This window comes from Geobacillus proteiniphilus (genome assembly GCF_001908025.1).
Taxonomy (GTDB): domain Bacteria; phylum Bacillota; class Bacilli; order Bacillales; family Anoxybacillaceae; genus Geobacillus; species Geobacillus proteiniphilus.
In genome coordinates this window covers 1-114,791 of record NZ_MQMG01000002.1, presented here as the reverse complement: position 1 = coordinate 114,791, position 114,791 = coordinate 1, and the positions used below count along the sequence as shown (strand labels likewise).

Annotated in this window: 109 protein-coding genes and 3 pseudogenes; 79 read left to right on the top strand and 33 right to left on the bottom strand. The window is 53.0% G+C overall.

Annotated features, from left to right (window positions below; translation table 11 throughout):
• The first annotated feature begins 74 nt into the window (after positions 1 to 74).
• From yycF to rlmH, 8 genes are all read left to right on the top strand, one after another.
• The gene (gene yycF, locus BRO54_RS01665; protein ID WP_011232938.1) at positions 75 to 788 is read left to right on the top strand and encodes a response regulator YycF; all 714 of its coding nucleotides are present in this window, start codon (positions 75 to 77) and stop codon (positions 786 to 788) included.
• 6 nt (positions 789 to 794) lie between these two features.
• Positions 795 to 2,624 (top strand): cell wall metabolism sensor histidine kinase WalK, encoded by a 1,830-nt coding sequence (gene walK / locus BRO54_RS01660; protein ID WP_074042926.1) that lies wholly within the window; start codon positions 795 to 797, stop codon positions 2,622 to 2,624.
• Complete coding sequence (locus BRO54_RS01655) at positions 2,617 to 3,945, top strand: YycH family regulatory protein (RefSeq protein WP_074042925.1); 1,329 nt, start codon at positions 2,617 to 2,619, stop codon at positions 3,943 to 3,945. The genes walK and BRO54_RS01655 overlap by 8 nt, the downstream gene beginning before the upstream one ends.
• Positions 3,932 to 4,714 carry a two-component system regulatory protein YycI gene (locus tag BRO54_RS01650; RefSeq protein WP_074042924.1) on the top strand — a complete coding sequence of 261 codons (783 nt, stop codon included), beginning with the start codon at positions 3,932 to 3,934 and terminating at the stop codon, positions 4,712 to 4,714. The genes BRO54_RS01655 and BRO54_RS01650 overlap by 14 nt, the downstream gene beginning before the upstream one ends.
• Positions 4,715 to 4,720: 6 nt before the next feature.
• Positions 4,721 to 5,515, top strand: a complete 795-nt coding sequence (locus tag BRO54_RS01645; RefSeq protein ID WP_074042923.1) for an MBL fold metallo-hydrolase — start codon at positions 4,721 to 4,723, stop codon at positions 5,513 to 5,515.
• A 101-nt stretch (positions 5,516 to 5,616) separates the two neighbouring features.
• On the top strand, positions 5,617 to 6,834 hold the full coding sequence (locus BRO54_RS01640) for a S1C family serine protease (RefSeq protein WP_074042922.1): 1,218 nt from the start codon (positions 5,617 to 5,619) through the stop codon (positions 6,832 to 6,834).
• A 61-nt stretch (positions 6,835 to 6,895) separates the two neighbouring features.
• Complete coding sequence (locus tag BRO54_RS01635; protein ID WP_079935826.1) at positions 6,896 to 7,048, top strand: CxxH/CxxC protein; 153 nt, start codon at positions 6,896 to 6,898, stop codon at positions 7,046 to 7,048.
• 84 nt (positions 7,049 to 7,132) lie between these two features.
• A complete protein-coding gene (rlmH, locus tag BRO54_RS01630; protein WP_074042920.1) occupies positions 7,133 to 7,612 on the top strand; it encodes a 23S rRNA (pseudouridine(1915)-N(3))-methyltransferase RlmH in 480 nt (159 codons plus the stop codon).
• A 162-nt stretch (positions 7,613 to 7,774) separates the two neighbouring features.
• Here rlmH and BRO54_RS01625 read toward each other — a convergent pair whose 3' ends face one another.
• Positions 7,775 to 9,013, bottom strand: coding sequence for a GGDEF domain-containing protein (locus BRO54_RS01625; RefSeq protein ID WP_074042919.1), 1,239 nt, complete (start codon positions 9,011 to 9,013; stop codon positions 7,775 to 7,777).
• Positions 9,014 to 9,736: 723 nt separating this feature from the next.
• On the opposite strand from BRO54_RS01625, the gene BRO54_RS01620 reads away from it, so the two are divergent.
• Positions 9,737 to 10,891, top strand: a complete 1,155-nt coding sequence (locus BRO54_RS01620; RefSeq protein ID WP_074042918.1) for a glycerate kinase — start codon at positions 9,737 to 9,739, stop codon at positions 10,889 to 10,891.
• Positions 10,892 to 10,983: 92 nt separating this feature from the next.
• Positions 10,984 to 12,456, top strand: a complete 1,473-nt coding sequence (locus BRO54_RS01615; RefSeq protein ID WP_044743002.1) for an alanine/glycine:cation symporter family protein — start codon at positions 10,984 to 10,986, stop codon at positions 12,454 to 12,456.
• A gap of 252 nt (positions 12,457 to 12,708) precedes the next feature.
• On the opposite strand, the gene manA is transcribed toward BRO54_RS01615, so the two are convergent.
• The gene (manA, locus tag BRO54_RS01610) at positions 12,709 to 13,671 is read right to left on the bottom strand and encodes a mannose-6-phosphate isomerase, class I (protein WP_047819169.1); all 963 of its coding nucleotides are present in this window, start codon (positions 13,669 to 13,671) and stop codon (positions 12,709 to 12,711) included.
• A 191-nt stretch (positions 13,672 to 13,862) separates the two neighbouring features.
• Positions 13,863 to 15,389, bottom strand: a complete 1,527-nt coding sequence (locus tag BRO54_RS01605; RefSeq protein ID WP_047819168.1) for an FAD-dependent oxidoreductase — start codon at positions 15,387 to 15,389, stop codon at positions 13,863 to 13,865.
• Between the two features lie 183 nt (positions 15,390 to 15,572).
• On the opposite strand from BRO54_RS01605, the gene BRO54_RS01600 reads away from it, so the two are divergent.
• The gene (locus tag BRO54_RS01600; protein ID WP_044743005.1) at positions 15,573 to 16,952 is read left to right on the top strand and encodes a putative DNA binding domain-containing protein; all 1,380 of its coding nucleotides are present in this window, start codon (positions 15,573 to 15,575) and stop codon (positions 16,950 to 16,952) included.
• 149 nt (positions 16,953 to 17,101) lie between these two features.
• Here BRO54_RS01600 and BRO54_RS01595 read toward each other — a convergent pair.
• Positions 17,102 to 17,641, bottom strand: a pseudogene (locus tag BRO54_RS01595) (amino acid permease); the annotation flags it as partial.
• Positions 17,642 to 18,016: 375 nt separating this feature from the next.
• On the opposite strand from BRO54_RS01595, the gene BRO54_RS01590 reads away from it, so the two are divergent.
• The 5 genes from BRO54_RS01590 (at position 18,017) to qoxD (ending at position 22,799) form a co-directional block, all read left to right on the top strand.
• A complete protein-coding gene (locus BRO54_RS01590; protein WP_044743007.1) occupies positions 18,017 to 18,760 on the top strand; it encodes a TrmH family RNA methyltransferase in 744 nt (247 codons plus the stop codon).
• 250 nt (positions 18,761 to 19,010) lie between these two features.
• Positions 19,011 to 19,916 carry a cytochrome aa3 quinol oxidase subunit II gene (gene qoxA / locus BRO54_RS01585; RefSeq protein ID WP_074042917.1) on the top strand — a complete coding sequence of 302 codons (906 nt, stop codon included), beginning with the start codon at positions 19,011 to 19,013 and terminating at the stop codon, positions 19,914 to 19,916.
• Between the two features lie 17 nt (positions 19,917 to 19,933).
• The gene (gene qoxB / locus BRO54_RS01580) at positions 19,934 to 21,880 is read left to right on the top strand and encodes a cytochrome aa3 quinol oxidase subunit I (RefSeq protein WP_074042916.1); all 1,947 of its coding nucleotides are present in this window, start codon (positions 19,934 to 19,936) and stop codon (positions 21,878 to 21,880) included.
• 3 nt (positions 21,881 to 21,883) lie between these two features.
• A complete protein-coding gene (gene qoxC / locus BRO54_RS01575; protein ID WP_074042915.1) occupies positions 21,884 to 22,498 on the top strand; it encodes a cytochrome aa3 quinol oxidase subunit III in 615 nt (204 codons plus the stop codon).
• 1 nt (position 22,499) lies between these two features.
• Positions 22,500 to 22,799, top strand: a complete 300-nt coding sequence (qoxD, locus tag BRO54_RS01570; RefSeq protein ID WP_074042914.1) for a cytochrome aa3 quinol oxidase subunit IV — start codon at positions 22,500 to 22,502, stop codon at positions 22,797 to 22,799.
• A 251-nt stretch (positions 22,800 to 23,050) separates the two neighbouring features.
• Here qoxD and BRO54_RS01565 read toward each other — a convergent pair whose 3' ends face one another.
• From BRO54_RS01565 to BRO54_RS01555, 3 genes are all read right to left on the bottom strand, one after another.
• The gene (locus tag BRO54_RS01565; protein ID WP_074042913.1) at positions 23,051 to 23,773 is read right to left on the bottom strand and encodes an amino acid ABC transporter ATP-binding protein; all 723 of its coding nucleotides are present in this window, start codon (positions 23,771 to 23,773) and stop codon (positions 23,051 to 23,053) included.
• The gene (locus tag BRO54_RS01560) at positions 23,770 to 24,426 is read right to left on the bottom strand and encodes an amino acid ABC transporter permease (RefSeq protein ID WP_074042912.1); all 657 of its coding nucleotides are present in this window, start codon (positions 24,424 to 24,426) and stop codon (positions 23,770 to 23,772) included. The genes BRO54_RS01565 and BRO54_RS01560 overlap by 4 nt, the downstream gene beginning before the upstream one ends.
• 69 nt (positions 24,427 to 24,495) lie before the next feature.
• Positions 24,496 to 25,311, bottom strand: coding sequence for a basic amino acid ABC transporter substrate-binding protein (locus BRO54_RS01555; RefSeq protein WP_074042911.1), 816 nt, complete (start codon positions 25,309 to 25,311; stop codon positions 24,496 to 24,498).
• Between the two features lie 403 nt (positions 25,312 to 25,714).
• On the opposite strand from BRO54_RS01555, the gene putP reads away from it, so the two are divergent.
• A complete protein-coding gene (gene putP / locus BRO54_RS01550) occupies positions 25,715 to 27,172 on the top strand; it encodes a sodium/proline symporter PutP (RefSeq protein WP_074042910.1) in 1,458 nt (485 codons plus the stop codon).
• A 56-nt stretch (positions 27,173 to 27,228) separates the two neighbouring features.
• Here putP and BRO54_RS01545 read toward each other — a convergent pair whose 3' ends face one another.
• From BRO54_RS01545 to BRO54_RS01515, 7 genes and pseudogenes are all read right to left on the bottom strand, one after another.
• Entirely contained in the window at positions 27,229 to 28,119 is an 891-nt protein-coding gene (locus BRO54_RS01545; RefSeq protein ID WP_074042909.1) for a carbon-nitrogen hydrolase family protein, read from the bottom strand.
• Positions 28,120 to 28,303: 184 nt separating this feature from the next.
• A complete protein-coding gene (pdxK, locus tag BRO54_RS01540) occupies positions 28,304 to 29,119 on the bottom strand; it encodes a pyridoxine/pyridoxal/pyridoxamine kinase (RefSeq protein WP_074042908.1) in 816 nt (271 codons plus the stop codon).
• A 44-nt stretch (positions 29,120 to 29,163) separates the two neighbouring features.
• Positions 29,164 to 29,740 (bottom strand): annotated as a pseudogene (locus BRO54_RS01535) (Uma2 family endonuclease).
• A gap of 107 nt (positions 29,741 to 29,847) precedes the next feature.
• Entirely contained in the window at positions 29,848 to 30,903 is a 1,056-nt protein-coding gene (locus BRO54_RS01530) for an RNA-guided endonuclease TnpB family protein (protein WP_074042907.1), read from the bottom strand.
• Between the two features lie 4 nt (positions 30,904 to 30,907).
• Positions 30,908 to 31,306, bottom strand: a complete 399-nt coding sequence (gene tnpA / locus BRO54_RS01525) for an IS200/IS605 family transposase (RefSeq protein ID WP_074042906.1) — start codon at positions 31,304 to 31,306, stop codon at positions 30,908 to 30,910.
• Between the two features lie 435 nt (positions 31,307 to 31,741).
• Positions 31,742 to 32,875 carry an alanine dehydrogenase gene (gene ald / locus BRO54_RS01520; protein WP_074042905.1) on the bottom strand — a complete coding sequence of 378 codons (1,134 nt, stop codon included), beginning with the start codon at positions 32,873 to 32,875 and terminating at the stop codon, positions 31,742 to 31,744.
• A 118-nt stretch (positions 32,876 to 32,993) separates the two neighbouring features.
• Positions 32,994 to 34,229 carry a PucR family transcriptional regulator gene (locus tag BRO54_RS01515; RefSeq protein WP_074042904.1) on the bottom strand — a complete coding sequence of 412 codons (1,236 nt, stop codon included), beginning with the start codon at positions 34,227 to 34,229 and terminating at the stop codon, positions 32,994 to 32,996.
• Between the two features lie 153 nt (positions 34,230 to 34,382).
• On the opposite strand from BRO54_RS01515, the gene BRO54_RS01510 reads away from it, so the two are divergent.
• The gene (locus tag BRO54_RS01510; protein ID WP_239691170.1) at positions 34,383 to 34,940 is read left to right on the top strand and encodes a PTS sugar transporter subunit IIA; all 558 of its coding nucleotides are present in this window, start codon (positions 34,383 to 34,385) and stop codon (positions 34,938 to 34,940) included.
• Positions 34,941 to 35,126: 186 nt separating this feature from the next.
• Here BRO54_RS01510 and pstA read toward each other — a convergent pair whose 3' ends face one another.
• The 4 genes from pstA to BRO54_RS01490 all read right to left on the bottom strand — a co-directional run bounded on the left by pstA (position 35,127) and on the right by BRO54_RS01490 (position 39,699).
• A complete protein-coding gene (pstA, locus tag BRO54_RS01505) occupies positions 35,127 to 36,023 on the bottom strand; it encodes a phosphate ABC transporter permease PstA (RefSeq protein WP_074042903.1) in 897 nt (298 codons plus the stop codon).
• A complete protein-coding gene (pstC, locus tag BRO54_RS01500; protein ID WP_074042902.1) occupies positions 36,024 to 36,956 on the bottom strand; it encodes a phosphate ABC transporter permease subunit PstC in 933 nt (310 codons plus the stop codon).
• Positions 36,957 to 37,030: 74 nt separating this feature from the next.
• Positions 37,031 to 37,891 carry a phosphate ABC transporter substrate-binding protein gene (locus tag BRO54_RS01495; protein ID WP_074042901.1) on the bottom strand — a complete coding sequence of 287 codons (861 nt, stop codon included), beginning with the start codon at positions 37,889 to 37,891 and terminating at the stop codon, positions 37,031 to 37,033.
• Positions 37,892 to 37,947: 56 nt separating this feature from the next.
• Positions 37,948 to 39,699, bottom strand: coding sequence for a stalk domain-containing protein (locus BRO54_RS01490; protein ID WP_074042900.1), 1,752 nt, complete (start codon positions 39,697 to 39,699; stop codon positions 37,948 to 37,950).
• Between the two features lie 484 nt (positions 39,700 to 40,183).
• Here BRO54_RS01490 and BRO54_RS01485 point away from each other — a divergent pair, with 484 nt between their 5' ends.
• The 6 genes from BRO54_RS01485 (at position 40,184) to BRO54_RS01465 (ending at position 47,699) form a co-directional block, all read left to right on the top strand.
• Positions 40,184 to 41,380 (top strand): MFS transporter, encoded by a 1,197-nt coding sequence (locus BRO54_RS01485; RefSeq protein ID WP_074042899.1) that lies wholly within the window; start codon positions 40,184 to 40,186, stop codon positions 41,378 to 41,380.
• 225 nt (positions 41,381 to 41,605) lie between these two features.
• Complete coding sequence (locus BRO54_RS01480) at positions 41,606 to 42,436, top strand: glycosyltransferase family 2 protein (RefSeq protein WP_074042898.1); 831 nt, start codon at positions 41,606 to 41,608, stop codon at positions 42,434 to 42,436.
• A gap of 287 nt (positions 42,437 to 42,723) precedes the next feature.
• Complete coding sequence (locus tag BRO54_RS01475; protein ID WP_074042897.1) at positions 42,724 to 44,106, top strand: glycine--tRNA ligase; 1,383 nt, start codon at positions 42,724 to 42,726, stop codon at positions 44,104 to 44,106.
• Between the two features lie 515 nt (positions 44,107 to 44,621).
• Positions 44,622 to 44,771 (top strand): hypothetical protein, encoded by a 150-nt coding sequence (locus BRO54_RS19760; RefSeq protein ID WP_161496639.1) that lies wholly within the window; start codon positions 44,622 to 44,624, stop codon positions 44,769 to 44,771.
• A gap of 177 nt (positions 44,772 to 44,948) precedes the next feature.
• Positions 44,949 to 45,584: an FMN-dependent NADH-azoreductase gene (locus tag BRO54_RS01470; protein ID WP_074042896.1), complete on the top strand. Its 636-nt coding sequence runs from the start codon at positions 44,949 to 44,951 to the stop codon at positions 45,582 to 45,584.
• 246 nt (positions 45,585 to 45,830) lie between these two features.
• Complete coding sequence (locus BRO54_RS01465) at positions 45,831 to 47,699, top strand: SpoIIE family protein phosphatase (RefSeq protein ID WP_139268030.1); 1,869 nt, start codon at positions 45,831 to 45,833, stop codon at positions 47,697 to 47,699.
• 49 nt (positions 47,700 to 47,748) lie between these two features.
• Here BRO54_RS01465 and BRO54_RS01460 read toward each other — a convergent pair whose 3' ends face one another.
• Genes BRO54_RS01460 through BRO54_RS01450 form a run of 3 tightly spaced genes read right to left on the bottom strand, consistent with a single transcriptional unit; the run spans position 47,749 to position 49,314 of the window.
• Positions 47,749 to 48,519 (bottom strand): sigma-70 family RNA polymerase sigma factor, encoded by a 771-nt coding sequence (locus BRO54_RS01460; protein WP_074042894.1) that lies wholly within the window; start codon positions 48,517 to 48,519, stop codon positions 47,749 to 47,751.
• A complete protein-coding gene (gene rsbW, locus BRO54_RS01455; protein WP_074042893.1) occupies positions 48,479 to 48,967 on the bottom strand; it encodes an anti-sigma B factor RsbW in 489 nt (162 codons plus the stop codon). The genes BRO54_RS01460 and rsbW overlap by 41 nt, the downstream gene beginning before the upstream one ends.
• Positions 48,964 to 49,314 carry an STAS domain-containing protein gene (locus tag BRO54_RS01450; RefSeq protein WP_074042892.1) on the bottom strand — a complete coding sequence of 117 codons (351 nt, stop codon included), beginning with the start codon at positions 49,312 to 49,314 and terminating at the stop codon, positions 48,964 to 48,966. The genes rsbW and BRO54_RS01450 overlap by 4 nt, the downstream gene beginning before the upstream one ends.
• A gap of 128 nt (positions 49,315 to 49,442) precedes the next feature.
• On the opposite strand from BRO54_RS01450, the gene BRO54_RS01445 reads away from it, so the two are divergent.
• The 3 genes from BRO54_RS01445 (at position 49,443) to BRO54_RS01435 (ending at position 50,999) form a co-directional block, all read left to right on the top strand.
• Positions 49,443 to 49,826 (top strand): YkvA family protein, encoded by a 384-nt coding sequence (locus BRO54_RS01445; RefSeq protein WP_074042891.1) that lies wholly within the window; start codon positions 49,443 to 49,445, stop codon positions 49,824 to 49,826.
• 170 nt (positions 49,827 to 49,996) lie between these two features.
• A complete protein-coding gene (locus BRO54_RS01440; RefSeq protein ID WP_013524842.1) occupies positions 49,997 to 50,686 on the top strand; it encodes a uracil-DNA glycosylase in 690 nt (229 codons plus the stop codon).
• Between the two features lie 13 nt (positions 50,687 to 50,699).
• Complete coding sequence (locus BRO54_RS01435; RefSeq protein WP_025039370.1) at positions 50,700 to 50,999, top strand: YwdI family protein; 300 nt, start codon at positions 50,700 to 50,702, stop codon at positions 50,997 to 50,999.
• Positions 51,000 to 51,064: 65 nt separating this feature from the next.
• Here the strand turns inward: BRO54_RS01435 and BRO54_RS01430 are convergent, their stop codons facing one another.
• From BRO54_RS01430 to BRO54_RS20870, 4 genes and pseudogenes are all read right to left on the bottom strand, one after another.
• Positions 51,065 to 52,999, bottom strand: a complete 1,935-nt coding sequence (locus BRO54_RS01430; protein ID WP_013524840.1) for a beta-glucoside-specific PTS transporter subunit IIABC — start codon at positions 52,997 to 52,999, stop codon at positions 51,065 to 51,067.
• 102 nt (positions 53,000 to 53,101) lie between these two features.
• Positions 53,102 to 54,514: a glycoside hydrolase family 1 protein gene (locus tag BRO54_RS01425; RefSeq protein ID WP_013524839.1), complete on the bottom strand. Its 1,413-nt coding sequence runs from the start codon at positions 54,512 to 54,514 to the stop codon at positions 53,102 to 53,104.
• Positions 54,515 to 54,709: 195 nt separating this feature from the next.
• On the bottom strand, positions 54,710 to 55,540 hold the full coding sequence (licT, locus tag BRO54_RS01420) for a BglG family transcription antiterminator LicT (protein ID WP_013524838.1): 831 nt from the start codon (positions 55,538 to 55,540) through the stop codon (positions 54,710 to 54,712).
• Positions 55,541 to 56,082: 542 nt separating this feature from the next.
• Positions 56,083 to 56,277: pseudogene (locus BRO54_RS20870) on the bottom strand (IS1634 family transposase); the annotation flags it as partial.
• A 245-nt stretch (positions 56,278 to 56,522) separates the two neighbouring features.
• On the opposite strand from BRO54_RS20870, the gene BRO54_RS19955 reads away from it, so the two are divergent.
• Together BRO54_RS19955 and BRO54_RS01410 are read left to right on the top strand one after the other, a co-directional pair.
• Positions 56,523 to 56,660 (top strand): hypothetical protein, encoded by a 138-nt coding sequence (locus BRO54_RS19955; RefSeq protein ID WP_013524837.1) that lies wholly within the window; start codon positions 56,523 to 56,525, stop codon positions 56,658 to 56,660.
• Positions 56,661 to 56,781: 121 nt separating this feature from the next.
• Positions 56,782 to 57,153, top strand: coding sequence for a DUF423 domain-containing protein (locus BRO54_RS01410; RefSeq protein WP_013524836.1), 372 nt, complete (start codon positions 56,782 to 56,784; stop codon positions 57,151 to 57,153).
• 196 nt (positions 57,154 to 57,349) lie between these two features.
• Here the strand turns inward: BRO54_RS01410 and gerQ are convergent, their stop codons facing one another.
• The gene (gene gerQ / locus BRO54_RS01405) at positions 57,350 to 57,913 is read right to left on the bottom strand and encodes a spore coat protein GerQ (RefSeq protein ID WP_074042889.1); all 564 of its coding nucleotides are present in this window, start codon (positions 57,911 to 57,913) and stop codon (positions 57,350 to 57,352) included.
• 23 nt (positions 57,914 to 57,936) lie between these two features.
• Complete coding sequence (locus BRO54_RS01400) at positions 57,937 to 58,380, bottom strand: cell wall hydrolase (protein ID WP_066232264.1); 444 nt, start codon at positions 58,378 to 58,380, stop codon at positions 57,937 to 57,939.
• A gap of 257 nt (positions 58,381 to 58,637) precedes the next feature.
• On the opposite strand from BRO54_RS01400, the gene BRO54_RS01395 reads away from it, so the two are divergent.
• Complete coding sequence (locus BRO54_RS01395) at positions 58,638 to 59,534, top strand: Rpn family recombination-promoting nuclease/putative transposase (protein WP_074042888.1); 897 nt, start codon at positions 58,638 to 58,640, stop codon at positions 59,532 to 59,534.
• Between the two features lie 43 nt (positions 59,535 to 59,577).
• On the opposite strand, the gene hemQ is transcribed toward BRO54_RS01395, so the two are convergent.
• Entirely contained in the window at positions 59,578 to 60,324 is a 747-nt protein-coding gene (gene hemQ, locus BRO54_RS01390; RefSeq protein ID WP_074042887.1) for a hydrogen peroxide-dependent heme synthase, read from the bottom strand.
• A gap of 235 nt (positions 60,325 to 60,559) precedes the next feature.
• Here hemQ and pta point away from each other — a divergent pair, with 235 nt between their 5' ends.
• Positions 60,560 to 61,540, top strand: coding sequence for a phosphate acetyltransferase (gene pta / locus BRO54_RS01385; protein ID WP_074042886.1), 981 nt, complete (start codon positions 60,560 to 60,562; stop codon positions 61,538 to 61,540).
• Between the two features lie 141 nt (positions 61,541 to 61,681).
• Entirely contained in the window at positions 61,682 to 62,539 is an 858-nt protein-coding gene (gene lipL / locus BRO54_RS01380; protein WP_074042885.1) for an octanoyl-[GcvH]:protein N-octanoyltransferase, read from the top strand.
• 164 nt (positions 62,540 to 62,703) lie between these two features.
• Here lipL and BRO54_RS01375 read toward each other — a convergent pair whose 3' ends face one another.
• Positions 62,704 to 63,357 (bottom strand): RsfA family transcriptional regulator, encoded by a 654-nt coding sequence (locus BRO54_RS01375; protein ID WP_014196985.1) that lies wholly within the window; start codon positions 63,355 to 63,357, stop codon positions 62,704 to 62,706.
• A gap of 175 nt (positions 63,358 to 63,532) precedes the next feature.
• On the opposite strand from BRO54_RS01375, the gene BRO54_RS01370 reads away from it, so the two are divergent.
• From BRO54_RS01370 to BRO54_RS01360, 3 genes are all read left to right on the top strand, one after another.
• A complete protein-coding gene (locus BRO54_RS01370; protein WP_011232879.1) occupies positions 63,533 to 63,760 on the top strand; it encodes a YuzB family protein in 228 nt (75 codons plus the stop codon).
• 144 nt (positions 63,761 to 63,904) lie between these two features.
• Positions 63,905 to 65,203, top strand: coding sequence for an HD domain-containing protein (locus BRO54_RS01365; RefSeq protein ID WP_074042884.1), 1,299 nt, complete (start codon positions 63,905 to 63,907; stop codon positions 65,201 to 65,203).
• A 13-nt stretch (positions 65,204 to 65,216) separates the two neighbouring features.
• Positions 65,217 to 65,735, top strand: coding sequence for a YwgA family protein (locus BRO54_RS01360; protein ID WP_074042883.1), 519 nt, complete (start codon positions 65,217 to 65,219; stop codon positions 65,733 to 65,735).
• A gap of 142 nt (positions 65,736 to 65,877) precedes the next feature.
• On the opposite strand, the gene BRO54_RS01355 is transcribed toward BRO54_RS01360, so the two are convergent.
• Complete coding sequence (locus BRO54_RS01355) at positions 65,878 to 66,066, bottom strand: 2-hydroxymuconate tautomerase (protein WP_014196981.1); 189 nt, start codon at positions 66,064 to 66,066, stop codon at positions 65,878 to 65,880.
• 130 nt (positions 66,067 to 66,196) lie between these two features.
• Between BRO54_RS01355 and BRO54_RS01350 the strand changes: the two genes are divergently transcribed.
• Positions 66,197 to 66,865 carry a site-2 protease family protein gene (locus tag BRO54_RS01350; RefSeq protein ID WP_074042882.1) on the top strand — a complete coding sequence of 223 codons (669 nt, stop codon included), beginning with the start codon at positions 66,197 to 66,199 and terminating at the stop codon, positions 66,863 to 66,865.
• Between the two features lie 19 nt (positions 66,866 to 66,884).
• Complete coding sequence (locus BRO54_RS01345) at positions 66,885 to 67,400, top strand: YwhD family protein (RefSeq protein ID WP_013524825.1); 516 nt, start codon at positions 66,885 to 66,887, stop codon at positions 67,398 to 67,400.
• 131 nt (positions 67,401 to 67,531) lie between these two features.
• On the opposite strand, the gene BRO54_RS01340 is transcribed toward BRO54_RS01345, so the two are convergent.
• Positions 67,532 to 69,577, bottom strand: coding sequence for a transglycosylase domain-containing protein (locus BRO54_RS01340; protein WP_074042881.1), 2,046 nt, complete (start codon positions 69,575 to 69,577; stop codon positions 67,532 to 67,534).
• A 255-nt stretch (positions 69,578 to 69,832) separates the two neighbouring features.
• Between BRO54_RS01340 and speE the strand changes: the two genes are divergently transcribed.
• The 5 genes from speE to BRO54_RS01315 all read left to right on the top strand — a co-directional run bounded on the left by speE (position 69,833) and on the right by BRO54_RS01315 (position 74,313).
• The gene (speE, locus tag BRO54_RS01335) at positions 69,833 to 70,660 is read left to right on the top strand and encodes a polyamine aminopropyltransferase (RefSeq protein ID WP_074042880.1); all 828 of its coding nucleotides are present in this window, start codon (positions 69,833 to 69,835) and stop codon (positions 70,658 to 70,660) included.
• 13 nt (positions 70,661 to 70,673) lie between these two features.
• Positions 70,674 to 71,558 carry an agmatinase gene (gene speB / locus BRO54_RS01330; protein ID WP_074042879.1) on the top strand — a complete coding sequence of 295 codons (885 nt, stop codon included), beginning with the start codon at positions 70,674 to 70,676 and terminating at the stop codon, positions 71,556 to 71,558.
• A 404-nt stretch (positions 71,559 to 71,962) separates the two neighbouring features.
• The gene (locus BRO54_RS01325; RefSeq protein WP_074042952.1) at positions 71,963 to 72,394 is read left to right on the top strand and encodes a YwiB family protein; all 432 of its coding nucleotides are present in this window, start codon (positions 71,963 to 71,965) and stop codon (positions 72,392 to 72,394) included.
• Positions 72,395 to 72,397: 3 nt separating this feature from the next.
• Positions 72,398 to 74,071 (top strand): arginine--tRNA ligase, encoded by a 1,674-nt coding sequence (gene argS, locus BRO54_RS01320; protein WP_074042878.1) that lies wholly within the window; start codon positions 72,398 to 72,400, stop codon positions 74,069 to 74,071.
• Between the two features lie 74 nt (positions 74,072 to 74,145).
• Complete coding sequence (locus BRO54_RS01315; protein ID WP_074042877.1) at positions 74,146 to 74,313, top strand: XapX domain-containing protein; 168 nt, start codon at positions 74,146 to 74,148, stop codon at positions 74,311 to 74,313.
• Positions 74,314 to 74,441: 128 nt separating this feature from the next.
• Here the strand turns inward: BRO54_RS01315 and cls are convergent, their stop codons facing one another.
• Entirely contained in the window at positions 74,442 to 75,632 is a 1,191-nt protein-coding gene (gene cls / locus BRO54_RS01310; RefSeq protein WP_074042876.1) for a cardiolipin synthase, read from the bottom strand.
• A 335-nt stretch (positions 75,633 to 75,967) separates the two neighbouring features.
• Here cls and BRO54_RS01305 point away from each other — a divergent pair, with 335 nt between their 5' ends.
• The 9 genes from BRO54_RS01305 to BRO54_RS01255 all read left to right on the top strand — a co-directional run bounded on the left by BRO54_RS01305 (position 75,968) and on the right by BRO54_RS01255 (position 90,016).
• Positions 75,968 to 78,064: a heterodisulfide reductase-related iron-sulfur binding cluster gene (locus tag BRO54_RS01305; RefSeq protein WP_074042875.1), complete on the top strand. Its 2,097-nt coding sequence runs from the start codon at positions 75,968 to 75,970 to the stop codon at positions 78,062 to 78,064.
• A gap of 156 nt (positions 78,065 to 78,220) precedes the next feature.
• Positions 78,221 to 79,399 (top strand): acetyl-CoA C-acetyltransferase, encoded by a 1,179-nt coding sequence (locus BRO54_RS01300; protein ID WP_074042874.1) that lies wholly within the window; start codon positions 78,221 to 78,223, stop codon positions 79,397 to 79,399.
• A gap of 235 nt (positions 79,400 to 79,634) precedes the next feature.
• Positions 79,635 to 80,486 carry a 3-hydroxybutyryl-CoA dehydrogenase gene (locus tag BRO54_RS01290; RefSeq protein WP_074042873.1) on the top strand — a complete coding sequence of 284 codons (852 nt, stop codon included), beginning with the start codon at positions 79,635 to 79,637 and terminating at the stop codon, positions 80,484 to 80,486.
• Positions 80,487 to 80,720: 234 nt separating this feature from the next.
• A complete protein-coding gene (locus tag BRO54_RS01285; protein WP_074042872.1) occupies positions 80,721 to 81,854 on the top strand; it encodes an acyl-CoA dehydrogenase in 1,134 nt (377 codons plus the stop codon).
• A gap of 287 nt (positions 81,855 to 82,141) precedes the next feature.
• Positions 82,142 to 83,284 (top strand): acyl-CoA dehydrogenase, encoded by a 1,143-nt coding sequence (locus BRO54_RS01280; RefSeq protein ID WP_074042951.1) that lies wholly within the window; start codon positions 82,142 to 82,144, stop codon positions 83,282 to 83,284.
• 129 nt (positions 83,285 to 83,413) lie between these two features.
• On the top strand, positions 83,414 to 84,046 hold the full coding sequence (locus tag BRO54_RS01275) for a TetR/AcrR family transcriptional regulator (protein ID WP_013146628.1): 633 nt from the start codon (positions 83,414 to 83,416) through the stop codon (positions 84,044 to 84,046).
• Positions 84,047 to 84,062: 16 nt separating this feature from the next.
• On the top strand, positions 84,063 to 87,323 hold the full coding sequence (gene icmF / locus BRO54_RS01270) for a fused isobutyryl-CoA mutase/GTPase IcmF (RefSeq protein WP_074042871.1): 3,261 nt from the start codon (positions 84,063 to 84,065) through the stop codon (positions 87,321 to 87,323).
• A 382-nt stretch (positions 87,324 to 87,705) separates the two neighbouring features.
• Positions 87,706 to 88,260 carry a DNA-directed RNA polymerase subunit delta gene (gene rpoE, locus BRO54_RS01260; protein ID WP_074042869.1) on the top strand — a complete coding sequence of 185 codons (555 nt, stop codon included), beginning with the start codon at positions 87,706 to 87,708 and terminating at the stop codon, positions 88,258 to 88,260.
• A 160-nt stretch (positions 88,261 to 88,420) separates the two neighbouring features.
• Positions 88,421 to 90,016 carry a CTP synthase gene (locus BRO54_RS01255; RefSeq protein WP_074042868.1) on the top strand — a complete coding sequence of 532 codons (1,596 nt, stop codon included), beginning with the start codon at positions 88,421 to 88,423 and terminating at the stop codon, positions 90,014 to 90,016.
• A gap of 150 nt (positions 90,017 to 90,166) precedes the next feature.
• On the opposite strand, the gene BRO54_RS01250 is transcribed toward BRO54_RS01255, so the two are convergent.
• Positions 90,167 to 90,688 carry a DUF2529 domain-containing protein gene (locus tag BRO54_RS01250; RefSeq protein ID WP_074042867.1) on the bottom strand — a complete coding sequence of 174 codons (522 nt, stop codon included), beginning with the start codon at positions 90,686 to 90,688 and terminating at the stop codon, positions 90,167 to 90,169.
• A gap of 123 nt (positions 90,689 to 90,811) precedes the next feature.
• Here BRO54_RS01250 and BRO54_RS01245 point away from each other — a divergent pair, with 123 nt between their 5' ends.
• The 28 genes from BRO54_RS01245 to atpG all read left to right on the top strand — a co-directional run.
• Positions 90,812 to 91,174 carry a response regulator gene (locus BRO54_RS01245; RefSeq protein ID WP_074042866.1) on the top strand — a complete coding sequence of 121 codons (363 nt, stop codon included), beginning with the start codon at positions 90,812 to 90,814 and terminating at the stop codon, positions 91,172 to 91,174.
• 208 nt (positions 91,175 to 91,382) lie between these two features.
• Entirely contained in the window at positions 91,383 to 92,246 is an 864-nt protein-coding gene (locus tag BRO54_RS01240) for a class II fructose-bisphosphate aldolase (protein WP_074042865.1), read from the top strand.
• 91 nt (positions 92,247 to 92,337) lie between these two features.
• Positions 92,338 to 92,979: a fructose-6-phosphate aldolase gene (fsa, locus tag BRO54_RS01235; RefSeq protein ID WP_011232852.1), complete on the top strand. Its 642-nt coding sequence runs from the start codon at positions 92,338 to 92,340 to the stop codon at positions 92,977 to 92,979.
• 132 nt (positions 92,980 to 93,111) lie between these two features.
• Positions 93,112 to 94,398, top strand: coding sequence for a UDP-N-acetylglucosamine 1-carboxyvinyltransferase (locus BRO54_RS01230; protein WP_074042864.1), 1,287 nt, complete (start codon positions 93,112 to 93,114; stop codon positions 94,396 to 94,398).
• A gap of 34 nt (positions 94,399 to 94,432) precedes the next feature.
• Positions 94,433 to 95,395, top strand: a complete 963-nt coding sequence (glpX, locus tag BRO54_RS01225; RefSeq protein WP_011232850.1) for a class II fructose-bisphosphatase — start codon at positions 94,433 to 94,435, stop codon at positions 95,393 to 95,395.
• 252 nt (positions 95,396 to 95,647) lie between these two features.
• Entirely contained in the window at positions 95,648 to 96,922 is a 1,275-nt protein-coding gene (gene rho, locus BRO54_RS01220; RefSeq protein ID WP_013146620.1) for a transcription termination factor Rho, read from the top strand.
• Positions 96,923 to 97,179: 257 nt separating this feature from the next.
• A complete protein-coding gene (rpmE, locus tag BRO54_RS01215; protein ID WP_074042863.1) occupies positions 97,180 to 97,380 on the top strand; it encodes a 50S ribosomal protein L31 in 201 nt (66 codons plus the stop codon).
• Positions 97,381 to 97,543: 163 nt separating this feature from the next.
• A complete protein-coding gene (locus BRO54_RS01210; protein ID WP_074042862.1) occupies positions 97,544 to 98,167 on the top strand; it encodes a thymidine kinase in 624 nt (207 codons plus the stop codon).
• A 142-nt stretch (positions 98,168 to 98,309) separates the two neighbouring features.
• Entirely contained in the window at positions 98,310 to 98,750 is a 441-nt protein-coding gene (locus tag BRO54_RS01205) for a hypothetical protein (protein WP_074042861.1), read from the top strand.
• 95 nt (positions 98,751 to 98,845) lie between these two features.
• Positions 98,846 to 99,922 carry a peptide chain release factor 1 gene (gene prfA, locus BRO54_RS01200; RefSeq protein WP_011232845.1) on the top strand — a complete coding sequence of 359 codons (1,077 nt, stop codon included), beginning with the start codon at positions 98,846 to 98,848 and terminating at the stop codon, positions 99,920 to 99,922.
• The gene (gene prmC, locus BRO54_RS01195; RefSeq protein WP_074042860.1) at positions 99,912 to 100,793 is read left to right on the top strand and encodes a peptide chain release factor N(5)-glutamine methyltransferase; all 882 of its coding nucleotides are present in this window, start codon (positions 99,912 to 99,914) and stop codon (positions 100,791 to 100,793) included. Before prfA ends, prmC begins: the two co-directional genes overlap by 11 nt.
• A gap of 59 nt (positions 100,794 to 100,852) precedes the next feature.
• Complete coding sequence (spoIIR, locus tag BRO54_RS01190) at positions 100,853 to 101,716, top strand: stage II sporulation protein R (protein ID WP_074042950.1); 864 nt, start codon at positions 100,853 to 100,855, stop codon at positions 101,714 to 101,716.
• A gap of 148 nt (positions 101,717 to 101,864) precedes the next feature.
• The gene (locus BRO54_RS01185; protein WP_074042859.1) at positions 101,865 to 102,914 is read left to right on the top strand and encodes an L-threonylcarbamoyladenylate synthase; all 1,050 of its coding nucleotides are present in this window, start codon (positions 101,865 to 101,867) and stop codon (positions 102,912 to 102,914) included.
• Positions 102,915 to 103,094: 180 nt separating this feature from the next.
• On the top strand, positions 103,095 to 103,646 hold the full coding sequence (locus BRO54_RS01180; RefSeq protein WP_074042858.1) for a manganese efflux pump MntP: 552 nt from the start codon (positions 103,095 to 103,097) through the stop codon (positions 103,644 to 103,646).
• 109 nt (positions 103,647 to 103,755) lie between these two features.
• Entirely contained in the window at positions 103,756 to 104,202 is a 447-nt protein-coding gene (locus tag BRO54_RS01175) for a low molecular weight protein arginine phosphatase (RefSeq protein ID WP_074042857.1), read from the top strand.
• Positions 104,203 to 104,226: 24 nt separating this feature from the next.
• Positions 104,227 to 105,516 (top strand): methyl-accepting chemotaxis protein, encoded by a 1,290-nt coding sequence (locus BRO54_RS01170; protein WP_074042856.1) that lies wholly within the window; start codon positions 104,227 to 104,229, stop codon positions 105,514 to 105,516.
• 97 nt (positions 105,517 to 105,613) lie between these two features.
• Positions 105,614 to 106,060: a ribose 5-phosphate isomerase B gene (gene rpiB / locus BRO54_RS01165; RefSeq protein ID WP_074042855.1), complete on the top strand. Its 447-nt coding sequence runs from the start codon at positions 105,614 to 105,616 to the stop codon at positions 106,058 to 106,060.
• A 472-nt stretch (positions 106,061 to 106,532) separates the two neighbouring features.
• Positions 106,533 to 107,111, top strand: coding sequence for a TIGR01440 family protein (locus BRO54_RS01160; RefSeq protein WP_074042854.1), 579 nt, complete (start codon positions 106,533 to 106,535; stop codon positions 107,109 to 107,111).
• Positions 107,112 to 107,203: 92 nt separating this feature from the next.
• Positions 107,204 to 108,442 (top strand): serine hydroxymethyltransferase, encoded by a 1,239-nt coding sequence (gene glyA, locus BRO54_RS01155; protein ID WP_074042853.1) that lies wholly within the window; start codon positions 107,204 to 107,206, stop codon positions 108,440 to 108,442.
• A gap of 152 nt (positions 108,443 to 108,594) precedes the next feature.
• The gene (gene upp / locus BRO54_RS01150) at positions 108,595 to 109,224 is read left to right on the top strand and encodes a uracil phosphoribosyltransferase (protein ID WP_033017312.1); all 630 of its coding nucleotides are present in this window, start codon (positions 108,595 to 108,597) and stop codon (positions 109,222 to 109,224) included.
• 367 nt (positions 109,225 to 109,591) lie between these two features.
• Complete coding sequence (locus BRO54_RS01145) at positions 109,592 to 109,813, top strand: AtpZ/AtpI family protein (RefSeq protein ID WP_011232833.1); 222 nt, start codon at positions 109,592 to 109,594, stop codon at positions 109,811 to 109,813.
• A 4-nt stretch (positions 109,814 to 109,817) separates the two neighbouring features.
• A complete protein-coding gene (locus BRO54_RS01140) occupies positions 109,818 to 110,198 on the top strand; it encodes an ATP synthase subunit I (protein WP_074042852.1) in 381 nt (126 codons plus the stop codon).
• A gap of 17 nt (positions 110,199 to 110,215) precedes the next feature.
• A complete protein-coding gene (gene atpB / locus BRO54_RS01135) occupies positions 110,216 to 110,929 on the top strand; it encodes a F0F1 ATP synthase subunit A (protein WP_074042851.1) in 714 nt (237 codons plus the stop codon).
• Positions 110,930 to 111,000: 71 nt separating this feature from the next.
• Positions 111,001 to 111,219: a F0F1 ATP synthase subunit C gene (gene atpE / locus BRO54_RS01130; RefSeq protein WP_011232830.1), complete on the top strand. Its 219-nt coding sequence runs from the start codon at positions 111,001 to 111,003 to the stop codon at positions 111,217 to 111,219.
• Between the two features lie 120 nt (positions 111,220 to 111,339).
• A complete protein-coding gene (atpF, locus tag BRO54_RS01125) occupies positions 111,340 to 111,873 on the top strand; it encodes a F0F1 ATP synthase subunit B (RefSeq protein WP_193408800.1) in 534 nt (177 codons plus the stop codon).
• The gene (locus BRO54_RS01120) at positions 111,870 to 112,406 is read left to right on the top strand and encodes a F0F1 ATP synthase subunit delta (RefSeq protein WP_074042849.1); all 537 of its coding nucleotides are present in this window, start codon (positions 111,870 to 111,872) and stop codon (positions 112,404 to 112,406) included. The genes atpF and BRO54_RS01120 overlap by 4 nt, the downstream gene beginning before the upstream one ends.
• Before the next feature lie 24 nt (positions 112,407 to 112,430).
• A complete protein-coding gene (atpA, locus tag BRO54_RS01115; RefSeq protein WP_074042848.1) occupies positions 112,431 to 113,939 on the top strand; it encodes a F0F1 ATP synthase subunit alpha in 1,509 nt (502 codons plus the stop codon).
• 69 nt (positions 113,940 to 114,008) lie between these two features.
• Positions 114,009 to 114,791: ATP synthase F1 subunit gamma (gene atpG / locus BRO54_RS01110; RefSeq protein WP_074042847.1), on the top strand; the 783-nt coding region annotated here is incomplete at its 3' end.

The window sequence follows — 114,791 nt, the reverse complement described above, 5'->3', positions numbered from 1 at the left end:
GGATGATTTCATGTTCATAACATGGTAAATTAGTAATGATAGGATTCCATCGCAAAAGGAAGGATGTGAGCGAGATGGAAAAACGCATTTTAGTCGTTGATGATGAAAAACCGATTGCCGATATTTTGCAATTTAATTTGCAAAAAGAAGGATATGAAGTCATTTGCGCCTACGACGGCGAAGAAGCGCTGCAAAAAGTCGAAGAAACGATGCCGGACTTGATTTTATTGGATATTATGTTGCCGTTAAAAGACGGCATGGAAGTATGCCGCGAAGTGCGGAAAAAGTATGATATGCCGATCATTATGCTGACGGCGAAAGATTCCGAGATTGATAAAGTGCTTGGGTTGGAGCTCGGTGCGGACGATTATGTGACAAAGCCGTTCAGCACGCGCGAGCTGCTGGCGCGGGTGAAGGCAAACTTGCGCCGCCATGCGCAAACGGCCAACCAAGAAGAAGGAGAAAACGAAACAAATGAAATCGTCATTGGCCCGCTCGTCATCCGTCCGGACGCGTATGTCGTGCAAAAGCGGGGGGAAACAATTGAACTGACCCACCGCGAATTTGAACTGCTTCATTACTTGGCGAAGCATATCGGCCAAGTGATGACGCGCGAGCATTTGTTGCAAACCGTCTGGGGCTACGATTACTATGGCGATGTGCGCACCGTGGACGTGACGGTAAGACGTCTGCGTGAAAAAATTGAGGACAACCCTTCCCACCCGAATTGGATCGTCACAAGGCGGGGCGTCGGCTATTACTTGCGCAATCCGGAACAGGAGTCATGAGCCAGCATGAAAAAAGTAGGCCCATTCCGTTCGATTCATTTTAAGTTTGTCATCATTTATGTATTATTGATTCTCGTCGCCATGCAAATCATCGGCGTGTACTTCGTTCGCAAGCTGGAAACGGAGCTTGTGCAGAACTTTAAAAACTCATTAAACGAACGGGTGACCTTGCTCGCCTATAACGTCGAGCAGGCGATGAATCGGGAGCGCGATGAAAAAAGCCCGACATTGGAAGAAGACATCCGTTCGCTTCTTCATGATTTCGTTTCCCAAGACATTTCCGAAGTGCGCGTCATCGATGAGAAAGGGAAAGTGTTGGCAACGTCCAATCCGTATACGCAAAATATCGTCGGGAAGCGGACGACGGAAATTTACGTAAAACGTTCACTTGTTACGGGTGAAATGGTTGACCAGATGCTGCTCGATTCGAAAACAGGCCATCGCATGTACATTTCGTCGACTCCGATTAAAACGAGCGGCGAAATCAAAGGTGTCATTTACGTCATCGCCTCGATGGAAAACGTCTTTTCGCAAATGCGGCAAATCAATATGATTTTGGCGACCGGGACGGGGATCGCTCTCGCCATTACCGCCGTGCTCGGCATTTTTTTGTCGCGCACGATCACCCGGCCGATTTCCGATATGCGCCGGCAAGCGCTGGCGATGACGAGGGGAGATTTCTCCCGCAAGGTGAAAGTGTACGGCTATGATGAAATCGGCCAATTGGCGATGACGTTCAACAATTTGACGAAAAAATTGCAGGAAGCGCAGGCGACGACGGAAGGGGAACGGCGCAAGCTCGAGTCCGTCTTGACGCATATGACCGATGGCGTCATTGCGACCGACCGTCGCGGGCGCGTCATTCTCATTAACGATGCAGCGTTAAACATTTTGAATGTTTCACGTGAAACAGTGCTGTCGAGTTCGATCGTCGACGTGCTTGGCATTGCCGACCAGTATACGTTTGAAACGCTGCTTGAGGAGCGTGATTCGCTCATTTTAGATTTCAGCACGGATGAGGAACTGTATATTTTGCGCGCGTCGTTGTCGGTGATTCAAAAAGAGGGCGGATTTGTCAATGGGTTGATCGTCGTTTTGCACGATATTACCGAACAGGAAAAAATCGACCGCGAGCGGCGGCAGTTTGTCGCCAACGTGTCACATGAATTGCGCACGCCGCTCACCACGATGAAAAGCTACTTAGAAGCGCTCGCTGACGGCGCTTGGCAAGATAAAGACATCGCGCCGAGGTTCATTCAAGTCGTGCAAAATGAAACGGAACGGATGATTCGGCTCGTCAACGACTTGCTCCATCTGTCCAAGCTCGACAGCAAAGACTACAAGCTGAAGAAAACGTGGATCAATTTTTCGGCCTATTTCCATAAAGTCATTGACCGATTTGAGTTGACGAAAAGCGACAACATCCGGTTCGTTCGCAAAATTCCGCGCGAGGCGATTTTTATTGAAGTTGATGAAGATAAAATTACGCAAGTGTTAGATAACATTATTTCGAACGCTTTGAAATACTCTCCGCAAGGCGGGACGATTACGTTTCGCGTCCGCAAACTTGCTGATGAAATTATCGTCAGCGTCAGCGACGAAGGAGTCGGCATTCCGAAAGCCGACTTGGCAAAAATTTTCGAACGGTTTTACCGGGTCGACAAGGCGCGATCGCGCAAATTGGGCGGTACGGGGCTTGGGCTGGCCATTGCCAAAGAAGTCGTCGTTGCCCATGGCGGGACGATTTGGGCAGAAAGCAAGGAGCATAAAGGAACGACGATTTATTTTACGCTGCCGCTAGAACGCGAGCAAAAGGATGACTGGTGCGATGTATGAAACGATCAAAACCATCGTGTTGACGTTGCTTGTGCTCATCAGCATTACCTTAACGTTTGCCTTATGGACATATCATCCGAAATACGACGTGCTGCAAAACGACGAATACATTCAACACGTCTCCGTGAGCAATACGCAAGTGGATACAGCGATGGTCGTGCAGCCAAAGCAGATTCTCATTCATAAAAACGGCGTCCCCTATGCTGTGACGAAAGACGAAGAGAAAAATGAAGTGCTGAAAGAAATGAGAAAATGGACGCTTGACGATTTCGAAGATGTTTCGTCTTCTGTTCCACAAGGGAAGTTTTTATCGTTTTTAAACGGCAAAGAGCGGCTCGAGATCATTTACCCCGATGAGGTGCCGATCGACATATACCGATTGATTTTCACGATCGATGACAGGGGGCTCGACGGATTGGCGTTTGACCGCCTGCTCGTCCCGCTCGGCGGGAAGGACGAGTTCCCCATCTACTTCATCGCGACCGACAAGCACAAAATTTACAAGGCGATTGCCAGCGATGCCTCCTTGTCGGCGATCGGCCGGCTGGCGAAAGAAGCGAGCCATTTTCCGCGTTATTTCGCTTATCCGGTCAGCGAAACGAAGCAGTTGTATTTGCCGGAAAAAGAAGTGGTGCTCAGCAGTCTGCAATATTATACCGACGAGCTGGACGCAGACAAGTTTAAAGAAGCGCTCTTTAGCGATCCAAGCTTTGTCAAAAAAGATTTGATTCCGTTTGGCGAAGAATATACAGACGGTTCGCGGCTGATGGACGTCGATTTTCTTCAACGGATGCTGCTGTATGTGAATCCAGCGGCGCGCGTCTCGAATATGGGACAAACGGAGCAAGAAACCCATATCATCCAAAAAAGCATTGATTTCGTCAATGAGCATGGCGGTTGGACGGATCTGTACCATTTCGCCCGCTGGAGCGAGGAGGATCGAAAAGTCACGTTCCGGCTTGTCGTCAACGGCTATCCAGTCTTTAATGAATACGGCATGTCAGAAATCGTGGAGACGTGGGGAGCGTCCGATTTGATGAAATATCAGCGCCCGCTCTTCCGCCTTGAAATCGCGGATCGCAACCGCACATCAAAAACGCTGCCGTCCGGCCATGAGATCGTCAACTGGTTCGAACAGACGAAAGGCGTTCGCAAATCACTCATCAAAGATATCGCCATCGGCTATGAGCTCATCAAAGATCCGGAGCGGGAAAAAGTCATCCGCCTTGAACCGGCATGGTTCTACTTGTACGGACAAACGTGGAAAAAGGTGAACATGGGCGATGAGGCGGGAGGAGGGGGAACAAATGGACTGGAGTAAAACGAAGACGATTTTTATTATCGTGTTCCTCATCCTCGACTGCTTTTTAGGCTATCAGTTTATGGAAAAACGAAACAGCAGCCAGCTCGATGTCATTTTGGAAACGACGATTGAAGAGCAGCTTGAGGCGAACGGCATTACGTACGTCGAGTTGCCGAAAGAAGTGACGAAAGCGGCGTATGTCAGCGGCAAAAGCCGCTCATTCACCATGGCGGATGTAAAAAAGCTGCCCGGGCAAAAAGTGAAAATCGAAGGAGAAACGAAAGTCAAAGGGACGTTCATTGATCCGGTTGCGCTGCCGATTGACGATCCATACCAGCTGCGTGAGTTTTTGCAGCGCTACATCATCGGTGGTGGGCAATATGCCTTTTGGTCGTTTGATGAAAAACAAGGAATCTTGACCTGCTACCAAGTGTATGACGGCAAGATGATTTACGGCAATGAAAACAGCAAGCTCGTCATCCATGTCAACGGGAGACGGGAAGCGTTGTCGTATGAACAGACGATGCTCAGCGAATTGGAAAAGTACGAGCGGAAGCAAGATATCGTCCCGGCGATTAAAGCCATTGAGACGTTGTACCGAAAAGGGCATTTGCAGCCGGGCGACCGCGTCACGAAAGTGGAGCTTGGCTATTACGGGCTTGTTCAATTTACTGCATCCCAAGTGTTGACTCCAACTTGGCATATCGTTGTCAATCGGAAGGAAGACTATTTCGTCAATGCGTTTGAAGGGCAAGTGATCAATGATCAAGGAAATGTGCTGGAGTGAAAGAACATGACGATGCGATTTAGTGTGCTGGCCAGCGGCAGCACCGGCAACGCCTTTTACATTGAGACAGATCGCCAGCGCCTGCTTGTTGACGCCGGTTTGAGCGGCAAGCAGCTTGAGGAGCTGTTTGTTGAAATCGGCCGCCATCCGAAACAGCTTGATGCGTTGCTTGTCACCCATGAACATAGTGACCATATTAAAGGGCTTGGCGTCCTCGCCCGCAAATACCGGCTGCCGGTGTATGCGAATGAAAAAACGTGGCGGGCGATGGAACAAGCGGTCGGCGACATTCCGGCCGAGCAAAAATTTGTCTTTCCACTCGGCGCGGTAAGGACGTTCGGCGATGTCGACGTCGAATCGTTCGGCGTCTCCCATGACGCCGCCGAGCCGATGTTTTACGTTTTCCACTATGAAGGGAAAAAGCTTGTGTTGCTCACTGATACCGGCTATGTGAGTGAGCGGATGAAAAAGACGATTGAAAATGCGGATGTGTTCGTGTTTGAAAGCAATCACGACGTTGGCATGTTGCGGATGGGGAAGTACCCATGGAACGTCAAGCGCCGCATTTTAAGCGATGTCGGCCATATTTCGAATGAGGAAGCGGGTTTGGCGCTTGCTGACGTGATCGGCGACCGGACAAAGCAAATTTATTTGGCCCATTTGAGCCAAGATAACAATATGAAAGAGCTGGCGCGCATGACCGTGGCGCAAGTGTTGGAACAGAAAGGCTTGACGGTCGGCGCCCGCTTTCATTTGTACGATACCGATCCGCGTCGGGCGACGGCGCTGGCGTATGTATAAAGCCCGTTTTGCCGAAACTGAGGGAAACGCATTTGTTGGATTTTTTCTCCTGTTCATGATTATAATGAGGGATGGAGACGAATGCGGAAAGGATGGTGAGCATGGGATATTACGACGACCATTATGAGCCGTACGAACAAACGAGGAGGAAGCGGCGCAGCGGATCGTTTGTTTCTGCGCTTGTCGGCGCCGTGCTAGGAGGACTGCTCGTCCTCATGTCCATTCCGGCGCTTTCCCGTTGGGATATCCTCCCGTATGATGCTGTGCCGCCGCAAGGCGCAGAGGAAGAGCCGGAGGGAGGAAACGGAGCTCCGCCGATTCGGCAGAACGTTTCCGTTGATGTGACGACGGCGGTGACGAAGGCGATTGACCAAGTGTCGGATGCGGTTGTCGGCGTTGTCAACATTCAAGAAGCCAGCTTCTGGTCGCAAGGAGGCGAGGCTGGCGTCGGATCGGGCGTCATTTACAAGAAAGCGGGAGACCGGGCGTTTATCGTCACGAACCATCATGTTGTTGAAAACGCCAGTCAGCTCGAAGTGAGCCTCAAAGATGGGACGAGAGTGCCGGCAAAGCTGCTTGGCAGCGATGTGCTTATGGATTTAGCTGTCTTGGAAATTGATGCGAAGCATGTGAAAAAAGTCGCCCAGTTCGGCAACTCCGATACGGTGAAGCCAGGCGAGCCGGTCATTGCCATCGGCAACCCGCTCGGCTTGCAGTTTGCCGGCTCGGTGACGCAAGGCATTATTTCCGGAACGAACCGGACGGTCGAAGTCGATTTGGACCAAGACGGCGCTCCAGACTGGAACGCAGAAGTGTTGCAGACAGATGCGGCGATCAATCCGGGCAACAGCGGCGGCGCTCTTGTCAATATCAAAGGGCAAGTCATCGGCATCAACTCGATGAAAATCGCCCAAGAGGCGGTCGAAGGCATCGGGTTCGCTATCCCGATCAACACGGCCATTCCGATCATTTCGGACTTGGAAAAATACGGACAAGTGCGCCGTCCGTATATGGGCGTTGAACTTCGATCGCTAAGCGACATCCCATCGTACCATTTGCAGGCGACGCTCCATTTGCCGCCGAACGTAACGGAAGGAGCGGCGGTCATTCAAGTCGTGCCGATGTCGCCGGCCGCACAGGCGGGCTTAAAGCAGTTTGATGTCATCGTCGCGCTTGACGGTGAAAAAATCCGCAACGTGCTTGATTTGCGCAAGTATTTGTATACGAAAAAATCGATCGGAGACCAGATGGAAGTCACGTTTTATCGTGATGGGAAAAAACGCACGGTCACGATGAAGCTGGCGCGCGAGTCGTATTAAACGAAAACGGACGGAGGGAGCGGAAACGCTCCTTCTTTTTTCCACAAGGAAAGGAGTGAGAATGATGATATTCACATGTGAAGAACATGTCGACATCGCCATTGATCAATATGTAGATGAAACGGAACAGGCGCCGGATCTCCTGCCTGTGGACAACAGCGAAAAACAGTGCCATTTTTGCTCGAAACAAGCTGTATATCTCGTAGGAGGATAACAGTTTTTTCACAACATGTGGATATGTGTTGTGTATATGTGGATAAATTCTGTTGATAAGCTGTTTATAAGGCAGGGGTTGTTTGTGCATATTTCCATTGTCGCTGTGGGTAAATTGAAGGAAAAATATTTAATCGCTGGAATTAATGAATATACAAAGCGTCTGTCCGCGTACGCCAAAATCGACATCATCGAAGTCGCTGATGAAAAAACGCCGGAGCGGGCGAGCGAACTTGAGGAGGAACAAATCAAAGAGCGCGAAGGAGAACGGCTGCTGGCGAAAATTCCGCATGACGCCCACGTCATCGTGCTCGCGATTGAAGGGAAGATGAAATCGTCCGAGCAATTCGCCGCCCGTCTCGATGAGCTCGCCACCTACGGCAAAAGCAAAGTGGTGTTCGTCATCGGCGGCTCGCTCGGCTTAAGCAAACAAGTGATGGCGCGCGCCGACGAGACGTTGTCGTTTTCGAAAATGACGTTTCCACACCAGCTGATGCGCCTCATTTTGCTCGAGCAAATTTACCGCGCATTTCGGATTAACCGCGGCGAACCGTATCATAAATAAAGGTCGATCAACGCCAAATCCGAGAACGCCTTTACCAGCTAGCTTCGGCGTCAACGAATTTCCCGCTGCCTGCTTGCGGTTATGCGATCTCTGTGCCATTGTAGAGGCGGCGCCTTTTCATACGGGCTTGGAATCAACCGGGAGGGAAAAGGGGCCACCTCCTCACGCAACTCCCCCGCATTGGGCTGATACTTTATTTTTGCCGCTTTCTTTCGAACGGAGCAATAAATGGTCGGCATAAATGTACGCTTTTTCAATCGACATCGTTCCTTCTGCTTGACAAAAGTAAAGGCCAAAGGACGACGTATAGGCAATGGGACGTTTCGCCGCCATGTAATCGACCAACACAGTGCTATGGCGCACTGTTTCCCGCATTTGTTCGACAAGCTGGACGCTTTCTTCAAACGTGCGATGGCGCAAAAACATCGTAAATTCTTCGCCGCCGCTGCGGAACAAAAAATCGCCCTCTTTGAGAAACTGTTTCAATGTCGAGGCAAAATGGCGGATCACCTCGTCGCCGACGGCATGGTTGTACGTGTCGTTAATCGCTTTAAAATTGTCGATATCGGCGACGACGACGCCAATCCATTCGCCTGTTCCGTTTAACTTGGTGATCGTTTTGTCCATGTAGGCGCGGTTATGGACGCCGGTCAGAAAGTCGGTGTATGCCATTTTTTCAAACTGATCGCGCTCTAGTTTATGCTGGATGCTTTGCGACTTGGAAAAGAACGAGCGGCTGACGAAGTAATTAAGCAAAAATAAGCTCAAGAGCATATCCCACCGCTGTTCTTGCAAAAAGAGAAATAACAGGCCGTTTGTCAGCGCCGTTTTTCCCATGTCCATCCAGCTTCTCGTCTTAATAAAATCCAGCGCCTCGCGCTGCGTCCGAATGTCGCCGGTCATATAAAAAATGACGATGAGGCAGCAATCAGTCAAAAATGAAACGATGACGACGAGCAGAAACAGAAGCAGCCAAAAGCCGATAAGCGGAACAGACTGAAACAGCGGACCAAGGAGATTGTATAAGGCAAACGCTAGTGAATTGAACATCACAAAAGAGCCGATGTTGTACAATGTGTGCAGCCATTCATCCGGTTCCGCTGTTTTCAAATATTTTTTTGCCATATGTTCAGTCAAGCGAAACAATGTTTCAAAGATAAACAGCCCGAGCGGGCCGGCAAATAAGGCGAACGATAAGCTATAGTTAATGCCGTAATCAACGGGAATATTGTTTTTCGTTTTGTCGATGACGCGCAAGTGTGAATACAAGCTAGAAAACAGCCAATAAAACAGCAAAGCGATGACATAGGTGCGATCGAAGGAAGGCGGTTCTGACACAAAAACAACAACAATGGATGCGGAAAAAACAGTAAAAATGATCGGTCGTGCTCGGAGTAACATCTCGGCTCTCTCTCCTATAAATCTGACCTCTGACAACTTCGGCGTTGGCGAAGTGATGCCAAAAAAGAGGATGGCCACTCCATGCCAGTGGCTTTCAGCAAAAATACGGGTTATAGCAGGCGATGGCGGATGGTGAATTTGGAAACCGCCATTTTTTTATAGAATCAATATGTTCCCAATTGGAACAAACGAACATATGGTTACATCTATTATAGTACTATATACACAATTGTGAAAATAGTGAAAATAGACGAAATGGCGTTGTTTTTCGCCTTTTTTCCACAAAATTTGACACATATTGAGTGAAAGCTGGCTCAAATCGATGCCGATTCTTTAGTGAACAATACAGCTGGATCGCGCTTGTTTCGCTGAATGAAAAGGGAAGCATATAAAGCATGGGTGGTTCTTCCAGTACAGCTAGCGCGATTGCGGCGTTGTCGGCGACGGAAAGGCCGGAAATATCATATCGCCGAATCCGAATACGATTGCGGCGGCCGAGGTGTTTGGCGCTTCTCTTTTCCCGCTCATGACGGCTACGGGCAGCCATGGCTTGCTCGTTGCATAGTATGTTGGCCGACTTGTTTGCGCACAAAGGAAGTAGCGCTTCGGTTGGCGAACAACATTATAGTTGGAGGGTGCTGTCATCGTTTATGCCAAGGCGGCCGTTCCCGATGACTTTTGGTTGCCAGTGTTTGGATGGAGACAAAAGAGGAGGGAAAAAGAATGAAAATTGTCATTGCCCCTGATTCATTTAAAGAAAGCCTTTCTGCGCTCGAAGTCGCCGAGGCGGTCGAGCGCGGGTTCCGCACGGTGTTTCCGGAGGCGGAATACGTTAAGGTGCCGATGGCCGACGGCGGGGAAGGGACGGTGCGGTCGCTCGTTGATGCGACCGGCGGCCGCATCGTCGAAACGGAAGTGACCGGGCCGCTCGGCGAGCCGGTGCGGGCGTTTTTTGGCTTGCTTGGCGATGGGAAGACGGCGGTGATTGAAATGGCCGCCGCCTCGGGATTGCACCTTGTCCCGCGCGACCGGCGCAACCCGTTGGTGACGACGACGCGAGGGACAGGGGAGTTGATCCTTGCAGCGCTGGATGCCGGCGCCACCCACCTCATCATCGGCATCGGCGGCAGCGCGACGAACGACGGTGGGGCCGGCATGGTGCAGGCGCTCGGGGGGCGGCTTTTGGACGAAGACGGCCGCGACATCGGTCCGGGCGGCGGCGCGCTGGCCGATTTGCATGCGATTGACCTTTCCGGTCTCGACCCGCGTCTTGGGGGAGTCCGCATTGACGTGGCGTGCGACGTCGACAACCCGCTCACTGGGCCGAACGGAGCGTCCGCCATTTTCGGTCCGCAAAAGGGAGCGACGCCGGACATGGTCGCGGTCCTCGACCAGAATTTAGCGCATTACGCTGATGTCATCCGCCGCGAGCTCGGTAAACAAGTCGGCGACATTCCCGGCGCTGGCGCGGCCGGCGGTTTGGGGGCAGGGCTGCTCGCGTTTCTCCCGGCCGAGCTGAAGCGCGGCGTGGAGATTGTGATCGAGACGGTTCAGCTCGCGGAGCGCGTCAAAGACGCTGACTTGGTCATCACCGGCGAAGGGCGGATCGATGGACAGACGGTGTTCGGCAAAACGCCGATCGGCGTCGCCAAGACAGCGAAACGGTTCGGCGTCCCGGTCATCGGCATCGCCGGGTCGTTGGGCGACGACAGCGCCGTCGTGTTGGATCATGGCATCGACGCGCTGTTTACGATCGTTCCAGGCGTTGTGTCACTGGAAAAAGCGTTGGAGCAGGCGGAACATTATGTGACACAAACGGCGCGGCATATTGCCTCTGTGTATCGTCTCGGTCAAATGAAAAGGACATCTTCCTCCTAAGCGGGGAAGATTTTTTTACAAGTATAATGACAGAAAAATATAAATATTTTATAATAAAATTTGTATTTATAGAAAAGAAAGGGGATGAATGGATGGAGAAATGGGTGGAGACGGTCAGTAATCTTGTTTGGAGCCCGGCGTTGATCATCCTTTGCATTGTCGTTGGCTTGTTTTTTTCGCTATCAACCCGTTTTTTGCAGCTTCGGCATTTTGCAGAGATGATCAGACAAATGTTCCGCGGCAAAAGTTCAGACGAAGGAATTTCGTCATTCCAGGCGCTTTCATTGGCGCTCTCCGGCCGGGTCGGCACGGGGAACATCGCTGGGGTGGCTACGGCGATCGCCTACGGCGGTCCAGGTGCGGTGTTTTGGATGTGGCTCATTGCCTTCGTCGGAGCCGGTTCGGCGTTCGTTGAAGCGGCGTTGGCTCAGGTGTACAAGACGAAACAAGACGGTCAGTTTCGCGGCGGACCTGCCTATTATATTGAAAAAGGGTTGAAATGGAAATGGTATGCCGTGCTGTTTGCCGTCGTCACGGTACTGGCGACCGGCGTCCTTCTTCCGGGCGTTCAGGCCAACAGTATTGCTGAGGGGATGAAAAATGCCTTTTCTATTCATCCGGCGATAACAGGGATCGGGATTGTCGTTTTGCTAGGTATCATCATTTTAGGCGGTGTAAAGCGCATCGCCCGGGCAGCGGAATTCATCGTGCCGTTTATGGCCATCGGCTATATTTTAATGGCAGTCATTATCGTTGTGGTGAATATTGAGAAACTGCCGGAAGTGCTCGGTCTTATTTTCCGCAGCGCGTTTGGCGCCGATGCTGCGTTCGGCGGCATTTTAGGGGCGGCCATCTCGTGGGGGGTCAAGCGCGGCATTTACTCGAACGAGGCGGGACAAGGGACGGCGCCGCATGCAGCGGCTGCGGCCGAAGTGTCGCACCCAGCGAAGCAAGGCCTCGTTCAGGCGTTTTCGGTTTATATTGACACATGGTTTGTCTGCTCGGCGACGGCCTTTATGATTTTAATGACCGGCATGTACAACGTCACACCGGAAGGAAAAGCGCCGATCGTGCAAACGCTTGGCGATGTCAAGCCTGGGCCGATTTACACGCAAAAGGCGGTGGAAACCGTCTTCCCGGATCTCGGTGCACCGTTTGTCGCAGTTGCATTGTTCTTCTTTGCATTTACAACCATTATGGCCTACTACTATATGGCGGAGACGAACATCGCGTACTTAGGACGGCTGCTGAAATGGAAAAACGTCCGAGCGTTCCAGTTTGCGTTGAAGATCGTCATGCTAGGCGTTGTCTTTTACGGTTCAGTAAAAACGGCTGAACTCGCTTGGATGCTCGGCGACATCGGCGTCGGCAGCATGGCGTGGTTGAACTTGATCGCGATCTTGCTGTTGGCCAAACCGGCGCTCAAGGTGTTAAAAGACTATGAACAGCAGAAAAAAGAAGGGAGAGACCCGGTGTTTGACCCGGCGAAGCTCGGCATTGAAGGGGCCGATTTTTGGGAGTATGACTACAAAGCGCGAGAAACAAAGGCAGCAAGCGGAAAATAAACGAAGAAGGCCTGTTCGCCCATCCGTCTTAGAGGCTGGTGAAAAAAACAGTTATTTCTCCTAATCGACAGTTCTCGAGTGAAGAGAAAGACAGACTTTATGGGGTTTCTCTATTTGAGAAATTCCATTGTTGAGCCATATTTTCTGTTCAATCAACATCTTTCTTGGGCGGGCAATAGAAAAAAGGTGTCCCAAAGGCAAGAGGACACCTTTTTTGTATGTTGCAACCCATTGGTTGAGGCAGTCAGTCGTTTATTTGCCTGCCCGCGGCCATGAGGCGATCGCCTCAAGCATCCCGCGAATCGTGAACTTGCCGAATCGGTGCGGCAAAATAAAGTGGTCGCCTTGGCGGATCGCGTATGTCCGCTCATTATGAACGAGCTCACCCTCGCCTTGGAGGATGCTGACGATGAGAAACGGTTTCGTCTGCTCCCACTCAGCGGCGCCGCGGACATCCCATTTTTGGACGCCGAAATAGTCGCCTTCCACGAAGGTTGTTACTGTCGCGCCAGGAATTTCGGAGACATGGGGGCGGACATCCGTGTCGCGGTGCGGGACGGTCGTGACGTCAATCGCTTTCTCGAGATGAAGCTCGCGCTTCCGCCCTTGGCTGTCGACGCGGTCGTAATCGTAGACGCGGTAGGTCGTATCCGAGCTTTGCTGCGTCTCAAGGACGAGCGTCCCTTCGCAAAGGGCGTGGATGGTGCCGCTCGGGACATAGAAGAAGTCACCGGGGCGGATCGGCACTTTCCGCAGCAAACGATCCCATTCCCCCGCCTCCATCATGGCGCGCAGCTGCTCTTTCGTTTCTGCATGATGGCCGTAAATCAACTGGGCGCCCGGCTTGCAATCGATGATGTACCAGCACTCCGTTTTGCCGAGCTCTCCGCCTTCATGCGTTTTCGCGTATTCATCGTCCGGGTGGACTTGGACTGACAAATCAGCATTGGCGTCTAAAATTTTCGTCAACAGCGGAAAGCGGTCAGATGGAAAATGGCCGAATAAGTCGCGGCGTTCCTCCCATAATTGCCCGAGCGTCATCCCGGCAAACGGTCCGCGGGCGACGACCGTCTGCCCGTGTGGATGGGCGGACACCGCCCAGCATTCCCCTGTTTGCGAAGACGGAATGTCATAGCCGAATCGTTCGGCCAGCTTCGTGCCGCCCCAAATGCGCTCTTGAAAGACAGGGGTGAGAAAAATCGGTTCAAGGTCCATGCCTCATCCCTCCCGAAAACATCATGCGACATGCAGTCCACTCTAATTTTCATCTTATCACGAAATGCGCCATCGGCAAATGAAAACGATAAGAGGGTTGGGAACATATATTCCCAACCCCCGTTGGAACTCAAGGTCGGCATGCCAACCGCGACGATGTTCCTCACGCGTCACCGTCCTGCGTCAGCGCGTCACTTCGCGTCATCAAGTTCAATGCGCGCGAGCGGCCGTGTCGCCGGTCCTTCGATAACATCGCCATCGATCGAGAAGCGCGAGCCATGGCATGGGCAGTCCCATGTCCGGTCGCCGCTGTTCCATTCCAGTTCGCAGCCCATATGGGTGCACGTCGTATCGACGACATGGAGCGTCCCGGACTCGTCCTTATAGGCGCCGGCCCGTTTCCCGTTGACCGAGACGACCGCCCCTTCGCCGCGCGCCAAATCTTGCGGCCGCCGGCCGGCCGGTTCGATTTTCCCGGACAATAAATGTTTGGCGACATCGAGGTTTGTCGCGAAAAACTGTTTAATGCTCGGGTCGGCGTAAAAGCGAGACGGGGAGTACAAGTCGCGGTATCGGTTGTCGCGGCCGAGGATGAGGTCAGATAAAAGCATCCCGGCGACCGTCCCGTTCGTCATCCCCCACTTCCGGTACCCTGTCGCGACATACATGTTTGGCGCCCCTGCCGTCATCGGACCGATGTATGGCACTTTGTCCAGCGTCGTCAAATCTTGGGCCGACCAACGGTAACGGATGTCATTCACCGTAAACAGCTGCGAAGCGAACGAGGACAGCGCCTCGTAATGACGCATCGTCGGCACGCCTTGGCCGGTTTTATGATTTTCGCCGCCGATCAAGATGAGCGTCTCGCCGCCTGCCGCTGCGGAGCGAACCGAGCGCTTCGGTTCGTCGGCACTTAAATACATGCCGCCCGGGTACGGTTCAGCGATCGTCACTCCCAATACGTACGACCGTTCGGCGTACATGCGCGAAAAGTAAAACCCGCCGTCGTAAAACGGAAAGTGGGAACAGACGGCGACATGGTCGCACTCGACCCGTTTTTTGTCGCGTGTTGTGACCGCTAACCGTCTTCCTTGCTCGATGTCCGCCGCCGGCGTGTGCTCGTAAATGGCGCCGCCGGCCTGCGTGATGGCGTCAACGAGCTTGACCAAATATTTGAGCGGGTGGAACTGCGCCTGCCGCTTCATCACGACCGCTGCCGCCACCGGCAGCGGGAGCGGGATTGACTCAACGAAGGCGCCGTCAATGCCGAGCCGTTCATACGCTTCCCACTCTTTCACTAGTTTTTGGAAAGAGGAGGAAGACGTCGTATAAATGTAGGCATCTTGCTCGCAAAAATCGCAGTCGATCTGTTGCTCTTCGATCGTGCGGCGGATAAAATGGAGCGCGTCCATGCAGGCGTCATAATAGAGCCTCGCCTTTTCTGCGCCAAAATGATTGAGAAACTCATCGTAAACGAGATCGTGTTGGGCGGTGATTTTCGCTGTCGTATGGCCGGTCGTGCCGTTAAGGAGCCGATCGGCTTCCAGAAGGGCGACGCGCGCCCCTTGCGTCGCCAGCAAATAAGCGGTTGTAATGCCGGAAATGCCGCCGCCGATGACCGCGACGTCGACGGAAATGTCCGCATCGAGCTTCGGAAACGACCGAAGTGAAACGGAATCACGCCAGTACGGTTCCACGATGGGAGGAAGGGACGACATCACTACACCTCCTTGGCTGTCAATGTTGTCTTCTGTAGTTTTCCTTTTGTCAGGCGAACTATTCCACATATCCACAACGGTTTTCTTTTTTGGCAACCGTCCGCAAGAAGAGTGAAAGATGATACAATAGAAAAAAAGAGGACAAAACTGTTTTGCAAAAATAATGTCAAAGGAAGATCAGGAGTGAATAAATATACAAATTCGTTTCATGAACGCGCCAACGCGATGGCAGACAGCTTAATTTTGGAGCATTACAGCTTGAGCGAGCTCAATTTTGAGACCGTCAGCCATTACCGCGAGCGGTTCGCTCGAGTGAAGCCGGACCATCCGTGGAACGGACTCGAGACAAAAGAATTTTTATACAAAATCGGCGCGTGGGGCAAGCTGCGCGACAGCAGCAAAGAAGGGCTGACGCTCGCGGGATTGTTGATGTTCAGTGAGGAGCGGATCATCACCGAGGTGCTGCCGCAATACTTTTTGGAATATCGAGAGCATGCTGACGGTGAAGCGGCAGGATGGACGAAGCGGTTCACATCGCAAGACGGCACATGGTCGGGCAACATTTACGATTTTTATTTTCGCGTGTTGGCTGAGCTGGAGCGTCACGTTTGGTCGGATGAAGGGCGCGCTCTGCTTGGCGAGGCGCTCGTCAATGCGCTCGTTCATGCCGATTATGGGGAGGAAGGCGGCATCACCGTCGAAAAAGAGGACGGCTCGTTTTGCTTTGCCAACCCGGGACGGTTCCGCATTCCGATTGAAGCGGCAATGGCGGGGCATACGAGCAATTTGCGCAACCCGAATATCTTTAAAATGTTTTTGTTGATCGATGTATGCAAACGCGCGGGATCGGGCCTCAAGCGAATGCACGATATGCAGGGACAGGCGCTTGCTTGCCCGATCGATATCTCGCAGCAAACGAATCCAGACCGTACAATCGTTGTGTTGTGCCCATTGCGATTTCCAGCTGAGACTAGCGAGACAATCGAAACAGAACTGGATGAACGGCTGCAACAGACGGAACTTGAATGGAAGGATTCGGACAACCGACAGGAAACCGAGAGCTTCGTAACTAACGAACTAAGCTTCGTAAATATAGACGCCAACTCCGTTAACAACGAAGAAAACTCCGTAAATATAGCCAAAAACTCCGTAAACAACGGGTCGGACTCCATAAAAAATGAGTCTGACTCCGTAAATAGAACGTCGAACTTTATAAATAAAGAGCTGAGGTTCGTAAATAGCTTGCATAGCTCCGTAAACAACGACACCAGTATGCATGACAGTAACGAAAAAGGGGAAACGATCGACGAACGGCTATGGAAGATGGCAGAATTAGCACGGCGAAAAAAACGGTTGGCTCCAGCGGTCATGGAACAATTGATCGTTCGGTTATGCCGCGAGCGGCCGCTGCGCCTGAAAGAGCTGGCCGAGCTGCTCGAACGGACGCCGGATGGATTGCGCAACAATTATTTAGGAAAGCTGTTGGAGGAAGGGAAAATCCGCTTAAAATACCCGGATCAGCCAAATCATCCGCGCCAAGCCTACATAGCGGTTGATGAATGAAAGGATTGGAGGGGGAAAGCGGGGCCATGATCCAAACGGAAATACACCGATCGAAAGGATGGCGTCTGCGATCGCACATTTCCTGCTTTTTGTTTTATAAAGAGGGTGTCCCGCAAGGATTGGGACACCCTCTCTTTTGATCGGACTTGTCATCCAGCTTGCTTTTCTTCGGCTTGGCCATGCTGGCGACGATGCATTCCTTTGGCGAAGTATACTGCCGTCAAAAGCAGCAGCCAGGCCGGGCCGATGATCAAGGCGATGCGCGTATCCGGGAAATACGCCATTAGGGCGGCAACGCCGATCAAAAAGGCAAGCGACACGTATGAGCTGTACGGATGAAGCGGAAGTTTGAACGTGAGACGTTGTGCTTGTTCCGCGCTCAACTGTTTGCGGAATTTCAGCTGGGACAGCAAAATTACCGCCCACGTCCAAATGGCGCCGAATGTGGCGATGCTTGTCACCCATTGGAACACTTTTTCCGATACGTAGTTCAAATATACGCCGACAAGCATGACAAGCGCAGTGGCGATCAAGGCGGCGCCCGGAATGCCGCGTTTCGTCAGCCGGCCGAATGCGCTCGGCGCTTCTTGCTGTTCAGCAAGGTTAAACAGCATCCGGCTGGTGCTGAAAATGCCGCTGTTGCACGACGACAAGGCGGCGGTCAAGACGACAAAGTTGATGATGACTGCATAGCCGAGCAAAATCGCCGGCCCGGCCATTTCAATCGCGGACGCCGAACCGAGGAATAAGCCGACGCCGATCGCTGCACCGAGCGACATGAGCGAGATGTGCCGTTCTTCCAATCCCCGATGCAATTGCGGCTGTTTTTGCTCCATTGTTTCTCCTCCTTCATCCAATAATAAAGAATATTTTTTGAAAAAGGATTTTTAAAGCGCTTACATCATAATACTAATCGATATAAAACCGGTTTGTAAATGATCAATATTTTCAAATACTATATATAGAATAATATGAATAGTATTTAAAAATATAGGAATTGCCTCGGTATAATGCTATTCTGTACAATGGGAAACGCGAGATACGCAGGCAGAGGGTGATGATGTATGGAAGAACGGGAAGCGAAAGCGTTTCTTGAACAGCTGCAGCACGAAGGACTGCTCACCGAATCGACGCGTCCGGTTTGGGAAATGATTTTGCCGAGGCGGTTGAAGCGGATGTATGAGGTTTTGAACGAGCGCACCCGCTATATTACCGTCTTGATCGAAGCGGTCGATGACCCACACAACCAAGCAGCGGTGCTGCGGACGGCCGAGGCATTTGGCGTTCAAGACGTTCATATTGTGACTGGAAAGGCGCCGTTTTCGCCGAACCGGCTTGTGACGCGCTATGCCGATCAGTGGCTGACGCTCCGCCATAAGCCAGATATCAAAACGGCCATTGCCGACTTGAAACAGCAAGGGTATCAAGTGTATGCAAGCTATCTCGGCGAGGGGACGATTCCGCTTTCCGACATCGATCTGTCCCGACCGACGGCGTTGTTGTTTGGCAACGAGCATAGCGGCGTGTCGGAAGAGGCGCTCCGCTTGGCGGACGGAACGTTTGTCATTCCGATGTACGGCTTTGTGCAAAGCTTTAACATTTCCGTCGCCGCGGCGTTGGCGCTCTATGATGTCACCGAGCGGGCGCGCCGCCAGGCAGGGGAGCGCTACTATTTATCGTCCGGGGAGAAAAAGGTGTTGTATGAACAGTGGATGTGGCAAACGTTAAATCCACGAATCCGCAAACAATTGGAACAACAAGGATATACAATACAAAACAACGGAGGACAGCCGGGCTCCTTTCAATAAGGAATCCGGCTGTTTTTGTTATGGCGTATTTTTCCGCAACTCCCCTTCCTCATCAATATTTCCCTAATCGAGGAAAACAAGTGGCGATTTGTTGAACAATGATTGAACAGTTTGTGACAAATGTTTTGCCGATTTATGAACTTTTTCGCTCGTTCGTTTCAAACATTTTCAATTTTGATATGGTAGAGACAGAAGAAAATGCATGGAAGGCCCCAAAATGGCTGGGGCGGAAGAGGGAGGACCGATAGCGATGAAACGGGCGAGATGGCGCGCGGTGCTGGTTTTGCCGCTTTTGTTTTTGCTTGGGGGCTGCGTGGAGCGCACAGCTGTGCTCAATCCGCAAGGGCCGGTGGCGCGCATGCAGTATGATTTGATCATGTGGTCGGTCGGCTTTATGTTGTTCATTATTGTTGTTGTATTTACGTTATTTGCCGTTTTTCTCATTCGTTATCGCGAGAAGCCGGAAAATGCCGGCTATGAGCCGCCGGATGAGGAAGGGAACACGCTGCTTGAAGTCGTCTGGACGGCCATTCCGATTTTGATCGTCGCTGCGCTCGCTGTTCCGACAGTGAAGGCGACGTTTGCGTTGGAAAAGCCGCCGACCGAGAAAGTTGAACCGATCACGATTCATGTGACGGCGGCGAACTGGAAATGGATTTTCAGCTATCCGGAAGAAAACATTGAAACGGTCAACTACGTCCATATTCCGGCCGGTGTGCCGGTCAAGTTTAAGCTGACTTCGGTCGGACCGATGAACTCGTTTTGGGTGCCGGAATTAGGCGGGCAAAAATATGCGATGGACGGCATGGAGACAGAGCTGATCTTGCAAGCCGACAAGCCCGGTTCCTACATGGGGCGGAGCGCCAACTTTTCCGGGGAAAAGTTCGCCCATATGGAGTTTGAGGTCGTCGCACAAACGGGAGATGACTTCCGAAAATGGGTGAATGAAGTGAAACAAACCGCCCCGAAGCTCGATGAGAAAAAATATACACAAATTTTAAAACCGGGGCTTGTTGGGCGAATGACGTTTTCGAACACCCACTTAGAATGGATTGACCATGCGAAACAAAACAGCCATCATGCAGATGGAAAGCCAATGAAAAACGACGATCAAAGCGATGAAGCGATGACAAACAGTCACCATCATGGGGAGTAGGAAAGGAGGAACGAAGGATGAAGTGGAGCGAGTTTTTTGTCACTGGTGAGCCGCTTATTTATGCGGCCGATGTCGCCATCGTCTTGACGATGGTCGGCATTGTGTTCGTGTTGACATATTTTAAAAAGTGGAAATGGCTGTGGAACGAATGGCTCACGACGGTGGACCATAAAAAAATCGGCGTCATGTACATTATTTGCGCGGTGCTTATGCTGTTCCGCGGCGGCGTCGATGCGCTTTTGATGCGGGCGCAGCTGACCGCGCCGAACATGAAGTTTCTTGACGCGCAACATTACAATGAAATTTTCACGACGCACGGGACGATTATGATTTTGTTTATGGCGATGCCGTTCATCATCGGTTTGATGAACATTGTCGTTCCGCTGCAAATCGGGGCGCGTGACGTCGCTTTTCCATATTTGAATGCGTTAAGCTTTTGGCTCTTTTTCTTCGGCGCGTTGCTGTTTAACATTTCGTTCGTCATCGGCGGATCGCCGGATGCCGGTTGGACGGCGTACTTCCCGCTTGCCAGCAACGAATTCAGCCATGGCGTCGGCAACAATTACTATGCCGTTGCCTTGCAAATTTCCGGGATCGGGACGTTGATGACAGGGATCAACTTCCTTGTCACGATTTTAAAAATGCGCGCGCCGGGCATGACATTGATGCGCATGCCGATGTTTACGTGGACGATTCTCATTACGTGCGTGCTCATTATTTTCGCTTTCCCGGTATTGACGGTCGCGTTGGCGTTAATGACGTTTGACCGGCTGTTTGATACGCAGTTTTTCACGATGGCCAACGGCGGCATGTCGATGTTATGGGCGAACTTGTTCTGGATTTGGGGCCACCCGGAAGTATATATCGTCATTTTGCCGGCATTCGGCATCTTCTCGGAAGTCGTCAGCACGTTTGCCGGGAAGCGTCTGTTCGGTTATAAAGCGATGGTCGGTTCGATCGTCGGCATTGCTTTCCTGAGCTTTATCGTTTGGGTGCACCACTTCTTTACGATGGGTGCCGGCCCGGCAGTGAACTCCGCCTTCTCGATTACGACGATGGCGATCGCCATTCCGACCGGGGTGAAAATTTTCAACTGGCTGTTTACGCTGCGGAAAGGAAAAATTCGCTTTACGACAGCGATGCTTTGGTCGCTGGCGTTCATCCCGAACTTTGTCATCGGCGGCGTGACGGGCGTCATGCTGGCGATGGCGGCGGCCGATTACCAATACCATAACAGCTATTTTCTCATCGCCCACTTCCATTATGTGTTGATTGCCGGTACGGTGTTCGCCTGCTTTGCCGGCTTGCATTACTGGTATCCGAAAATGTTTGGCCATATTTTAAACGAGCGGCTCGGCAAATGGACGTTTTGGCTGTTTATGATCGGCTTTAACATCTGCTTCTTCCCGATGTATTTCCTCGGGCTGATGGGGATGACGCGCCGCATGTACACGTACTCAGAAGGTCTCGGCTGGACGCCGCTGAACGTCGTGGCGACGGTTGGGGCGGCCTTGATGGGCATCGGGTTCATTGTGCTTTGCTATAACATTTACTACAGCGCCCGCTACGGCGAGCGCGACATGACCGGTGACCCGTGGAATGGGCGGACGCTCGAGTGGGCGACCGCGTCGCCGCCGGTGCATTATAACTTCCCGGTGACGCCGGTTGTCGAAGATTTGGATGCGTATTGGGTGATGAAGAAAAAATATGGCGGCTTCCAAGTGAAAGAAGAAGACTTGAAGCCGATCCATATGCCAAGCAACTCAGGGCGCCCGTTTTGGATGTCGGTGGCGTTTTTCGTCGCCGGGTTCGGCCTCGTGTTCAAATGGTTTGCGTTGGCGATTGTCGGTGCCTTGTTCATTGTGCTTGGGCTTATCCTCCGCTCATTTGAAGATGATGATGGCTACTATATTCCGATCGATGAGATTAAACGGATGGAGCGGGCGGCGCGAAAGGGGGCGTAACGAATGGGAGAAGTTGCACACCGTTATGATGAAACGCTGCCGCTGGAGTATCGGACACAAGAGAGTCGGTTGAACATATTGGGCTTTTGGATTTTCCTCGGGGCGGAAGTCGCGTTGTTTGCGACCTTGTTTGCCACCTATCTCGTCTTGTTCCAACGGACCGGCTCCGGGCCGACGGCAAGCGAATTGTTTGAAGTCAAGGACGTTCTCATCGAGACGTTGTTGCTTTTAACAAGCAGTTTTACGTGCGGGCTGGCTATTTTTGAAATGCGCCGCGGCCGGCTCGCCGGGCTGCTGGCTTGGCTGCTTGTCACGCTGTTGCTTGGTGCAGGGTTTATCGCGTTTGAAATTCGCGAGTTCATCCATTACGTCCATGAAGGGGCGACGATGCAGACGAGCGCGTTTTTATCGAGCTTTTTCGTGCTCGTCGGCACGCACGGCGCCCACGTCAGTCTAGGAATTGGCTGGATGATTTTGATCATCATCCAGCTCCTCCAGCGCGGCTTTACGCCGAAAACAGCGCGGAAAGTATTTATCGTCAGCTTGTATTGGCACTTTTTAGACGTCGTCTGGATTTTCATTTTCACGCTCGTCTATTTGCTAGGGATGGTGATGTAACATGGGCGCGAACGGCCATCACGAATCATTTCCTTGGAAACATATTATCGGTTTTGTTCTTTCGCTCGTCTTGACGTTTGCCGCCCTTTGGGTGGCGCTCTCATCCGGGCTACCGCTCAAAGCGGTCATTGTCATCATAGTCGTGTTTGCTGTGATTCAAGCAAGCTTGCAGCTGTTTATGTTCATGCACGTCAACGAAAGCGACAGCGGCCGCATTCAAACATTCAACATGGCGTACAGCTTCTTTATCGCCATTGTCGTTGTCGCCGGTTCGATTTGGGTGATGCAGTTTGTGTTGTAAAGTGGAGCTGGCCTCATGGCAGGCCGGCTTTTTTTCATAATGAGGGAGCGTTGGTGTTTTGGGAACGGATGGACTGCAACGCTTTGGCTGGGCCCGTTTGAAGGCTGACTGGCGCGTTTTTTTGTTTTTGGCCAGCCGGGTTTGCCTTTGCTTGCTCCATAATCAGCGAATGCTGGCCGATGGCCATAGATGAGAGCGCGGCCTTGCGCCAACTACAAAAAGCGCCTTGCCGATTCACGGCAAGACGCGTTTTACAATACTTTTGACAAAAACGCTTTCGTCCGCTCGTGCTGCGGGCGGTCGAACAAGTCTTCCGGCTTCCCTTCTTCGACGATGCAACCGCCGTCCATAAACAGGACGCGGTCGCCGACTTCGCGGGCAAAGCCCATTTCATGGGTGACGACAACCATCGTCATCCCTTCATTGGCCAGCTGCTTCATGACCGAGAGCACTTCCCCGACCATTTCCGGGTCAAGCGCTGATGTCGGCTCGTCAAACAGCATGATTTTTGGTTCCATGGCGAGCGCCCGGGCAATGGCAACGCGTTGCGCCTGTCCGCCGGAGAGAGAATCCGGATAGGCGTGCGCTTTATCTTGCAAACCGACTTTGGCGAGCAGCTCCATCGCCTTCGCCTCTGCTTTTTCACGCGGCCATTTGCGCACTTTCATCGGTGCCAGCGTGATATTGTTCAACACCGTCATGTGCGGAAACAAGTTAAAGCGTTGGAACACCATGCCCACTTCTTCACGCACTTTGTTTAAGTTCGTGTCTTTCGCTTTTAAGTTGATGCCATCAATGATAATTTCGCCTTCATCGAAATCTTCAAGCAAGTTTAAGCAGCGCAAAAACGTCGATTTCCCTGAACCGGATGGCCCGATGACAACGACCACTTCCCCTTCGCGGATGTGGGCGTTGATCCCTTTCAGCACTTCGAGCGATCCAAACGATTTTTTCAACTGGCGCACGTCGATCATGAGGTTGAATACTTCCTTTCAAGGTAATGTGACAATTTGCTTAACGACAGCGTCAAAACGAGATAGACAAATGCGACTGTTAAATACGGCTCCCAGACGCGGTAATACTCGCCGGCCGCTGCTTTCCCCCAGTACATGATTTCCGGGGCGGCGATGACCATCCCAAGCGACGAGTCTTTAATCAAGACAATAAATTCGTTGGCAAACGGCGGGATCATTCGCTTTAACGCCTGCGGCAAAATGATGTAGCGCATAGCCTGGGCGTGCGTCATGCCAAGCGAACGGGCTGCTTCCATTTGCCCTTTGTCGATGGACTGGATGCCGGCGCGGAAAATTTCCGCGACATACGCGGCGGAGTTGAGCGAAAGTGCAACAGCTAAAGAAACGATCGCATTTGGCTGAGCGAATAGAAGCGGCATGACGCCGAAATGGACGAGCAAAATTTGCACGACAAGCGGCGTGCCGCGGAAAAAGTTGATATACCAGACAAACGGCCAGCGGACAATGGGGTGGCTTGCCATTTTGCCAAGTCCGATGAACAAGCCGAGGATGAGGCCGAAGATGATGCCGACTAGTGACACGCCAATCGTCGCAAGTAGTCCTTGGAAAAAGTAGGGGGCGTATTCAACAATAATATCAAAACGAAAATCCATCGATCTCACCTTTCTCTACGAAAAATGCGTAACTTGCTGGCAGTTACGCATTTTTCTAAGTTCGTGCGTTTATTGTTGTTTTAAGCGTGCCATATTTGGTTCTTTGCCAAACCATTTTTTGTAGATTTCAGCGTATTTGCCGCTGTCCATCACTTTCTTTAATGCCTCATCCACTTTCGCTTTCAGTTCGCTGTCTTTCGGGAAAATCATGCCGTAATATTCATAAGCAAAGTTTTTCGGATCTTCGATGACTTTCAGTTTTTTGTTTGGGTTGTTTTTTACATATTCATTGGCGACAGCGTTGTCGGTGATGACAGCATCCACCCCGCCATTCAGCATTTCCATAATGGCGACGACGGTTGTCTCGAACTTTTTAATATGATTGCCTTTGCCAAACAGTTTTTCTGCGGCTTCTTGACCGGTTGTCGCGTTTTGGACGCCGATCGTTTTGCCTTTTAAGTCAAGAGCGTTTTTCACCGGGCTGTCCTCTTTTACTAAGATCACCTGTGTTGCTTCAAAGTATGGAGCCGAGAAGTCATACGTTTGTTTCCGTTCATCCGTAATCGTAATGCCGGAGATGCCCATGTCGATCTCTTTGCTTTGCAGCGAGGCAAACAGCGGATCCCAGCCGACGTTTTTCAATTCATAATCCAAGCCGGCTTCTTTCATGACCGCATCGAGAAGATCGACGTCAAACCCAACGATTTTCCCTTTTTCCATATACTCAAACGGCGCAAACGCCGCATCTGTCCCGACGACGATTTTTTTCTTTGCTTCCCCACCGCCGCCTGATGACGAATTTGTTTCCGTTGACTTGCCGCCGCAGGCGGCGAGCGCCATGAACAACGCAGCAACGACGACTGCGATCAACCCTTTCTTCAACATATTATAAAATCCCCCTTTGAAATCATTGTCGATGAACGATTATCATACTATCAATATTTTTGCGATTATGCAATAGGTTTTATAAAAATAATTGTTTGAACATTTTGGTATCCATTCCTTAATACAAAAAATATGTATTTATCAATGGTTTTATATAGAATCATCCTGATAAATAACAACGAATTGAATTTTTATAAAATAATGTTTATGAAAAGAAGCTGCAGTTATGTATGATTCTGAATTTACTAAATATTATATCGGAAAGAGAGAGTGTTGTACATCTTTTTTTAAATTCTTTTATTTTATCGGATTTGGAAAAAAATAAATACTATTGTATAAATATTATTTGTTCCATTATGATAAGAGTGCAGGTAACAAGACAACAAAGAAAGGGGAGCACGACATGGTTTTATTTTCAGTCATTGTCTACTTAGTTGGCATGCTGTGGATCGGCTATTGGGCGTATAAACGGACGTCGAATTTGTCCGATTATATGCTTGGCGGCCGGACGCTCGGGCCGGCGGTGACCGCGCTTAGCGCCGGGGCTTCCGACATGAGCGGCTGGTTGCTAATGGGGCTGCCGGGGGCGATGTATATCGATGGAGTGAGCGCCGCATGGATCGTCATCGGCTTGACGCTCGGCGCTTATGCAAATTGGCTGTTCGTTGCGCCGCGCTTGCGCGTCTATACAGAAGTGGCGAACGATTCGATTACGATTCCCGAGTTTTTGGAACACCGTTTCGGCGATCGGACGAAATTGTTGCGGATGGTGTCCGGGATCGTTATCATGGTCTTTTTTACATTTTACGTCTCATCCGGCCTTGTCTCGGGCGGCGTGTTGTTTGAGAACTCGTTTGGCGTCAGCTACCATACTGGACTTTGGATCGTCGGCGGCGTTGTGGTCGCTTACACGCTGTTTGGCGGCTTTTTGGCGGTCAGCTGGACGGATTTTGTGCAAGGGACGATTATGTTCATTGCGTTGATTCTGGTGCCGGTGGTGACGCTGTTCCATACAGGCGGGCCAGTGGATACGATTGAGACGATCCGCGACATCGATCCAAACTTGTTGAATTTATGGAAAGGAACGAGTTTTCTCGGCATCATTTCGTTATTCGCCTGGGGGCTCGGCTATTTTGGCCAGCCGCATATTATCGTCCGCTTTATGGCTATTAAGTCGGTCAAAGAAATGAAAAGCGCCCGCCGCATCGGCATGGGTTGGATGATTTTCTCCGTTGTTGGGGCGATGTTGACGGGTCTTTTTGGAATCGCTTACTTTTCGCAGCGCGGCATGAAGCTTGATGATCCGGAAACGGTATTTATTAAGCTCGGGCACATTTTGTTCCATCCGATTATTACCGGGTTTTTGCTGGCAGCGATTTTAGCCGCAATTATGAGCACCATTTCATCCCAGCTGCTCGTCACCTCGAGCTCGCTGACCGAAGATTTGTATAAAGTGCTGTTCCGCCGCTCGGCTTCGGATAAGGAGCTTGTCTTTGTCGGGCGCCTGTCCGTGCTTATTGTTGCGGTTGTCGCGACCGCGTTGGCGTACACGAAAAACGACACGATTTTAAACTTGGTCGGCTACGCCTGGGCGGGCTTTGGCGCGTCATTCGGACCGGTCATTTTGTTGAGCTTATTCTGGCGGCGGATGACGAAATGGGGGGCGCTCGCCGGCATGGTTGCCGGGGCGTTGACGGTCATTCTTTGGACGCAATCCGCCTACTTAAAAGGGCTGTTGTATGAAATGATCCCCGGTTTTGCCGCCAGCTTGGCAGCGATTGTTATCGTCAGCTTGCTGACGAAGGAGCCAGAAGGGAAAGTAGCTGAACAATTTGATCGATTCAAGCAGTTGCTGTCCTAAAAATAGGCAAAAGGGTGTCCCCTTGTGCGCAGGGGCACCCTTTTTGTCGTTTAGGACTATTTCACTTGATTCCAATCCGGGTACAAGTCGATGCGCCGGTCGCGCCATGTCGCGACCGATCCTTTTTCCCGCACTTTGCGAAGGAGTGACAAGTCAAGGTCGGCGGTCACGATCATGTCGTCGTTGATCTCGCCAACCGCGAGCACGCCGCCGGGCGGGAACGGGATGTCATTGGGCGTGATGACGGCCGCTTGGCCGAAATTGGCGCGCATAAAGTCGACCGTCGGAAGCGACCCGACCGTGCCGGTCGTGACGACATACACTTCGTTTTCGATGGCCCGCGCGTGGCAGCAATACCGTACGCGGTAAAACCCGTGCCGGTCATCCGTGCACGACGGACAGAAGATGACATCTGCCCCTTTGGCGCGCGCCAAGCGAACGATTTCCGGGAACTCGATGTCATAGCACGTCAAAATGGCGATCGTCGCTTTGTCCGTTTCAAAAACATGCACACCGTCGCCCGGAGCGATGTTCCACTCGTTCACTTCCGTCGGGGTGATGTGCAATTTCGCCTGCCGATGGATATGTCCGTCCGGCGTGAATAAATGGGCGACATTGTACAGCTTGCCGTTTTGGCGGATGACATGCGTGCCGCCAATCAAATACATGCCGGTGTCTTTGGCGAGCGACACAAACAGCTCGGTGTATTTTTCGGTATAATTCGGCAAGTCATCAATCGTCGCTTGCCGTCCGCCATCGAGTGGAATGGAAAGCAACTGCGTCGTGAAAAATTCCGGGAACAAGACAAATTCGGCGTCAAACTCTTGCGCCGTTTTCACGTAATGCGTCACTTGCGCGGCAAACTCGTCAAACGAATGGATGGTATGAAGATGATATTGGACAGCCGAGACGCGCAATGGCGGCACTCTCCTTTCTGCTTCTTTCATCGCATATAGTCTCCATTTTACCATAATGAAACCGGTTTGGCGCATCCATTCCCACCACCAGCAGGACAGCCGTATGAGGCGAAAACGAGCAGCGGCGCCTTTTTGGAGGCTGGTCGGGCGAATGCCGATGTTTCCGGTGAATGCACACAATCCCTTCATGACAAAGACAAGATCGAATCCTTGTCTACTGTTCTCCGTAGCGGCGGTACGCGCCGTGGTGCGTCGGCCCGACGTATTCGTTGAGCGGGAATGAGTGGCGAATGGCGGCGGTGATGAACGCTTTCGCCGTCGCAATGGCGTCTTTCACCGGCCGGCCTTTCGCCAGTTCGGCGGCGATGGCCGCCGAGAACGTGCAGCCCGCTCCGTGCGTATACGTCGTTTCAATCCGCTCCGATTCGAGGAGTTCAAACGTTTTGCCGTCATAAAGGACGTCGACCGCATAGTCGTGCGGAATTTTCCGCCCGCCTTTGACGATCACATACTGCGCTCCGAGCTCATGAATGCGCCCGGCTGCTTCTTTCATATCCTCGATCGTCTCAATGCGCGGCAGGCCGGCCAGTTGCGCTGCTTCAAACAAGTTTGGCGTCACGACCGTCGCTTTTGGTACGAGCGTTTCGCGGTAGCACACCGTGTTTTCCGGGTGGAGCGGCTCATCCGCCCCTTTGCATACCATGACCGGATCGACGATCGCATTTTTCAAACCATGCTTTTCAATCGTCCGCGCGGCCAGTTCAATGATGTCCGTCGTCGGCAGCATTCCCGTTTTCAAAGCGTCAACGCCGACGCCGACGATGATCGTCTCAAGCTGGGCTTCGATCGTTGCCAGGTCAACGGGGAACACTTGGTGCGCCCACCGGTTGTGCGGATCCATGGCGACGATTGTCGTGATGGCCGTCATTCCGTAAACGCCAAGCTCTTGGAACGTTTTTAAGTCCGCCTGCAGCCCGGCGCCGCCGCTGCTGTCCGACCCGGCGATCGTTAATGCTTTTGGCATTGTCATCGTACCCACTCTCCTTTTGTTTCAATGAATATCATGAATTCACCTTAAGATTGAAACAGTTGCTCTACATCGACGGAAAAGCCGTCAAGCGCACGTGAACATGCGGTGCCGGTTTCTTTCCAGACGCCGGCTTGTTCATATTGTCCATTGTCATTGAGCGAGTAGATTTGCACAACACGATGCATGGGGTTCACGATCCAGTATTCATGGACTCCGTATTGCATATACAAATTCAATTTGAACACGAGATCGTACGCCTGGTTGGAAGGGCTCAAAATCTCGATGATCAACGTTGGGACGCCGACAAATTTTGTGTCCGTTAATCCGCTTCGATCGCAGATCACGGTTAAATCAGGGACGACAATTTTCTTTCCTTCGATCCGTTCGTTCTTTAGTTCGATATCAAAAGGGGCATGAAACACTTCACACGGCTTTCCTTCTAAAAAATGGAACAGTTTGACGTGCAGCCGTCCCGATATGCGTTGGTGCTGGGTCGAAGGAGAGGGGGGGCATAAACACAACGCCATCAATGTATTCTAAAACGCGGTCGGTTGTTTCCCGCATGCGTTGACACTCCACACGGCTAAAGCCGTGGGATTCTTGGGTCGTTGGCGTCCTCATCCATTTCTGGTTCGGACAACGCCCAAGTTCGGGGCTGTGTCATCAGCCCATCCCATCGGGTTAGGATGTACCCCGATGGGCGGCGCACCTGTGACCAGTGCGCTAGGTTAGGCGGCAAAGCCCGAAATCGCTTTGGCGATGTTGATCGCGCCATTCAAGTCAGCATGGAGAGTGTATCCGCACTTTTGGCATCGGAAGCGGATGCCGTTTCGGTTCGCTTTCTCTCGATGTCCACATTTACACGTTTGGCTCGTGTAGGTCGGCTTCACCCACTCCACCCGAATGCCCGCCATTTCCGCTTTATAGGCAATCATCGTTTGCAGTTGGTGAAATGCCCAAGAATGAAGGCTTCGTCCTGCTTCTTTGGCCGATGTTGCCCGTTTCCGAATCCCTGTCAACTCTTCCATCCGAATCACGCCAACACCGTTGGCGAGGGCAAAACGGACGATTTGACGGCTGATTTTATGGTTTCGATCCTTCATCCAGCGGGACTCTTTACGGCCGATTTTGCGAACCATATGGAGCTTCTTCGCTTGGCCCAACGTTCGCCGCAAAGCCGCATATCGTCGGCGAATGAAAGCGCATTGGCTGCCCTTGAAAAACAACGATTTCGTTCCCACGCTGGCAACGGCGATATAGCGAAGCCCAAGGTCAACCCCCATCACCTTTGTTTCGTGTCGCGGCTCCACTTCAAAGGTGATGGTGATCGCCAAGTACCATTTCTTTCTCTTTTTGTAGAGCTTGGCTGCCCCTTGTTTGGCGGTTCCATTGATAAGCCGATTCAGCCATGCTTCTTGATAGGGGCGCGTGACCACTGGCACGCCAATTCGCTTCTCCAGTGTGGGGAATGAAACGGTGTAGAACTCTCCTTTCTTTTCCACCTTTACGTTTTGATTGTTAAAGCAACACCATAATGTTCGAAACTTCTTTGTTTTCTGGTTTTTCTTTTGGGACTTCACTTCTCGAATCGTCTGATTCACGACGGCAGAAGGAAACCGCTGCGATGAAAATTCTTTAAATCGTTTGCTCGTCGCTTGATTCAGCTCGGGATGATTCAACAGCCAATTCGCAAACGCGGTATTCACTTCTGTCATCCGTTCGTACATGTCTTGTTTGACTTTCGTTGGGTTGTGCAGCTCCAGCTTTAGTGTGATGGTCGGCATGGATTCACCCCCTTTTCTTTTGAGATTCCACATAGCGTTTTATTGTTTCACTTGATACATTCTCTGCTGTACTAACGAAGAAAGAGCGTGTCCAAAGACTAGGCAAATGAGACAAGTGTTTAAATTCCTGTCTTAATCGTCTGGAAGTCACTCCTTTCACTCTTGCCATAATATCTGATGGAGAATCAGAAGGGAGGCAATTCAAGAACAAATGGCAATGATCAGGCATCACTTCCATAGCAAGGATGACCCAATCATTCTCTTGGCAAATTTCTTCTACTAACTGCTTGAATCGCTCTTCCACTCTGCCTACCAACACCTTTCTTCGATAACGCGGACAGAAAACAAAATGATAGTGAATCAAAGATACAGTTGTTTTCGTTCTTCGATATTCTTGTTCCATATTATGAATAGTATCAGTTTAATGGTTATACTGCAGCACCTAAAGATAAAAATGGTTGCTCGAAGCAATCCTCTTAAGGGATTACCGAGCAACGCCGTCTTTCATCCCACGATTGAAACCGTGGGATGAAAGACGGCTTTTTCTGTAGAATTCTTCACGCGACACTGCCTGTTTTTCCGGAACGTTCACGAAATCACCTTCTTTCCAGCTTTCTATTTTCATTATACACTGGCCGCTTTGCCGAACGAAAATGATTTGGCATAACGCAACGGGTGACATACTCCCGCCGCCTACGCTCACTTGCAGAAATGGCGGCCTTGTCGGTTTAGGACGATAAAAAAAAGCCGCCCGCTATGGGCGGGCGATTCGTGATGCGAATGGGCAGTGATGAACAGGCGGCCGACAGCGCGCGTTGCCGGCCGCGCCAACCAGCGGTTAGTTGGCAGCTAGCGTTTTCCCGAGCGCTTCGCGGGCCGGGACGTAGCGGTAACCGAGGTCACGGGCGACCGCTTCATACGTAATTTCGCCGTTGGCGACGTTGACGCCAAGTTCAAGAGCTGGATTATCAGCGATGGCTTGGATGACGCCTTTATTGGCGATTTGCAAGGCGTATGGGATCGTGACGTTCGTTAAAGCGATCGTCGATGTGCGCGGGACAGCGCCAGGCATGTTGGCGACCGCATAATGAACGACGCCGTGTTTGACGTACGTCGGGTTGTCATGTGTCGTGACGTGGTCGCTCGTCTCGACAATGCCCCCTTGGTCGATGGCGACATCGACGATGACCGAGCCCGGTTTCATCGCTTTCACCATGTCCTCGGTGACGAGCTTCGGCGCCCGCGCCCCTGGGATGAGGACAGCGCCGATGACAAGGTCGGCCTCTGCGACCGCCTCGGCAATGTTCATCGGGTTGGACATGAGCGTCGTAATTTGGTTGCCAAAAATGTCGTCAAGCTCGCGCAAGCGGTCAGCATTCAAGTCGATAATCGTGACATCTGCCCCGAGGCCGACGGCGACTTTCGCTGCGTTCGTGCCGACGACCCCGCCGCCGATGATCGTCACTTTGCCGCGGGCGACGCCTGGGACGCCGCCAAGCAAAATGCCTTTGCCGCCGTACGGTTTTTCTAAAAATTGCGCTCCGATTTGCGCCGCCATCCGTCCGGCGACTTCGCTCATCGGCGTCAACAGCGGCAGCGTGCGGCCGACTTGCACCGTCTCATAGGCAATGGCGATGACGCCGCTTTCTTTTAAGGCGCGCGTCAACTCCGGGTCGGCGGCCAAATGCAAATAGGTGAACAAAATGAGACCTGGGCGGAAATAGCCGTATTCGCTTGGCAGCGGCTCTTTCACTTTCATCACCATATCGGCTTGCGCCCAAACATCTTCCGCCCGCTCGATGATTTGTGCGCCGGCACGGGCGTAATCGCTGTCGATGAAACCGCTTCCGACCCCTGCCTCTTTCTCAATCAGCACCGTATGTCCTGCTTGAACGAATGACAAAACGCCAGCCGGCGTAATGGCGACACGGTTTTCGTTATTTTTGATTTCCTTTGGCACTCCAATAATCATGGATATCGTTCCTCCTCGTCAGAAGTGGCCTTACTTAATAGTATAAAAGAGAGGGAACGGGCCGGGCATTGTTCAAAAAAGAGAAAGAAGCGCCCGGCTTTTGTGGATTTCCACAAATTCAACCGCGCGCTTCGTATTTCGCTAATTTAATATCAATGTATAATTTAATTTTTTGATTCATGTCATGGAGATCAAGCTCGGCGATGTCGGCGATCCGCTTGAGCCGATAAGCAAGAGTGTTCGGGTGAACGTTGAGGACGTCGGCGGTTTCTTGCACGTTTTGATTATGGTCAAAAAACGTTTCAAACGTTTTCACCAAGTCGCTATGATGTTTGCGGTCGTACGATTGCAGCTTCGTTAACGCTGGGTTGGTCCATTCCCCTTGCCGTTTTTGTTCAAGCAAAAAATCAAAAAATTGGTAAATGCCAAGCTGGGCATAGCCGTAAACCGACTTGATTTCATCGCCGAGCTTTTCTTTCAGCGCCAGGACGGCGAGCGCTTCGCGGTAGCTTTTTTCAATGAGGCGATAAATGCCATACACGCCGCCAAACCCGCATTGTACATCGTGGATGTGAAATCGTTCTTTCATTTTGGCGGCGAACGACTCGATGAACGCATTCAGCTCTTTGAGCGGCTGGTCGGTTTTGGGCGCCGCCAGCAAAATCACATCGCGGCCGTCGGTCGTATAAAGAAGGAGCGGGAGTTGCTGGGTCGTTTGCAATAGGTAGGAAATTTGCCGCTCCATTTCGGCGGTCAAATCGGCGGCAAAGCGGAAGACGACAACGGCAAACTGCGGTGCGGTCGGGATTTGCATCGCGGCGAGATGAGCGTGGATTTCGTCTTCACGCGCGATGTGGCCGGTGAGCAGCTTCCAAAACAGCTCTTGCACCCGCTCTTCTTTTTTGTTTTTGCGCATATACAGCTGCAACACTTTGTTTTTCGCCGCTTTCGCCGCCAGCTTCAGCCATTCCATCTCCTCGGGCGAAAGCGTCCGGTTTGTTTCGAGCACCCAGATGAAGCCAATCACCTCATCGTTTTTCCAGATCGAGACAGCGACGCGGCTCCCGAGGCCCACGTCTGGAATCGGCGGCACGCGCACCGGCTCGCGGCTTTTGAGCAGCGCTGGGATGGCGCCTTGTTTCCATAAGCTGTTGATCACTTTTTCCGGCACACGCCGGCTGATGATCGTCGCCGTCCGCGCCGGGTCGGTGTAATCATCATGGGCGCTGTAGGCGATGAGCCGATGGTTCGCGTCTTCGATCGTTACCGGGCATTTCAGCACGTCGCTGACGCGGTCGGCAAACTCTTCAAGACTGTCAAATTCGCCGCGGAACGGGTCGGTATCATAAGACATATTGGCTCCCTCGCATCGTCCATATGATTTGTAGTTTCATTTTATCATAAATGTGAATCCACCACCGTTATTGTATGATGAAAGAAAGGAATGGCTGCGCTTTCTGTCGAATGAAGGGAAGAAGGGATTGGCCAAGGAGGAGGATGACACGCTTTGTTCAAAAAATGGTTTGGCAAGCAACAGCCGAAGGAAGAGACGATCACCGCGCCGCTCGACGGGACGATCATGCGGCTTGAAGACGTGCCGGATCCGGTGTTTGCGCAAAAAATGATGGGCGATGGCCTCGCCATCGATCCGGCGGATGGGGATGTCGTCGCTCCGGTCGATGGCGAAATCGTTCAGCTTTTTCCGACGAAACACGCCATCGGCTTGCGTTCGGAAGCGGGTGTGGAACTGCTCATCCATGTCGGCATCGACACCGTGTCGATGAATGGGGAAGGATTCGCCTATGTCAAAGCCGGCGACCGGGTGAAACGGGGGGATCGGCTTCTTTCCATCGACTTGCCGCTTGTGCGCGAGAAAGCGAAAAGCGCGGTGACGCCGATCATCATCACGAATGGTGATGCCCTTGAGAACCTCAAGAAAAAAGCTGAGGGAGCGGCGGCAAAAGGGGATACGGCCTTAATTTCAAGTGAAGATGAAATAAGGGCGGCGAAGGAACACTTACTGTGCGGTTTTTTCCCGCATCCGGACGACAAGTCGTGGAACTGAGAAGCTCCCACTTCAAGCAAAGCTAAGTTGGAGTAGTTCACAGAAAAGATTGGCGAAAAGAAATAAATGCCCCTTCTAAGTGAGAAGAAGGTGTCCCAAAAGGATCGGGACACCTTTTCTAGCGTCAGGCTGATCGATGAATCGATGCTCCCTTTCCCCAAACAGCCGCTTTGTCGGAAAAATGGGTCAACGCGGCTTTTTGCGTTGTGTAAGCCATAGCGGAAAGCGGATGGCAAAGCTAAGGAGCAAAACGATCACCACGAGGAGGGCGGATGTTTTTTGGGCAATTTCCTGCGCGTCAGCGACGAGCGCTTCGGACTGGATATACCATAAGTGGACAGGGAGCGTTGCCCCTTCCGAAAGAAGATGAAAATCCCACATCTCCCCGGATGCCGATGTTCCCCCGACCAATAAAATAATGGCGGATTCGCCGAACGCGCGGCACGCGACGAGGCTGACGCCGGTTACAATACCTCTGGCAGCGGCAGGGAGAACGGTTTTTAAGATCGTCTGCGTTTTGGTGGCGCCTAAAGCGAAAGAGGCTTCCCGCCATGTTGATGGCACGGCTGTAACGGCTTCCTCCGTGACGCGGGCCAAAACGGGCAAATTCAATAAAGCCAGCGTGACAGCTGCCCCCAGAATGGTGACGCCAATTTGGAAATATTCCACGAATAGAGCGTAGCCGAATAGCCCAAACACAATCGACGGAACCGATGCCAAGCTTTCGATGGCGCCGCGGACCCATTCCATGGATCGGGTGCGCGGTGCGTATTCAGCCAAAAAGATGCCGGCGCCTATCCCAATTGGAAGCGATAGGAAAAGGGATAAAAAGAGAATATAAAGCGAATTCCATAAAAACGGGCCGATTCCGCCGCCTGCATCGATTTCTTCAGGCAACCCGACAAGGAAATGGACATCGATGTCGGGCAATCCTTTCCGGACAATTGTATAAAGAAGAGCCAAAATCAAGGAAAAAATAGATAAGGAAACGGCGCTGATCAGCCCAAGCATAAGTTTGTTGATCGTGCGGCGGGTGCGGAAACGCCCCATTTTTTTGCTTGGAACAGAAACCAGCTCATTCATTTATTGCCCTCCTTTCAGCCGCAAACGGCGAATGGCCATAATGAGCGAAATCGAAATCAAAAGCAACAAAAACGCCATCATGTAAAGAGCGTGGTTGGTGGTCGATTGAAAATCGACGTTTAAAATTTGCATCACGATATGACTGGTCAACACGCTGGTCGGAGTGACCAAGTCAAAGCCGAATTGGGCCACGTTGCCGATTACCATCACTACGGCCATCGTTTCACCGATGGCGCGCGCCATGCCGAGGATGACGGCGGCGGCAATGCCTGATTTCGCAGCTGGGAGCACCACTCGGACGATCATTTGGAATGTTGTTCCCCCAAGCGCATAGTTTGCTTCCCGCCATTCGTTTGGAACGGCGCAGAGGGCGTCATCAGTAATGCGGGTGATGGTCGGCAAAATCATGATGGATAAAACGATAGCGGCGGCGAGAAATCCGTCGCCGACCGGGGCCCCCGTGTGTTCGCGGATCCATGGAATGAGCAAGGTGGCCCCTAAATAGCCGTAGACGATCGATGGGATGCCGACCAATAAATCAAGCAGTGTGCGAAGCCATTGCCGCAGCCATGGCGGGGCGATTTCCGCGATAAACACCGCCACACAAATCGAAATCGGCGTTGCGATCAGCAGGGTCACCAAGGTTAAATACAATGTACCGGCGATAAAAACGGCAGCTCCATATTTGCCGTGTTCCGGGTCCCAACGGGAGGAGAAGAAAAATTCCCAAAGTGATACGTCCCGAAACACGAGAAAACCGGTTTCGCTCACGAATAGAACGATGGCGCCCAATACGGCGCCAAGGAATATGATGCTTCCAAGGCATAGAAAACGGAAAAAGCGGTCGGCGGCATATTTGGCGGCCCAGCGGCTTTGACGGCGGGCCGTCAACAAGTTCGTTGCGTCAGTCCAATCCGGCGATAGTTTCTCCATTTGCGCATCCCCCTTCCCCTGTTGGCGGAAAAATCAGCCTCTCCGCCGGGAAGGAGAGGCTGAGTTGTGTTCTGTTACTTCACAGGGATAAATTTCAGTTTTTTCAAAGAGCCGTTTTGAAACTTTTTGCTTAGGATATAATTGATAAATGCTTTGTCGGCCCCTTTCGCTTCGCCTTTTGTCAATAAGTAGCCATAGCCGTAGAACACGTATTTCCCGCTGGCGGCGTTGGCGGTTGTCGCTTTTACGCCGTTGATGCTGACCGCTTTAATTCCGCCTTTGACATAGGCCAAGTCGACAAATCCGATGGCGTTTGGATTGGAAGAAACAGCATTGACCATATCCCCTGATTTTTGCACTTCTTTGTAGTTGTCTCCGGATGTTTTGATGGCATGCCCGTCCATGATTTTGTCTTCAAAATTGACGCGCGTCCCGGAACCTTTCGCGCGGTTGATGACGACGATCTCTTCGTCTTTCCCGCCGACTTGCTTCCAGTTGGTGATTTTGCCTTCATAAATGTCTTGAATTTGTTGGACTGATAGATTGTCCACGGAATTGTTTTTGTTGACGATGACAGCGAACGGAATTTTTGCGATTTTGTATGCTTTTAATCCTTTGTAAGCAGGGAATCCTCCGACTGCTCGGGTCGCGTCCCAATCGCATGCGCCGATGGTCGCGACGCCTTTGGCGACGGATTGCGGACCGGCGATTGACGAGGATCCGGAGACTACAATTTTCACTTTCGGATGACTCTTTTTAAATTCTTTTGCCGCCTGTTGGGTTAACGGCAGCAAAGCGGTGGAGCCGGCGATAACGATTTTTCCGGATACTTCTGCGGCGTCAGCGCGGTGTTGAGTCGTAAAGGCAGCGCCAATCAGCAAAGCTGATGAAAGAACAGCAGCAGCCATCCGTTTCCATAGTGTGGTTCGTTTCATGGCATATCCCTCCGTGATCAATTTTAGCGGCCTGGGAGACCCTTGTTTTTCCATGATCATTTCGTCATATCGATCCAGCGTCCGTTGCGGAGGATCGATACTTTTTCCCCGTTCTCGGTCGCGATCGTCACGGCGATTTGATTGTCATATGGTGACGGCGCGATCGAGGTGATTTCGTTTTTCGTACTTCCTGCGGTTGTCCACGATTTTGTGGACGGGTCGAAGATGCGGATTGTGTAGATGCCGTTCGTTTCAAGAGCGACATAGATCCGGCTTTTGACAACGACCGCGTCAATGATGTTCTGGTCGGCAAGCAGTGTTTGCTCTTCTCCGTTTCTAGTCCATTTTAATGACGGCCGAGCGGCTTCATCGTCGATCGCACTTACATACACGATTTCATTGTTAGAAAGAAATGCACTGTCGACTTTATTGTCCGGCGACGATGTTAATGGCGTCGGCTGTTTGTTCGGAGAGGAGAGATCCACGAGAAACAGCTGCGGATCCGTCCCGCTTGTATCAATTGAATCAACATCCGTTTTTTGATCGTCAGTGTAGTTTGTTTTTCCTTCATTGGCAACCGTGTACAACAGCTTCGTTCCATCCGGGGATAGACGAAGGTCGGTTTTATATTTCACTTTGTCGTCGATCAATTTGTTGATGCTGCCTGTATCTAGGGACGCGACAGCGACTGCCTCATTGTTGCTTCCGTAAATGCAATAGAGTGAGCGGCCGTCGTTGGACCAAACGAGATCGGTTTTCACCTCATCGTCGTCGCCGATTTGTTTGACGACGTTGGAAGCCAAATCGATGACAAACAAATGGCCGTTTTCATCGACATAGGCCGCTTGCTTCCCGTCAGGCGACAGAGTGAGATCCATTTGGCTAATGGATCGAATGGCGGTTCTCGAACGAATGTCCAAAAGCAGCGAAGTGGAATCGTCCGGTCGGCTGATAAGCAACGTGTTTTGATCCACCCATTGCGGATGGGTGCTCATTCCTTTGATCAGCCCGGCGATGGCGATGAACCGTCCATCGATGTCTCCTCCTAATGCGCGGACGATTGATGGCAGATCGGCGTACGGCACCCCTTTTTGGATGAACGGTGCAATAGGCATGGTCATTTTTTTGCCGTTGGCGTTCAAGGTATAGCTAAATGGGTGGAAGAGAACCGTCCGTTTGCCCTTTGTCACTTTGACCATGCTCGTTTTTTTGTCGACGTGAACGGCGGCGCCGAAAGCGGCGGCAATATCGTACACTGAATAAAAAGATACGTGTTGAAAGGCGACGCCATGAATGACGGACGGAGAGCCGTCAAACTCCCACGTTTCACTGAATGAACGGAAGCTGCCAGACGTCGAGACGACGGCGATCCCGTTCTCCGCTTGCCATTGGCCGCCTAAAAGTTCAGCGATCGGCTTTGCATCAATGTACAACTCTTTTCCTGACCGTTGGGGTGCGATGGATAACGAGAAATGTTTTCCATTGACAAACGCTTTGTTTTGCCCGGCTTGTAAAACGATGCGTATCGCCGGGGATGTCCGACGGATTTCGTATCTTTGATGCGCCTTGTCATACGTACAATTCGCGGAAAACAGCTTGGCTAGATCACTCGCCGCAAACAAGGCAACTCCCGAATGGTGGAGCGAACGAATTGTCGCCAATTTCCCATTGACATTCACGGGGTAACGGGACATGACGCTTTTGGCTGAAGTTGCTGCATAAACATGTCCATCGAGGCTTGTCCCCGGCAAAGGCGATCCTGCAAGCAGAGCAGACGCCATGACTGCCCCGGCGATGATTTTCTTCATTATGAACCTCCTTTCATTTCCTTTTGAAAAAGGAACGGGCGTAAGCAATAGTAGTGATCCCCCTTTCTACATAAGCATTTTTTCTTGTCAGCATAACCCATTATATTTGAGAAATATGAACATACTGTTTTTATTTGTTGGAAATTTATTAATATTATGTATAATGAACGTAAATTTTTTATCATCCTAAACCGAGAAGACCCCCACTTCCACGCGTGAGCGTAAGTGGGAGAGCGTTCAAGGGATGAAATCATTGCAGAAGATAGGCCCCTGTTCGAGCGCCATATGGCAGTCATGATGATCATGGCATGATCGGGCAAACTATTTGAGCCGCTTGAAATTCTCCTGTCCATCCATAGTAGAAAAGAACTATTGGCGAAAAGTGCTGGGAAAGAAATCAGAAGAGCATACGGGTTCACAGGCAGCCGATCTTCTTTATATAATGAAAATATGTCTTGACACTAATAATGACAGGAGGATGCACATGAACGAACCGATGATTTCCCAGCGCAAGCTGTTAGGCATAGCCGGCCTTGGCTGGCTGTTTGACGCGATGGATGTCGGCATGTTGTCGTTTTTGATGGCGGCCTTGCAAAAAGACTGGAATTTGACGGCCGGCCAAGTCGGCTGGATCGGCAGCGTCAACTCGATCGGCATGGCGGTTGGAGCGCTCGTGTTCGGGCTGCTTGCCGACCGGATCGGCCGGAAAAACGTTTTTATTTTCACATTGTTGCTGTTCTCGATCGGCAGCGGGCTGTCGGCGCTGACGACGACGCTAGCGGCGTTTTTGGCGCTCCGCTTTTTGATCGGCATGGGGCTTGGCGGCGAGCTGCCGGTCGCGTCAACGCTCGTTTCGGAGGCGGTGCCGGCTGCCGACCGCGGCCGGGTTGTCGTGCTGCTTGAGAGCTTTTGGGCTGGCGGTTGGCTGTTGGCAGCGCTCATCTCGTATTTCGTCATACCAGCTTACGGATGGCGAACGGCGTTATGGCTGGCGGCGATTCCAGCGCTGTATGCGATCTATTTGCGCCTCCGCCTGCCCGATTCGCCGCGGTTTGCGGCCGCGCAAAAAGAGGAGACGGTGTGGAGCAATATCGTCAAAGTATGGTCCGCTCCCCATCGGAAAGAGACGGTCATGCTTTGGTTGCTTTGGTTTTGCGTCGTCTTTTCGTATTACGGCATGTTTTTATGGCTGCCGAGCGTCATGGTGATGAAAGGGTTTAGTTTAATTAAAAGCTTTGAATATGTGCTCATCATGACGCTGGCGCAATTGCCCGGCTATTTCAGCGCCGCATGGCTGATCGAGCGGGCGGGGCGGAAATTTGTCTTGGTCACGTACTTGCTTGGCACAGCATTGAGCGCTTACTTTTTCGGCACGGCCGAGTCGCTCGTCGGGCTGATGGCATCCGGCATTTTCTTGTCGTTTTTCAACCTTGGCGCTTGGGGAGCGCTGTATGCGTATACGCCGGAGCAGTATCCGACGTCGATTCGCGCCACTGGTGCGGGCATGGCGGCGGCGTTTGGACGCATTGGCGGCATTTTTGGCCCACTGTTGGTCGGCTCGCTTGTCGCCCAAGGCGTGTCGGTGACGGCCATTTTCACGCTGTTTTGTCTATCGGTCCTTGTCGCCGTTTTGGCGGTCGCGGTGTTGGGCAGCGAGACGAAGCAGCAGGAGCTTGCATGAGTAAAATCGTTGTAAGGGACATTCTAAGACAGATCTCTAATGAGAGTTGCGGGCTTTGGTTCGTGGCGCTCGTTAGGGGAGGCAAGCCGAAATTGACAAACAAACGGCAGGGGCGGTACCTTAAGGGTAAGCCCCTTTTTTGATTGGACAAGCTTTCTGTGGGTGTGCGCATCGACGCCCGCGGACGCCAAGGGGAAAGCCAGTGCGAGAGGCGGTGAATCAATCTTGCGTCCGTCCGTGTCCGTCGTTATTCCGACGTACAATCGCCCGTATCCGCTTGCCGAGCTGCTCGAGTCGTTAAGCCGGCAGACGTACAAGCCGTTTGAGGTCATCATCGTCAATGACGGCGGCGTCCCGGTTCATGATGTCGTCGCCTTGTACCCGGAGCTTGACATCCGTCTCATCGACCGCCGCGACAACGAAGGACATGTCGCGGCCCGCAACGTAGGCGTCAAGGCGGCGCGCGGCGAACTCATCATGCTTTGCGACGACGATGACTTAGTGTTGCCGTGCCATCTCGAGCGGATGGTCGCGGCGCTCGAGCATGCGGACTTCGCCTATGCCGATGCGGAAATTGTCCAGTATCGGGTGGAAAACGATCAGCGCGTCCCATCCGCCCGTTTTTTATTTGCCTATGAGTATGATTTGGAAGCGATGCGGACGTTTTCGACGTACGTCCCGTCTGGAAGCGTGTATCGAAAATCGCTCCATGACGAGATCGGTTGCTTTGACCCGTCTGTCCACCATTATTGGGATTGGGACTTCTTTTTGCGCGCGGCGGTCGTCTGTCGCGTCATGCGTGTCGCAGCGGCGACGGTCTTGTATGCGTTCAGCCCGGACGGCGACAACGTGTCGCGACAGGTAGGCGGCAAGCGGCGCCAATATTTGCGGCGGCTTTGCGAGAAGCATGGGCTCGGCGACTTGCCGGTGAAAAACTTTTGGCTCTTGCTTGACGAGCCGGAAGTCGCGAAGCGCCGGGCGGACAGCGAAGTCATTTGGAACGGTCAGCCAATCGTGTCACGGTTTTGGATGCAAAAAAAGGCAGGATGGCGTTGACAAAAGGTTTTGGGGTTTGTTATGATAGTAGACAAAATCATATATGGATCGCGATGACGGATCAATAGTAGTTAACCCTCTCTTCCCAAGCGAGCCGGGGACGGTGGAAGCCCGGCGAAGACGGTTAATGAAACGGCAGTCCGGAGCGGGAACGGAAAAAGAGGATGCGCTGTCGGCGCATCAACTAGGGTGGAACCGCGGGAGCTACGCTCTCGTCCCTAGGCGTCAGGCCTAGGGGCGAGGGCGTTTTTGATTGTTGGACATCACATTGAAGGAGGATGAACACGATGGCTGTTACAATGGAAGAAATCGTCGCACATGCCAAGCATCGCGGCTTCGTTTTTCCGGGGTCGGAAATTTACGGCGGGCTGGCGAACACGTGGGATTACGGCCCGCTTGGCGTTGAGCTGAAAAACAACATTAAACGGGCGTGGTGGAAAAAATTCGTCCAAGAGTCGCCGTACAACGTCGGGCTCGACGCCGCCATTTTAATGAACCCGAGAACGTGGGAAGCGTCCGGCCACTTAGGCAACTTCAACGATCCGATGGTCGACTGCAAACAGTGCAAAGCGCGTCATCGCGCCGATAAGTTGATTGAGAAGGCGCTCGAGGAAAAAGGGATCGAGATGATCGTCGACGGTTTGCCGCTCGCGAAAATGGATGAGCTCATCCGGGAATACGATATCGCCTGCCCGGAATGCGGCAGCCGCGATTTCACGAACGTGCGCCAGTTCAACTTAATGTTCAAAACGTACCAAGGCGTCACCGAGTCGAGCGCCAACGAAATTTATTTGCGCCCAGAGACAGCGCAAGGCATTTTCGTCAACTTCAAAAACGTCCAGCGCACGATGCGGAAAAAGCTGCCGTTTGGCATCGCGCAAATCGGCAAAAGCTTTCGCAATGAAATTACGCCGGGCAACTTTACGTTCCGCACGCGCGAATTTGAGCAGATGGAGCTCGAGTTTTTCTGCAAACCGGGCGAAGAGCTGCAATGGTTTGACTATTGGAAGCAGTTTTGCAAGGAGTGGCTGCTGTCGCTTGGCATGAAGGAGGACAGCATCCGTCTGCGCGACCATGCGAAGGAAGAATTGTCCCACTACAGCAACGCCACGACTGACATCGAGTACCATTTCCCGTTCGGCTGGGGCGAGCTGTGGGGCATCGCGTCGCGCACTGATTACGACTTAAAGCGGCATATGGAATACTCGGGCGAGGACTTCCATTATCTCGACCAAGAAACGAACGAACGCTACATCCCGTACTGCATTGAGCCGTCGCTTGGCGCCGACCGCGTCACGCTTGCGTTTATGATCGACGCCTATGACGAGGAACAGCTTGAAGACGGCACGACCCGGACGGTGATGCATTTGCATCCGGCGCTTGCGCCGTACAAAGCGGCTGTCTTGCCGTTGTCGAAAAAGCTCGCTGACGGGGCGCGCCGCATTTACGAAGAGCTGGCGAAACATTTTATGGTCGACTATGACGAAACCGGCTCGATCGGCAAGCGGTACCGTCGTCAAGATGAAATCGGCACGCCGTTTTGCATCACATACGATTTCGAGTCTGAACAAGACGGCCAAGTGACCGTGCGCGACCGCGACACGATGGAACAAGTGCGGCTGCCGATCAGCGACCTAAAAGCTTTTTTGGATCAAAAAATCGCCTTTTAATGAAAAACGCCGGGGCATCGATGAAGCCTCGGTTTTTTTGTGAAAAGGGGAATGGAAACGGAACCGCTTTTTTAAGCAAAATTTCAAAAAATCATCCAACTTTCATTGAGTGAACTACCCCCACTTAGCTTTGCTTGAAGTGGGAGCTTCTCAGTTCCACGACGAAAGCAGCCTTTCGTCTCCCTGAGCGTAACTTCGGGTCGTCCCAACCCTAGGCATCCGACGATTCGGAGTTCTTTCGCGCCTTGGATATTTTACGCATGGAAGGCTTAGCTTGGTTTTCGCATTGGATTTTCTCCATGCAACCCCATATATCCAGTTCACAAAGAACATGATACACATTTATTTTATCATGTGTTTTGGCTGACGCCAACCGAAATTCATCTCCCGCTTATCGCTGGGCTGCGCCATTCACGCGCTTGAAGCTGGAGTCTTCTTTCGGAACTATGATAAATGGTAACATAGAAGTGTAGACTAGTTCTTGCATCCTACAACAATCGAGGGGGTCAAACATTATGGAAGGGAAACCGATCTACTACGATGGAAGCGGGCATCTGCCTGGCAGCGAAGGTGAAAGCGCTGTCAAAAATGAGCCGTTTACGCTTACGGATGAAATACGAAAACAAATCAGCGGCAACCCGTTTGTTGTTGAACAAAGCGAATAACGATCCACGCCAAAATTGCCTTTACCTAGGGCAATTTTTTTTGAGCCAAATCGGTTGCCAAGTGTCTCGATTCCTTATATAATTATATCTCGTATTAAAGATATTTGATTTAAAAATAAATGTATGCCGTTTTAGTGACTAAAATGGCGACACCAGCAAAGAAAGGGAGTATGCATCATGGTAAAAGTGTTGTACATCACCGCCCACCCTCACGACGATACGCAATCGTACAGCATGGCGGTTGGAAAGGCGTTCATTGAGACGTACAAACAAGTTCATCCGGACCATGAGGTGATCCATCTCGATTTATATAAAGAATACATTCCGGAAATCGACGTCGACGTATTCAGCGGTTGGGGCAAACTTCGCTCCGGGAAATCGTTTGAAGAGCTGTCTGACGAAGAAAAAGCGAAAGTCGGGCGGATGAACGAGCTGTGCGACCAATTTATTTCCGCTGACAAGTACGTGTTCGTTACCCCAATGTGGAACTTTTCATTCCCACCGGTGTTGAAAGCGTACATTGATGCGGTGGCGGTCGCCGGCAAGACCTTTAAATATACGGAACAAGGGCCGGTCGGATTGCTTACCGATAAAAAAGCGCTCCACATTCAAGCGCGCGGTGGTTTCTATTCGGAAGGCCCAGCGGCAGAAATGGAAATGGGGCATCGTTACTTAAGCGTCATCATGCAATTTTTCGGTGTTCCGTCGTTTGAAGGACTGTTTGTCGAAGGGCATGCGGCGATGCCGGAAAAGGCGGAAGAAATTAAAGCGAACGCCATCGCCCGGGCGAAAGACTTGGCTCACACGTTCTAATGAGACGCTTTGAACAGGTTGGCGATTTCGAAATTGCATGGGAAATGACCGCGATTGAGGACGCTCTCTGTTTAGAGAGCGTTCTTTTTTGTTGTTCCAGCGGCGGAAGCGAAAATGAGGAGGCGGCGACGTTCGTATGCGCTTGACGTCCAACGTTATGGTATAATAAGCCATATAGCAGTGAGGAGTGGAGGTTCACCATTTGTGAACAAGGATCAACGATATCAGCCAGCGCGTTGGCACGGCATGGCGGCAACGCTGGCGGCTGGGCTGTTTGGCCTGCTTCTGTTCGCTGGCGGTCATCTGCCGCTTTTGCTCGAATTCTATCATCCTATTCTTCTTTCTTTAGGGTTTGCCGCTGTCGTCGTCTGTTGGCTTGTCGCCTTGCAAGGATGGGCCGTATTTCCGCATACGCTGTCAACAGAGCGGCTCATGATGGGGGCGTTGTTTTTTTCTGCGGGGGCGCTCTTTTCTGTTCATTTTGTCCTTTCCTTCACAGAGGCTGACGTTTTGGCGGCGCTGTTTTCGCTCGCTGCCCGCTTTACGCTTGCTTGGGGGCTGCTCTTTCTCTTTTCACGGCCCGATGAGGTGATGGAACGGCAAAGCGGGCAACGCTGGCAGGCGTTTTTGGCCGCGTTTTTGTATACGGCGGCTGTTAGTTTGTTCATCCACATCACGTCCCCGTTTTGGCCGGCGCATGGGACGAGCCGCTGGCCGTTTTGGTGGCGCGCAGGGGAAGGAGCGGTCGGTTTGCTTGATGCAGCGGCGACCGTGTTCGCATGGCGGCGTTTTCGGCAAGGGAGGGCTCCCGCTTCCCTATACTGGTCTATGGCGCTTCTATTATTTGCCCTCGGCCAATGGTTGCTCATGCTTGGCAGCGGGTACGGGCTGTGGGGGCAGCTTTATGAAATGGCTGGATTTTTGTATGTCGTGCGCGCCATGTATGTGGAAACGGTGGAAAAGCCGTACGTGGAGCTGAAGCACCGTGAACAACAGCTCGAGATGATGGCGAACGCCCTTGGAGAAGGATTGCTGATGGTGAATCGCGACGGGCAGATCGTTTGGATGAATCCGGAGGCGAGCCGGTTGATCGGCGCCACTTTAGAAGAGGCGAAAGGCAAGCCGCTGTTTTCGTTTGTCTCGCTCGCGGGGCCAGACGGCGACAAGTGGGATTGGAAGCAGCTGCGCCGCGTCGTCAAACGGCTGAAAAGCGGCGAGGTGATTCGCGTCGAGGAGGAGCCGTTTCGCCGCCGCGACGGCGTCTGCCTGCCGGTCGGTTATACGCTGGCACCGGTGTTGGAAAACGGTGCGCTGGCGGGGCTTGTCGCCGTCTTGCGCGACATGACGGAGAAAAAAGAGAAAGAGCGGCTTGAGCGTGAACGCGAACAACTCGACTTTGAACTGTCGCTTGCCGCGAATATGCAGCGATCGCTTTTGCAGACATCTTCGAAAGTGAACTTGCCTTCGTACATCGACATCGGTGTCCTCAGCGTCCCTGCCCGAGTGTTGAGCGGCGATTTTTATCACTTTGCTGTCCATCAAACATCGGTGTCCGTCGGCATTGCCGATGTATCGGGAAAAGGCATTCCAGCGGCGATGCTCATGACGCTGATGAAATTTATTCTGGACCGGACCGTCCATTACGGAACGCAGCCGCACGTGTATCTTGACTTGCTGAACCGATTCGCCTACGACTACACCGAGCCGTCGATGTTTGTCACGATGTTTGTCGGCAATTACAACGAAAAAACGCATACGTTCTCGTACGCGTGCGCCGGACACGAACCGGCGCTTTGGTATCGGGCGAAAACGAAGCAATGCGTGCCGCTAGGCGCCAAAGGCTGCGCGCTCGGCTTGTTTCCGCAATTTTCATTTGAGACCAAATCGGTTGTGCTCGAACCAGGTGATTTTGTGCTGCTGTACACCGACGGGGTGACGGAAAAGCGTACCGAAGAGGCGGACGATGACTTTTCCGTTCTCGCCGCGATGGTCGCCCGCGTCAACCTTGATCAGCCGGCGCCGGAGATCGTGCGCGAGTTGTACGAGCATATTCAAGCGTATCATCAATACGAACAAAAAGATGACCAGACGTTGTTGCTGCTGCGCCGCCGTTAGCATGGGCTGTTCGACCGCTTGATGCGTCCGGCGGCGCAATGTTTGACCGTTATGGCGAATAGGCGGCGAGCTGCCGCTTCAATTTCGCGATGGCCCGCTTTTGAATGCGGCTGATTGTCATTTGCGAGACGCCAAGCCTCTCGGCTAACGAGCGTTGCGTTTCCCCGCGACGGAAGATGGCGTCGATGACGATTCGTTCTTGCTCGCTCAGTTTGCCGATCGCTTGCTCTAAATCCATTCGCTCGATCAGTGACTCGATTTCGTTCGCTTCATCAGCGACGAATTCACCGATCGTCGTCGCATCCTTTTCCCCGTCTTGCACCGGGGCATCGAGCGAAACGGCTTGGTAATGGTCCCGTCCGGCCAAAATTTCGATCGTCTCTTCGACCGATAAGCCTAAGTGGCCGGCGATCTCATCGATCGTCGGCGAACGCTCGAGCTTGACGGTCAGCTCATCGATCGCCTGCTGTACTTTGCTTCCTTTTTCCTTCACCTTGCGCGGCACTTGGATGTACCATGCTTTGTCGCGCAAATAGTTTTTCATATAGCCGATCAAGCTTTTCATGGCGTATGACTCAAAGCTTGCACCTTGGCTCGGGTCATAATGATCGAGGAGGCGCAAAAACGACAGCCGTCCGATTTGAAACAAGTCTTCGTAAAAGTCAGGGCGGCTGCGCGCCATTTTTTTCGCTGCGGCCGCAATGAGCGGCTCGAAGCGCACGAGCAAGGCGGTCGCCGCTTCTTCCGTTTTTGTTTGTTGATAGGCGGAAATGAGGGCGTCAAGCTTGCTCTTGGACAGAGGAGGGGGATATAGAGTCATGGGCATGCTCTCCTTCGCCGCGATGGCGGAATTTCGTCAGGCGGACTTCCGTTCCGCCCTTTGTGGTGACGGTGACATCGTCCATGAGCGCTTCCATCAAAAACAGGCCGAGGCCGCCAGCTTTGACGTCTTCAAGAGGCTTCGCGGACAGCGGCGCTGCCTGTTTCGCCGCCCGTTTGTAATCAAACCCTTTGCCCTCGTCTTTAATGATGATCGAAAGCGCATCGGCGCGCATCTCAAAGCGAAGATGAATGACGCCACCCCTTCCGTTGTACGCATGCAAAACAGCGTTGTTGCACGCTTCTGAGACAGCCACTTTCATATCTTCAATCTCTTCATAGGAAAACCCCATCTTAGCGGCCAGCCCGTATAGCGTCAAACGCGCGACATCGATAAACTGCGCATCGGCTGGCATCGACAGCTGTACGACGGTTTCATGCTCTTTCATGATTGCCCCTCGATCCTTTCTGTCGTGTCATTCATTGTCGAAAACAAGTAGGATACACCGGTTAAATCAAACAAGCGTTGCACTTTCGGCGGTACGTTCTCAATCGCAAACGGCGCCCCTTGCTTTTTTCGCGTTTTTAATAGCGCGACAAACATTCCGATGCCGGTGCTGTCGATATACGTCAATTCTTCAAGGCGGATGACGAGCGGCTTCGACGCATCACCAGCGAGCGGCTCGACGGCGTGTTGAAACTGTTCCGCTGCCGCTAGATCAAGCTCCCCTTTTATGTATACAACATGACGGTCTGGCTGTTCTTCGTGTACAACATGAAATCGTTTCCTATCCATGGTTGTTCACCTCACATGATCGATGAGTCGGTTTCATGATGGTACGGGAAGGTTGTCGACCTTGCAATGTTTACACTACTATACCCATATTTTATACTATATGAAACAGGAAAGGGCAGGGGAACGCGATGTTCACAAAGTGGAAAGAATGGGCAAGGGCGCTGAAACGAGACATATTTGTCTTGTATTCTGCGGTTCGTGATCGGCGCGTTTCCATTTGGCTGCGGCTGTTTATGCTGGTCGTTGTGGCGTATACGTTCAGCCCGATCGATTTGATTCCCGATTTCGTTCCGGTTCTTGGGTATATCGATGATTTGCTGCTTGTGCCACTCGGTATTTACTTGGCGCTGAAATGGCTGCCTAAGGACATTGTTGCCGAACACCGGGCGCGGGCGGAAGAGCTCGCTAAGCGCGGCAAGCCGACGAACTGGGCCGCTGGGGCGCTGATCATTTTTTTATACGTGCTGCTTGGCGCTTGGCTGCTCCGCTGGTTGATTTCGTGGACATTTTGATTTTCTCTTCAATTTTTTATGGCTGCGGCAGGGGATTGGCGCATTTCCTGTTGGGGAAACAGGTTTCGCTATGGTTGCCTCAATCTGAACATTCGCTTCGCTTTGACGCTGGGGTCTTTTTGGTTACAATGATAAAAGGAAAAAAGCCGATGGCAAAGGAGTTGCTCGCAATGCCGATTCTCAAAAACGACTGGGCTCCGTTGCTTGAAGAGGAGTTTCAAAAACCATACTACTTGAAGCTGCGCGAATTTTTAAAAGTAGAGTACCGAACGCGGACGATCTATCCCGATATGCACGATATTTTCAACGCCCTTCATTATACACCGTATGCAAACGTCAAAGTCGTGCTGCTCGGGCAAGATCCGTACCATGGCCCGGGGCAGGCGCACGGGCTTAGTTTTTCCGTCAAGCCGGGCGTGCCGGTGCCGCCGTCTTTGGTGAACATTTTTAAAGAGCTGCATGATGACCTTGGTTGCTACATACCAGATAACGGCTATCTCGTGAAATGGGCCGAGCAAGGGGTGTTATTGTTAAACACGGTGCTGACCGTCCGCCGCGGCCAGGCGAACTCCCACCGCGGCAAAGGGTGGGAACAATTCACCGACCGCGTCATTGAACTCGTCAATGAAAAAGACGATCCGGTCGTCTTTTTGCTTTGGGGCCGGAACGCTCAGGAGAAAAAAGAACGGATTACGAATCCGCGCCATCTGATTATTGAAGCGCCGCACCCGAGCCCGTTTTCCGCCGCGCGCGGCTTTTTCGGCCATCGCCCGTTTTCGCGGACGAACGCGTTTTTGATGAAATGCGGACGCGAACCGATCGACTGGCAAATCGAAAACATCGGCGTCCGCGCTGAATAAGGAGGGGAGAATGATGTCCATCTCGTTTGCGGCCGTTATCGCCAAGATGGAAGATGAGCTGCGGAAAGCGAGGTCCACGAACGACCTGCAGCGGGTGCGTGAACACGTCGCCGCCATTCGCGTTTTATGCGATTTGATGTTGGAAGCAACAAGCCATCCGCAGCCGTCCGCTTCGTCTGCCGCAGCCGGGCCGCTTGTCGTCGGCGGGCCGATTTCGGTTGCTGGCGGGCTTTCGCTTGGAGCCGTTTCTGTCGGGGGACGCTCCCCTGACATTGACGATGAGGCGAACGGGGAGTCGTTGCTGGATTTCTGAGAGTGGGACAGCGAATCCCCGCGGAACGGCCTTCTCCACGGGGATTCTTGATCAACAGAACTCCTTTAAACCGCTTGTCCTTGTTTGCGCCAAAGAACAAGAAGCGGTTCTCCGGCTTGGATGCGGGTCTTGTCGGTGGCGCTCCAATCCGTATGTTCTGTCAAGTTCGTTATGACAATAGGAGTAACGGTTTTCAATCCGGCTTCATGAATTTTTTCCATGTTAAACTCAATGAGCAATTGCCCTTTTTCCACACGCGTTCCTTTCTCAACATAGGCGGTAAACCATTTCCCTTCCAGTTGAACAGTGTTCATGCCGACGTGGATTAAAATTTCAGTTCCCTCATCAGACGTGATGCCGATCGCATGGTTTGTCGGAAACAGCGCGGTGACCGTGCCGGATACAGGTGCGAATAACCGGCCTTCCGCCGGTTCGATGGCGACTCCTTGGCCGAGCGCGCCGGATGAAAACGCAGCGTCTTCAATGATGGATAATGGTTTGACTTCCCCTGTCAGCGGGCTGGCGATCACTTCCCCGCCGGATTGAACCCGTTCGGATTTTGCTGTCCGGCCATCCAACGGTTGGGAAGGCGTGTGCTCCGTTGTTTTTTGTCTCCCGAACAATAACGTTAAGATAAAGCCGAGGGCGAATGCGACTATAATGGCAATGATGAAGCCCCAAAAACCGAGCGTCATGCCTTGTTTCGGATCGATAAAGGACGGGATGACGAAAATGCCGAGTCCACCGAGCATATATATTTTAGAATTAAAGACTCCAACGATTGCTCCGCCGATAGCAGCGGCGATGCAGCTGATGATAAACGGCTTTTTCAGTGGCAGCGTCACACCGTAAATGGCCGGTTCGGTAACGCCGAAGACGCCGGAAATAAACGCTGGGATGCTAAGCGTTTTCAATTTTTGTTGTTTCGTCATTAGCATAACAGCCAATACCGCACCGATTTGGGCAAATGATGGAACGGACGCCACTGCTAAAATTGGGTCTTGGCCAAGTGTGCTCAAATTGTTAATGCCAATCGGGACAAGTCCCCAATGAAGCCCGAAGATGACAAGTACTTGCCAAAGGCCTCCTAGGAACAAACCGGCGACAATAGGTGACAGATGATAGGCCGCGAGCGTCGCCTGGCCCAGCAGCTTCCCAGCCCATGTCGCCACCGGCCCGATCACTAAAAAGGTTAATGGTACGACGATCAACAACGTGAAAAATGGGACTAAAAACGTTTTGACGACATCCGGAGTCACTTTCTTCAATCCGTTTTCAACTTTGGCCGCAAAATACGAAGCTAAGATAATGGGAATCACTGATGATGAGTACGTCATTAAAATGACCGGAATCCCTAAAAATGTAATATAAATGGGCGACTCAAACATTGTTCCAGCAAACAATGTATATAACGCTTTGCCGCTTGTTAACCCACTTAATGCCGGATAGACGAGTGCGGCGCCGATCGCCATCCCGATAAACGGTGTGCCGCCAAACTTTTGGCTCGCTGTATAACCAAGAAAAATGGGGAAGAAATAAAACAGCGCATCACCAATCGCGTATAAAATATGATACGTTCCCGATGACGGATCGAGCCAACCGAGCGAGACGAATAACGCGATAAGCCCTTTAATCATCCCGGTTGCGGCCAAGACGCCAAGCGTTGGGGCAAAAATGCCAGAAACGATATCGATAAAGCGGTTAAAAAGATTTTGTTTCTTTTCTTCTTGAGCAGGCATGGGCGCGGATGACTGGAATCCGCCAACCGCGACAACCGCTTTGTATACTTCTGGAACATGGTTTCCAATTACGACTTGGTATTGGCCGCCGCTTTTCATGACGGTGACGACGCCATCCAAGTTTTTCAGCGCTTCTGTATCCGCTTTTGTTTCATCTTTTAATTTGAAGCGCAGGCGAGTAACACAATGAACGACGCTCATGACATTTTCTTTCCCGCCGACAAGATCGACAATCGTTTTTGCCAGTTGTTCGTATTTCATGCCGTTTCCCTCCTTAAAGTAGTAATTCGTGAGAGGAGACGCACAACAAGACGATGTTGTGCGATCCCTGACCAGCTTGTCCAAAATCTAACCGATCCGGATTTAGTCGAGCTGTTCGCCGTTCGAGGAGATGACCCGTTGGTACCAATAAAAGCTTTGTTTGCGGATACGGCGCAAATCTTTCAAATCAAATTCGTCGCGGTTGACGTAAATGAACCCGTATCGTTTGCTGATGCCTTGGTGGGTGCTGACTAAGTCGATCGCCGACCACGGGCAGTAGCCGAACACGTCGACGCCGTCCGTGATGGCGAGGCGCATTTGTTCAATATGGTTGCGCAAAAAGTCGATCCGGTATGTGTCGTTCACGATATCCCCTTCTTCTAATCGATCGTAAGCTCCTAACCCGTTTTCGGTTACGATGAGCGGCAACCGGTAGCGCTCATAAATTTCCCGAAGCGTTGTTCGGAAGCCGATCGGGTCAATTTCCCAGCCGAAGTCGTTTTTCGGCAAGTTCGGGTTGGATGCGCCTTTGTATACGCCCGGTTCGCCAATTGTAATATGCTGGTCTCCCGTATGGCCGATATCGCTCTCATTCCCCACGCTGGCGGCTACTGTTTGTGACGTATAGTAGTTAAAAGCGATGAAATCCGGTTTCGCGTTTTGCAAGATGTCCATATCTCCGTCTGCAATCGTTGGGGTATAGCCTTTTTCTTCTAAATACGCCCACGCTGTCGGATTGTAGCGGCCGTAGACGGCCATATCTAAGTACAACCAGTTGCGAATCGCTGAATACGTGTTGGCGGCGAGCACATCTTCCGGCTTGGAGCTCGCCGGATAAATCGTCGCAATATTCGGCGCCGGCCCGATTTTTGCATCAGGAAGCATTTCGTGGCAAAGCGCCATCGCTTTGGCTTGGGCGACAAACATATGGTGGTTTTGCTGGTATAGCTCTTTTTTCGGGTTTTCGCTGTCGGGATCGACAATGCCAATGGCTTCCCCGTGAAGGATCATCATATTTTGCTCATTAATGGTCAACCAATACTTTACACGGTCGCCAAAATGTTCAAACAGCGTCCGGCAGTAGTTGACAAACGCATCGATAGTCGCACGGTTCGACCATCCGCCTTTCGTTTGCAAGGCGTACGGCAAATCGAAATGATAGATCGTCACGATCGGTTCGATGCCATGGCGGACAATCTCATTAATCAAGTTGTTGTAAAATTCCAATCCTTTTGGGTTCACTTCCCCTTCGCCGTTCGGATAAATGCGCGTCCAAGCGATGGAAAAGCGATACGCTTTAAACCCCATTTCTGCGAGCAAAGCGATATCTTCTTGATACCGGTGATAATGGTCGCTGGCGACTTTGAAATCGGTCGTTCCTTCCGGATGTTTGGCCATATCGATGACCGACGGCCCTTTTCCGTCTTCGTTCCATGCGCCTTCGACTTGGTAAGCAGACGTCGAACCGCCCCATAAAAACCCCGTTGGAAACGGTTTTAATTGAGTATACTTCATTAGCGGCTCCTCCTTTGTTTTTGTTGAATGAAAATAAAAAACCTAAATTGCCCGCCAAAAGCGCAGTAGGCCTGCGAAAAGATGGCGAGACAATTTAGGTTTTGCCTGCATGACCAGTAACAATCCTAATTGTCTGACTCATATTCATTTTCTGACTCCAGTTTAGCATGCGCTTTCATGGCTGTCAACATAGAATTAATGGCGGCGGATGACGCGGTCGATATGAATCGTTAAATACAGCTCCTCTTCCGCTGTCAACGTCCGAGCGTGCGTCTTTTGAATATAATCGTTAATTTTTTTCGTGCATTCGTATGCTTCACGGTATTTTTGCTTCACTAGCTGATACAAGTCATGTTCTTCATGATTGAGCAGCGTGTTCCCTAACAGCCGCTGGGCGAAAAATTTCAAATGGGTGAGAAAGCGGAAATAGTTGAGTGATTCTTCGTCAAGTTCGATTTTGAAATGGTACTTGACAATCGTCAAAATGTCTTGAATGATTTTCGTCATGGTGACGATATCGCCCATTTGTTCATTCAGCTCGGCGTTGACGATATGCATGGTAATAAACCCGGCTTCATCTTCTGGCAGCTCGATGCCAAGCCGGTCGCGGATGATCCGCAGCGCTTGCTGGCCAATTTGAAACTCTGGTTTGTAAATGCGTTTAATCTCCCAAAGCAAAGGATTGACAATTTGTATGCCTTGGCGGTGGCGTTCAATGGCAAAATGAATATGGTCGGTCAGTGAGATGTAAATAATATCGTTCAACTTTTTGTCCAGCTGTTCTTTGGCAGATTGAATGATCTCCTCTGTCACATGAACGTACTCAGGTGGCACTTCATACAACAGTTCTTTAAACTTGCTGATCATATCTTTGCTTTCCAATTTGAATATTTTCTCGATCTTTTCTTCATCAACGTCATCGCCAGGCCGCTTTTGAAAGGCGATTCCCCTGCCCATGATGACGAGTTCGCGGCCGTTTTCGATGACACTGATGACATTATTGTTAATGACTTTGGCAATTTTCATATGCCCCCCTGCCCTCCACATTTGGATGCTTGCCGGATGAAACGCATGTCCATTATCCTTATTTAGAAGAATTGACGATTTGCACAAGTTTGTCAATGGGTTTTTGTTGTATGATGCGACAAATGGTTTATCTCTTATCGCGTGTGAGTAAAATATTTGTGGGTGAAATCCAGGAAGGACCCCATAGCCATCAAGTTAAGAATTTGGACCTTTGTGCATTGTGAAAAATTATGGTATCCTTTCTAGCGAATACTGTTCGTTAGGGAGGCCGGAGTTCGACAGTCACTAGACCAACAAAATGCCTCTCGCCTCTTGATCCAAAAAAGGATCGGAGGCATTCGGACACACTTTGGGCGTGTATCTAGGCGCGAGGGCGGATGCCTAGAATCTTCGGAGGAGGCTCCAGCCCTAGAGCCCCAAGGAATAGGGCTTGTTTGGCCGTCAGTTCGGTTCGTTGATAAAGGTCATCGTTTTGGGAAGAAAAATGTCCAAGCATGAGACGTTCGCATTCGTCTCTGACTTTCGGCCACGATTCATGAATTAGGAGAAAGGAATCGCGAAATGCTTTTGGCCAGACGCTCCAAGACAGCGCGATCCACCTCGTCTTCGCGCCCAAACGAATAAATCACCTTCGCTTTCGCATATTTGGCCTTCGGATCCCATTCGTTGTGAGCAAGCTGGAGATGCGCCACGGTCGTTCCGTCTTTGTTTTTGCGTGTGACTCGTCGTATGGACATGCCTATATGATAAACGATATTAGGCTTTTTTTATAAGGATAAATTGTCAAGTCGTGTGCCTATGAAATTCAGCTCTTTTTTCTAGGATCCGTATGGCGAAATCCTTGATATAACAGCATTTTGGCCATTTTCATTTGCCTAAAATGGCCTCAAAACTGTCGAACTCGGGGTTGAAACTCAAGGGAAAACCGTGAGTGTGGAGGATAAACTTTTGACAATACCAATGACTGGAGGAAGAGAATTTAATGGATTGGATTGTTGGCATCGCACTTGTCATCATTGTCTTCTTTTCAACCAATATGATTGAAAGAACACTAAAAGTGATAAAAGATCAGAATGATGTCATCATTGAGCTATTAAGAGAAATCAAAAACAAAATTTGAGGAGTGATTCACAAATCCTTCACAAATCCTTCACTCACTCCCCTTTCCGCTGTTAATTGTGATCAAAGGGTTCCTCGTTTATAATGAAAAAGGAAACTTCGACAAGAAAGGCGGATGAGTGATGAAACCGTTTATCATTCTCGGCGCGCTCAATGCGTTTTTAGCCGTCGCATTGGGAGCGTTTGGCGCACACGGGCTTGAAGGGAAAATTCCGGATCGTTATTTGGAGATTTGGAAAACGGCGGTGCAATACCAGATGTTCCACGCATTAGGGCTGCTTGTTGTCGGATTGCTCGCTGGCAAGGCGCCAAATGTCGGGCTGATCGGCGCGGCAGGCTGGGTGATGTTTGCCGGCATCGTGTTGTTCTCCGGGAGCTTGTACGTATTAAGTGTAACGCAGATTAAGCCGCTTGGCGCGATCACTCCGTTTGGCGGCGTCGCCTTTTTGGTCGCCTGGGTGATGATCGGCTATGCGGCGTTAAAATGGCTGTAAGCGGAGCGCGGGGCAAGGTGTACCCCGAGCAGGAAATCACGCACCGTCCAAATCATAGAAGGCACCTCTTTTGTTTCGTTTGCCACCATTATATACAGCTGGGCGTCAGCAATTTGTGATGGCCGTCACATCGGATGAAAAAAAGCAGGCTACCCTAGGGCAGCCTGCTCATCGAACATCGGTTTTGCGCTTGCACTCAGCGCGGCGAATAGGTGGCGAGCGGCGTGGCGGAGGCACCGGCAAACGGATATTCGTAGGCGATTTCCCCTTCAAAGGTGACATAATCGACATAAATCATCGGGATCAAATAGCGCGTTCCCGTTTGCGGGTCGCTCAGGATGACATGGTCGCGCCCGGCCGCCTCGATGACGCCGCGAAACACCTTGGCATTCCACTCGCGGTTGTTTTCAAACGTCGCATAGATGGTGGCGACTTTTCCCTTGTTTAACCGCAAAATGTTTTCAATGTACGATTCTTCAATCGGCAGCATCCCTGGAATCGATGGGCCGGTGGTGGCGGGTGCGGCGGTGGTCGGCGTCGGTGTCGGAGCCGTGAACGTTGGCGCCTGCAAACCGAACGTCGGAGCGGCGGCTGTCGCCGGCGTCACGGTTGGAGCGGCAGCCGCTTGCGGATAGTAATAATACGGGTACGCCGCCGGATAATACGGCTGCGGATATAGATAGCCGTACGGATACGCTGCATACGGCTGTTGCCGTTCTTCATCAAGCGGATAAAAGTTGTTTTCTGTATAGTTAGACATAAAAAACCTCCTCATCAAAAATGTTAATAAACGCGTGGGCAGTCAGATGGGGTTGGCGCGAAGAAGCAGTGCGATTTGTAGCGGCCGACGTTCCACTGGCCAAACCATTGCGGTGGGCACGGTTGGCCTTCAGGTGGTTTAAAAAACCAAAGGGCGTTTGTCGCTGGGTGGTAGCGCCAACCGCGAAGCACTTGACGCGCTAGGCCTATATCCACTTCGCGCGCCCGTTGGTAAAAATAGCCCTTTTGCACCGCCTCAAAGCCGCCCGGGCTTTGGAACACCATTTGCCGGATAGAGCGGATGCCGCGAAAGTCAAGGCAGTCGGCGATGACGCGGTTGACGCCGACGTTGCCGACCATGAGCATCCCAAGCCGCCCGTCTCCTTCCGCTTCAGCTCGCATGAGCCGAGCCAACAACTTTACTTCCTCTTCTGTGTGGGCTACAATGGAGGGAGCGATCTGACCCATATCGTCACCTCGGTTGTCATCAATGTCGACAGTAATAGGCTATTGATGGAGCGGGAAAATGGTGACAGGCGGACAAACGGTTTAAACGGAATTTCTGATTTATATGTATGGGGCAGTTGGGCTGTATATGACAGAAACAGGGGCGGTTGGCCAAAAAGGGAAATCAGATTACGAAATATTTTTTATCCTTTGGAGCAGGATTTTTGATTCGCGTTCACGAATAGATTTGATGAATATTTTGGCTGTGAGGTGATCAGATGGCCATTGATCATGATCGATTGTTCAAGGAATTGATCCAAACGTTTTTCGAAGAGTTTATCCTTCTTTTTTTCCCCGACATGCATGAGCATATCGATTTCCGCCATCTTTCTTTTTTGTCTGAAGAGCTGTTCACCGATGTGACGGCAGGAGAGAAGTATCGCGTTGATTTGTTGGTTGAGACGAAGTTGAAAGGGGAAGACGGGCTCATCATTGTGCATGTGGAGAACCAAAGCTACGTGCAACCGTCGTTTCCAGAGCGCATGTTCCTCTATTTCAGCCGCTTGTTCGAAAAATACCGCACCCGCATTGTTCCGATTGCTGTCTTCAGCTATGAGGCCCTTCGCGATGAACCGTCCGTGTTTTCGATCGAGTTTCCCTTTGGTGGGGTGCTGCAATTTCGCTTTTTTCAAGTGGAGTTGCGCAAGAAAAATTGGAGGGACTACATCCGGCATGACAATCCGGTGGCAGCTGCCCTTCTCAGCAAAATGGGGTATACTGAAAGTGAGAAAGTCGAGTTGAAAAAAGAATTTTTGCGCATGCTTGTGCGTCTGGAATTGGACGAAGCGAGGCAGCGGCTCTTGTTGGGCTTTTTTGAAACGTATGTGAAGCTATCGGAGGAAGAAGAGCAACAACTGCAAAGAGAGGTGAAAGAGATGGAAACAAAAGAAAAAGAGAAAGTGTTGGAGCTGATCATTTCCTATGAGCAAAAGGGAAGGAAAAAGGGATTGGAAGAAGGGATCGAACGTGGAATTCAACAAGGGATCAAACAAGGAATGAAGCAAGGAATGAAACGGCTGATCCGTAACATGGCGTGCAAAGGAATGACGGCGGAAGAAATCGCTCATTTGGTTGACCTTTCAGGGGAAGAAGTTCGCCGGTTACTTGAAGAATAGGAAAATAAGCAAAGGGGCCCTGCCGGGTTTGGGCCCCTCTTTTTTATACATGGAAGAACGAAGAAACATTTTCCACCGGCAGCCGGGTGCCGACGAAAAAGGAGCCAAATTCGCCAAAGCGGGCGCTCACTTCGTCAAAGCGCATTTCATAGACGAGCTTTTTGAACTGGAGCGCATCATCCGAAAACAAGGTGACGCCCCATTCAAAATCATCCAAGCCGACGGAGCCGGTGATGATTTGCGTCACTTTGCCGGCGTATTTTCGGCCGGTCATGCCGTGGGCGCGCATGAGTTCGCGCCGCTGTTCCATCGACAACATGTACCAGTTGTCGTTGCCTTGGCGCCGCTTGTCCATCGGATAGAAGCAAATGTAGTTCGTTTTCGGCAAAATCGGATACAAACGGCGGCGCACCTCTGGAATTTGGTACGGATCTTCGCTGCCGGACGCTAAATAGTTGCTCAGCTCGACGACCGAGACGTACGAGTACGCCGGCAGCAAATACTCAGCGAGCTTCGTTTTGTTGAGCGCCGTCTCAATCTCGTGCAATTCATCGAGCGTTGGGCGCAAAATCATGAACAAAATATCGGCTTTTTGCCCGACGATCGTGTAGATGGCATGGCTTCCTTGCTTCTCGCTTTCAGTCGTCTCCCATTGGTCGACAAGCGCTAAAAACTCACTGATCGCTGCCTCGCGCTCTTCGTTCGGCAGCGTTTTCCACGCGCTCCAGTCAATCGTGCGGAAATCGTGCAGACAATACCAACCATCCAACGTTTGGGCCGCTTCGCTCACCGTCATCACTCCTTCTTGATCAATGTACAGTATCACTATATCATAGTTTGCCCAAAAACGCGGGCGTTGGTGCATAAGGAAAAAGTAGACTGAATTGTGGCAAAAGGTGAATTATTTGTTGGAAAGGCTTACTAGCGTTGCGTTTCCCTATGAAAGAGGTATGCTTAATAGTAGAGAAAGGCTGGCGTGTTTCCGAACGAAAGGCGCCGGCGGGGAATTGAGGGAGGCATGAATCGTGGCGAACGACTTGTTTGCGGCTTTGAAAACGAAAGTGGCCGGCGCGGGACGGAAAATCGTGTTTCCGGAAGGGACGGACGACCGCATTCTTACAGCGGCGAGCCGTTTGGCGACGGAGCAAGTGCTTCAGCCGATCGTCCTTGGCGATGAGCAAGCTGTGCGGGTGAAAGCGGCGGCGCTTGGCTTGCCGCTTGAAGGGGTGGAGATTGTCAACCCGCGCCGCTATGGCGGGTTTGATGAGCTCGTTTCGGCATTTGTGGAGCGCCGCAAAGGGAAAGTGACAGAAGAAGCCGCGCGCGAGTTGCTTTTCGATGAAAACTATTTCGGTACGATGCTCGTTTATACGGGAGCGGCCGACGGCCTCGTCAGCGGGGCGGCCCACTCGACGGCCGACACTGTCCGTCCGGCTTTACAAATCATTAAAACGAAGCCAGGTGTTCGCAAAACGTCCGGCGTGTTCATCATGGTGCGCGGCGAGGAAAAATATGTGTTCGCCGATTGCGCCATCAACATTGCTCCTGACAGCCAAGATTTGGCGGAAATCGCGGTCGAGAGCGCCCGGACGGCAAAAATGTTCGGCCTTAAGCCGCGCGTGGCGCTGTTAAGCTTTTCCACGAAAGGGTCGGCTTCGTCGCCGGAGACGGAAAAAGTCGTTGAGGCGGTGCGGTTGGCGAAAGAAATGGCGCCGGATCTGATCCTTGACGGTGAGTTTCAATTTGACGCCGCGTTTGTGCCAGAGGTGGCGAAAAAGAAAGCGCCGGATTCCCCCATTCAAGGCGACGCGAACGTTTTCATTTTCCCGAGCCTTGAGGCAGGCAACATCGGATACAAAATCGCCCAGCGCCTCGGCCGCTTTGAAGCGGTCGGTCCGATTTTGCAAGGACTGAACAAGCCGGTGAACGACCTATCGCGCGGCTGCAGCGCCGAAGACGCCTACAAGCTCGCGCTCATCACCGCCGCCCAGTCGCTCGGGGAGTGACGGGATCGCCACTGGGTGAAACCGATGAAAACGAGGGGGCATGCGCCTCCTCGTTCTTTTTGCGCCATTCGCCAACGGCTTAGGCTGTGATTGTGCTATAATGAATAGAGTTGGAATGATCAATGCAAGGAGTTACTCGCGATGAGCCATGAATTGCTGCATCGACCGAAATGGCGGGTGATCGACCAGTCGCATTTCGGTCCGCTGTTTGATGCGAAACAATCGTTTGCCATCGATGATGCATTATGCACCGCGGTTGGTGCGGGACAGTCGGATGCGGTCGTCCGCACGTGGGTGCATGAGAATACCGTCGTCTTAGGCGCCGCGGATACGAAGCTTCCGTACATCGATGAGGCCATTTCGTTTTTGCGCCAGGAAGGGTATCGCGTCGTCGTCCGCAATTCCGGCGGGTTGGCCGTTGTCCTTGACAGCGGGGTGTTGAATATTTCGCTCATTTTTCCGGAAACGAAAAACACGATTGCCATCGAGCAAGGGTATGAGGCGATGTATGCGCTCATTGCCGCCATGCTTGCGCCATACGGCGCCCGCGTTGAGGCGGGGGAAATCGTCGGTTCGTATTGCCCGGGGAGCTATGACTTGAGCATCAGCGGCAAAAAATTTGCCGGCATTTCGCAGCGACGGGTGCGCGGCGGCGTTGCCGTGCAAATCTACCTTTGCGTCAACGGGAGCGGAGCCGCGCGGGCTGAGCTTATTCGCCGCTTTTATGAGCTCGGCCGCCAAGGAGAGAAAACGAAATTCGCCTACCCCGATGTTGTCCCAGCTGTCATGGCGTCGCTGTCTGAGCTTCTCGGCTGCGAGTTGTCGATCGATGAGCTGCTTGTCGCCCTTTGGCGCACGCTGCAGTCGTTTGGCGGCGAGCTATATTCGTCTGCCCTCGAGAACGGCGAATGGAATTGGTATGAGCAGTATTGGGCGCGCATCGTCGAACGAAATGCCAACGTATCTTCAGGAGAGCCGATGAGAGAAGTCGAGCCGTAAAGTCCTTTTAGCTTCGATGAGGCGCTTCGTCGCTGCTGACCGCGACCCATGCCCTGCCCAACCTTGGCGCGAATGATGGACGTTCGCCAACAAAAAAGGGGCTGATCCCAAAACGCGAGTGCGTTTTGGGATCAGCCCGGCTTTTCACCCGGCATCCTTTTTCGTTACTCGGCGATTTTCTCTAAGTTTCCGTTCGGGTCCATACGGAAGGTCAGCCCCCGCTCTTCTTCCTCTTTTAACACCATTTTGCGCGCTCGGTTGATGATTTTCACGAGCGTCTCAAAATCTTCTTGGACGGTCGACGAATTTTCTTCTAATTTAGCAACCTTTTCTTCAAGTTCTTTATTTTTTTGCTTTAGTTCGTCAATTTCGCGGCGCAGCCGCTCGTTTTCTTTGATCAGCGCCTCCCGTTTCCGCTCATGGGATTGGAACGTTTTTAAAAAAGCGATCACTTGATCAAGCGTCACTTGTTGCGGCGGAGAGGATGGGACGACGGCTGGCAGCTGCATCACATCGCCCAACTCCTCTAATGACGGCATCGGCGGTTCATACAGGCGCCGCTTTTTCGCGCCGCCTTGTTTGGCCAGCAGCCGCAGCCGCTCTTTTCGCTGCTTTTTCGCCAGCTGCAGCGCTTCTTCGTACTGATGGCGGACGACTGCATTCCAGCGAAAGCCACAGGCGGCCGATGTCCGATTCAGCTTGTCGCCGACTTCTTCAAACGCGTTCAGCTGGGTGCTCCCTTCACGCACATGGCGCAATACGGTCTCTGCCAACAATAAATCGTCTTCTTCCGTCCAAGCGTCTTGCCGTTGTTTCATTGTTCTTCACTCCTTTTTCCCATGCTAGTAAAAGGGTGGACCAAAAGGAAAAAAATTATACGTTGCAAGTTTATGGGATTGGCAAATTACAAGGGTGAAAGCATGCCAACTTGCAATTTTCCGGCAAAAGCGGTAGAATACACAAAGCAAACGCTGCGGAAAGGGATGACGAGTGATGGCGAATGAGTTTCGCGTTTGCGACGACTGCAAGGCGCCGAATTTAAAAACATTGATTCCGCGCCTCAAAAAGCTGGATCCGGATGCGGTCATCAAAATCGGCTGCCAGTCGTATTGCGGCCCGGGGCGGAAAAAGACGTTTGCTTTCGTCAACAACCGTCCGGTGGCGGCGCTGACGGAAGACGAACTGATTGATAAAATTGCCGAAAGGTTGAAAAAGCGATAACCGATCACCTTCTTTGCCGAAAGAAGGTGATTTTTTGTTTTTTCCGTCAATAATGGAGAAAGACGGAGAAAAAAGTCAACTATTTCTTTGCCGCCAGAAACGGCGTATAATAGATGTATGTTGGAGACGGAAGAGGAGGATGCGATGTATTCCGGCGGGCAGCTTGACGAAGAAAAAGTGTTTAAAGATCCGGTGCACCGATACATACATGTTCGCGACAAAGTGATTTGGGATTTGATCGGCACAAAAGAATTTCAGCGCCTGCGCCGCATCAAGCAGCTCGGCACGACATATTTGACGTTTCACGGCGCCGAGCACAGCCGGTTTAACCATTCGCTCGGCGTTTACGAAATCATCCGCCGCATCATTGACGACGTGTTTGTCGGCCGCGATCATTGGGATCATAGCGAGCGCCTTCTTTGCCTATGCGCGGCGCTCTTGCACGATTTAGGGCACGGCCCGTTTTCCCATTCATTTGAAAAAGTGTTTCGCCTCGACCACGAAGATTTTACACAGGCAATCATTTTAGGCGATACAGAAGTGAACGCCGCCTTGCGCGAAGTGGGCGACGATTTTCCGCAAAAAGTGGCGGAAGTGATCGCCAAAACGTACCCGAACAAGCTTGTTGTGAGCCTCATTTCGAGCCAAATTGACGCCGACCGGATGGATTATTTGTTGCGCGATGCCTACTACACCGGCGTCAGCTACGGCTATTTTGACATGGAGCGCATTTTGCGCGTCATGCGCCCGCGCGAAGACCAAGTCGTCATCAAACGAAGCGGCATGCATGCGGTCGAGGATTACATCATGAGCCGCTACCAAATGTACTGGCAAGTGTACTTTCATCCCGTGACGCGCAGTGCGGAAGTCATTTTGACGAAAATTTTGCATCGGGCGAAAAAGCTGTATGAAGAGGGGTATCGTTTTCAGACGAAGCCGGTTCACTTTTTATCGTTCTTTGCGGGAAACGTGCCGCTTGGCGATTACTTGGCGCTGGATGAGGCAGTCATCTTGTTTTACTTCCAGCAATGGCAATACGAACGGGATCCGATTTTAAGCGATCTGTGCCAGCGGTTTGTCCGCCGCCGCCTGTTCAAATATACGGAGTTCCATCCGACGAACGAACAAATGGCGAAGCTCATTGAGCTGACCGGTTTGTTTAAAAAAGCGGGCATCGACCCGGACTACTACTTGGTCGTCGATTCGTCGTCCGATTTGCCGTATGACTTTTACCGGCCGGGCGAGGAAGGCGAGCGCCTGCCGATTTATTTGTTGATGCCAAACGGGGAGCTTCGCGAGCTGTCGCGCGAATCGGTGCTCGTTGACGCCATTTCCGGGAAACGGCGCACCGACCATAAGCTGTATTTCCCAGCTGATTTCCTGGAAGACTTGTCGACGAAGCGGACAGTGAAGAAAAAGATTATGGAAATTTTAAAGGGTTAGGAGATGACGGAGAGTGCTCACAGAGCATGCGAAAGTAATGAAGGCGTTGGCGGCCGCCGGGGAAATTGCCGGCCGCAAAAAGCTGCAAAAAATGATCTACATCGCGAAAAAGCTCGACTTTCCGTTTTACGAGAAATTCGATTTCCACTTTTACGGCCCGTATTCGGAAGAGCTGACATGCCGCATCGAAGAGCTGTGCGCGCTCGGGTTTTTGCATGAAGTGAAAGAGAAAAAGAGCGGTTATATGCAATATCGCTATACATTAACCGAAGCGGGCGAACAGTTTTTGCGCCATTATGACTGGGACATGCCGGGCTTGGCGGAGTGCATGCAAGCGATGAACGAACAAAATGCCCGTTTTTTGGAACTTGTGTCCACCGTGCTTTATTTTGAACATTTGCCGAAAGACGAAGTGAAAGAGAAAATTGCGGTGTTAAAAAGCAAGCAGCGCTATACGGAAGAAGAAATCGAGGAGGCGTACGCGTACATTGATGCGCTGCGCAACCGATGCCACAACAAAACTCGCGTGTAGGCGGGCGTTGGCAAGGTGTCGTCAGGCGAAAGAAGTTGCTCCAGCGTGACATCTTCGTTGCTCAACATATGATCGGTTGATCGTGGAAGAAAAGGGGATGACCCAAAACGCATTCGCGTTTTGGGTCATCCCCGCCTTTGTGTCACTCTGTGTCGCTCAGCCGTTTTCCGGCGATCGCATAATGGTCTTTCGTCATTTCTTCAATGAATACGACAACGCTCTCCCGTTTCGCCCCTGTCGTCTCGACGACGGCGTCCGTCACTTTTTCAACAAGCGCTTTCTTTTGTTCATCCGTGCGGCCGGCGAGCATTTTGATCGTTACGTACGGCACGGTTGTCCCCCCATTTCATTGTCGAGTGCTGTCGCGCTTATTATACCACGGGGTGAGGAAGTTCAGTCCACTTTTTTCTGCTAATCATGTATACTAAAGATAGTGAATATAGGGAAAAGGAGTTTATGAAGTGGATCAAATTTTGCCGTATTCGTTAAGCGAAATTCCGTACGTGCTCTTGACGCTGGCGTTAGCATTTTCCGTGCATGAGTTCGCTCATGCATACGTCGCCTACAAGTTCGGCGATCCGACGGCGAAAAACGAGGGACGGCTGACATTGTCACCGTTTGCCCATTTGGATTTGCTTGGCACCCTGCTTATCTTTCTCGCTGGGTTTGGCTGGGCGCGTCCGGTGCCAGTCAATCGCTTCTACTTCAAAAATCCGCGCCTTGCCGGCATTCTCGTGTCGGTTGCCGGACCGCTGAGCAATCTCGTGCTTGCCGCGCTTGGATTTGTCATTTGGTACGCGATGATCGACTTCGGCATCATGCGGGCGCTGCCGGATTGGTTCGCCGCCGGGTTTGATCTGTTTTTCCAAATTTTTATCAGCTTGAACGCTGTTTTGTTTTTGTTTAATTTATTGCCGTTTCCGCCGCTTGACGGGTATCGTATTATTGAAGACTTGGCGCCGGACGGGCTGCGGGCGAAAATGACGCAATGGGAAAGCTACGGGGCGCTCATTTTTCTCATCCTTGTGCTCACGCCGCTTGACCGATATACGATTGAGCCGGTGTTTCAAGTGGCGCTGCCGTTTGTATTGGAAAATTTGCAGTCGTTGGTCGCCAATTTGTTTATGTAAGGAAGGAGGAACAAGCGGAATGGAGCAAAAAAAGAAAAAAAACATCGGCTTTAATATCATCAAAGACGATCCGACCGACGGGCACCGCGGCTTTGGCGCCGGGGCGTTGAGCTTAGAAAACGTTTCGCCGGTCATAATTGACGTCGAAGCGGGCGAAGCGTTCGTCGATATGGGGGCGATGCATGCGCGCAGCGCCGTTGAGCGCGGCATCAAGTTTTTGCCGGACCGTTCCGCCGTGCCAAACGGCAAGCCGTATTGGATCGTCTGGGTGACGATCGAGCGCCGTGAAGACGGCCCGTATTACGCCGGGGTGACGGCGTGCGAAATGACGATCGACCGTGAGGCGCGCCGCGGCTATAAGTTATTGCCGGAACATGTTAACCGGCTTGATAAATCGCTAAAGCGGCACATTATTGTCGATCATATGGACGCGAAATCAAAACGGGTGCTCGCCGACTTTTTGAAAGGGCATGACATCGGGATGTGGAACCGTTCGAGCGATGAACTGAAAAAAGGGCTCGAAGGCGAATTGTGACGGTTTTGTGAACATGTTTGCTCAAGGGCTTGTTCTTGTTTGGAAAAAAGGATAAACTAAATCTACATGTATAACACAGGAAAACTAGGACAAGAAAATCCCCTGCGGGCAAACGCAGGGGATTTTCTTGTTTAAAACCATGGGAACCATTTCTCGAACCAGCTTTTTCCGTCTTCTTTTTTCTTCTTTTTCTTTTCCAAATGGTCGGTGCAATAGTCGGTCGGTTCTGTACCGATGAGATAGTACGTTTTTCGTTTCACCGGACAGGAGTCGGTGGCCAGCTTGCCGTTTTGCGGGTCGATGTAGACGCCGATGACGCCTTTGGTCGGTTTGAACGATTTTTTCGGTTCGCCGGCGAGGCTTTGTTCCATAAAGTGAACCCATATTTGTTTGGCATATTGCCTTTCGGCAGGACGATCCATCGTTTCCCCGCGGTCGTAGCCGGTCCAGACGCCGGCGACAAGTTGCGGGGCGAACCCGATCATCCAACTGTCCGTTTTCGTCGTTCCCGACTTGCCGGCGTACGGACGCGTGATGTCATCGATGATTGACTGCCCGGTGACGGTTGTATAGCCGTTTAACTTCGGGTCGAACATCCCGGTCATTAAATGGGTCGTCACAAACGCCGCGTCGCGGTCGAGCACTTGCCGGCTCTCCGGCTTATGTTCATACAGCACGTTTCCGTTTGCATCAACGACTTTTTTAATAAACACCGGTTCGGTTTGTTTGCCGTAGTTGGCCAGCGTGCTGTACGCGGCCACCATGTCGATCACTTTCACGGGCGAGGTGCCGAGCGCCAACGACGGCACTGCTTTCAATCTGCTTGTGATGCCGAGCGCTTTCGCTGTGTCGACGAGTTTGTCGACGCCGATGAACTGGAGCGTTTTCACCGCAAAGACGTTGTCGGATACGGCGAGCGCCTGAGCGAGCGTGATCGGGCCATTGGCATAGTAGTCATTGTAATTATGGGGGGTGTACGACGATCGGCCGCCGTTAAACGTAAATGTCGTCAGCTCGCTGCGCAGTTGGGTCGATGGGGTGAATCCTTGCTCGATCGCCGCGTAATACAAAAACGGCTTAAATGTCGACCCTGGCTGGCGTTCCGCCTGCACGGCCCGGTTGAACGGGCTCTCTTCGTAGTTGCGTCCGCCGACGAGCGCCTTTACTTCCCCGGTGCGTGGATCCATCGCCACAAGCGCCGCTTGAATGGCAGAGTGCGGATCGATGATGCGACGGATTTGCTCTTCGGCAATCCGCTGCAGGCGCCGATCCAGCGTCGTATAGACGCGCAGCCCCCCAAGCTCGATCGCCCGCTCATCCAGGCCGAGTTTCGTGCGCAACTGCTGTTTGACGACATCTTGAAAATACGGAGCGATCGGCTGCTCTTGTTCCCGGTGCCGGGCGTAGACGAGTTTGTCGCGGTACGCCTGCTCCGCTTCTTGGCGGCTGATGTAGCCGGCTTCCACCATGGAGGTGAGCACGATTTTTTGCCGCGCTTTCGCCCGCTGTTCATTGACAAACGGCGAGTAGTAATACGGCCCTTTCGGAATGCCGGAGAGCATCGCTGCCTCGCTGAGCGTCAGCTCGCTCGCGTGCTTGCCGAAATAGTAGCGGGCTGCCGCCTCAATCCCGTAGGCGCCATGGCCGTAGTAAATCGTATTCAAATAGCCTTCCAAAATTTGATCTTTGCTGTAGTTGGCTTCAAGCCGGATGGTGTACAACGCTTCCTGGATTTTTCGCGACCACGTTTTTTCATGCGTCAAAAACAAGTTGCGCGCATATTGCTGGGTGATCGTGCTCGCCCCTTCGACTTTTGCCATCGCCTCGACATTCGCAATGATGGCGGCGGCGATTCGCTTCAAATCAAACCCGTGATGTTCGTAAAACTTCCGGTCTTCAACGGCGATCGTCGCTTCGATGACGTGCGGGGACATGTCTTTGAGCCGAACCCAATAGCGTTTTTGCCCATGGTCGCTTTCCCCGATTTTGCTGCCGTCAGCGGCATAAAAAATCGTCGTCTGCGGCACGGCGACCGGCGGGGCGCCTTCGATTTTCGCGAACAAAACAAAGCTCCCGAGAACGGCGAAGGCAAAGATGGCGAGAAAAAAGCCGATAAAGACGGCGGCGCGCACATATTTCCACGTGCCGCGAAAACGGCTGCCCGGGATCGGTTCCATTGCGCATCACCTCAACGGTTTTGGCGTTGTTTCAGACATGCGGGCGGACGCCCGGCTGAATGCGCCGCCTTGCTTTTGTCAAGGCTTCGCCAGCGAGGTTTTCCGCTTTTTCTTACCAGTATGAAAAAAATTTTTTTATTTTAAACTTGTTCCTCTTGCATTTTTGCTAGATTGCTCTATACTTTTTCATGTTTAGTTTTTTGTTGGCAAGGAAAACTTGTATAGTAAGCAACGTTCGGAGAAAGGATGTTACCGATGGAACTGTGGTTTACCGAAAAGCAAACGGAGCATTTTGGCATCACCGCACGCATCATCCGCACTTTACATACAGAACAAACGCCGTTCCAAAAACTTGATATGGTTGAAACGGCGGAGTTTGGCAACATGCTCATTCTAGACGGCATGGTCATGACGACGCAAAAAGACGAGTTCGTCTATCATGAAATGGTCGCCCACGTGCCGTTGTTCACCCACCCCAATCCGGAAAACGTGCTTGTCGTCGGCGGCGGCGACGGCGGCGTCATTCGTGAAGTGCTGAAGCACCCAAGCGTCAAAAAAGCGACGCTTGTCGAAATTGACGGCAAAGTGATCGAGTGCTCGAAAACCTACTTGCCGGACATCGCCGGTAAACTCGATGATCCGCGCGTCGAAGTGAAAGTCGATGACGGGTTTATGCATATCGCCAAAAGCGAAAACGAGTATGACGTCATTATGGTTGACTCAACCGAACCGGTCGGCCCAGCGGTCAACTTGTTCACAAAAGGGTTTTACGCCGGCATCGCCAACGCGTTGAAGGAAGACGGCATTTTCGTCGCCCAAACGGACAACCCGTGGTTTAAGGCCGATTTGATTCGCAACGTATACCGCGATGTGAAAGAAATTTTCCCGATCACCCGTTTGTATACGGCGAACATCCCGACTTACCCGAGCGGGCTATGGACGTTTACGCTCGGCTCGAAAAAATACGACCCGCTCGCAGTGAGCGACGACCGGTTCCATGACATTGAGACGAAATATTACACGAAAGAATTGCACAAAGCGTGTTTCGTCTTGCCGAAATTTGTCGCGGATTTAACGAAGTAAGGGGGCGCAGGCGATGCGATTTGATGAAGCCTATTCGGGCAACGTGTTTATCGGCAGCCATCCGAATTTTGAAGAAAGCGAAGCGGTCATTTACGGGATGCCGATGGACTGGACGGTCAGCTACCGGCCTGGCTCGCGGTTTGGCCCGGCCCGCATCCGCGAAGTGTCGATCGGTCTTGAGGAGTACAGCCCATATTTGGACCGCGAACTCAAAGACATCCGCTACTTTGACGCTGGGGACATTCCGCTGCCATTTGGCAATGCGGCCCGCAGTTTGGAGCTGATTGAACAGTTCGTGAAAAAGGTGCTTGACGCCGGCAAATTTCCGCTCGGCCTTGGCGGAGAGCATCTTGTCTCCTGGCCGGTCATTAAAGCGGTGTATGAATACTACCCGGATTTGGCCGTCATTCATATGGATGCGCACACGGACTTGCGCGAACATTACGAAGGCGAGCCGCTGTCGCACGCGACGCCGATCCGCAAAGTCGCTGACCTGATCGGCCCGACGAATGTCTTTTCGTTCGGCATCCGTTCCGGCATGAAGGAAGAGTTTGAATGGGCGAAAGAAAACGGCATGTACATCGCCAAGTTTGAGGTGCTCGAGCCGCTCCGCTCCGTGCTGCCGAAGCTCGCTGGCCGTCCGGTGTATGTGACGATTGACATCGATGTGCTTGATCCCGCTCATGCCCCAGGCACTGGAACGGTCGATGCCGGCGGCATTACGTCAAAAGAGCTGTTGGCGGCCATCCATGAGATCGCGCATTCCGATGTGCGTGTCGTTGGCGCCGATTTGGTGGAAGTCGCGCCGATTTACGACCATTCCGAACAAACGGCTAATACGGCGAGCAAGCTTGTTCGGGAAATGCTGCTTGGCTGGGTGGCGAAGGGGACGAAATAGGAAGGAGCCAGGCCGCCGTCCAGCCGTTGAATGGGGCCGTTTCCTTCGTTTGGTTTGTATGTATGACAAGATGGGGACAAAAAAGCCGGTTGGATGAACCAGAGATCCGAAACACGGCAATGGACATCTTCTTGAGATTAGGAAAAAGCGCCTATACCGCGTCGTTGCGGATCCTTTTCGCTATTAACGTGTTGCAAAACGTCAAGACATCATCGTAAAAAAGAGGGGCCCAAAGCGTCAGCTTCGGGTCCTTCCTTTGTTCTGTGTGAGTAAAATATTTGTGGGTGGAGTTCCGGAATCAATCCCTGACGAGGGTTGCAAACTTTTTGGCCCCTTGAATCGGGCGGAACAGTTCTTTATACTTATTGTTATGATTGCTTGTTCGCAAAGGTGTGTTCATCATGATGAAGGAAACGAGCGGCACTCCGGTGCGGCTCCGCCAAGTGGCTGTCATTCGCGACGGCCCGCGCCAAGAGACAGTCGTGCTTGAGGCGGATGGTATGTATTACATAAAAGGGGAAACCGTTTATTTGCAGTTTGCCGAAGAAAACGAACTCGGGCGGGTGAACAACATTGTGAAAATCGCGCCTGACGAGGTAACCGTCCTTCGTTCCGGAGCGGTCGAGATGCGGCAAACGTTCCGCCGCCGCCAGGAAACGTCGGGCCATTACGGGACGGTGTTCGGGCGGTGGGCGCTTTCGACGAAAACGAGCGCCATGGAATTTCAATATGACGACCGGCAGAAAAAGGGGCGGCTCTTTCTCTCATATGAACTTGCGTTAGAGCATGAGCGAAGCGGGCGCCATACGTTGACGTTGACATTTAAGGGGGTATAATCGGTGAACATTGTCGGACAAATAAAAGAAAAGATGAAAGAAGAAATCCGCCAGGCGGCGGTGAGAGCAGGACTGGCTTCAGCCGACGAACTGCCGGAAGTGCTGCTTGAGGTGCCGCGCGACAAGGCGCATGGCGACTACTCGACGAACATCGCCATGCAGCTCGCCCGCATCGCGAAAAAACCGCCGCGGGCGATCGCCGAAGCCATTGTCGGGCAGCTTGACCGCGAGCGCATATCGGTCGAGCGCATCGAGATCGCCGGGCCGGGCTTTATCAACTTTTATATGGACAACCGCTATTTGACGGCGGTCGTGCCGGCGATTTTGCAGGCGGGACAAGCGTATGGCGAATCGAACGTCGGCAATGGGGAAAAAGTGCAAGTCGAGTTCGTCTCGGCCAATCCGACCGGAGACCTGCATTTAGGCCATGCCCGCGGCGCGGCGGTCGGCGATTCGCTTTGCAACATTTTGGCGAAAGCCGGGTTTGACGTGACGCGTGAATATTACATCAATGACGCCGGCAAGCAAATTTACAATTTGGCGAAATCAGTCGAAGCCCGTTATTTCCAAGCGCTCGGCACCGATATGCCGCTTCCGGAGGACGGCTATTACGGCGACGATATCGTCGAAATCGGCAAAAAGCTTGCCGAAGAGTACGGCGACCGGTTTGTCGAAATGGAGGAAGAGGAGAGGCTTGCCTTTTTCCGCGACTATGGGCTCCGCTATGAGCTTGAAAAAATCAAAAAAGATTTGGCCGACTTCCGCGTGCCGTTTGACGTCTGGTATTCGGAAACATCGTTGTATGAAAGCGGAAAAATCGATGAAGCGCTTTCCACTTTGCGCGAGCGCGGCTACATTTACGAGCAGGACGGGGCGACATGGTTCCGTTCGACGGCGTTTGGGGACGACAAAGACCGCGTCTTAATTAAGCAGGACGGCACATATACGTACTTGCTTCCGGACATCGCCTACCATCAAGACAAGCTGCGGCGCGGGTTCAAAAAGCTCATCAACATTTGGGGAGCGGACCACCACGGCTACATTCCGCGCATGAAGGCGGCGATCGCTGCGCTCGGTTACGATCCGGAGGCGCTCGAAGTGGAAATCATTCAAATGGTGAACCTATACCAAAACGGTGAGCGCGTCAAAATGAGCAAGCGCACCGGCAAGGCGGTGACGATGCGCGAGCTCATGGAAGAAGTCGGCGTCGATGCCGTCCGCTATTTCTTTGCGATGCGCTCGGGCGATACGCATTTGGATTTTGACATGGACTTGGCCGTGTCGCAGTCGAATGAAAACCCGGTTTACTACGTCCAATACGCGCACGCCCGCGTTTCGAGCATTCTTCGCCAAGCGGAGGAACAACACATTTCTTATGACGGCGACTTAGCGCTTCACCATCTTGTGGAAACGGAAAAGGAAATCGAGCTGCTCAAAGTGCTCGGCGATTTCCCCGATGTCGTCGCCGAGGCGGCGCTCAAGCGGATGCCGCATCGCGTCACCGCCTATGCATTCGATTTGGCTTCCGCGCTCCATAGCTTTTATAACGCAGAAAAAGTGCTTGATCTGGACAACATCGAAAAAACAAAAGCCCGCCTCGCGCTTGTCAAGGCGGTGCAAATTACGCTGCAAAATGCGTTAGCGCTCATTGGTGTTTCAGCGCCGGAACAAATGTAAACGAACGAGGGGGAGCGACTGCTCCCTCTTTTGTTTGGGCATTCGAAAGAAAAACAGTGGTGGAGGATCAACAAATGAAAGAAGTTGTACTATCGCTCATCACCGGCATCGTTGTCGGCTTTTTGTTCACCTTGCTTCGGTTGCCGATTCCCGCCCCCCCGGCGTTGGCCGGCATCGCCGGCATCGTCGGGGTGTATCTCGGCATGCGGCTGTTTCAATGGTTCATGATGCTTTGGAAGTAAGCACTGCATGATCAAGCGGGGAACAGAATCCCGGCTGGCGCAGTTTTGGCAGCATCAAGCCGCCGGAAGCGCCGGCCGGGTTTTTTGCTTCCTCTGTTGTTTGGGAGAGAAATGGAACTTCGGATCGGTCAAAGCCAGGCGGAGATGAGCTGGGAAATCGACTGTTTGCCGCGGTCAAGAAGCGAACGTTTTTGCCAAAAGTCGACCGTCAGCGGCTCGGCGCGCAACAAATCGCGCTCGATCGCCCGTTTGACGAGGCGGGTAAACGCGCGGTCAAACACATAGCAGTTGATTTCACCGTTCAAAAACAAGCTGCGCCGATCGAAATTCGCTGTGCCGACGTCGCACCACTCCTCATCGATGACGAGCGTTTTTGCATGGTAAAATCCTTGGTAAAAGCGGTAAATGCGCGCGCCGGCTTTAAGGAGCCGATAAAAGTACGGATAGGCGGCCTCTTTGACAAATAAATGGTCCGCTTTCAGCGGCACAAGGACGGTCACGCGCACCCCGCGCCGAAGCGCTTGCATCAGCTCGTTAAACAGCGGTCGGCTTGGGATGAAGTATGGGCTGCCGATCATAATTTCTTTTTTCGCCTGGCGGATGACCTCGATAAACTGTTCTTCAAGGGCAGCGCCGTCGGTGGCGACGAGCTGATGGCGAATGGCTCCGGCCGAAAGCGGCGGGAAGTAGCGATATTTGTCAGGCACCGTCCGGCCCGTTGCTTCTTCCCAGTCGTGCAAAAACTGTTCTTGCAAGTCGTGAACCCCTTCGCCGTTCACTTTTAAGTGGTAATCGCGCCATTCGCCGAAGTTGGCGTCTTTTCCGTTGTATTCGCGGCCGATGTTAAAGCCGCCGATGTAGCCGACCCGCCCGTCGATGACCGTAATTTTCCGATGGTTGCGGCGGTTGAGGCGGTAAATGAAAAACGGAAAGCGCGGCTTTCGGGCATAGGCGAACTCCACCCCGCTTTCCTCGAGCGAATGGATGAGCGCTTTCGGCAGTCCAAAGCTGCCGACCCAATCGGTCAACACTCGCACTTTCACGCCGGCAGCCGCTTTTTCCTTTAAAATTTGGAAAAATGGCGCGCTCGTTTCGTCATGTTTTATAATGTAAAACAAGACGTGAATATGATCGCGGGCGCGGCCTAGTTCGGCGAAGTAATCAGAAAATAAATGCCTGCCGTTGATATAGAGGGAAATATCGCTTCTCCGCTCCGGGTAGACGACTTTTTTGCGCCCATTGCGGAAGATGAGCTGTCCAAGCTTGTCATCAAGATAAACAAGCAGCAATACGATGGCAATGACGGAAATGACGACCATATCTTCTCCTCCTATGTCGATTCGGTATTTATTAATGTGCCCGAGAACGCGCAAAACGTTTCAAATTGCATCTACCGTGAACATACCCAAACTCCAAATGAATAAAATTTCCATATTGATGAATTTTTTTCGTCATGGGAGTCTATAGAGGGCTGAACCAATCGATGATTCCCCCGCGACCGCTCCGTTGCAAAGGGAAAGTTTTCGTGGCTGGAATGAAAAAAGGCTATTGACTGAATGCTCATTCATTTGTACAATAGACATAAAGCGAATTCTGAAAATTTCTTTTGTTATGGCAACACATTCGCTCGAAAAGCGGGGGAAGGGGAGAGAAGATGAATGCCTTGTTGGTGGTGAACTGGCTCGCGTTTTTGCTTGTAACCGCTTACGCAATCTACTTGTTTGCGTATGTCGTAAAAACGCGGGCGATGTACATCAAACTCGGCAAAAAAGTCGAGTTTGACCACAAAGTAAAAGAGCGGCTGCGAAACATCTGGGTCAACGTGTTCGGCCAGAAAAAGCTGCTCAAGGACAAAAAAAGCGGACTGATCCACGTCGTCTTTTTCTATGGCTTTATTCTCGTCCAATTTGGCGCGATTGATTTCATCATCAAAGGGCTTGCGCCGGGGGCGCATTTGCCGCTTGGGCCGCTGTATGCGGGATTTACGTTTTTCCAAGAAATCGTCACCTTGCTTATTTTGATCGCGGTGCTCGCCGCCTTTTACCGCCGTTACATTGAAAAGCTCGTCCGTTTAAAGCGCGACTTCAAAGCCGGGCTTGTCCTCATCTTTATCGCCGGGCTCATGCTGTCGGTGTTGTTCGGCAACGGGATGAGCATCATTTGGCACGGCGAAGAAGCGACATGGAGCGAGCCGGTCGCCTCGCTCATCGCTGCCGCGTTTTCCTGGGTCGGCGAAACGGGGGCTGCGGTGCTCTTCTTTATCGCCTGGTGGGTGCATCTGTTGATTTTGCTCACGTTCCTCGTGTACGTGCCGCAATCAAAGCACGCCCACCTGATCGCCGCGCCGATCAACGTCTTTTTCAGCCGGCTGACGCGGCCGAAGCTTGCGCCGATCAATTTTGAAGACGAAAGCCAAGAATCGTTTGGTGTCGGCAAAATTGAAGATTTTACGCAAAAACAGTTGATCGACTTGTATGCCTGTGTCGAGTGCGGCCGCTGCACAAGCATGTGTCCGGCGACCGGAACGGGGAAAATGTTGTCGCCGATGGATTTGATTTTAAAATTGCGCGACCATTTGACGGAAAAAGGGGCGGTCGTCACGTCACGCACGCCGTGGGTGCCGGCGTTCGCTTTCAAAAATACAAGAGGCAATCAGCTCGCGTTTGCTGCGGCGTCGGAGCAGGCGGCCACGATCGAAATGCCAAGCTTAATCGGCGATGTCATCACCGAAGAAGAGATTTGGGCCTGTACGACGTGCCGCAACTGTGAGGACCAATGCCCGGTCATGAATGAGCATGTCGATAAAATCATCGACTTGCGCCGCTATCTTGTCCTGACGGAAGGACGGATGAACCCGGACGCGCAGCGGGCGATGACGAACATCGAACGCCAAGGCAATCCGTGGGGCTTGAACCGAAAAGAGCGGGAAAACTGGCGCGAGCTGCGCGATGATGTGCATGTCCCGACGGTGAAAGAAGCGACAAAAGCTGGCGAAGAAATCGAGTACTTGTTCTGGGTCGGCTCGATGGGGTCGTATGACAGCCGGAGCCAAAAAATCGCCCTTGCTTTTGCCAAGCTGCTGAACGAAGCAGGCGTCAAGTTTGCGATTTTAGGGAACAAAGAGAAAAACTCAGGCGATACGCCGCGCCGGTTAGGAAATGAGTTTTTGTTCCAAGAATTAGCGACGAACAACATCGCGGAATTTGAAAAAGCGGGCGTCAAGAAAATCGTTACGATCGACCCGCACGCTTACAATACGTTCAAAAATGAATACCCGGATTTCGGGTTCGAGGCCGAAGTGTATCATCATACTGAGCTGCTTGCCAAGCTCATCGAAGAAGGGCGGCTCGTGCCGAAACATCCGGTCAATGAGCGCATTACGTTCCATGACTCGTGCTATTTAGGGCGCTACAATGACGTCTATGACGCGCCAAGGAAAATTTTGCGCGCCATCCCGGGCGTCGAGCTTGTCGAAATGGAGCGCAACCGTGAGCGCGCCATGTGCTGCGGCGCCGGCGGCGGCCTCATGTGGATGGAGGAGACGACCGGCAACCGGATCAACGTCGCCCGCACCGAGCAGGCGCTCGCCGTCAATCCGACGGTCATCAGCTCCGGCTGTCCGTACTGTTTGACGATGTTGTCAGACGGCACGAAGGCAAAAGAAGTGGAAGACCGCGTCTTTACGTACGATGTCGCCGAGATTTTGGCAAAATCAGTATTTGGTGAAGAAAAAGAAGAAGCGGCGTCGTAAAAATAGTTGCGAAGACAATTTCTATTTTTTAAAATAATAAGTATAATGAAAGAGAAGGTGTATGATCGTACACCTTCTCTTTCGCACCACGACCGAGCGAGCGTTCAGTCTGTGTTTTGTAATCGCTTTCTTATTGAAAAAAGGGGGAGAGGAACGATGGGGAAAACCGTGATTGTCAGCGGGGCGCGCACCCCGTTTGGAAAATTCGGCGGCGCTTTGCAAGCGCTGTCAGCGCCGGAGCTCGGCGGCATTGCCGCGAAAGAAGCGCTTGTTCGCGCCAATGTCAGTGCCGAGCAAGTGGATCACGTCATTTTCGGCACCGTCCTGCAAGGCGGACAAGGACAGCTCCCGTCACGGCAGGCGATGCGCCATGCCGGCATTCCGTGGCACGTCCGCACCGAGACGGTCAATAAAGTATGCGCGTCCGGCATGCGCGCCGTGACGCTAGCCGACCAATTGATTCGGTTAGGAGAGGCCGATGTCGTCGTTGCTGGCGGGATGGAATCGATGAGCAACGCCCCGTACGTGCTGCCGAAAGCGCGCTGGGGGTTGCGAATGGGCGACAGCACGGTGAAGGATTTAATGGTGTATGATGGCTTGACATGCAGTTTTACCGGCGTCCATATGGGCGTTTATGGCGGGAATACGGCCCGTGAACTTGGCATTACACGCGAGGCGCAGGATGAGTGGGCGTACCGCAGCCATATGCGAGCCATTGCCGCCATCGAAGCCGGTCGGCTCGCGGAAGAGATCGTTCCGGTGACGATTCCGCAGCGCAAAGGAGAGCCGCTTGTCGTCGAACACGACGAGGCGCCGCGCAAAGACACGTCGCTTGAAGCGTTGGCGAAACTGCCGCCGGTGTTTGACCCGGAAGGAACGATCACTGCCGGCAACGCCCCGGGCGTCAACGACGGCGCCGCGGCGCTCGTCTTGATGAGCGAGGAGCGCGCCGCCCGCGAGGGGCTTGAGCCGCTCGCGACTGTTGTCGCCCACACCGCCATCGCCGTTGAGGCGAAAGATTTCCCAAAAACGCCGGGACTTGTCATCAACGAGCTGCTCCGCAAAACGGGAAAAACGGTCGACGACATTGCCTTGTTCGAAGTAAACGAAGCGTTTGCCGCCGTTGCTCTTGCCGCTATCCAAATCGCCGGCCTTGACCCGGAAAAAGTGAACGTCAACGGCGGCGCCGTCGCCCTCGGCCACCCGATCGGCGCGAGCGGCGCACGCATCATCCTCACGCTCATTTATGAGCTGAAACGCCGCGGCGGCGGCCTCGGCATCGCCGCCATCTGCAGCGGCGGCGGCCAAGGCGATGCCATCTTGGTCGAGGTATAACGAGCGGGGCGGCGGGCATGCGGCATGCCGCCGCTGTCTTTGTCGCAGCGCGTGGCAAGTTGCTCGTCCTCTCTGTCCCTGCCGCAACAGCCACGGCATCAACGGTTGACACCAGGGCAGGGTTTGCTGCGATGACGGTGCAAAGACCGGCTGCCGTTGGCTGCTGGTGGCAGTGAGGCATATGGGTTTGAGCGCGGAGAAGGAAACGCAAAGCGGACGATAGGGGGAACAGAAGATGGATGTGAAAACAATTATGGTCGTCGGCGCCGGACAGATGGGGTCAGGAATCGCTCAAGTGTGCGCCGTCGCCGGCTATCAAGTGTTCTTGTACGACATTAGCGAGGCGCAGTTGGACAAAGGAATCGCCAACATCGAAAAAGGGCTTGCCCGCCAAGTGGAAAAAGGGAAAATGACAGCGGCGGACAAAGACGAAGCACTCGCGCGGCTTGCCCGTTCAACCGATTTGCATGCCGCTGCCGAAGCGGATCTTGTCATTGAAGCGGTCGTCGAAAACATGGACGTGAAAACGAAGCTGTTCGCCGAGCTCGATGCGCTCGCCCGCCCGGAGACGATTTTAGCGTCGAACACATCGTCGCTGCCGATTACGGAAATTGCCGCCGCGACGAAACGGCCAGAGAAAGTGATCGGCATGCACTTTATGAACCCGGTGCCGGTGATGAAGCTTGTCGAAATTATCCGCGGCTTGGCGACGGCTGATGACGTGTATGAAACGATCGAAGCCGTTGCCCGCAAGCTCGGCAAAGTGCCGGTCGAAGTGAACGACTTTCCGGGCTTTATTTCGAACCGCGTCCTCATGCCGATGATCAACGAAGCGATTTACGCCTTATACGAAGGGGTGGCGACCAAAGAAGCGATCGATGAAGTGATGAAGCTCGGCATGAACCATCCGATGGGACCGCTGACGCTCGCCGATTTTATCGGGCTCGATACGTGTTTATACATTATGGAAACGCTTCATGAGGGGTTCGGCGATGACAAATACCGCCCATGCCCGCTCTTGCGTAAATATGTGAAAGCCGGCTGGCTCGGCCGCAAGACGGGTCGCGGATTTTACACGTATGAATAAACCGCTTGGCGTCGCTCCAGGACAACGCCGAAGCGTGCTGCAATGTGCGCGGGGCGGCGCCTGCTATGCTGTCTGCCGCCCGTAACGCCGTACGTTAGGTGCATGACGGAACGCTGTTTTACGGCCTATAAGGCGAATCTATAGAATCGTTCAGCTGCCTGCTGGCTGCCCCATGGAGCGGAGGAGCGTCTGAAAACACCATTTGTGTCAGCGACATCGGAAGGAGGCCATTTCATGGAATTTCGCTTCACCGAAGAGCAGAAAATGATGCGGCAAATGGTGCGCGAGTTCGCCGCGGCCGAAATCGCCCCATTTGTCGAGCGCATGGAACAAGGGGAGTTTCCGCGCCCGATTTTAGCGAAAATGGCCGAACTCGGCCTAATGGGCATCACTGTCCCGGAGCAATATGGCGGCGCGGGTATGGACTTTGTTTCGTACATCATCGCCATTCATGAAATTTCCAAAGTGAGCCCGACCGTCGGTGTCATCTTATCAGTGCACACGTCGGTCGGCACGAATCCGATCTTGTATTTCGGCACTGAAGAGCAGAAACAAAAATACGTGACAAAGCTCGCCCGAGGTGAGTACTTGGGGGCGTTTTGCCTTACCGAACCGAGCGCAGGCTCGGACGCGAAAAGCTTGAAGACGAAAGCGGTGCGCCGTGGTGATCGTTATGTGCTAAACGGCTCAAAAATATTCATCACCAACGGCGGGGAGGCGGATACGTACATCGTCTTCGCCCGCACGAACCCGGAAGAAATCGGAAGCCGTGGCATTTCTGCGTTTATCGTCGAAAAAGGGACGCCGGGGATGTCGATCGGCAAAGATGAGAAGAAGATGGGGTTGCACGGGTCGCGGACGGTGACCATTACGTTTGAAGACGCCGAAGTGCCGGCGGAAAACTTGCTCGGTCAAGAAGGGGAAGGATTTAAAATCGCGATGGCGAACCTTGACGTGGGCCGGATCGGCATCGCTGCCCAAGCGCTTGGCATCGCGGAGGCGGCGGTCGAACATGCAGTCGCCTACGCGAAAGAGCGGGTGCAGTTTGGCAAACCGATCATCGAGCAGCAAGGCGTCGCTTTCAAGCTTGCCGACATGGCGACGGCGGCGGAAGCGGCGAAATGGCTCGTCTACCGCGCCGCTTGGCTGCGCGCGCAAGGGTTGCCGTGCGGCAAAGAGGCGTCGATGGCGAAGCTCTTTGCTTCACAAACAGCGATGGACAATGCCATCGAGGCGGTGCAAATTTTCGGCGGCAACGGCTACACGAAAGACTACCCGGTCGAGCGGCTGTTCCGCGATGCGAAAATTACGCAAATTTACGAAGGAACGAGCGAGATTCAGCGCATCGTCATCAGCAAACATTTATGATTCATACGTATGGAATGGAGAAGCCGACCGACATTCATCAACAGTCAGGTGGCCGAACAACATCGCTTCCAGCCCCATGCATTAGTCGAGGATGCAGTTGCTTGTCCGTGCTGCTACGCCAAGGCGTGGCAAGCTGGAGGCTTGCTTTCGACAGTAGACAAATCAATGTCCTGCTTTTGGAACAGCGATATGTGAAACTTTCCCCTTGTGTGGATATAGCGAAATAGTGATCACGCTAATACGGGGGACGAGGATTTTAGATATTGAAAAAACGGGGGAATGAAACGATGAACTTTCGATTGAGCGAAGAGCATGAAATGCTGCGGAAAATGGTGCGCGAATTTGCCGAAAATGAGGTAGCGCCGACTGCCGCTGAGCGCGACGAAGAAGAGCGGTTTGACCGCGGCATTTTCAACAAAATGGCTGAACTCGGTTTAACAGGCATTCCGTGGCCGGAAGAATACGGCGGCATTGGCAGCGATTATTTGGCCTATGTCATCGCCGTTGAGGAGCTGTCGCGCGTCTGCGCCTCGACCGGGGTGACGCTCTCCGCGCATATATCGCTCGCCAGCTGGCCGATTTACAAGTTCGGCAACGAAGAACAAAAGCAGAAGTATTTGCGCGCCTTAGCGACTGGGGAAAAACTTGGGGCATACGCTCTGTCCGAGCCGGGGGCGGGGTCGGATGTCGCCTCGATGAAAACGCGTGCGGTAAAAGACGGGGATCATTACATTTTAAACGGTTCAAAAGTATGGATCACCAACGGCGGCGAAGCGGAAATTTACGTCGTGTTTGCCGTCACCGACCCGGAAAAGCGGCATAAAGGGATCAGCGCCTTTATCGTGGAAAAAGGAACGCCGGGCTTTTCGTTCGGCAAAAAAGAAAAGAAACTCGGCATTCGTTCGTCGCCGACGACGGAGCTCATTTTTGAAGACTGCCGCATTCCGAAAGAAAACTTGCTCGGTCAAGAAGGAGAAGGGTTTAAAATCGCCATGATGACGCTCGATGGCGGACGCAACGGCATCGCCGCCCAAGCGGTCGGCATTGCCCAAGGCGCGCTGGATGCGGCGGTGGACTATGCGAAACAGCGCATCCAGTTCGGTAAACCGATCATCGAACAGCAAGGGATTGCCTTTAAACTCGCCGACATGGCGACAGCCATTGAAGCGGCGCGGCTCTTGACCTATCAAGCGGCATGGCTTGAGTCGAACGGCTTGCCGTACGGCAAAGCATCCGCCATGGCGAAGCTGTTTGCCGGCGACACGGCGATGAAAGTGACGGTCGAAGCGGTGCAAATTTTCGGCGGCAACGGCTACACGAAAGACTACCCGGTCGAGCGGTTCATGCGCGACGCGAAAATTACGCAAATTTACGAAGGAACGCAAGAAATTCAGCGCCTTGTCATTTCGCGCATGTTAGCGCGCGATTGAAACATTGTGCGTCATTTCAATGGTTTTGGAGCTGAACGGTGGCTTGGCGCTTTGGGGAAGGGCGCACGGATAGGCATGGGGCGGGGCGGCGCCCCGCCGTCAAATGGGAATGGGGGAGAGACAACGAACATGAAAAAACGGGAAGTGATTGCATCGGTCAAAGACGAAAAGCTCGTGAAAAAACGGCGCAATGAGATGATCAAAGGCGCGATTTCGTTGTTTAAACAAAAAGGTTTCCACCAAACGACGACAAGGGAGATCGCCAAAGCGTCCGGCTTTAGCATCGGCACGTTGTACGAGTACATCCGCAAGAAAGAAGACGTCCTCTATCTCGTGTGCGACCGCATTTACGACGAAGTGCGGGAGCGGACGGAACAAGACCTCGGTGCCCACCATGGCACGATCGAAGGGCTGAGGCGCGCCATTGCCCACTATTTCCGCGTTGTTGATGAACTCGATGATGAAGTGCTCGTCATGTACCAAGAAGTGAAAGCGCTAAGCAAAGAATCGCTGCCGTATGTGTTGAATAAAGAACTCGATATGGCGGCGATTTTCGAACATATTTTGCGCGCATGCGTTGAGAACGGGGCGCTGCAGCTTTCTGAAAGCGAAATCCGCCTGTTCGCCCACAACATCGTCGTTCTTGGGCAAATGTGGGCGTTCCGCCGTTGGGTGCTGCGGAAAATGTATACACTCGATGAATATATCGAACTGCAAACCGAGTTTTTATTAAAGGGGATTATGGAGAAACAGCGAGTGTAAAAGGGGGAGAGACACAATGGCGCACATTTACCGTCCGAAGCATCACGTCCGCTTTGTGACCGCATCGAGCTTGTTTGACGGCCATGACGCCTCGATCAACATTATGCGCCGCATTTTGCAGGCGAGCGGCGCCGAGGTCATCCATTTAGGCCATAACCGCTCGGTGGAGGAAATCGTCAATGCCGCCATTCAGGAAGATGTCCAAGGCATTGCCGTCTCCTCGTATCAAGGCGGGCATATGGAATTTTTTAAATATATGTACGATCTTCTCCAAGAGCGGGGGGCGTCCCACATCCGCATTTACGGCGGCGGGGGCGGCGTCATCATTCCGCGTGAAATCAAAGAGCTGCACGAATATGGCATCGCCCGCATTTTCTCGCCGGAAGACGGCCGCCGCCTCGGCTTGCAAGGGATGATCAACGTCATGCTTGAAGAGTGCGATTTTCCGACCGTGACGGCGGTGACCGATGAAATCGAACGGCTCGCGTCCGGTGATGTGCAGGCGATCGCCCGACTGATTACGCTGTGCGAATATCGCGCCGAGGGGGAAAACAAAGAGGCGGCCGCGGCGGCGGAAGCCGCCATTGAACAAGTGAAGGCGCTCGAGAAGCGCGTGCCGGTGCTCGGCATCACCGGCACAGGCGGAGCGGGGAAAAGCTCGCTCACCGATGAGCTCGTCCGCCGCTTTTTAAACGAAATTCCTGATATCAAAATCGCGATCTTGTCAGTCGACCCGACGAAGCAAAAAACGGGCGGGGCGTTGTTGGGCGACCGCATCCGGATGAACTCGATCAACTCGCCGCGCGTGTACATGAGAAGCTTGGCGACGCGCCATTCCCGCACGGAACTGTCGCCGGCGATCCGCGATGCCATTTCGGTTGTCAAAGCGGCCGGATTTGATCTTGTCATCATTGAAACGAGCGGGATCGGCCAAGGCGACGCCGCCATTACCGAAGTGTGCGACGTGTCGATGTACGTCATGACAAGCGAGTTCGGGGCGCCGACGCAGCTTGAGAAAATCGACATGATCGATTACGCGGATTTGATTGTCATTAATAAATTCGAGCGCAAAGGGTCAGAAGACGCAAAACGGCAAGTGCAAAAACAATATCAGCGCAGCCATCAGCTGTTTGACCGCGATGTTTCGGAAATGCCGGTGTACGGTACGATCGCCAGCCAGTTTAACGATCCGGGCACGAATACGCTCTTTGTCGCGCTCGTTGATACGATCAACAAAAAAACGGGCACGAACTGGAAGACGAGTTTAAAAACGGTCGCCAATGTCGAAAAGCATAATGTCATCATTCCGAACGAGCGCCGCTACTATTTGCGCGAAATCGCGGAAACGGTCCGCTCGTACCACCGCCGCGCCGAGCAGCAAGTCGAGGTTGCGCGCCGCCTCTTCCAAATCGAAGGGGCCATCGAAGCGGCAAAGGAACGGGGCGAAGCTGAAGACGTCATCCGCGCGCTCGAGACGCTCAAAGCGGATTATGAGGCGAAATTGACGCCCGAATCGAAGCGCATTTTAGCGACATGGGAAGAAACAAAAGCAAAATATGCGGCAAAACAATTTGTCACGAAAGTGCGCGATAAAGAAATCGTCACCGAACTGACGACGAAAACGTTGTCCGGTTTGGACATTCCGAAAGTCGTCTTGCCGAAATTCAAAGACTACGGAGAGATTTTGCGCTGGGTGTATAAAGAAAACGTCCCTGGCTCGTTCCCGTATACGGCTGGCGTCTTCCCGTTCAAGCGCCAAGGCGAAGACCCGAAACGGCAGTTTGCCGGCGAAGGGACGCCGGAGCGCACGAACCGCCGCTTCCATTACTTGTGCAAAGAAGACAAGGCGAAGCGGCTCAGCACCGCGTTCGACTCAGTGACGCTCTATGGCGAAGACCCGGACTATCGTCCGGACATTTTCGGCAAAATCGGAGAAAGCGGCGTCAGCGTCTGTACACTTGATGATATGAAAAAGCTGTACAAAGGGTTTGACTTGTGCGACCCGCTCACATCGGTGTCGATGACGATCAACGGACCGGCTCCGATTTTGCTGGCGATGTTTATGAATACGGCGATCGACCAGCAAGTCGAGAAAAAGGAAGCCGAGCTTGGCCGCCCGCTCACGCCGGAAGAGTACGAACAAGTGAAGGAATGGACGCTGCAAACGGTGCGCGGCACGGTGCAAGCCGATATTTTGAAAGAAGACCAAGGGCAAAACACGTGCATTTTCTCGACCGATTTCGCCTTAAAAATGATGGGCGACATTCAAGAGTATTTCATCAAGCACCGCGTCCGCAACTACTACTCGGTGTCGATCTCCGGCTACCATATCGCCGAGGCGGGGGCGAACCCGATCACGCAATTGGCGTTTACGCTTGCGAACGGCTTTACGTATGTCGAGTATTACTTGAGCCGCGGCATGCACATTGACGATTTTGCGCCGAACTTGTCGTTTTTCTTCAGCAACGGCCTCGATCCGGAGTATTCGGTCATCGGCCGCGTCGCCCGCCGCATTTGGGCGATCGTCATGCGCGAAAAATACGGCGCTAATGAACGAAGCCAAAAGCTGAAATACCATATCCAAACGTCCGGCCGTTCGTTGCACGCGCAGGAGATCGACTTCAACGACATCCGCACGACGTTGCAGGCGCTTCTGGCGATTTATGACAACTGCAACTCGCTGCATACGAACGCCTATGACGAAGCGATCACGACACCGACCGAAGAGTCGGTTCGTCGGGCGATGGCGATCCAACTCATTATCACGAAAGAGTTTGGCCTGACCAAAAACGAAAACCCGCTCCAAGGGTCGTTCATTATTGAAGAGTTGACCGACTTGGTCGAAGAAGCGGTGTTGCAAGAGTTTGAACGGCTCAACGACCGCGGCGGCGTGCTCGGGGCGATGGAGATGCAATACCAGCGCGGCAAAATTCAAGACGAATCTCTTTACTATGAAACGAAGAAACATAGCGGCGAACTGCCGATCATCGGCGTCAACACATTCTTAAACCCGAACCCGCCGTCAGAGGAGGAACTGAACAACATCCAGCTCGCCCGGGCGACGTATGAAGAAAAAGAGACGCAAATCCGCAACTTGCGCGAATTCCAAGAGCGGAACAAAGACAAAGCCGGCCCGGCGCTTGAACGGTTAAAACAAGTGGCAACAAGCGGCGGCAACATTTTCGAAGAATTGATGGAAACGGTTAAAACGGCCAGCCTCGGGCAAATCACCCGCGCCTTGTACGAAGTTGGCGGACAATACCGGCGGAATATGTAATTCAAGGGCGTTTCGTTGTTTGCGGCTTTAGATGGGCGGCCTCGATCACAATGGACAACGGCCCGTTGTCCTTTGGTGGATCGGTAGAATGATCAGCAACGGCCGTTGGCGTGCCGGCCCGCCGGAAGCGAAACGAACGGAACGCGGATTGGGCCAAAAGATCAAGACGAATTGGCTTCGTAAGGAAAAGTGGAGCGGCGTGACCAAAGGTGACTTTGACAACGGATATGTCGGAAGGAGGGCTGCCCTCGCCGCAGGGTTGCCCTCTTTTGCTTTTTTCGGCAAATGGGTAGCATAAACCCCGACAATTTGTTTATAATGAATGGTATGTATTCCACACTTGCATTCATTGGTTTCATTATATAGAAGGGGAGTGCTGAACTTGAGCCTGCAGCAGCAATACTCTCAAGAGGAATTGCAGGAAATGTCGTTCGTCGAGCTGGCGAACCTTATTTTGCTTGACAAGCGGGAGGCGCTGCCGTTTGATCAACTCGTCCGTGAAGCAGCAGCGCTGGCTGGCATATCGGAAGAAGAGATGGAGGCGCGGCTGGCCCAATATTACACCGATTTAAACATCGACGGCCGGTTTATTTGCGTTGGAGAAAACGTCTGGGGATTGCGCGCATGGTATCCGTTCGACCAGACAGAAGACGAAACGGTGACGATCGTCAAGCCGAAGAAGAAAAAAGCGCTTGATGATGAATACGACGAGTACGATGAGTTGCTTGACGAAGAAGATCTCGATTACGACGATTTGGATGAATATGATGAGGAAGAGCTCGAGCTTGATGAAGACGAGCTCTTGGAAGATGAAGAATTCGATTTGGACGAAGATGTCGCGTTTGACGACGACCTCCTTGGCGATGAAGAGTTTGAGCTGGACGATGCACCGCTCGATGAAGAACTTGATCTCGAAGAGCCGGAGGAAGACGAATAACCGCTTGACTTTGCCAGGGGAACCCGGTACAATGTGTGTTGGGCTCTTGAAAACGAACAAATGGATCGCTCCCTTACGTACGGTAAGCGGAGCGTTTTTTATTTGCGCCTTTCGCAAACACTGAAACTGTTACCGCAATTTCGGCAAGGGGGAAGACAAAATGACGAAATACATTTTTGTGACAGGCGGCGTTGTTTCCTCGCTCGGAAAAGGGATTACGGCGGCTTCGCTCGGGCGTTTGTTGAAAAACCGCGGGTTGAACGTGACGATTCAAAAGTTTGACCCATACATCAACATCGACCCAGGGACGATGAGCCCGTACCAGCACGGCGAGGTGTTCGTCACCGACGACGGGGCGGAAACGGATTTGGACTTGGGGCATTATGAACGATTCATTGATATTAATTTGAACAAATACAGCAACGTGACGACAGGAAAAATTTATTCCGCCGTCATCCGCAAAGAGCGGCGCGGCGATTACTTGGGCGGCACGGTGCAAGTCATCCCGCACATTACCAACGAAATTAAAGAGCGCGTCTTCCGTGCCGGAAGAGAGACGAACGCCGATGTCGTCATTACGGAAATCGGCGGCACGGTCGGCGATATTGAATCGCTTCCGTTTTTAGAAGCCATCCGCCAAATCAAAAGCGATGTCGGCCGCGAAAACGTCATGTACATCCATTGCACGCTCGTGCCGTACATCAAGGCTGCTGGGGAAATGAAAACGAAGCCGACGCAGCATAGCGTGAAAGAATTGCGCAGCCTCGGCATTCAGCCGAACGTCATCGTCGTGCGCACGGAAATGCCGATGCCGCAAGAAATGAAAGAAAAAATCGCCCTCTTTTGCGACATTGACCCGAGAGCGGTCATTGAATCGCGCGATGCGGATACGCTGTATGCGGTCCCGCTTATGCTTCAAGAACAAAAGCTGGACCAAATCGTGTGCGAACATTTGCGCCTCAACTGCCGCGAAGCGGATATGACCGAATGGAAGGCGCTCGTCGAGAAAGTGCGCAACTTATCGAAAACGACGAAAATCGCTTTGGTTGGCAAATACGTCGAGCTTCCGGACGCTTACATTTCCGTGGTCGAAGCGCTTCGCCATGCCGGCTATGCGTTTGATACGGATATTGACATTCAATGGGTGAATGCGGAGCACGTGACGCGCGACAATGCAGCGGAGTTGCTGAAAGAAGCGGACGGCATTTTGGTTCCGGGCGGGTTCGGCGACCGCGGCGTCGAAGGGAAGATTGAGGCGATCCGCTACGCCCGCGAACAGCGCGTGCCGTTTTTGGGCATTTGCTTAGGAATGCAGCTCGCCTCGATTGAATTTGCTCGCCATGTCGTCGGCCTGAAAGGCGCCCATTCGTCCGAGTTTGACCCGAACACGCCGCATCCGATCATCGACTTGCTTCCGGAACAAAAGGATGTCGAAGATTTAGGCGGCACGCTCCGCCTCGGCTTGTATCCGTGCAAGCTACAGGAAGGAACGCTTGCTTACGCCGCCTACGGCGATGAAGTCATTTACGAGCGCCATCGCCATCGGTACGAATTCAACAACCAATACCGGCCGATCATGGAAGAGCACGGCTTCGTCTTTTCCGGCACGAGCCCGGACGGACGGTTGGTTGAAGTGATCGAACTCAGGGACCATCCGTGGTTCGTCGCCGCGCAATTTCATCCGGAATTCACCTCGCGCCCGACGCGGCCGCAGCCGCTGTTCCGCGAGTTTGTCAGAGCGTCGCTGAAACAGTGACGAAAAAGGGGCTGTCCCAAAAAGCCGCCGAACGGCCTTTTGGGTTCAGCCCCCTTTCTTTTTTTCAAGCACGATGCTCGTTTGGCTAGGCACGGCTTCTCTTCTTCTTTGCCTTCAGCCGGCGGGAGAGGCTCGTTTGGATGGCGGCCGTTACTCATATTCCGCCAAAATTTCATCGAGCAACACACGCAGCCCGTAGTAGACAAAGGAAGCCGTGATGATCGTCGGCATGCCGATGCGGCGGCCGTCTTCGGTCGGCACGAGCGGGCGGGAAAGTTTGCTGTCGATAAAGACGGCGGCCATATCGGCCAGTCCGGGTTCATCCTTGACGAGCGCCGCGACGGCGACTGCATCGACGCCGTGCTTCTGCAGCTGTTCGACAAGGCGAATGGCCTCAGGATCATTGGAAAAGCGGGCAAACAAAAGCGCTCGGTCCGTCTCCTGCCAGTCATCGGTTGCTGTCGGCTCAAGCCGTTTGGCTTTTGGCAGCGGATCGGGGCCAAGAAGCGCGGCGGTGACGACCGCATCGAGTTCGCCTATGCCATACAGCCAAATGCATCCATCGCCGATGGCGGCCTGAGCGAGCAGACGCGCCCCGTCTTCGAGCGCCAGCTCCTCGTCCGCGGCGATTTTTTGCAACAATCCGATCGTTTGCGTCGTCAAAATTTTCACGGTTCGGCCTCCCTTCGCCGCTATTATACAAAATCGGCAAACAACAAGAAAAGCAAGCAGGAAATGGGTTTGCCAAATGCGAAACATTAATAGGGAGAAAACAGGGAATAGAGGTGCATAACGGTGGGAAACAAAATTTTGATTGTCGACGACCAGTATGGCATCCGCATTTTGCTCAATGAAGTGTTTCAGCGGGAAGGGTATGTAACGTATCAAGCAGCCAACGGCATGCAGGCGCTCGAAATCGCCCGCAAACATCACCCCAATCTTGTGCTTCTTGATATGAAAATTCCTGGCATGGACGGCATTGAAATTTTAAAACGGTTAAAAGACATCGATCCGGATATTAAGGTGATCATCATGACCGCCTACGGGGAGCTTGATATGATTCAAGAAACGAAAGAGCTCGGGGCGCTTATGCATTTTGCCAAGCCGTTTGATATTGACGATTTGCGCGCTGCCGTCAAAAAATACATTACTGCCTAGACGGCGCCATCGATGGGCGGCTTTCCTTTGGCAAAGAAAGTGCATCGATGGACATTGATGACGCTGTCGTCTTTAGGAGAATAAAGGATGGAAATGTTGCTGTTTTGCCGGCAAGTTGGTATGCTTATAACGTAGATGGATTTTGCGCCTGTGGGCCCAGTCATCGCCAAGGCGACAAAGACGACGATCAGCTAAGGAGGATGTAACCATGCCGTTAGTATCGATGAAAGAGATGCTCAACGAGGCGCTGCGCGGCAAATACGCGGTCGGTCAATTTAACATTAACAACTTGGAGTGGACGCAAGCCATTTTAGCGGCGGCCGAAGAGGAAAAATCGCCGGTCATTCTTGGTGTCTCCGAAGGGGCGGCTCGCTATATGAGCGGATTCAAAACGGTCGTCAACATGGTCAAAGGCTTAATGGAAGACATGAACATCACCGTTCCGGTCGCCATCCATCTCGACCATGGATCGAGCTTTGAAAAATGCAAAGCGGCGATTGACGCCGGGTTCACCTCGGTTATGATTGACGCCTCTCACCATCCATTTGAAGAAAACGTCCGCATCACCTCGCAAGTCGTTGAATATGCTCATGCGCGCGGCGTTTCGGTCGAAGCGGAGCTCGGCATCGTCGGCGGGCAGGAAGACGACGTCGTCGGCGAAGGAATCATTTACGCCGACCCGAAAGAGTGCGAAGAGCTGGTCAAACGGACAGGCGTCGACTGTCTCGCTCCGGCGCTCGGTTCTGTGCACGGCCCATACAAAGGAGAGCCGAAGCTCGGATTTGCCGAAATGGAACAAATCCGCGACTTAACCGGCGTTCCGCTTGTGCTTCACGGCGGCACCGGCATTCCGACCGAGCAAATTCAGCGCGCTATTTCCCTTGGCACATCGAAAATCAATGTCAATACGGAAAATCAAATGGCGTTTACGAAAGTCGTCCGCGAGCTGCTTGCCAAAGACCCGAACGTATACGACCCGCGCAAAATCATCGGCCCGGGCCGCGACGCCATCAAAGCGACGGTCATTGGCAAAATGCGCGAGTTCGGCTCGTCTGGAAAAGCGGTGCGATAACGAGCGGGATCAACGCAGCGGCTCAGCAGGCGGCGTTTGGCCGCCGCACGGCCGTCTTTGCATGTGCAACGAATAACAAGGAGGGTCAACCGTGAAATTTTTCATCGACACTGCCAACTTGGAAGAAATCAAACACGCCCATGAACTCGGCATTTTGGCCGGAGTGACGACCAACCCGAGCCTTGTGGCGAAGGAGAACGTATCGTTCCATGATCGGTTGCGCGAAATTACATCGATCGTTTCCGGTTCGGTGAGCGCCGAAGTCATTTCGACCGACGCTGCCGGCATGATCGCTGAAGGCGAAGAGCTGGCGAAAATCGCTCCGAACATTACGATCAAAGTGCCGATGACGCCGGAAGGCTTAAAAGCAGTCAAGGCGTTCAGCGAAAAAGGGATTCAAACGAACGTGACGCTTGTGTTCACCGCCAACCAGGCGCTCTTGGCCGCACGCGCCGGCGCGACGTACGTCTCTCCGTTCCTCGGCCGCCTCGATGACATCGGCCATAACGGTTTAGAGCTCATTTCCACCATCGCTGAGATTTTCAACATTCATGGCATTGAAACGGAAATCATCGCCGCTTCGATCCGCCATCCGCACCACGTGACGGAAGCGGCGCTGCGCGGGGCGCATATTGCCACGGTTCCGTACAAGGTGCTTATGCAATTGTTCAACCATCCGCTGACCGATCAAGGAATTGAGAAGTTTCTCGCCGACTGGAATCGGCAAAAATGAAAGTAAGCCGTTTGCCTCTTGGGTGAAGCGGGCTCGCTCTGCCGCGTTCAGGCCGGAAGTGATGAGCCCGCCCGGCTTTGCTTTTTCGTCCCAGGGGTGAAGCCAACTTCCGAGCAAAGAAGGGAGACGACGATGGATAAAATGAAAATTATCGGCGGAGATCGACTGCGGGGAACGATCAAAGTGAGCGGTGCGAAAAACAGCGCGGTCGCTTTGATTCCTGCAGCGATTTTGGCCGATTCGCCGGTGACGATCGAGGGGTTGCCGGACATTTCCGACGTGCACATTTTAGGAAGCTTGATCGAAGAAATCGGCGGCTCGTTTTCGTTTGACGGCAAAGAGGCGGTCATCGACCCGACGAATATGGTGTCCATGCCGCTTCCGAATGGGAAGGTGAAAAAGCTGCGCGCCTCCTACTATTTGATGGGGGCGATGCTTGGCCGCTTCAAAAAAGCGGTCGTCGGCTTGCCGGGCGGATGTCATCTCGGTCCGCGCCCGATTGACCAGCATATCAAAGGGTTTGAGGCGCTGGGCGCCACCGTAACGAACGAGCAGGGCGCGATTTATTTGCGCGCGGAAGAACTGCGCGGAGCCCGCATTTTTTTGGACGTCGTCAGCGTCGGCGCAACGATCAACATCATGCTGGCGGCGGTGCGCGCCAAAGGGCGGACGATTATCGAAAATGCGGCGAAAGAGCCGGAAATCATCGATGTAGCGACATTGCTTTCGAATATGGGCGCGAAAATCAAAGGAGCCGGCACCGATGTGATCCGCATTGACGGCGTCGAAAAATTATCGGGCTGCCGCCATGCCATCATCCCGGATCGGATCGAAGCCGGGACGTACATGATTGCCGCCGCGGCCACCAATGGCGAAGTCGTCGTCGACAACGTCATCCCGCAGCACGTTGAATCGCTGACGGCCAAATTGCGCGAAATGGGGGTGCGCGTGGAGACGGGGGAAGATCAAATTCTCGTCTGCGGCACCGACGTTTTGAAAGCGGTTGACGTCAAGACGCTCGTCTATCCGGGCTTCCCGACTGATCTGCAGCAGCCGTTTACCGCGCTGCTGACAAAAGCTAACGGCACAAGCGTCGTCACCGACACGATTTACAGCGCCCGCTTCAAGCATGTCGATGAATTGCGGCGCATGAACGCCAATGTAAAAGTCGAAGGCCGCTCAGCCATCGTCACCGGCCCCGTCAAACTGCAAGGGGCGAAAGTGAAGGCAAGCGATTTGCGCGCCGGGGCGGCGCTTGTCATTGCCGGGCTGATGGCCGAAGGAGTGACTGAGATCACCGGCGTCGAGCATATCGACCGCGGCTACAGCAACCTCGTCGAAAAACTGTCTGACATCGGCGCCACCATTTGGCGCGAAAAAATGACCGATGAAGAAATCGAGCAAGTGAAAAACGCGTAACGTCCAGTCGACAAAGGGGAAGGGGAGAACGACGATGGAACGAAGCTTATCGATGGAACTCGTGCGCGTCACCGAAGCGGCGGCGCTTGCCGCCGCCCGCTGGATGGGGCGCGGGAAAAAGAATGAGGCCGATGACGCCGCGACGTCGGCGATGCGCGACGTGTTTGACACCGTGCCGATGAAAGGCACCGTCGTCATCGGCGAAGGGGAAATGGACGAAGCGCCGATGCTGTATATCGGGGAAAAGCTCGGCAACGGCTATGGCCCGCGCGTCGATGTCGCTGTCGACCCGCTTGAAGGGACGAACATCGTCGCTTCCGGGGGATGGAACGCCCTGGCTGTCGTCGCGGTCGCTGACCACGGCCATCTGCTTCATGCGCCGGACATGTACATGGAGAAAATCGCCGTCGGGCCGGAAGCGGTCGGGATGATTGACATTGAGGCGCCGATCATCGACAATTTAAAGGCGGTGGCGAAGGCGAAAAACAAAGATATTGAAGACGTCGTCGCGGTTGTCCTCAACCGTCCGCGCCATGAGCGTCTCATTCATGAGCTGCGCGAAGCCGGCGCCCGCATTAAGCTCATCAATGACGGCGATGTCGCCGCCGCCATTAACACGGCGTTCGACCATACCGGCGTTGACATTTTGTTCGGCTCGGGCGGCGCGCCGGAAGGAGTGCTCGCGGCGGTCGCGTTGAAATGCCTTGGCGGCGAACTGCAAGGGAAGCTGCTGCCGCAAAACGACGATGAAGTCGAGCGGTGCAAACAAATGGGCATTGACGTCAACAAAGTGCTGCGCATGGACGATTTGGTGAAAGGAGACGACGCGATTTTTGCCGCCACCGGCGTCACCGACGGCGAGCTGCTGCGCGGCGTGCGGCTGAAAGGGGCGTACGGCCTCACCCACTCCGTCGTCATGCGGGCCAAGTCCGGCACGGTCCGCTTCATCGAAGGGCGGCACAGTTTGAAGAAAAAACCGAACTTAGTCATCAAATGATATCCTACCATCCGGCCGGGCGCCGGAGCCGCGCCTGGCTCGGAAAAACAAAAAAATATTGATTAAAAAGAAGAAAAAAGGGTAAAATAGTCGTGTTACTTGTGCAAAAATAAGCTCTGCCATTCTACTTCTTTATTTCATTTCAGCCTTCATCATCTTCGAAATGAATCCCTTCGCCTGTCGAATTGATGACAAATACGTCCGAACACGAACGATGGGAGAATAGGAAAATTTGCAAAGTGTGGTGTCAAGATGGAATTAACGTTAGCAGCATTAGAAAACATGAAATTGAAGGAGCTGTATGAGCTCGCCAGACAATACAAAATTTCATACTACAGCAAGTTGACGAAAAAGGAGCTTATTTTTGCCATTTTGAAAGCGCGTGCCGAACAAGACGGCCTCTTTTTCATGGAAGGCATCCTCGAAATCATTCCGTCGGAAGGATTCGGCTTTTTGCGCCCGATCAACTATTCCCCGAGCTCGGAAGACATTTACATTTCCGCTTCCCAAATCCGCCGTTTTGATTTGCGCAACGGGGATAAAGTATCCGGCAAAGTGCGGCCGCCGAAAGAAAATGAACGCTACTTCGGCTTGCTTCATGTCGAAGCGGTCAACGGAGAAGACCCGGAAGTCGCCAAGGAGCGCGTTCACTTTCCAGCGTTGACGCCGCTTTACCCGAATCGGCAAATGAAGCTGGAGACAACGCCGGACAAGCTGTCGACCCGCATCATCGACTTGATCGCTCCCGTCGGCTTTGGCCAGCGCGGGTTGATCGTCGCGCCGCCGAAAGCGGGGAAGACGATGCTGCTGAAGGAAATCGCCAACAGCATCACCACGAACCACCCGGATGTCGAGCTGATCGTTTTGCTCATTGACGAACGGCCGGAAGAAGTGACCGACATCGAGCGGTCGGTGCAAGGCGACGTCGTCAGCTCGACGTTTGATGAGGTGCCGGAAAACCATATTAAAGTGGCCGAGCTTGTCTTAGAACGGGCGATGCGGCTAGTCGAGCATAAGCGCGACGTCGTCATTTTAATGGACAGCATCACCCGCCTTGCTCGGGCGTACAACTTAGTCATTCCGCCGAGCGGACGCACGCTCTCCGGCGGGATCGACCCGGCGGCGTTCCACCGTCCGAAGCGGTTTTTCGGCGCGGCGCGCAACATCGAAGAAGGCGGCAGCTTGACGATTTTGGCGACCGCCCTCATTGACACCGGATCGCGCATGGATGACGTCATTTACGAGGAATTTAAAGGCACCGGCAATATGGAGCTCCATCTTGACCGCTCGCTCGCCGAGCGCCGCATTTTTCCGGCGATCGACATTCGCCGCTCGGGAACGCGCAAAGAGGAGCTGCTTATCCCGAAAGAACATTTGGAAAAGCTGTGGGCGATCCGCAAAACGATGGCCGATTCGCCCGACTTTATCGAGCGGTTTTTGAACAAATTGCGCCGGACGAAGTCAAACGAAGAGTTTTTCGCCTTGCTCGATCAGGAATGGAAACAGGGCGGCCCGCTCCGCCTCTAGGCGGTTGGCGGAATTTGCCGCGAATCGCCCGTTGCAAACTGACAGAAAAGCTGTTATAATCTTAACATGTGTGTTTTGGCTATCGCCTTTCTGTTTGTGCGATCCGTGATTTGCACCGGCCGGGTTCGCTTCGGTGGAGTCCCGGCTGTTCCATGCGCTGCGCCTTGCCAAACGGGCGGGCGCGCATAAGCATGAAGCGTTCCATGCTACGAATCACTCTGTTTCGATAAGATACAGGGCGGAAGGAGATGAAAACGATGAAACAAGGCATCCATCCAGAGTACAAAAAAGTCATCGTCCGTTGCGCATGCGGCAACGAATTCGAAAGCGGTTCGGTCAAAGACGAGCTGCGCGTGGAGATTTGCTCGGAATGCCATCCGTTCTTCACGGGCAAACAAAAATTTGTTACGGCAGCGGGCCGCGTGGATAAGTTCAATAAAAAATACGGCATTAAGTAAACAAGAATTGACGAAAGCAGGCAAGCGAAACTTGCCTGCTTTTTCGTGAGAGCAGATGGAAGGCCGGTTGCTTATAAGGCTGATCCCGCTGATCGTCGCGATGGCAGACGGCAAGGAGCGGCCGATGGTTTGAGGACAGTGTTGTGTGAAAGGAGAGGCCCCGATGTACGTGATGACGCAGTCCGGCTGGCTTGAGGTCATTTGCGGCTGCATGTTTTCCGGCAAATCAGAAGAATTGATTCGCCGCGTCCGCCGCGCTCAGTTTGCCAAGCAGGAAGTGAAAGTGTTCAAACCGACGATCGACAATCGTTATAGCGAAGACGCAGTCGTGTCGCACAACGGCAATTCGGTGATCGCCATTCCGGTCGCGACGCCGGCGGAAATGTTCCGCTACATTTCCGCCGCCACCGACGTCGTCGCCATCGATGAAGTGCAGTTTTTTTCCGACGACATCATCGATGTGGTCCAAACGCTCGCTGATTGCGGCTACCGCGTCATCGCCGCCGGGCTCGACCAAGATTTTCGCGGCGAACCGTTTGGCCCCGTGCCGGCGCTGATGGCGATCGCTGAGTCGGTGACGAAGCTGCAGGCGGTTTGCACGGTATGCGGTTCCCCGGCCAGCCGGACGCAGCGGCTCATTAACGGTGCGCCCGCCTCTTATGACGATCCGGTGATTCTCGTCGGCGCCAGTGAAGCGTATGAGCCGCGCTGCCGCCATCACCACGAGGTGCCCGGCAAACCGAAAAAGCGGTACAACCGCCCGCTTGCTGGACATACGGGTGAGTGACGGTGAGGCGATCATCGATGTTGTTCGATCGTTTACAATCTCCCACCTCTACGCGTTTGCGTAGGTGAGAGAGCGTTCAAGGCTTACTACGTATCATCAATGGCGGTCATGGACATCCTAACAGCTAAGGAGGCGAAAAAGGATGAGACGCATCTGGCTGTTAGGAATGATCTTACTGCTTTCGGCCTGTTCGTTGAATCCGGATCATCCGTCCTACCGCCAGCAAAGCGAGGACAAAAACGGCGCGCGGCTGATGACGGACGGGCGGCCGAAAATCGACGCCGACCGCGACTTGTACAACAACTTCGACGATCCGGAAAAGGTGCGGCAAAACCCGAATTTTATCAGCTTGACCGAAGGAAGCGAAAACCAGCGCGCCGATACGCGCAAGGCAGCGCAACTCATTGAGCGGTACACCGATTACCACGCCGACTCCATCTGGTTTCACGGCGGCAATATGTATGTGACGGTCGATGTGCCGGAAGAGCTGTCTGACGAGGAGCGGCAGCGCGAGGCGCAACGCATTGACAAGCTGCTGACAAAAGCGATCCCGACATACGAGATCATCGTGCGCGTCAACTGAGAGCTCCCGCTTGCCAAAAGCGGGGGTTTTTGTTTGGCTTCATTTCATGCTATAATCTAAAATTAGACTGTGTGGGAAAAACAGAGGTGAATGATGTGTTTGACCGGTTGGAAGCTGTGGAGCAACGGTATGAAAAGCTCAATGAACTGTTGATGGACCCCGATGTCATCAACGATCCGAAAAAGCTGCGCGATTATTCCAAAGAGCAGGCGGATTTGGAAGAAACGGTGCAAACGTACCGCGAATACAAATCGGTTCGCGAGCAGCTGGCCGAAGCGAAAGCGATGCTCGAAGAAAAGCTGGAGCCGGAGCTGCGCGAGATGGTGAAAGAGGAAATCGGCGAACTGGAAGAACGGGAAGAGGCGCTCGTTGAAAAGCTGAAAGTGTTGCTCTTGCCGAAAGATCCGAACGATGAGAAAAACGTCATTATGGAAATCCGCGCGGCCGCCGGCGGCGAAGAGGCGGCGCTATTTGCCGGCGACTTGTACCGGATGTATACGCGCTATGCGGAATCGCAAGGGTGGAAGACGGAAGTGATCGAAGCGAGCCCGACCGGCCTCGGCGGCTATAAAGAAATCATTTTTATGATCAACGGCAAAGGGGCGTATTCAAAACTGAAGTTTGAAAACGGCGCGCACCGCGTCCAGCGCGTCCCGGAAACGGAGTCAGGCGGGCGCATCCATACGTCGACGGCGACGGTCGCCTGCCTGCCGGAGATGGAAGAAATCGAAGTCGAAATCAATGAAAAAGACATTCGCGTCGACACGTTCGCCTCAAGCGGACCGGGCGGGCAAAGCGTCAACACGACGATGTCGGCCGTGCGCCTCACCCATATTCCGACCGGCATTGTCGTCACGTGCCAAGACGAAAAATCGCAAATCAAAAACAAAGAAAAAGCGATGAAAGTATTGCGCGCCCGCATTTACGATAAATACCAGCAAGAAGCGCGCGCTGAATACGACCAAACGCGCAAGCAAGCTGTCGGCACCGGCGATCGTTCTGAACGCATTCGCACGTACAACTTCCCGCAAAACCGCGTCACCGACCACCGCATCGGACTGACGATCCAAAAGCTCGATCAAGTGCTCGATGGGCATTTGGATGAAATCATCGAGGCGCTCATTTTGGACGACCAAGCGAAAAAATTGGAGCAAGCGAACGATGCGTCGTAACGTACATGAAGTCCTCGCCTGGGCTTCTTCTTTTTTGCGCGCCCACGGAAAAGAGGAGCGGGCGGCGGAGTGGCTATTGTGCCACCATTTGCGCACCGATCGGGCCGGGCTGTTCGCCCGCTGGCGCGAGCCGGTCGACGAAGCGGTATATGAACGGTTTGCGGCCGATGTGCGCCGCCATGCGGTGGACCATGTGCCGATTCAATATTTGATCGGCTATGAATCGTTTTACGGCCGGCCGTTTCTTGTCAACCGCCATGTGTTAATCCCGCGCCCGGAAACGGAAGAACTTGTGCTTGGCGTCCTAAAGCGGGTGCCGCGCCTATTTGCTGGTCGGAAGCGGATCGATGTCGTTGACGTCGGCACTGGCAGCGGGGCGATCGCCGTGACATTGGCGCTGGAGAACAAAGCGCTGTCCGTGACGGCAATCGACATTTCCACAGAAGCGCTCGCGGTCGCCCGTGAAAACGCCCGGCGGCTCGGGGCGAACGTTTCATTTTTGTGCGGCGATTTGCTGCAGCCGTTCATTGTCATGGGGCGGACGGTCGATGTCGTCGTTTCCAATCCGCCGTACATTCCAGAGACGGACGCCGCTATGCTTTCCCCGGTCGTCAAAAACTATGAGCCGCACACGGCGCTCTTTGGCGGCCGCGACGGGCTTGATTTTTACCGCCGCTTCGCCCGCGAGCTGCCGCTTGTGCTCGGTGCGCCGGCGCTTGCCGCTTTTGAAGTCGGCGCCGGGCAAGGGGAAGCAGTGGCGGCGCTCTTGGCCGCAGCGTTTCCAGAAGCCGAAGTGGAAGTTGATTTTGACCTCAACGGCAAAGACCGGATGGTGTACATGACGCGGCCGAAAAACGGGAAAAAGTGTTAGATTGATAGGTTTAAAAACGAGCGGCGCCGTCCACAATGAAAGGTGAAAGGACGGTGCCGATGATGACCATCAAAGGAAATGCCATTGCTATATGTTTATATATCATTCTATTAACGACAGGCGTACTCGTCGAGCTGTACGGCCACAAGACGGACGCCGGGGCGAACGCGGCGGTCGCCATCCCTGATGAGGCAATCCGCCTGCGCATTTTAGCCAACAGCGACGCCGATGAAGACCAACAATTGAAGCGAAAAGTGCGTGATGCGGTCAATGCGCAAATCAACGGCTGGGTGGCCGAACTCACTTCGTTTGAGGAAGCAAAGCGCGTCATTCGCTCCCACCTGCCGGACATCGAGCAGACGGTCGCCCGCGTGTTGCGCGATGAACAAAGCGATCAAACGTACAAAGTGGAGTTTGGCCCGGTTCATTTTCCGACGAAAGTGTACGGCAACTACGTATATCCGGCTGGCATCTATGATGCCGTGCTGATCACGCTTGGGGAAGGAAAAGGAGCAAACTGGTGGTGTGTTCTGTTCCCGCCGCTTTGTTTTCTCGATTTTTCCAACAGCGATGCGGTGATGATGGCGGCGAACCGATCGCCTGCAGGAACGAATGAACCGGTGTCGGCTGAGAGCGTCCGGTCAATGGAAGCCGGGTCGAAGCAAAACAGCGAGTCGGCCGAAGCGGAAGCTGAGGCGATGCGAAGCGGCGAGCGGGTCGCCGAACCGGATGAATCGAAAGAGGAGAGGACCGCAATGGTGGAAACCGAAGATCGCGCCGCTTCTTCCGCCCATGCGGATGGCGAGAAGGACAAAGGGCACACTGATGATCAAGAATCGTCCTTCGCCGTCATGGTCGAGCCGGAACAGCCGGTGGAAGTAAAATTTTTCTTCAAAGAGTGGCTCAGCCATCTCATTCCATAAGCATCTATCCACAAAGTTATCCACAAAAATAACAAGTTTATTCACAATTTGTGTATAACTGTGGAAAGGCGTCGGGCGGCGGATCTGACGCTTGTAAAAAAAGCCGCCATTTTCAAGGCGAATCACGGCAATAGAGAAGGTGAAACGATTGAAAACGCGTGTTTGGGTTGTGGATAATATTGTTGATAAACGGCAAGTTTATCCACAAATACGAGAGGCGGTTGAATGGCTACGGGCCGGGGAAGTCATCGCATTCCCGACAGAAACGGTGTACGGGTTGGGGGCCGATGCGGCCAATACGGCGGCGGTGGAAAAAATTTTCGCCGCCAAAGGGCGGCCGAGCGACAATCCGCTCATCGTGCACGTCGCTCATATCGCGCAAGCGGAGGCGGTGGCTGCTTCGATCCCGACGGTGGCGAAAACATTGATGGAGCGGTTTTGGCCGGGGCCGCTCACGTTAGTATTGCCAAAACGGGCCGGAGCGGTGTCTGAACGGGTGACGGCCGGGCTGCCGACGGTGGCGGTGCGCATGCCGGATCACCCGCTGGCGCTGGCGTTGATCGAGGCGAGCGGCTTGGCGTTGGCCGCCCCGAGCGCGAACCGGTCAGGAAGGCCGAGTCCGACGACGGCGGCGCACGTGCTCGCCGATTTAGACGGGCGGATCGCCGGGGTGATCGACGGCGGGCCGACCGGCGTGGGCGTCGAATCGACGGTGCTCGATTGCAGTGGGGACGTGCCGACGATTTTGCGCCCGGGAGGGGTGACGAAAGAGGCGCTTATTGAGGCGATCGGCCGCGTTGAAGAGGCCGCTGCTGTGGACGACGAGGCGGCGCCGAAAGCGCCGGGGATGAAATATACGCATTATGCGCCGAAAGCGCCGCTTTGGATCGTCGCCGGCCCGCCCGCGTTTTTGCAGCGGCTTGTCGATGAAAGCCGGGCGGAAGGGAAAACGGTCGGCGTGTTGACGACCGAGGAAAATCGGGATCAGTATGCGGCCGATGTCGTGCTGCCGTGCGGAATGCGCCAGGCGCTTGAGACGGTCGCGAGCCGGCTGTACGACACGCTGCGCCGATTTGATGAAACGAACGTCGATCTCATTTACAGCGAGGCGTTTCCGGAAGAAGGAATCGGCGCCGCGATCATGAACCGGCTCCGCAAAGCAGCCGGCGGACGCGTCATCAGCGAACAGCGGAAATGAAAGGGCGGCCGCCTGCCTTGGGGGATGCCGTTTCCAAACGCCAAACCGGTCTGTTGCGAACCGGTTTTTTCTTTTCCGTCCGCCCGTCAATCAGGCGGCGCCCATTGGCTGCCCGCCTGCTTCTAAACCGCCCTGGACGTGCATATGTTAGCAATAAGGCCGGTCCGGGAGGGAAGAAACATGGGCGCATTCATCGGCGAAATCATCGCGCTGTCAATGATGGCGCTGGCGCTGGGCATGGACGCGTTTTCAGTCGCTTTAGGAATGGGGCTGTTGCGCCTCCGGCTGCGGCAAATGTTTTATATCGGGTTGACGATCGGCTTGTTTCATATTCTCATGCCGCTTGCTGGCATGGCGGTCGGCCGCCTGCTGTCGCGCGAGTTCGGAAGCGTCGCGACATACGCGGGCGGGGCGCTGCTGTTATGGCTTGGCGTGCAAATGATCATCGCCTCGTTCCGGAGGGACGACGGCTCGCCGCTGTTTCCGCGCGGGGTGGGGTTGCTTTTTTTTGCGTTCAGCGTCAGCCTAGACAGCTTTTCCGTCGGGCTGAGCCTTGGCATTTTCGGAGCGCGGACGATGGTGACGATTTTGCTGTTTGGTCTGTTCAGCATGGTGCTGACATGGGTTGGGCTTTTTGTCGGCCGCCATTTTCAGCAATGGCTCGGTTCTTACAGCGAAGCGCTCGGCGGCAGCATTTTGCTGGCGTTCGGGCTCAAGCTGCTTTTTCTATAAACGGCGGCAGGCGGTTTTCCTTCAGTGGAAAAAAGCGGACTGCCTGCTTTTTTTGCTCTTTTCCCTATGGTATATTGATGGTAAGTCATTGATGTGAAGAGGTGGTTGTATGCCATACCGCATTTTGTTCGTCTGCACGGGCAATACGTGCCGGAGCCCGATGGCCGCTGCATTGTTGGAGAATAAGCAGCTGCCAGGCGTCGAGGTGAAATCGGCCGGCGTGTTTGCGGCGGAAGGAAGCGAGGCGTCGGTCCATGCCAAGACGGTGTTGAAGGAAAAAGGAATCGAAGCGGCCCATCGCTCCTCGCAGCTGAAAAAAGAGCATATCGACTGGGCGACGCACGTGCTGGCGATGACATCCGGCCATAAAGAAATGATCGTCGAGCGCTTCCCAGAGGCGAAGGACAAAACGTTTACGTTGAAGCAGTTCGTCTCGGGAACAGACGGCGACATCGCCGACCCGTTCGGCGGACCGGTTGAAGCGTACCGGGCGGCGCGCGATGAGCTGGAGAGGCTCATTGACCGCCTGGCGGAAAAGTTGCAAGCAGAACAATGATGTTGACAAGTGAGGGGGAACACAATGGGGGGGACAAGTCACCGGTTCGGCTTGCGCCTAAAGCTCGTCGTTTTTACGACAGCGTTGGCGCTGATCACCTATTCAACGAGCGCCTTTTTCTTGTACGTTTTGCACGATCAGTGGTTTGCATCATGGAACAAAAGCGTGTTCACGATGGTCGTGTTGCTCCTTGGCATTTTTTGGTCCGGGGTGCTTGCCTATTTTGCCGCTGGCTGGATTACAAGGCCGCTGCAGCGGCTCGAGGAAGCGGCGGCAAAGGCGACGGAAGGGCATATCGATGAGGATGTTCCGTTGCCCTCTTCCAATGACGAAATTCGCTCGTTGGCTGTCGCGTTCAACCGGATGCTCGGCCATTTGCGCGCGGTCGTCGCCAACGTGGAAGAAAATGCGGCGCGCACGAATGAAAAGACGGCGGAAATGAGGCAGGCGTCCGAAACAGCGTCAAGCCGTGCACGCGATATCGCAGCGACCATTGACGACATTTCCAAAGGGGCGGCGGCCTCGGCGGAGGCGATCCAAGAAGCGGCTGCGGCGGCCGAGGATGTGCTCGCCATCGCAGTACAAGTAAAAGAAACGGCCGAGCGTGCGGAACAGTCGGTATATGAGATGGCCAAAACGCTGAAGGCAAGCCGCGATATCACCCATTCGCTTGTCAGCGGCATCGATCAGCTGGCTGACAATCAAGAACTGTCGCGGGCGGCTGTCAAGCAGCTCGAAGAACATGCCAATCAAATCGGCAACATTACGTTGCTTGTCGCTGACATTGCTGAACAGACGAACTTACTTGCGCTCAATGCTTCCATTGAGGCAGCCCGCGCCGGCGAGCACGGCCGGGGGTTTGCCGTCGTCGCCGAGGAAGTGCGCAAGCTGGCTGATGAGAGCGCCAAGGCGGTCAAGCAAATCGCGGGACTGGTCGGCAACATTCAAAACGAAGTCGCCCGTGTGGTGGCGCAAATGGACAAGCAGGTGGCCGCCGCAAACACCGAGGCGGCGAAAGGGGAGCGCACGAATGAGGCCATCGCGGCCATGGCGGCCTCGGCCGATGAAGTGATCCGTGCCGTCCATGACATCGCTGAGTTGGCGAAGCGCCAAATGGGGCATATGGAGCGAGCCGCGGCGCAGACGCAAGAAGTGGCGGCGATCGCCGAGCAGACGTCCGCCGGTGCGCTCGAAGTCGCGGCGGCGACCGAGGAGCAGGCCGCATCGATCAGCGATGTGCATAAACTGGCTGGCGAGTTGGTTGAACAGGCCGAACAATTGCAGGCGGCTGTCGCCCAGTTCCGTGCCCGCTGATGCACGTGCGAGCACATGATTCATCGAAAGGAGGAAGGGCGATTCCTCCCTGGCTTTCGCTATCGCTTAGAAGTCGGGGGCTCCTCGCCCGAAAGTGATGAAAGTCGCCATTGCTTCTGACCATGGTGGAATTCGCATTCGTGAAGAAATTAAAGCGCTGTTGGATGAAATGGGAATCGAGTACACCGATTTTGGCTGCGACTGTGAAACATCGGTCGATTACCCGGATTACGCGTTTCCGGTCGCTGAAAAAGTGGCGCGCGGCGAATTTGACCGCGGCATTTTGATCTGTGGCACCGGCATCGGCATGACGATCGCCGCCAACAAAGTGAAAGGGGTGCGCTGCGCCCTTTGCCACGACGTCTACAGCGCCAAGCTGACGCGCATGCATAACGACAGCAACATTCTCGCGATGGGCGAGCGCGTCATCGGCCCCGGCTTGGCGCGTGAAATCGCCAAGGCATGGCTTGAGACCGAATTTGAAGGCGGGCGCCATGCGCGGCGGATCGGCAAAATCGCCGACTATGAAAACAAGCATTTGTAGGTCGAACCGAGGCCGCATCGGAGCTGATGCGGCCTGCGGGCCATGAGCGGAAGGCGCCGCGCGGCCCCATGCCGGCCGTGGGCGTCTTGCTTCATGAGGATGGCGGCAGCAAGAAGTGCAACTCAAGAAACCCTATAAAAGTTGCTCTTCGCTTTGCTCAAAAGCGATCGATTGAGGGGAAATGGTTGTTTTTCACCGCTCTTCTAGGAGGCCGGTGATTTAACGGAAAATGCAGTTCAACGGTGACGTTTCTCAAATTGAAAAAACTTGTAAATCTTGCCCTTCTCTTCACTTGAGAACTGTCGATTTAGGGGAAACGGTTGTTTTTTCACCAGCCTTCTAGGAAAACTCCATATTCGTGAGCATCGCAGGCATCTCCGGAGCCGGACTCGGTTTTGACGAACCACCGTCGAAAGTGCCAGTGTTCGTCAAGGGCGGCGTGGATAAAAACGAGCGAAGGAGGGGAGAGGACATGGACGCACGATTGACCGAATGGCGGCAGCAATGGCAAGCCATCTTGCGTGAGTTTCGCAAACAGGCGCCGCTTGGCCGTGGCGACATCGTTGTGATCGGCTGCAGCACGAGCGAGGTGCTTGGCGAGCGGATCGGCACGGCCGGATCGATGGACGTTGCCGCCATGCTGTTTGCCGAGCTTGACGCGTGGCGGCGCGAAACCGGCATTGCGCTCGCGTTTCAATGTTGCGAACATTTAAATCGGGCGCTTGTTGTCGAACGGGAAACCGCCAAAGCTCACGGGCTTGAGATTGTTTCGGTCGTTCCGGTGCCGAAAGCGGGTGGGGCGATGGCCGCCTACGCTTATCGAAAGCTCGACGACCCGGTTGTCGTCGAGGCGATTCGCGCCGATGCCGGCATTGACATCGGCCATACACTCATCGGCATGCATTTGAAGCCGGTCGCCGTTCCCGTGCGCGTTTCGATGAAGCACATTGGATCGGCGTGCGTGACGCTGGCGAAAACGCGGCCGAAGCTGATTGGCGGCGCCCGCGCGGTCTACTCTTTGGAAAATCCGAATGATTCCTGTTCTTTCTAGCGATTTCATTCATTTTTTCTTTGAATTTGCCTAGCTGAAGCTGATAAAATAAAAACGAATATTCACTGATTTCGCATAAGGGGGAGCTATTGATGAATTACTTGCCACAACAAGATCCGCAAGTGTTCGCCGCCATTGAGCAGGAGCGGAAGCGGCAACATGCGAAAATTGAACTGATCGCCTCGGAAAACTTTGTCAGCCGCGCGGTCATGGAAGCGCAAGGGTCGGTGCTGACGAACAAATATGCGGAAGGCTATCCGGGACGCCGCTACTACGGCGGTTGTGAATATGTCGACATCGTCGAAGATTTGGCGCGCGAGCGGGCGAAGCAGTTGTTTGGGGCGGAGCATGCGAACGTCCAGCCGCACTCGGGGGCGCAGGCGAACATGGCCGTTTATTTCACCGTTCTTGAGCACGGCGACACGGTGCTTGGCATGAACTTGTCGCACGGCGGCCATTTGACGCACGGCAGCCCGGTCAATTTCAGCGGCATTCAGTACAATTTTGTCGAATACGGCGTCGATCCGGAAACGCATGTCATTGACTATGACGACGTGCGCGAAAAAGCGCGCCTTCACCGGCCGAAGTTGATCGTCGCCGGCGCGAGCGCCTATCCGCGCATCATCGACTTCGCCAAGTTCCGCGAGATTGCCGATGAAGTCGGCGCCTATTTAATGGTTGACATGGCCCATATTGCCGGTCTTGTTGCGGCAGGTGTTCATCCGAATCCGGTGCCGTACGCCCATTTTGTCACGACGACGACGCACAAAACGCTGCGCGGTCCGCGCGGCGGGATGATTTTATGCCAGGAGCAGTTCGCCAAACAGATCGACAAAGCGATTTTCCCTGGCATTCAAGGCGGCCCGCTTATGCATGTCATTGCCGCCAAAGCCGTCGCGCTCGGCGAAGCGTTGCAAGACGACTTTAAAATCTACGCGAAGCGCGTCGTGGAGAATGCCCAACGGCTCGCTTCCGCCTTGCAAAACGAAGGATTCACCCTCATTTCCGGCGGCACGGACAACCATTTGCTGCTTGTCGATTTGCGCCCGCAGCAGCTGACCGGGAAAACGGCGGAGAAAGTGCTCGATGAGGTTGGGATTACGGTCAATAAAAACACGATTCCGTACGATCCGGAAAGTCCGTTTGTCACAAGCGGTATCCGCATCGGCACGGCCGCGGTCACGACGCGCGGCTTCGGATTGGAAGAGATGGACGAAATCGCCGCCATCATCGGCCTTGTGCTGAAAAACGTCGGCAGCGAACAAGCGCTTGAGGAAGCGCGCCAACGCGTCGCCGCTTTGACGGAAAAGTTCCCGCTCTATCAAGACTAAGCGCAGCCGCCGCTTCGTCCGAAACCGTACGGTGCACCGCCTCCGGACTTGGCGGTGCGCCTTTTTCCGTTCGTTCGGCAGTTGAACAGGCGCTCGTTTTCCAGTAGAATGTATAGAAGTGCAGCGCATACATACGGAAGAGGAGATGACTTATGGGAAAAGTATATGTGTTTGACCATCCGCTCATCCAGCATAAATTGACTTACATTCGCGACAAGAATACGGGCACGAAAGAATTTCGCGAGCTTGTCGACGAAGTGGCGACGTTGATGGCGTTTGAAATTACGCGCGATCTTCCGCTTGAGGAAGTCGAGATCGAAACCCCCGTCAGCAAAGCCAAAGCGAAAGTGATCGCTGGCAAAAAATTGGGCGTCATTCCGATTTTGCGCGCTGGCATCGGCATGGTCGACGGCATCCTAAAGCTCATCCCGGCGGCGAAAGTCGGCCATATCGGCTTGTACCGCGATCCGGAGACATTGAAGCCGGTCGAATATTACGTCAAGCTGCCGAGCGATGTCGAAGAACGCGACTTTATCATCGTCGACCCGATGCTCGCGACCGGCGGCTCAGCGGTGGCGGCGATCGATGCGCTGAAAAAGCGGGGGGCGAAAAGCATTAAATTTATGTGCCTGATCGCGGCGCCGGAAGGAGTCAAAGCGGTGGAGACGGCCCACCCGGATGTGGACATTTACATCGCCGCTCTTGATGAACGGCTGAACGACCACGGCTATATTGTTCCCGGCCTTGGCGACGCCGGTGACCGGCTGTTTGGCACAAAATAACGGCTGCAAGACGCCCCGCTCTGCGCGGGGCTCGCATTCCATCGAGCGGCGGAGAGGGTGCCTTGCCCATGCATCGGTTAAGCGCTTGCATCGAACCGGAGCGGCAGAAAGGTGGCGCTGGGAAACCGCTCCGTTTGCAAAGCCAAGCATACAGGATAATGAAAAGGAAAATAGGCTAAAAATAAAATATACCATTATACATCATCATTGTGAGAAAAAAATGAGAAATTGTCACAAATTATTAATATTTGCCCTATGTGAATGAGGTTTTACGTGGAAACACATTGACATTGACGGGGGCGTATTGTATTCTTTACAAGGGGTAGATTGAGAAGGTTTTCATTATAAATTTAAAGGGTGCATTGGCATGTCCCCAAAGCAGCGCCACCCGTTTCAAGCCATGGCGTTGATGTCCGCCATCGTCTCCCAACTTGTCGGTTCGATTTTGGTCGGCGTTTTCGGCGGGAGATGGATCGATGATCGATTTGGCACCGAGCCGATCTTTTTGATCGTCGGCCTCTTGCTTGGACTGGCGGCCGGCGTGTACGCCATGTTGCGCTTGATCCGCCAATATTTCTCTGAGGAGTAATGAAATGGGAAGCCTTCAAACGATGTTTTGGCGGCAAGTTAGGTACATATTGTATTTGCTCGCCATCTATACGCTCGGCTTTGGGTTTACGCCATATAAAACCGTTTTTCTCAGTCTGATTCTCGGCACATCGATCAGCCTCCTCATGGTTTGGAACTTAACCTGGAAAATCGAAAAATTCGGACAAGCAGTGGCGGCGCGCAAAAAAGTGCGTACATTGGGCACCTTGTCGCGTTTGGCGCTTGCCGCGTTGGCTGCTGTCATTGTTCTGACGTATCCGCAATATTTTCATATCGTGCCAACCGTTTTGGGATTAATGACATCCTACATTGTCATTATAATAGATTTCTTCTTTCACAAGAAAAACGACAAGCTGCAGGTATGAAAGCGAGGTGAGAGATGATGGAACATGAAGCGCCGCTTGTCGAATTTTTAGGCCTTACTTTTAATTTATCTGATATGTTGATGATTACGATCACGAGTTTGATCGTTTTCATCATTGCTGTTGCGGCTACTCGCTCGCTTCAGCTGCGCCCGACGGGAATGCAAAACTTTATTGAGTGGGTCTTTGACTTTGTCAGAGGCATCATTAACAGCACGATGGATTGGCAAACGGGCGGCCGCTTTTTGACGCTGGGCGTCACGCTCATCATGTATGTGTTTGTGGCCAATATGCTTGGACTGCCGTTTTCCGTCCATGTCAACGGTGAACTTTGGTGGAAATCGCCGACCGCGGATGCGACCGTTACGTTGACGCTGGCGGTGATGGTCGTCGCCCTCACCCACTACTATGGCGTCAAAATGAAAGGGGCGTCCGAATATTTGCGCGATTACACCCGTCCAGTCGCCTGGTTGTTCCCGCTCAAAATCATCGAAGAGTTTGCCAACACGCTGACGCTTGGTTTGCGTCTTTTCGGGAACATTTACGCCGGGGAAATTTTGCTTGGCTTGCTCGCCAGCCTTGGCACGAATTACGGTGTGCTTGGCGCTGTTGGCGCAGCCATCCCGATGATGGTGTGGCAAGCGTTCAGCATTTTTGTCGGCTCTATTCAGGCGTTCATTTTTACGATGTTAACAATGGTTTATATGGCTCATAAGGTCAGTCATGACCATTGAGCATTCCTTTTCATTAGAGCAAGACTTGAATGAAACATTACTTTAAACATTGCGAAGGAGGATCTATCGACATGAGTTTGGGTGTACTTGCAGCTGCGATTGCGGTAGGTTTGGGGGCGTTAGGCGCCGGCATCGGCAACGGGTTGATCGTCAGCCGTACCATCGAAGGGATTGCACGTCAACCGGAATTGCGTCCGGTTTTGCAAACGACGATGTTCATCGGGGTCGCGTTGGTTGAGGCGCTTCCGATCATCGGTGTCGTCTTCTCGTTCATTTACTTAGGTCGATAAGAAATAGATATGGAAAGTGATGGCGAAGTTCGTGTCAACGACCACCTTCGCCATTCCTTTATGTGCGATTTTGCGAGATCGCGTCGATGCGATAGTTGTCGAAAGGAGTGAAACGCGGTGTTGTGGAAGGCAAACGTATGGGCGCTCGGCGAAGCGGCGCATGGCATCAGCGGCGGCACGATTATTTACCAATTGCTGATGTTCATTATTTTGCTGGCCTTGCTGCGCAAATTCGCTTGGCAGCCGTTAATGAATATCATGAAACAACGTGAAGAACATATCGCGAACGAAATCGACCAGGCGGAAAAACGCCGTCAAGAAGCGGAAAAACTGCTTCAGGAGCAGCGTGAGCTGATGAAACAATCGCGCCAAGAAGCGCAAGCGCTCATTGAAAACGCGCGCAAGCTGGCTGAAGAGCAGAAAGAACAAATTGTCGCCTCGGCCCGTGCGGAAGCGGAACGGGTGAAAGAAGCGGCGAAAAAAGAAATCGAGCGTGAAAAAGAACAGGCGATGGCGGCGCTCCGCGAACAAGTGGCCTCGTTGTCTGTCTTGATTGCCTCGAAAGTGATTGAAAAAGAGCTGACCGAGCAAGATCAACGCAAGCTGATCGAAGCGTACATGAAAGACGTTCAAGAGGTAGGAGGAGCGCGATGAACCAAGAAGTGATCGCCAAACGGTATGCGTCCGCTCTGTTCCAAATCGCGCTCGAACAAGGACAGCTTGATCGAATCGAAGAAGATGTTCGCGCCGTGCGCCAGGCATTGGCGGAAAACGGCGAGTTTTTATCGCTTCTTTCGTATCCGAAACTTTCCTTGGATCAGAAAAAAGCGCTTATCCGTGAAGCGTTCGCCGGCGTGTCCACCCCGGTGCAAAACACGCTTCTCCTTCTTCTGGAGCGCCACCGCTTCGGCCTTGTGCCCGAGCTGGCGGAACAGTTTCTCACCCTCGCCAACGATGCGCGCGGCATCGCCAAGGCGGTCGCGTATTCGGCGCGGCCGTTGACGGATGAAGAGCGGCAGGCGCTTTCTGATGTATTCGCCAAAAAAGTCGGGAAACAAACGCTTCACATTGAAAACATTGTTGATCCGGAATTGATTGGCGGCGTAAAGCTGCGCATCGGCAACCGCATTTACGACGGCAGCGTCAGCGGGCAGCTTGAACGGATCCGGCGGCAGCTGATCGGCTAACATTTGAAGACAGGGGTGAAAGGCATGAGCATTCGAGCGGAAGAAATCAGCGCGCTCATTAAGCAGCAGATCGAAAACTATGAATCGCAAATCCAAGTGAGCGACGTCGGCACCGTCATTCAAGTCGGCGACGGGATCGCGCGCGCTCATGGGCTCGACAACGTCATGTCCGGCGAGCTCGTCGAGTTTGCCAACGGCGTCATGGGCATGGCATTGAACTTGGAAGAAAACAACGTCGGTATCGTTATTTTAGGGCCGTACACCGGCATTAAAGAAGGGGACGAAGTGCGCCGTACGGGCCGGATCATGGAAGTGCCGGTCGGGGAAGCGCTCATCGGCCGCGTCGTTAACCCGCTCGGTCAGCCTGTTGACGGGTTGGGGCCGGTGGAAACGACGGAAACGCGTCCGATTGAAAGCCGTGCGCCGGGCGTTATGGACCGGAGATCGGTGCATGAGCCGCTGCAAACCGGGATTAAAGCGATCGACGCGCTCGTGCCGATCGGCCGCGGCCAGCGCGAGCTCATCATCGGCGACCGGCAAACGGGGAAAACGTCCGTCGCCATTGACACGATCATCAACCAAAAAGACCAAAACATGATTTGTATTTACGTCGCCATCGGGCAAAAAGAATCGACGGTCCGCACCGTTGTCGAAACGCTCCGCAAACATGGCGCGCTCGACTATACGATCGTCGTCACCGCCTCGGCGTCGCAGCCGGCTCCGCTTTTGTTCTTGGCGCCGTATGCCGGTGTGGCGATGGGCGAGTATTTCATGTATAAAGGCCAACACGTGTTAGTGGTCTATGACGATTTATCGAAACAAGCCGCGGCATACCGTGAATTGTCGCTCTTGCTTCGCCGTCCGCCGGGCCGTGAAGCGTATCCGGGGGATATTTTCTACTTGCACTCCCGCCTGCTTGAGCGCGCAGCGAAATTGAGCGATGCCAAAGGCGGCGGTTCCTTGACCGCGCTTCCGTTCGTCGAAACGCAAGCGGGCGACATCTCCGCGTACATTCCGACGAACGTCATCTCGATTACGGACGGGCAAATTTTCTTGCAATCGGACTTGTTCTTCTCCGGCGTCCGCCCGGCGATCAACGCAGGGTTGTCCGTGTCGCGCGTCGGTGGGGCAGCGCAAATCAAAGCGATGAAAAAAGTAGCCGGGACGCTCCGCTTGGACTTGGCTGCTTACCGTGAGCTGGAAGCATTCGCCCAATTCGGTTCCGACCTCGACAAGGCGACGCAAGCGAAGCTCGCCCGCGGGGCGCGCACGGTCGAAGTGTTGAAGCAAGATTTGCATCAGCCGATTCCGGTCGAGAAACAAGTATTGATCATCTATGCGTTGACGCGCGGCTTTTTGGATGATATTCCGGTTGAAGATGTGCGCCGGTTCGAGAAAGAGTTTTATTTGTGGCTCGACCAAAACGGCCAGCACTTGCTTGAGCACATCCGCACGACGAAAGATCTTCCGAACGAAGACGATCTCAATAAAGCGATCGAAGCGTTCAAGAAAACGTTTGTCGTTTCTCAATAAGGCCGCGGCGGGGGCATATCGCCCCCTCACGCCTGTTAGATCCCGTGCAGCAAAAAGGTGGTGAAACCTTTGGCATCGTTACGCGATATTAAAACGCGCATCAACGCGACGAAGAAGACAAGCCAAATTACAAAAGCGATGGAAATGGTCTCGACGTCGAAGCTGAACCGCGCGGAGCAAAACGCGAAATCGTTCGTTCCATACATGGAAAAGATCCAAGAAGTCGTGGCTAATGTGGCGCTTGGCGCCGGCGGCGCTTCACATCCGATGCTCGTTTCGCGCCCGGTGAAAAAGACGGGATATTTGGTCATCACATCGGACCGCGGCTTGGCTGGTGCGTACAACAGCAACGTGTTGCGCTTGGTGTACCAAACGATCCAAAAACGCCATGCTTCTCCGGACGAATATGCGATCATCGTCATCGGCCGCGTCGGGTTGAGCTTTTTCCGCAAGCGGAACATGCCGGTCATTCTCGACATCACCCGCTTGCCGGACCAGCCGTCGTTTGCCGATATTAAAGAAATCGCCCGCAAAACGGTTGGGCTGTTCGCCGACGGTACGTTTGACGAGCTGTATATGTATTACAACCATTACGTGAGCGCGATCCAGCAAGAGGTGACGGAACGGAAGCTTCTGCCGCTCACTGACTTGGCGGAGAATAAGCAGCGCACGGTGTACGAATTTGAACCGTCGCAAGAGGAAATTTTGGACGTGTTATTGCCGCAGTATGCGGAAAGCCTCATTTACGGCGCATTGCTCGATGCAAAAGCAAGCGAACACGCCGCCCGCATGACGGCGATGAAGAACGCGACCGACAACGCGCACGAGCTCATTCGCACATTGACGCTTTCC

What these genes read in the sequence shown, in the direction of transcription:
- yycF (WP_011232938.1), top strand. Translation starts at nt 75, where the DNA reads ATGGAAAAACGCATTTTAGTCGTTGATGATGAAAAACCGATTGCCGAT.
- walK (WP_074042926.1), top strand. Translation starts at nt 795, where the DNA reads ATGAAAAAAGTAGGCCCATTCCGTTCGATTCATTTTAAGTTTGTCATC.
- BRO54_RS01655 (WP_074042925.1), top strand. Translation starts at nt 2,617, where the DNA reads ATGTATGAAACGATCAAAACCATCGTGTTGACGTTGCTTGTGCTCATC.
- BRO54_RS01650 (WP_074042924.1), top strand. Translation starts at nt 3,932, where the DNA reads ATGGACTGGAGTAAAACGAAGACGATTTTTATTATCGTGTTCCTCATC.
- BRO54_RS01645 (WP_074042923.1), top strand. Translation starts at nt 4,721, where the DNA reads ATGACGATGCGATTTAGTGTGCTGGCCAGCGGCAGCACCGGCAACGCC.
- BRO54_RS01640 (WP_074042922.1), top strand. Translation starts at nt 5,617, where the DNA reads ATGGGATATTACGACGACCATTATGAGCCGTACGAACAAACGAGGAGG.
- BRO54_RS01635 (WP_079935826.1), top strand. Translation starts at nt 6,896, where the DNA reads ATGATGATATTCACATGTGAAGAACATGTCGACATCGCCATTGATCAA.
- BRO54_RS01625 (WP_074042919.1), bottom strand. Translation starts at nt 9,013, where the DNA reads ATGTTACTCCGAGCACGACCGATCATTTTTACTGTTTTTTCCGCATCC.
- BRO54_RS01620 (WP_074042918.1), top strand. Translation starts at nt 9,737, where the DNA reads ATGAAAATTGTCATTGCCCCTGATTCATTTAAAGAAAGCCTTTCTGCG.
- BRO54_RS01615 (WP_044743002.1), top strand. Translation starts at nt 10,984, where the DNA reads ATGGAGAAATGGGTGGAGACGGTCAGTAATCTTGTTTGGAGCCCGGCG.
- manA (WP_047819169.1), bottom strand. Translation starts at nt 13,671, where the DNA reads ATGGACCTTGAACCGATTTTTCTCACCCCTGTCTTTCAAGAGCGCATT.
- BRO54_RS01605 (WP_047819168.1), bottom strand. Translation starts at nt 15,389, where the DNA reads ATGTCGTCCCTTCCTCCCATCGTGGAACCGTACTGGCGTGATTCCGTT.
- BRO54_RS01590 (WP_044743007.1), top strand. Translation starts at nt 18,017, where the DNA reads ATGGAAGAACGGGAAGCGAAAGCGTTTCTTGAACAGCTGCAGCACGAA.
- qoxA (WP_074042917.1), top strand. Translation starts at nt 19,011, where the DNA reads ATGAAACGGGCGAGATGGCGCGCGGTGCTGGTTTTGCCGCTTTTGTTT.
- qoxB (WP_074042916.1), top strand. Translation starts at nt 19,934, where the DNA reads ATGAAGTGGAGCGAGTTTTTTGTCACTGGTGAGCCGCTTATTTATGCG.
- qoxC (WP_074042915.1), top strand. Translation starts at nt 21,884, where the DNA reads ATGGGAGAAGTTGCACACCGTTATGATGAAACGCTGCCGCTGGAGTAT.
- qoxD (WP_074042914.1), top strand. Translation starts at nt 22,500, where the DNA reads ATGGGCGCGAACGGCCATCACGAATCATTTCCTTGGAAACATATTATC.
- BRO54_RS01565 (WP_074042913.1), bottom strand. Translation starts at nt 23,773, where the DNA reads ATGATCGACGTGCGCCAGTTGAAAAAATCGTTTGGATCGCTCGAAGTG.
- BRO54_RS01560 (WP_074042912.1), bottom strand. Translation starts at nt 24,426, where the DNA reads ATGGATTTTCGTTTTGATATTATTGTTGAATACGCCCCCTACTTTTTC.
- BRO54_RS01555 (WP_074042911.1), bottom strand. Translation starts at nt 25,311, where the DNA reads ATGTTGAAGAAAGGGTTGATCGCAGTCGTCGTTGCTGCGTTGTTCATG.
- putP (WP_074042910.1), top strand. Translation starts at nt 25,715, where the DNA reads ATGGTTTTATTTTCAGTCATTGTCTACTTAGTTGGCATGCTGTGGATC.
- BRO54_RS01545 (WP_074042909.1), bottom strand. Translation starts at nt 28,119, where the DNA reads ATGAAAGAAGCAGAAAGGAGAGTGCCGCCATTGCGCGTCTCGGCTGTC.
- pdxK (WP_074042908.1), bottom strand. Translation starts at nt 29,119, where the DNA reads ATGACAATGCCAAAAGCATTAACGATCGCCGGGTCGGACAGCAGCGGC.
- BRO54_RS01530 (WP_074042907.1), bottom strand. Translation starts at nt 30,903, where the DNA reads ATGCCGACCATCACACTAAAGCTGGAGCTGCACAACCCAACGAAAGTC.
- tnpA (WP_074042906.1), bottom strand. Translation starts at nt 31,306, where the DNA reads ATGGAACAAGAATATCGAAGAACGAAAACAACTGTATCTTTGATTCAC.
- ald (WP_074042905.1), bottom strand. Translation starts at nt 32,875, where the DNA reads ATGATTATTGGAGTGCCAAAGGAAATCAAAAATAACGAAAACCGTGTC.
- BRO54_RS01515 (WP_074042904.1), bottom strand. Translation starts at nt 34,229, where the DNA reads ATGTCTTATGATACCGACCCGTTCCGCGGCGAATTTGACAGTCTTGAA.
- pstA (WP_074042903.1), bottom strand. Translation starts at nt 36,023, where the DNA reads ATGAATGAGCTGGTTTCTGTTCCAAGCAAAAAAATGGGGCGTTTCCGC.
- pstC (WP_074042902.1), bottom strand. Translation starts at nt 36,956, where the DNA reads ATGGAGAAACTATCGCCGGATTGGACTGACGCAACGAACTTGTTGACG.
- BRO54_RS01495 (WP_074042901.1), bottom strand. Translation starts at nt 37,891, where the DNA reads ATGAAACGAACCACACTATGGAAACGGATGGCTGCTGCTGTTCTTTCA.
- BRO54_RS01490 (WP_074042900.1), bottom strand. Translation starts at nt 39,699, where the DNA reads ATGAAGAAAATCATCGCCGGGGCAGTCATGGCGTCTGCTCTGCTTGCA.
- BRO54_RS01485 (WP_074042899.1), top strand. Translation starts at nt 40,184, where the DNA reads ATGAACGAACCGATGATTTCCCAGCGCAAGCTGTTAGGCATAGCCGGC.
- BRO54_RS01475 (WP_074042897.1), top strand. Translation starts at nt 42,724, where the DNA reads ATGGCTGTTACAATGGAAGAAATCGTCGCACATGCCAAGCATCGCGGC.
- BRO54_RS19760 (WP_161496639.1), top strand. Translation starts at nt 44,622, where the DNA reads ATGGAAGGGAAACCGATCTACTACGATGGAAGCGGGCATCTGCCTGGC.
- BRO54_RS01470 (WP_074042896.1), top strand. Translation starts at nt 44,949, where the DNA reads ATGGTAAAAGTGTTGTACATCACCGCCCACCCTCACGACGATACGCAA.
- BRO54_RS01465 (WP_139268030.1), top strand. Translation starts at nt 45,831, where the DNA reads ATGGCGGCAACGCTGGCGGCTGGGCTGTTTGGCCTGCTTCTGTTCGCT.
- BRO54_RS01460 (WP_074042894.1), bottom strand. Translation starts at nt 48,519, where the DNA reads ATGACTCTATATCCCCCTCCTCTGTCCAAGAGCAAGCTTGACGCCCTC.
- rsbW (WP_074042893.1), bottom strand. Translation starts at nt 48,967, where the DNA reads ATGAAAGAGCATGAAACCGTCGTACAGCTGTCGATGCCAGCCGATGCG.
- BRO54_RS01450 (WP_074042892.1), bottom strand. Translation starts at nt 49,314, where the DNA reads ATGGATAGGAAACGATTTCATGTTGTACACGAAGAACAGCCAGACCGT.
- BRO54_RS01445 (WP_074042891.1), top strand. Translation starts at nt 49,443, where the DNA reads ATGTTCACAAAGTGGAAAGAATGGGCAAGGGCGCTGAAACGAGACATA.
- BRO54_RS01440 (WP_013524842.1), top strand. Translation starts at nt 49,997, where the DNA reads ATGCCGATTCTCAAAAACGACTGGGCTCCGTTGCTTGAAGAGGAGTTT.
- BRO54_RS01435 (WP_025039370.1), top strand. Translation starts at nt 50,700, where the DNA reads ATGTCCATCTCGTTTGCGGCCGTTATCGCCAAGATGGAAGATGAGCTG.
- BRO54_RS01430 (WP_013524840.1), bottom strand. Translation starts at nt 52,999, where the DNA reads ATGAAATACGAACAACTGGCAAAAACGATTGTCGATCTTGTCGGCGGG.
- BRO54_RS01425 (WP_013524839.1), bottom strand. Translation starts at nt 54,514, where the DNA reads ATGAAGTATACTCAATTAAAACCGTTTCCAACGGGGTTTTTATGGGGC.
- licT (WP_013524838.1), bottom strand. Translation starts at nt 55,540, where the DNA reads ATGAAAATTGCCAAAGTCATTAACAATAATGTCATCAGTGTCATCGAA.
- BRO54_RS19955 (WP_013524837.1), top strand. Translation starts at nt 56,523, where the DNA reads ATGGATTGGATTGTTGGCATCGCACTTGTCATCATTGTCTTCTTTTCA.
- BRO54_RS01410 (WP_013524836.1), top strand. Translation starts at nt 56,782, where the DNA reads ATGAAACCGTTTATCATTCTCGGCGCGCTCAATGCGTTTTTAGCCGTC.
- gerQ (WP_074042889.1), bottom strand. Translation starts at nt 57,913, where the DNA reads ATGTCTAACTATACAGAAAACAACTTTTATCCGCTTGATGAAGAACGG.
- BRO54_RS01400 (WP_066232264.1), bottom strand. Translation starts at nt 58,380, where the DNA reads ATGGGTCAGATCGCTCCCTCCATTGTAGCCCACACAGAAGAGGAAGTA.
- BRO54_RS01395 (WP_074042888.1), top strand. Translation starts at nt 58,638, where the DNA reads ATGGCCATTGATCATGATCGATTGTTCAAGGAATTGATCCAAACGTTT.
- lipL (WP_074042885.1), top strand. Translation starts at nt 61,682, where the DNA reads ATGAGCCATGAATTGCTGCATCGACCGAAATGGCGGGTGATCGACCAG.
- BRO54_RS01375 (WP_014196985.1), bottom strand. Translation starts at nt 63,357, where the DNA reads ATGAAACAACGGCAAGACGCTTGGACGGAAGAAGACGATTTATTGTTG.
- BRO54_RS01370 (WP_011232879.1), top strand. Translation starts at nt 63,533, where the DNA reads ATGGCGAATGAGTTTCGCGTTTGCGACGACTGCAAGGCGCCGAATTTA.
- BRO54_RS01365 (WP_074042884.1), top strand. Translation starts at nt 63,905, where the DNA reads ATGTATTCCGGCGGGCAGCTTGACGAAGAAAAAGTGTTTAAAGATCCG.
- BRO54_RS01345 (WP_013524825.1), top strand. Translation starts at nt 66,885, where the DNA reads ATGGAGCAAAAAAAGAAAAAAAACATCGGCTTTAATATCATCAAAGAC.
- BRO54_RS01340 (WP_074042881.1), bottom strand. Translation starts at nt 69,577, where the DNA reads ATGGAACCGATCCCGGGCAGCCGTTTTCGCGGCACGTGGAAATATGTG.
- speE (WP_074042880.1), top strand. Translation starts at nt 69,833, where the DNA reads ATGGAACTGTGGTTTACCGAAAAGCAAACGGAGCATTTTGGCATCACC.
- speB (WP_074042879.1), top strand. Translation starts at nt 70,674, where the DNA reads ATGCGATTTGATGAAGCCTATTCGGGCAACGTGTTTATCGGCAGCCAT.
- BRO54_RS01325 (WP_074042952.1), top strand. Translation starts at nt 71,963, where the DNA reads ATGAAGGAAACGAGCGGCACTCCGGTGCGGCTCCGCCAAGTGGCTGTC.
- BRO54_RS01315 (WP_074042877.1), top strand. Translation starts at nt 74,146, where the DNA reads ATGAAAGAAGTTGTACTATCGCTCATCACCGGCATCGTTGTCGGCTTT.
- cls (WP_074042876.1), bottom strand. Translation starts at nt 75,632, where the DNA reads ATGGTCGTCATTTCCGTCATTGCCATCGTATTGCTGCTTGTTTATCTT.
- BRO54_RS01305 (WP_074042875.1), top strand. Translation starts at nt 75,968, where the DNA reads ATGAATGCCTTGTTGGTGGTGAACTGGCTCGCGTTTTTGCTTGTAACC.
- BRO54_RS01300 (WP_074042874.1), top strand. Translation starts at nt 78,221, where the DNA reads ATGGGGAAAACCGTGATTGTCAGCGGGGCGCGCACCCCGTTTGGAAAA.
- BRO54_RS01290 (WP_074042873.1), top strand. Translation starts at nt 79,635, where the DNA reads ATGGATGTGAAAACAATTATGGTCGTCGGCGCCGGACAGATGGGGTCA.
- BRO54_RS01285 (WP_074042872.1), top strand. Translation starts at nt 80,721, where the DNA reads ATGGAATTTCGCTTCACCGAAGAGCAGAAAATGATGCGGCAAATGGTG.
- BRO54_RS01280 (WP_074042951.1), top strand. Translation starts at nt 82,142, where the DNA reads ATGAACTTTCGATTGAGCGAAGAGCATGAAATGCTGCGGAAAATGGTG.
- BRO54_RS01275 (WP_013146628.1), top strand. Translation starts at nt 83,414, where the DNA reads ATGAAAAAACGGGAAGTGATTGCATCGGTCAAAGACGAAAAGCTCGTG.
- icmF (WP_074042871.1), top strand. Translation starts at nt 84,063, where the DNA reads ATGGCGCACATTTACCGTCCGAAGCATCACGTCCGCTTTGTGACCGCA.
- BRO54_RS01255 (WP_074042868.1), top strand. Translation starts at nt 88,421, where the DNA reads ATGACGAAATACATTTTTGTGACAGGCGGCGTTGTTTCCTCGCTCGGA.
- BRO54_RS01240 (WP_074042865.1), top strand. Translation starts at nt 91,383, where the DNA reads ATGCCGTTAGTATCGATGAAAGAGATGCTCAACGAGGCGCTGCGCGGC.
- BRO54_RS01230 (WP_074042864.1), top strand. Translation starts at nt 93,112, where the DNA reads ATGGATAAAATGAAAATTATCGGCGGAGATCGACTGCGGGGAACGATC.
- glpX (WP_011232850.1), top strand. Translation starts at nt 94,433, where the DNA reads ATGGAACGAAGCTTATCGATGGAACTCGTGCGCGTCACCGAAGCGGCG.
- rho (WP_013146620.1), top strand. Translation starts at nt 95,648, where the DNA reads ATGGAATTAACGTTAGCAGCATTAGAAAACATGAAATTGAAGGAGCTG.
- rpmE (WP_074042863.1), top strand. Translation starts at nt 97,180, where the DNA reads ATGAAACAAGGCATCCATCCAGAGTACAAAAAAGTCATCGTCCGTTGC.
- BRO54_RS01210 (WP_074042862.1), top strand. Translation starts at nt 97,544, where the DNA reads ATGTACGTGATGACGCAGTCCGGCTGGCTTGAGGTCATTTGCGGCTGC.
- BRO54_RS01205 (WP_074042861.1), top strand. Translation starts at nt 98,310, where the DNA reads ATGAGACGCATCTGGCTGTTAGGAATGATCTTACTGCTTTCGGCCTGT.
- prmC (WP_074042860.1), top strand. Translation starts at nt 99,912, where the DNA reads ATGCGTCGTAACGTACATGAAGTCCTCGCCTGGGCTTCTTCTTTTTTG.
- spoIIR (WP_074042950.1), top strand. Translation starts at nt 100,853, where the DNA reads ATGATGACCATCAAAGGAAATGCCATTGCTATATGTTTATATATCATT.
- BRO54_RS01180 (WP_074042858.1), top strand. Translation starts at nt 103,095, where the DNA reads ATGGGCGCATTCATCGGCGAAATCATCGCGCTGTCAATGATGGCGCTG.
- BRO54_RS01175 (WP_074042857.1), top strand. Translation starts at nt 103,756, where the DNA reads ATGCCATACCGCATTTTGTTCGTCTGCACGGGCAATACGTGCCGGAGC.
- BRO54_RS01170 (WP_074042856.1), top strand. Translation starts at nt 104,227, where the DNA reads ATGGGGGGGACAAGTCACCGGTTCGGCTTGCGCCTAAAGCTCGTCGTT.
- rpiB (WP_074042855.1), top strand. Translation starts at nt 105,614, where the DNA reads ATGAAAGTCGCCATTGCTTCTGACCATGGTGGAATTCGCATTCGTGAA.
- BRO54_RS01160 (WP_074042854.1), top strand. Translation starts at nt 106,533, where the DNA reads ATGGACGCACGATTGACCGAATGGCGGCAGCAATGGCAAGCCATCTTG.
- glyA (WP_074042853.1), top strand. Translation starts at nt 107,204, where the DNA reads ATGAATTACTTGCCACAACAAGATCCGCAAGTGTTCGCCGCCATTGAG.
- upp (WP_033017312.1), top strand. Translation starts at nt 108,595, where the DNA reads ATGGGAAAAGTATATGTGTTTGACCATCCGCTCATCCAGCATAAATTG.
- BRO54_RS01145 (WP_011232833.1), top strand. Translation starts at nt 109,592, where the DNA reads ATGTCCCCAAAGCAGCGCCACCCGTTTCAAGCCATGGCGTTGATGTCC.
- BRO54_RS01140 (WP_074042852.1), top strand. Translation starts at nt 109,818, where the DNA reads ATGGGAAGCCTTCAAACGATGTTTTGGCGGCAAGTTAGGTACATATTG.
- atpB (WP_074042851.1), top strand. Translation starts at nt 110,216, where the DNA reads ATGGAACATGAAGCGCCGCTTGTCGAATTTTTAGGCCTTACTTTTAAT.
- atpE (WP_011232830.1), top strand. Translation starts at nt 111,001, where the DNA reads ATGAGTTTGGGTGTACTTGCAGCTGCGATTGCGGTAGGTTTGGGGGCG.
- BRO54_RS01120 (WP_074042849.1), top strand. Translation starts at nt 111,870, where the DNA reads ATGAACCAAGAAGTGATCGCCAAACGGTATGCGTCCGCTCTGTTCCAA.
- atpA (WP_074042848.1), top strand. Translation starts at nt 112,431, where the DNA reads ATGAGCATTCGAGCGGAAGAAATCAGCGCGCTCATTAAGCAGCAGATC.